Origin of the sequence: Shinella zoogloeoides, assembly GCF_003574625.1 — a bacterium.
Classification (GTDB): domain Bacteria; phylum Pseudomonadota; class Alphaproteobacteria; order Rhizobiales; family Rhizobiaceae; genus Shinella; species Shinella zoogloeoides_A.
In genome coordinates, this window is the sequence record NZ_QNUJ01000004.1 from 392,455 (window position 1) to 505,206 (window position 112,752).

Sequence of the window (112,752 nt, forward strand, 5' to 3'; positions counted from 1 at the left end):
CGAAACAGGACGATATCCATGACTGCTATCATCGACATCATCGGCCGCGAGATTCTCGACAGCCGCGGCAATCCCACCGTCGAAGTGGACGTGCACCTCGAGGATGGCAGTTTCGGCCGCGCGGCCGTTCCCTCGGGCGCCTCGACCGGCGCGCATGAGGCCGTCGAACTGCGCGACGGCGGCAAGCGCTACCTCGGCAAGGGCGTCGAGAACGCCGTCGCTGCCGTCAACGGCGAGATCTTCGAAGCCATCGGCGGCCTCGATGCGGAAGACCAGATCCAGATCGACCAGACGATGATCGAGCTCGACGGCACGCCGAACAAGGCCCGCCTCGGCGCCAACGCCATCCTCGGCGTCTCGCTCGCCGTCGCCAAGGCCGCTGCCGAAGCCGCCAACCTGCCGCTCTACCGCTATGTCGGCGGCCCGAACGCCCGTGTCCTGCCGGTGCCGATGATGAACATCATCAACGGCGGCGCGCATGCCGACAACCCGATCGACTTCCAGGAATTCATGATCGTGCCGGTCGGCGCCGAGACGATCCGTGACGCCGTGCGCATGGGCTCGGAAGTCTTCCACACGCTGAAGAAGCAGCTCGCCGCCGACGGCCACAACACCAATGTCGGCGACGAAGGCGGCTTCGCGCCGGGCCTCGCTTCGGCGCCCGCCGCGCTCGACTTCATCATGAAGTCCATCGAGAAGGCCGGCTATCGTCCGGGCGAGGACATGTTCATCGCGCTCGACTGCGCCTCGACCGAGTTCTTCAAGGACGGCAAGTATGTCCTGGAAGGCGAAGGCCGCACGCTGGAGCCCGGCGCCATGGCCGATTACCTCGCGGAACTCGCGGCCAAGTATCCGATCTTCTCCATCGAGGACGGCATGGCGGAAGACGACTGGGACGGCTGGAAGCTCCTGACCGACAAGATCGGCAAGAAGGTGCAGCTCGTCGGCGACGACCTCTTCGTCACCAACTCCGCGCGCCTTCGCGACGGCATCAAGATGGGCGTCGCCAACTCGATCCTCGTCAAGGTCAACCAGATCGGCTCGCTCTCCGAGACGCTCGACGCCGTCGAGACCGCGCACAAGGCGAGCTACACCGCCGTCATGTCGCATCGCTCGGGCGAGACGGAAGACTCCACCATCGCCGACCTCGCCGTCGCCACCAACTGCGGTCAGATCAAGACCGGCTCGCTGGCCCGCTCCGACCGTACCGCCAAGTATAACCAGCTCATCCGCATCGAGGAGCAGCTTGGCGCGCAGGCACGGTTCGCAGGCCGCAGCATCCTGCGCGGCTGATCGGAAAAACAGTTTATCCGAAATGATGAAACCCGCGTCGCGAGACGCGGGTTTTGTTTTTTAAGGGTCGGGGAGGCGTGCGGTTTTCTCCCTGGTCAGCCTTCTTTCTTTGACCTGTCCGGCTGTGGCGTGTGGCATTGTCCTTGGGGCGATCCCCGAGAATGACGGCGGCAAAGGGCGAGGCTGCGGCGAGGGATTGAGCCCCCAGTCCATCAGTCGATGTATGGTGGAGCGTCGGGTGGTGCGGCATGGCGTGCCGCTGCTTCAGCCGGCGGTTTCTCTTCTGTCGTCATCCCCGGGCTCGGCCGGGGATCACACCACACCCAACCACGCTTCATTATGGCGCCACGAGGGAGCGCGCACCCGTCACATGCTTCCCTGCCGCCGCGCCCGTCATGGTCAATGATCGGTTAACCCCTTGGTGCTAGTGTACAATCCGTACTGCGTATCGGGGCACTTGCATGTGGACCAAACATCACAAGAAGCGGAAGTTCGGCCGGCTTACTCTGCCGGTAATTACGGTCGCATTCCTTTCTTATTTCGGTTACCATTCCGTCCATGGCGATCTCGGCCTCAGGGGAATGGAGGAGTTTGAGCGGCAGAGGGTGGAGCGCCAGGCGCGTCTCGACGTGCTTGTGCGCCAGCGCCAGATCCTGGAAAAAGAGGTCGCCCTGATGAGCGACGGCTCGCTCGAGCGGGACATGCTCGACGAAAAAGCGCGCTCGTACCTGAACATGTCGCGCGCCGACGAAATCGTCATTTTCCACTGAAAGTGTCGATTAACTGAAATCTGGTTAATCGTAAATCAGCCTTATTATTCAGAGGCTTGTTCAGAATATAAGCCATGCAATTATGGCATTGCTGCGGCCGGATTTCTCCCCTATGGTTTTCGCCAAGAAGGCAAACATAGGGAGGAACGAATGGCTCCGCGCAAAAACGCGTCCACGTCCAGCCGCAAGCCTGCGGCAAAGCCTGCGAAGAAAGATTTCCTCGGCGGCACCATCGCCGACTTCTCCAAGGAAGACGACCTCAAGGCCTATCGCGAGATGCTGCTGATCCGGCGTTTCGAGGAAAAGGCCGGCCAGCTCTACGGCATGGGCTTCATCGGCGGCTTCTGTCACCTTTATATCGGCCAGGAAGCCGTCGTCGTCGGCATGCAGCTCGCGCTGAAGGAAGGCGACCAGGTCATCACCGGCTATCGCGACCATGGCCACATGCTGGCCTGCGGCATGAGTGCGCGCGGCGTGATGGCGGAACTGACCGGACGCCGCGGCGGCCTTTCCAAGGGCAAGGGCGGCTCCATGCATATGTTCTCCAAGGAGAAGCATTTCTACGGCGGCCACGGCATCGTCGGCGCCCAGGTCTCGCTCGGCACGGGCCTCGCCTTCGCCAACCGCTACCGCGGCAACGACAATGTCTCGCTCGCCTATTTCGGTGACGGCGCGGCCAACCAGGGCCAGGTCTACGAAAGCTTCAACATGGCGGCGCTCTGGAAGCTGCCGGTGATCTACGTGATCGAGAACAACCGCTACGCCATGGGCACGGCTGTCTCGCGCGCCTCCGCCCAGACCGACTTCTCGCATCGCGGCGCTTCCTTCAACATTCCCGGCTTCCAGGTGGACGGCATGGATGTGCGCGCCGTGAAGGCCGCCGCCGACGAGGCGGTCGAGCATTGCCGCGCCGGCAAGGGCCCGGTCATCCTCGAAATGCAGACCTACCGCTATCGCGGCCACTCCATGTCCGACCCGGCGAAGTACCGCTCGAAGGACGAGGTGCAGAAGATGCGCTCGGAGCACGATCCGATCGAGCAGGTGCGCGCGCGCCTTCTCGAAAAGGGCTGGGCCAGCGAGGACGATCTCAAGCAGATCGACAAGGACGTCCGTGACATCGTCGCCGACAGTGCCGATTTCGCGCAGTCCGATCCGGAGCCGGATGTATCCGAACTCTACACCGACATCCTGCTGTAATCCGGGGAGGGATACCTATGCCAATCGAAATTCTCATGCCCGCCCTGTCTCCGACGATGGAAGAGGGCACGCTGTCCAAGTGGGTCAAGAACGAGGGCGACACCGTCAAGTCCGGTGACGTCATTGCCGAGATCGAAACCGACAAGGCCACGATGGAAGTCGAGGCCGTCGACGAGGGCGTTATCGGCAAGATCCTGATCGCCGCCGGCACCGAGGGCGTCAAGGTCAACACGGCCATCGCCGTGCTGCTGCAGGACGGCGAAAGCGCCGATGCCGTCGCCGCGCCGAAGGCTGCCGCCGCCGAAAAGCCGGCCGAAGCCGCCGCACCTGCGCCTGCTCCTGCTGCCGCAGCGCCGGTTCCGGCCGCGCCGAAGGGCGAGATCGCCGCCGATCCGGATATCCCGGCCGGCACCGAAATGGTGATGACGACGGTGCGTGAAGCGCTGCGCGACGCCATGGCGGAAGAAATGCGCCGCGACGAGGACGTCTTCGTCATGGGCGAGGAAGTCGCCGAATACCAGGGCGCCTACAAGATCACGCAGGGCCTGCTCCAGGAATTCGGCGCCCGCCGCGTCATCGATACGCCGATCACCGAGCATGGCTTTGCCGGCGTCGGCGTCGGCGCGGCCATGACGGGCCTCAAGCCCGTCGTCGAGTTCATGACCTTCAACTTCGCCATGCAGGCGATCGACCAGATCATCAACTCCGCGGCCAAGACGCTCTACATGTCAGGCGGCCAGATGGGTGCGCCGATGGTCTTCCGCGGCCCGAACGGTGCGGCAGCCCGCGTCGCCGCCCAGCATTCGCAGTGCTACGCGGCCTGGTACAGCCACATCCCTGGCCTCAAGGTCGTCATGCCCTACACGGCAGCCGACGCCAAGGGCCTGCTCAAGGCCGCCATCCGCGATCCGAACCCGGTCATCTTCCTTGAGAACGAAATCCTCTACGGCCAGAGCTTCGAAGTGCCGAAGATGGACGATTTCGTCCTGCCGATCGGCAAGGCCCGCGTCCACAAGAAGGGCAACGACGTCACCGTCGTCTCCTTCGGCATCGGCATGACCTATGCGCTGAAGGCGATTGCCGAGCTTGAGAAGGACGGCATCGACGTCGAGCTGATCGACCTTCGCACCATCCGCCCGATGGACCTGCCGACCGTCATCGAATCGGTCAAGAAGACCGGCCGCCTCGTCACCGTGGAAGAGGGCTATCCGCAGTCTTCCGTCGGCACCGAGATCGCGACCCGCGTCATGCAGCAGGCCTTCGACTATCTCGACGCGCCGATCCTGACGATCGCCGGCAAGGACGTCCCGATGCCCTATGCCGCAAACCTCGAGAAGCTGGCGCTGCCGAACGTCGATGAAGTCGTCCAGGCGGTGAAGGCCGTCTGCTACAAGTAAGGGGAGGGCTGGGATATGCCGATCAACATCACGATGCCGGCCCTTTCGCCCACCATGGAAGAGGGCAATCTCGCCAAGTGGCTCGTCAAGGAAGGCGACACCGTGAAATCCGGTGACATCATCGCCGAGATCGAGACCGACAAGGCGACGATGGAAGTCGAAGCCGTCGACGAGGGCACGGTCGCCAAGATCGTCGTGCCGGCCGGCACGGAAGGCGTGAAGGTCAACAGCCTGATCGCCATCCTCGCCGCCGACGGCGAGGACGTGGCGGCCGCAGCCAGCGGCGGCGGCTCCGCCCCGAAGACCGAGGCCAAGGCCGAGGCGCCGAAGGAAGCGGAAAAGCCGGCTGCTGCTGCTCCTGCCGCTGCCGCCTCGGTGTCCAAGCCCGCATCGGCTGGCGACAATGGCGAACGCGTCGGCAACGGCTTGTTCTCCTCGCCGCTTGCTCGTCGTATCGCCAAGGATGCCGGCATCGACATCAAGGCGATCACCGGCTCCGGCCCGCATGGCCGGGTGGTCAAGAGCGACGTCGAGAAGGCCGTCGCTTCCGGTGGCGCAAAGCCTGCTGCCGCAGCAGCCCCGGCCGCTTCCGCGGCCCCTGCCGCCGCGCCGAAGGGCATGTCCGAGGATGCCGTGCTCAAGCTCTTCGAGCCGGGCTCCTACGAGCTCGTGCCGCATGACGGCATGCGCAAGACCATCGCCAAGCGCCTGCAGGAATCCAAGCAGACGATCCCGCACTTCTACGTGTCGGTCGACGTGGAACTCGACGCGCTGCTCGCGCTGCGCGCCCAGCTCAACGACAGCGCCCCGCGCAAGGAAGACAAGCCGGCCTACAAGCTCTCGGTCAACGACATGGTGATCAAGGCCATGGCGCTCGCGCTGCGCGACGTGCCGGACGCCAACGTCTCCTGGACCGATACGAACATGGTCAAGCACAAGCATGCGGATGTCGGCGTCGCCGTCTCCATTCCGGGCGGCCTGATCACCCCGATCATCCGCAGCGCCGAGCTGAAGACGCTGTCCGCCATCTCCAACGAGATGAAGGACCTCGGCAAGCGCGCCAAGGAACGCAAGCTGAAGCCCGAGGAATACCAGGGCGGCACCACGGCGGTCTCCAACATGGGCATGATGGGCGTGAAGAACTTCGCCGCCGTCGTCAACCCGCCGCATGCGACGATCCTGGCGGTCGGCGCGGGCGAGGAGCGGGTCGTGGTCAAGAAGGGCGAAATGGTGATCGTCAATGCGATGACCGTCACGCTCTCCACCGACCACCGTTGCGTCGACGGCGCGCTCGGGGCCGAGCTCCTCGGCGCCTTCAAGCGCTATATCGAGAACCCGATGGGGATGCTCGTCTGATAGCGGGGTGCGGCCATGAAGACGGTTCTCTGCTATGGCGATAGCCTGACCTGGGGTTACAACGCGGAAGCGCTCGACCGGCATCCCTTCGAGGATCGCTGGCCGAGCGTGCTCGCCAAGGCCCTGGGGCCCGAGGTCACCGTGATCGCGGAAGGTCTTAACGGCCGCACCACCGCCTATGACGACCATATGGCGGACTGCGACCGCAACGGCGCGCGCATCCTGCCGACCATCCTGCATAGCCACGATCCGATCGACCTGGTCATCATCCTGCTCGGCACCAACGACATGAAGCCGGCCGTCTGCGGAACGGCGTTCGGTGCGGTGCAGGGCGTGGAGCGGCTGGTGTCGCTGGTGCGCCATCATGCCTGGTCGTTCAATGCGGAGGAGAGCCCGGAAGTACTGATCGTCTCGCCGCCGCCGCTTTGCGAGACAGCGAACACCGCTTTTGCCGCGATGTTCGCCGGTGGCGTGGAGCAATCGGCCATGCTGGCGACGCTCTATTCGGACCTTGCGGACGAGATCGGCTGCGGCTTCTTCGACGCGGGTTCCGTGGCCGGGACGACGCCGCTCGACGGCGTGCATCTCGATGCGAAGAACACGCGGGCGATCGGCAAGGGCCTCGAGCCGATCGTGCGAATGATGCTCGGGCTTTGACCGGGATCAAGGAGTGAAGGCGCGGGAGAGCTAGGCTGTCACCATCAACCCCGGTTAAGGAGATGGACATGCCGAACACCCCGCACCAACTGGCAGAGGAGTTTCCGGAGCACGTTGCCGCGATCCGCCATCTTCGCGAGACCGACGGCCACTTCCACCGGATCTGCGAGGAATACCAGACGGTGAATCTCGCCATTCACCGTGCCGAGACTGACATCGAGCCGGTCGACGACTTCCACATGGCCGACATGCGGAAGGTGCGGATGCGGCTCAAGGACGAAATCTACGGGATGCTCATCCGGCCGGAAAAGGTCGAGGACATTCCCTGAGGAACGGGCTTCCCGCTCCTCGTCATGCTGCGCCGGGGCGACCCTCCGGCCGCGGCGCATGCGAACAACAGAGGAGTGGAAGCGCTCATGTCGAATGCCTACGACGTCATCGTTATCGGTTCGGGTCCGGGCGGCTACATCGCCGCGATCCGCGCCGCGCAATTGGGCCTGAAGACGGCCATCGTGGAGCGCGAGCACCTCGCCGGCATCTGCTCCAACTGGGGCTGCATCCCGACCAAGGCGCTGCTGCGCTCGGCCGAGATCTTCCATTACGCCCAGCATCCGGGCGATTACGGCGTGAAGATCGAAGGTTCGGTGACGCCGGACCTCAAGGCCATCGTCGCCCGCTCGCGCGGCATTGCCCAGCGCATGAACGGCGGCGTCGGCTTCCTGATGAAGAAGAACAAGGTCGATGTCATCTGGGGCGAGGCCAAGCTGACGAAGCCCGGCGAGATCGTCGTTTCCAAGACGACCAAGGCGATCCAGCAGCCGCAGGCGCCGGTTCCGAAGAACGTCCTTCCCGAAGGCACCTACACCGCCAAGCACATCGTCATCGCCACCGGCGCCCGCCCGCGCGCCCTGCCGGGCATCGAGCCGGACGGCAAGCTCATCTGGACCTATTTCGAGGCGATGAAGCCGGAGGAAATGCCGAAGTCGCTGCTCGTCATGGGCTCGGGCGCCATCGGCATCGAATTCGCTTCCTTCTACCGCACGCTCGGCGTCGATGTGACGGTGGTCGAAGTGATGAAGAGCGTCATGCCGGTCGAGGACGTCGAAATCTCGGCGCTCGCCAAGAAGCAATTCGAGAAGCAGGGCATGAAGATCCATCTGGAGGCCAAGGTCGCCAAGGTGGAGAAGGGCGCCAACTCCATCACCGCCCATGTCGAGATGAAGGACGGCAAGGTCGAGAAGATCACCGCCGACCGCATGATCTCGGCCGTCGGCGTGCAGGCCAATATCGAGAATATCGGCCTCGAGGCGATCGGCGTGAAGACCGACCGCGGCTTCATCGCCATCGACGGCTACGGCAAGACCAACGTTCCCGGCATCTACGCCATCGGTGACGTTGCCGGCCCGCCGATGCTCGCCCACAAGGCCGAGCACGAGGCTGTCATCTGCATCGAGAAGATCGCCGGCCTGCCGAACGTCCATCCGATGGATAAGTCCAAGATCCCGGGCTGCACCTATTGCCATCCGCAGGTCGCCTCCGTCGGCCTCACGGAAGCCAAGGCCAAGGAGCAGGGCCGCGATATCCGTGTCGGCCGCTTCACCTTTGCCGGCAACGGCAAGGCCGTGGCGCTCGGCGAGGACCATGGCATGGTCAAGACGATCTTCGACAAGAAGACCGGCGAGCTTCTCGGCGCGCATATGGTCGGCGCGGAAGTGACGGAAATGATCCAGGGCTTCGTCGTCGCCATGAACCTCGAGACGACCGAAGAAGAGCTGATGCACACGATCTTCCCGCATCCGACGATCTCGGAAACGATGAAGGAAAGCGTGCTCGACGCCTATGGACGTGCACTGAACGCTTGAACGTGCTAAAGCCCGCCTCCACATGAGGCGGGCTTTCGAATTTCGGTCCGCAAGACGGGCGCAGAAGCCCGCTAGGAAGTGGATAGACATGGTCACCATTCTCGACCGCACCAATCCTGATCCGAACGCCCCGCGCGTTCGCCACCCGGAAAAGGCCCATCGGCCGGATACCGAGGTGCTGCGCAAGCCGGAATGGATCCGCGTCAAGGCGCCGGTCTCCAAGGGCTATCAGGAAACGCGCGATCTCGTGCGCTCGCACAAGCTGGTAACGGTCTGCGAGGAAGCGGGCTGCCCGAATATCGGCGAGTGCTGGGACAAGAAGCACGCGACCTTCATGATCATGGGCGAGATTTGTACCCGCGCCTGCGCCTTCTGCAACGTGGCGACGGGCAAGCCCAATGCACTCGACATGGCGGAGCCGGAAAACGTCGCCAAGGCCGTCAAGCAGATGGGCCTGTCGCATGTCGTTATCACCTCCGTCGACCGCGACGATCTGGAAGACGGCGGCGCCGAGCATTTCGAGAAGGTGATCTGGGCGATCCGCGCGGCGTCTCCCGCAACGACCATCGAGATCCTGACGCCGGACTTCCTCAAGAAGCCGGGTGCGCTGGAGCGCGTCGTCGCCGCAAAGCCCGACGTCTTCAACCACAACATGGAGACCGTTCCGGGCAATTACCTGACGGTTCGCCCCGGCGCGCGCTACTTCCACTCCGTCCGCCTGTTGCAGCGCGTCAAGGAACTGGACCCGACCATGTTCACCAAGTCGGGCATCATGGTGGGCCTTGGCGAGGAGCGCAACGAAGTGCTCCAGCTCATGGATGACCTGCGCACCGCCGATGTCGACTTCCTGACCATTGGCCAATATCTCCAGCCGACGCGCAAGCACCACAAGGTGGAAAAGTTCGTCACGCCGGAAGAGTTCAAGTCCTACGAGACCGTCGCCTATACCAAGGGCTTCCTGATGGTCTCCTCCAGCCCGCTGACGCGCTCCTCGCACCATGCCGGCGACGACTTCGCCCGCCTGCGCGCCGCGCGCGAGAAAAAACTTCTCGCCGCCGCGGAATAGACTTTTCCGCCGGCCTCCTTTAAGCCCCGCCGTCCTGCCTGACGGCGGGGTTTTTCATTTCGGAGGCGGCGATGACGATCACGATCGAGGAAGCGGCGGAGCGGTTGAAGACCGCGGAGCGCGTGCTGGTGATCGGCTGTTCGGGCAGCGGCAAGAGCACGCTGGCGCTGAGGCTCGCCGGCCGGCTCGGCCTGCCTTACGTCTCGATGGACCGCGAGATCTTCTGGCTGCCGGGCTGGCAGACGCGGCCGCGTGCCGAGGCGCTGGCGCGTCTTCAGGGGATCGTCGCAGGCGAGCGCTGGATCATCGACGGCACCAGCCCCGGCACCCTGCCGCTGCGCCTGCCGCGCACTCATCTCGTGCTCTGGCTTCGTCCGCCGCGCTACATGTCGCTTTACGGCGTGATTTCGCGCTGGCTGCGCTATCGCGGGCGCTCGCGGCCGGAAATGGCCGACGATTGCCCGGAGAAGATCGACCGTGAATTCCTTGCCTATGTCTGGAATTTCGAGAAGACGGAAAGCCCCGAGATCGAGGAGAATCTTGCGGCATTTGGACCCGAAGTGCCGGTTTGCGTGTTGAAATCGCGGCGCGAGAACAACCGGCTACTTGCAAGACTTGCCGCGGTTCATTAGCTCTCGGCCATGCCCCAGTTCGAAACCCGCAGACCCGTTCCCCATACGCCCGAGCAGATGTACGACCTCGTCGCCGATGTCGAGCGCTACCCGGAATTCCTGCCCCTCTGCGAGGGGCTGGCGGTGCGTTCGCGCAAGGAGCGGGACGGCAGGGAGCTGCTGATCGCCGATATGACGGTCGGCTACAAGGCGATCCGCGAGACCTTCACGACGCAGGTGCTGCTGAACCGGGCCGAGCGGGCCATCGACGTGAAATATATCGACGGACCGTTCCGCTATCTCGACAACCGCTGGCGCTTCGAGCCGACGCCGGACGGCGGCTGTTCGGTGCATTTCTTCATCGACTACGAGTTCAAGAGCCGCATCCTCGGCGCGTTGATGGGCTCGATGTTCGACCGCGCCTTCCGCATGTTCACCGACGCCTTCGAGAAGCGCGCAGCGGCGATCTATGGCGATCCGTCAATCGGCTGACAATTCGACCAGCATTTCAAGGGCCGTGCGGATCGTCGCGAGCCGCACGGCGCTGCGGCCGATATCGCCGTAACGCATTTCCCGATGCAGCGTTTCGCGGCCCTTGCGCGCGGCGGCGAGATGGACGAGGCCGACCGGCTTTTCGTCCGAACCGCCGCCGGGGCCGGCAATGCCGGTGACTGCGACCGAGATGTCCGCGTTCGAATGCCGAATGGCGCCTTCCGCCATCTCCAGCGCCGTGGGACGCGAGACGGCGCCATGCGCTTTCAGTGTTTCGGCCGAAACGCCGATCATCTGCTGCTTCGCCGCGTTGGAATAGGTGATGAAGCCGCGGTCGAAGGCGTTGGACGAGCCGGCGATCTCGGTGATCACGCCGGCAATGAGGCCCGCCGTGCAGGATTCGGCAGTCGCGATCATCAGCCCGCGCGCGGAAAAATCGGTGACGATGCGCCGCGCGGTCTCCTCGATGTCCTCCGGCCAGATGCTCATGCCTCGCTCCCCCTGTAAACGACGGTGGCCGTGGCGATGGCGGCGATGCCCTCGCGCCGTCCGACGAAGCCGATCTTCTCGTTCGTCGTCGCCTTCACCGAGCAGCGATCCTGCGAAATGCCAAGGAATTCCGCAAGGTTCCGCCGCATCGCCTCGCGGTGCGGGCCGACCTTCGGCGCTTCGGCGATCAGCGAAACGTCGGCATTCATGATCGTGCCGCCGTTGGCGCGCACGATGGCCGCCGCATGTTCGAGAAAGATGCGCGAGGCGGCGCCCTTCCATTGCGGATCGGACGGCGGGAAATGGTCGCCGATATCGCCGGCGCCGCAGGTGGCGAGCAGGGCGTCGGTCAGGGCGTGCAGGGCGACGTCCGCGTCGGAATGGCCGGAAAGCCTTTGGTCGTGCGGGATGAAGAGGCCGCAGAGCGTTACGCCGTCGCCTTCGACGAGCTGGTGCACGTCATAGCCGTTGCCGGTGCGCACATCCGGTAGCCCGTGGGAAAGGCGCTGGTCGGCCATGGCGATATCCTTCCGTAGCGTGAGCTTGACGTTGCCGGCGCTGCCTTCGACGAGATGCACGCGCACCCCGGCCCATTCGGCGATCGAGGCGTCGTCGGTGAAATCCGTGCGGCCGGAGGCGCTTGCGCGGCGATGGGCTTCCAGGATGGTCTGGAAATGGAAGGACTGTGGCGTCTGCGCCGAGAAAAGGCCGGAGCGGGAAACGGTCTCGGCGACATTGCCGTTGGCATCCGCGCGCTTCAGCGTGTCTGCGACCGCGACGGCGGGCAGAACGGCGCGCGCGCCGTGATGGAAGGCGGTGAGCGTGCGCTCCAGGATAGCCGGCTCGACGAAGGGGCGCACGGCATCCTGGATCAGCACATGGCTGATCTCGTCTGCGGCCAGCGCTTCGAGGCCGGCAAGCACGGACTGCTGGCGTGTCTGGCCGCCATGGACGACCGTCAGGCGGTCGCCGGCGGGCAGGGCGGCGGCGCGCGCGGTTTCGAACAGTGCCTCGTCATCGGGATGAATCACGACGACGATACGCTTGGCATGCGGCCAATTGACAAAGAGATCGAGCGTATGGGAGATGACCGGCCTTCCGCCGATGCGGCGGTATTGCTTGGGGCCTTCGGCATGGCTGCCCGCCCGCTCGCCGCGCCCGGCGGCAACGATCACAACACCGCAGGATAGCGCATTTTCCGCCAGCATCTCGGTTCCACACCTCCGTTTCAAAGCGTTCGGGGTGGTTTAGCCGGAAGGATGCGGCAATGCCAGCGCCGCGCGGAAAATTGCGCCGAGGCGTGATTGCGGCTTGGCAAGAACGAGAACAGTGGCTAAAAATAGTGCAAAGACATGACCTGCTTGAAAGATAAGCAATTGGCGATCCCCCAACTTTCCGCACCGCTGGCGATCGGTCCGCAGACCCTGCGCAACCGTGTGGTGCTGGCGCCGATGTCCGGCGTCACGGACCTGCCGTTCCGCGATCTCGCCTGGCGTTTTGGCGCGGGGCTGGTGGTTACGGAGATGGTGGCGAGCCGCGAGCTGGCGCTGAACGCGCGGGAAAGCTGGTCGCGTATCCGCAATTGCGGCATCCGCCCGCATATGGTGCAGCTCGCCGGGCGCGAGGCGCACTGGATGGCGGAGGCGGCGCGCATCGCGGAAGGCGAGGGCGCCGACATTATCGACATCAATATGGGTTGCCCGGCCAAGAAGGTGATTGGCGGCTATTCCGGCTCCGCGCTGATGCGCGATCCCGACCATGCGCTCGGCCTGATCGAGGCGACCGTCGACGCCGTGAAGGTGCCGGTGACGGTGAAGATGCGGCTCGGCTGGGACCATGATTCGCTGAACGCCCCGCATATCGCGGCCCGCGCCGAGGCGGTGGGCGCGGCGATGATCACCGTGCACGGGCGCACGCGCATGCAGTTCTACGAGGGCAGGGCCGACTGGGATGCGATCCGCGCGGTGCGCGATGTCCTCTCCATTCCGCTCATCGCCAATGGCGATGTCGACACGGCCGAGGACGCGCTGGAAATCCTCCGCCGCTCCGGGGCGGATGCCGTGATGGTCGGCCGCTCCGCGCAGGGCCGGCCCTGGCATCCGGCGGTGCTGGCGGGGGCATGCGGGCACCCCTCCGCGGAGGAGGTTTCGACGCTCGCGGTCGAGCACTACCGCATGATGCTCGATTTCTACGGCGTTGAGGCGGGCCTGCGCCATGCGCGAAAACATGTCGGCTGGTATCTGGAGCGATTTGCGCCCGGCCTTCCCGGCGCGGCGAAGGCCGAGATCATGACGGCGCGCGACAGCGATCTCGTCGCCGGACGGCTGGCCGACGCCCTGCTTTCGGCCGGGGCAGCGAAGCTCGGAGAGGCCGCATGACCGGCAAGCCGGCAGATCCCAATGCGGCACGCGCGCCGGAGCTTGCGCTCGCCGTGCTCAACGCCATCCAGAACCCGGTGATCCTCGTCGATGCAGGCGGGCTGATCGCCTTCGCCAACTGGGAGGCCGAATCCTTCTTCGGGGCGAGCGCGAGCCATCTCGCGCGCCACGACATCTCGGCCTTCATCCCCTTCGGCAGTCCGCTCCTGACGTTGATCGACCAGGTGCGCGAGCGCAAGGCGCCGGTCAGCGAATACCGGGTGGACCTCAGCTCCCCGCGTCTCGGCGCGGAAAAGCTCGTCGATATCTACGTGGCGCCGGTCACCACCGATCCGGGCTCCGTGGTCGTGGTGATCCAGGAGCGCTCGATGGCGGACAAGATCGACCGCCAGCTCACCCACCGCGCCGCCGCCCGCTCGGTGACGGGCCTTGCCTCGATGCTGGCGCACGAGATCAAGAATCCGCTTTCGGGCATCCGCGGCGCGGCGCAGCTTCTGGAAACCTCCGTCATCGACGAGGACCGGGCGCTGACGCGGCTCATCTGCGACGAGACGGACCGCATCGTCTCGCTGGTCGACCGCATGGAGGTCTTCTCCGACGAGCGCCCGGTGGACCGTATGCCCGTCAACATCCATTCCGTGCTCGACCATGTGAAGGCCGTCGCGAAGGCCGGCTTTGCGCGCAATATCAAGATCAGCGAGCTTTACGACCCCTCGCTGCCGCCGGTCTATGCCAATCGCGACCAGCTCGTGCAGGTGTTCCTCAACCTCATCAAGAACGCCTCGGAAGCCATCGGCGACCGGCCGGACGGGGAGATACTGCTCACCACCGCCTACCGGCCGGGCATCCGACTTTCGGTCGCCGGTACTCGGGAGAAGATCTCGCTGCCGCTGGAGTTCTGCGTGCACGACAACGGGCCGGGCGTTCCGACCGACCTGCTGCCGCATCTCTTCGATCCCTTCATCACCACCAAGACCAACGGTTCCGGCCTTGGCCTGGCGCTGGTCGCCAAGATCATCGGCGGCCATGGCGGCATCGTCGAATGCGACAGCCAGGGCGCCCGGACCACCTTCCGCGTGCTGATGCCGGCCTCCCGCGGCGTCAGTGAAGACGACGACTATCCCAAGACCAAAGGACATGATTGATGACAGGCGCCACAGTCCTCGTTGCCGATGACGATGCCGCGATCCGCACCGTGCTCAACCAGGCCCTGAGCCGTGCGGGTTATGACGTGAGGATCACCTCCAATGCAGCGACCCTGTGGCGCTGGATCGCCGCGGGCGAGGGCGACATCGTCGTGACCGACGTCGTCATGCCGGACGAGAACGCCTTCGACCTGCTGCCGCGCATCAAGAAGGCGCGGCCCGACCTGCCGGTGCTCGTCATGAGCGCGCAGAACACCTTCATGACGGCGATCAAGGCCTCGGAGAAGGGCGCCTACGACTACCTGCCGAAACCCTTCGACCTCACCGAACTGATCGCCATCATCGGCCGCGCGCTCTCCGAGCCGAAGCGCAAGCCCGCCCGCCTCGACGACGACGCGCAGGACGGCATGCCGCTCGTCGGCCGTTCGGCGGCCATGCAGGAAATCTACCGCGTGCTCGCCCGCCTGATGCAGACGGACCTGACGCTGATGATCACCGGCGAATCGGGCACCGGCAAGGAACTCGTCGCCCGCGCGCTGCACGACTACGGCAAACGCCGCAACGGTCCCTTCGTCGCCATCAACATGGCGGCGATCCCGCGCGATCTCATCGAATCGGAACTCTTCGGCCACGAGAAGGGCGCCTTCACCGGCGCGCAGACCCGCTCCACCGGCCGTTTCGAGCAGGCCGAGGGCGGCACGCTCTTCCTCGACGAGATCGGCGACATGCCGATGGACGCGCAGACCCGGCTTCTGCGCGTGCTCCAGCAGGGCGAATACACCACCGTCGGCGGCCGCACGCCGATCCGCACCGATGTCCGCATCGTCGCCGCGACCAACAAGGACCTGAAGCAGTCGATCAACCAGGGCCTCTTCCGCGAAGACCTCTATTACCGCCTCAACGTCGTGCCGCTGCGCCTGCCGCCGCTGCGCGACCGGGCGGAGGACATTCCCGATCTCGTGCGCCATTTCGTGCAGCAGGCGGAGAAGGAGGGGCTGGATGCCAAGCGCTTCGACCAGGAGGCGCTGGAGCTGATGAAGGCGCATCCCTGGCCGGGCAACGTGCGCGAACTGGAAAACGTCGTGCGCCGGCTGACCGCGCTCTATCCGCAGGATATCATCACCCGCGAGATCATCGAGGCGGAGCTGCGCGCCGACATTCCCGACAGCCCCATCGAAAAGGCGGTGCCGCGCAGCGGGTCGCTGTCGATCTCGCAGGCCGTGGAAGAGAACATGCGGCAGTATTTCGCAAGTTTCGGCGACAGCCTGCCGCCATCGGGCCTCTATGAGCGCGTGCTGGCCGAGATGGAATATCCGCTGATTCTTGCCGCGCTCACCGCCACCCGTGGCAACCAGATCAAGGCTGCCGACCTCCTCGGCCTCAACCGCAACACGCTGCGCAAGAAAATTCGCGAACTGGGTGTATCTGTGTATAGAAGTTCCCGTTCCGCTTGACTTGCCGGCAGGGGGCGTTGCATTTTGGCCACAATCTGTTGCTTGAGGGTAACAGAGGGGTTTGCGGCCGAATAGGCCCGCATGCCCGGCCGTCGGAACCATGGGCGCGTGGCACCCGGTTCCACGCGGCCGGCGCCATCCCGGAAAACAAGATAGAACGCCGGTGCCCCAAAAGAGCACGGCCGGGGAGCGATGCGGCAGATGACGGAAGGCGTGAGCCTGCTTTCGGAAGGACAGGAAAACGGGGCGATCGCCGACCGGCGCGCCTCCTTCGCCTTGCCGGGCCTTCTCCTGGCCGGCGGCGCGCTCGTCGCCGCGACGATCTCGCTGTTCATCCTGCTTGGCCTGACGCCGATCAAGCCGGAAGCCAACGTCGTCATCGCCTCGGCGTCGGTCAACGCGCTCTTCGTCGTCGGCCTGATGTTCCTGATCGGCCGCGAGATCCTGCGGCTGCTGCGCGCCCGCAGCCGCGGCCGCGCCGCCGCGCGGCTTCACGTGCGCATCGTCGCGCTGTTCTCGATCGTGGCGATCACGCCCGCCGTGCTCGTCGCCATCTTCGCGTCCATCACGCTCGATGTCGGGCTCGACCGGTGGTTTTCCATCCGCACCCAGTCGATCGTCAGCTCGTCGCTGAACGTGGCGCAAGCCTATGTGCTGGAAAATGCCAGCTATCTGCAAGGCCAGACGGTCTCCATGGCCAACGACCTCGACCGCAACCGCCAACTCTACAGCCTCGACCGCACCGGCTTCATCGAGCTGATGACGCGGCAGGCGCGCGGGCGCGGGATGCTCGGCGCCTTCCTGATGCGCGCCGACGGATCGACCATCCTGCAGGCCAATATCCAGACCGAAAATCCCTTGCCGCCGATCCCCGAGGACGCGCTGAGAGCCTCCGCTGCAGGCCAGCCGACGCTCATCCCGCCGGGCGCGACGAACCTCGTCGGCGCGATCATCAAGCTGGAAAACATACCGGATGCCTTCCTCTACACGATCCGCACGGTCGATCCCGAGGTGATGCGCTCGATGCGGCTGATGGAGGAGAACACCGCCGAGTACCGCGCACTCGAGGCCGGGCGCACGACGCTGCAGATCGCCTTCGGTGTGCTCTATATCGGCTTCGCGCTGATCGTCCTTCTCGCCGCCATCTGGACCGCCATCGCGGTGGCCGACCGTATCGTGCGGCCGATCCGCCAGCTGATCGGCGCGGCCGACAGCGTCGCCTCCGGCAATCTCGACGTCAGCGTGCCGGTGCGCGTCGCCGATGGCGATGTCGGCAATCTCTCGCGCACCTTCAACAAGATGATCGCCGAGATTCGTGCCCAGCAGGACCAGATCCTCGACGCGAAGGACGAGGTCGACCATCGCCGGCGCTTCATCGAGGCGGTGCTGTCGGGCGTGACGGCCGCCGTCATCGGCGTCGAGGGCGACGGCCGCGTGACCATCGCCAATCTTTCCGCGGAAATCCTGCTCGGCCGGCAGGTGAACGACCTGATCGGCCAGCCGCTTGCCGAGGTGGCGCCGGAGATCGCCGCCGTGCTGGCGGAAGGATCGCACCGCCACCGCAACGATTACCGCCGGCAGGTCAACATCATGCATGGCGGCAAGGAGCGGACGCTGAACGTGCAGGTGACGCGCGAAGAGGCCAAGGACGCGCAGGAATCCTACGTCGTCACCATCGACGACATTACGGACCTCGTCATCGCCCAGCGCTCGACCGCCTGGGCGGATGTCGCGCGCCGCATCGCCCACGAGATCAAGAACCCGCTGACGCCCATCCAGCTTTCCGCCGAACGCATCCGCCGCCGCTACGGCAAGCAGATCGACCAGGAGGATCGCGCGGTCTTCGACCAGTGTACGGATACTATCGTCCGGCAGGTCGAGGACATCGGCCGCATGGTGGACGAATTCTCCGCCTTCGCGCGCATGCCGAAGCCGACGAAGGAACGTTCCGACCTGCGCGGCATCCTCAAGGATGCGGTGTTCCTGCGCGAGATGGGCAACAACCACGTCGCCTTCCACAAGGACCTCGGCGAGGTGCCGCTGACCGGATTGTTCGATGCGCGCATGCTCGGCCAGGCTTTCGGCAATCTCATCAAGAATGCGGTGGAGGCCATCGAGGCGCTGTCGCCGGATGCCTCGCGCGACGAGCGCAAGATCCTCGTGCGCGCCCGGCCGGACGATGCGGGCCGCCGCTTCGTCGTCGACGTCGTCGACAACGGCAAGGGCCTTCCGACCGAGAACCGGCACCGCATTCTCGAACCCTACATGACGATGCGCGAGAAGGGCACGGGCCTCGGCCTCGCAATCGTCAAGAAGATCATCGAAGACCATGGCGGGCAGCTCGAGCTGCACGATGCGCCTGCGGACTTCGACCACGGCCACGGGGCCATGATCCGCGTGATCCTGCCCTACGAGGAAACGGTGGCCGCCGATGCGGATAATAAGAGCAAGGAAATGAGCCATGGCGTCTGATATTCTCGTAGTGGACGACGAAGAGGACATCCGCGAGATCGTCTCCGGCATTCTTTCGGACGAGGGGCACGAGACGCGTACCGCTTTCGACAGCGACAGCGCGCTTGCCGCCATCAGCGACCGCGTGCCACGCCTTGTCTTCCTCGACATCTGGATGCAGGGCAGCAAGCTCGACGGCCTCGCGCTGCTCGACGAGATCAAGAGCCGTCATCCGGACCTGCCGGTGGTGATGATCTCCGGTCACGGCAATATCGAGACGGCCGTTTCGGCGATCCGCCGCGGCGCCTACGATTTCATCGAGAAGCCCTTCAAGGCAGACCGGCTGATCCTGATCGCCGAGCGGGCGCTGGAGAATTCCAAGCTGCGCCGCGAGGTGACGGAACTGAAGAAGCGCTCCGGCGATCCGGCCGAGCTGATCGGCACCTCTGTCGCCGTCTCGCAGCTTCGCCAGAATATCGAGAAGGTTTCCCCGACCAACAGCCGCATCATGATCCTTGGCCCCTCCGGCTCCGGCAAGGAGCTGGTGGCGCGCATGATCCACCGCAAGTCGAGCCGTGCGAACGGCCCGTTCGTCGTATTGAACGCGGCGGCCATCACGCCGGAACGCATGGAGATCGCGCTGTTCGGCACGGAGGGCACGCCCGGCCAGCCGCGCCGCACCGGCGCGCTGGAGGAGGCCCATGGCGGCATCCTCTATCTCGACGAAATCGGCGAGATGCCGCGTGAGACGCAGAACAAGATCCTGCGCGTGCTCGTCGACCAGCAATTCGAGCGCGTCGGCGGCTCCAAGCGGGTCAAGGTGGATGTGCGCATCATCTCCTCCACGGCCTACAATCTCGAAAGCCTGATCGCCGAGGGCGGCTTCCGGGAAGACCTCTACCATCGCCTCGCGGTGGTGCCGGTGCGCGTGCCGCCGCTTGCCGAGCGGCGTGAGGACATTCCCTTCCTCGTCGACATGTTCATGCGCCAGGTCAGCGAGCAGGCCGGCATCCGCGCGCGCAAGATCGGCGACGACGCGCTGGCCGTGCTCCAGGCGCACGACTGGCCGGGCAATATCCGCCAGCTCCGCAACAATATCGAGCGCCTGATGATCCTCGCCCGCAGCGACGGTCCCGATACGCCGATCACCGCCGACATGCTGCCGACGGAAGTGGGCGACATGCTGCCGAAGATATCGACCCAGGGCGACCAGCACATCATGACGCTGCCGTTGCGCGAGGCGCGCGAAATGTTCGAGCGGGACTATCTCATCGCCCAGATCAACCGTTTCGGCGGCAACATCTCCCGCACAGCCGAATTCGTCGGCATGGAACGCTCCGCGCTCCATCGCAAACTGAAGTCGCTTGGCGTATAAGGCCCTCGGGGATTTGAGGGATTCGACGTCATGAAGGTCATCATCTGCGGCGCCGGACGCGTCGGCTACGGTATCGCAGAACGGTTGTCCGAAGAGGGTAACGACGTCTCGGTGATCGACAATCAGCCCTCGCTGATAGCGGCCATCACCGAGACGCTCGACGTCAGCGGCGTCGTCGGCCACGGCGCGCATCCCGAGGTGCTGGCAAAGGCCGGCGCCGACCAGGCGGACATGATCATCGCCGTCACGCTGTTCGACGAGATCAACATGGTCGCCTGCCAGGTGGCGCATTCGCTCTTCAACGTGCCGACCAAGATCGCCCGCATCCGCTCGCAGAACTATCTCGCGCCGGAATATTCCGATCTCTTCTCGCGCGAGAACATGCCCATCGACGTCACCATCTCGCCGGAGGTGGAGGTGGGCAAGATGGTGCTGCGGCGCATCTCCTTCCCCGGCGCGACGGATGTCGTTCGCTTTGCCGATGATCGCATCGTCATGGTGGCGATCGAGTGCATGGAGGATTGTCCGGTCGTCGAGACGCCGCTGAAGCAATTGAGCGAGCTCTTCCCGGACCTCAACGCCACCGTCACCGGCATCTATTCCAACGGCAGGCTCTTCGTTCCCAATTCCTCCGACCAGCTCCATTCCGGCGATCTCGCCTATGTCGTCTGCGACAAGGGCCATGTGCGGCGCACGCTCGCGCTCTTCGGCCACGAGGAGCAGGAGGCGGCCCGCATCGTCATCGCGGGCGGCGGCAATATCGGCTATTTCGTCGCCAAGGCCATCGAGGACTACCAGCCGAAGACGCGGCTCAAGATCATCGAGAGCGACCGCGAGCGTGCCGTGGCGGTTGCCGACAAGCTGCGCAATGCCGTCGTGCTGCATGGCTCCGCGCTCGACCAGCGGATGCTGCTGCAAGCCGATATCCAGGATGCGGACCTGATCGTCGCGCTCACCAACAACGACCAGATCAACATTCTCGGCAGCGTCATGGCCAAGCGCCTCGGCTGCAAGCAGAACCTCGTGCTGATCAACGATCCGGCCTATGAGGATTTCACCAAGACCCTCGGCATCGACGCGCATATCAATCCGCGCGCCGTCACGATCTCCGGTATCCTGCAACATGTCCGCAAGGGTCGCATCCGCGCGGTCTACGCGGTGCAGAAGGGCTCGGCCGAGGTGATCGAGGCCGAGGCGCTGGAGACGTCGCCGCTCGTCGGCCGCCCGCTGCGCGAGATCGAGCTGCCGCCGGGCATCCGCATCGGCGCGGTCTATCGCGACCAGACGGTGATCCGGCCGGATGGCAACACCAAGATCAAAGCGAAGGACCGGGTCGTGCTCTTCGCCGCGGCGGCGGCCGTGCGCCATGTCGAGCAGCTCTTCCGCGTCAGCATCCAGTATTTCTAGGATTTCCCATGCCCCGTTTCGCCTATGTCAACGGCCGCTACGTTCGCCATGCCGATGCCGCCGTGCATATCGACGACCGCGGCTTCCTCTTCGCCGATGCGGTCTACGAGGTCTGCCAGATCCGGCACGGCTTCATCGTGGACCTGACGCGCCATCTCGACCGGCTCGACCGCTCGCTGGGCGAAATCCTCATCCGCCCGCCGATGCCCCGCGCCGCGCTGGTCGGAATCATGAAGGAAGTGCTTCGCCGCAACCGCGTGACCGACGGCATGGTCTATCTCCAGGTGACGCGCGGCACGGCCCGCCGTGACCATGTCTTTCCGTCGCCGGAGGTGCGGGCCTCGCTCGTCGTCACCGCGAAAGCCCTGAGCGCAGCGGCAGGCGCCGAGAAATATGCGGCCGGCATCAAGGCGGTGACCGTTCCGGACAATCGCTGGGAGCGGGTGGACATCAAGACGGTCGGCCTGCTGCCGAACGTGCTTGCCCGCCAGCAGGCGAAGGAGGCGGGCGCGCAGGAAGCGATCTTCGTCGATGCCGAGGGCAATGTGACGGAGGGCGGCGCGACGAACCTGTGGATCGTCGACAAGGCGGGCCGGCTCGTGACGCGCCCGGCCGACCGCGCGATCCTGCGCGGCATCACCCGCACGACGCTGATCGACGTCGCCGCAAAGCTCGGCATTGCGGTGGAGGAGCGGCGCTTTTCCGTCGCGGAAATGCTGGAAGCGCGGGAAGTCTTCGTCACCGGCGCGACGACGATCTGCCTGCCGGTCGTCTCCATCGACGGCCACGCCATCGCCAATGGCCATCCCGGCCTGACCGCGCAGAAACTTCGGGACGCTTTTTTCGCCGTTGCGGAGAAGACCGCGATTTGATACCAAACCCGACGGTCCGGGAGTTTCTTCCGGGCCTGGGGACATTTATTTTCAGTCAATCCGGTCTTGAGGGCCGGCAATCAGAAAGAAGCGGCGCCATGGCGGAACGTTCTCAGAACCTTCAGGATCTCTTCCTTAATACCGTTCGCAAGCAAAAGATTTCCCTGACGATCTTCCTCATCAACGGGGTCAAGCTGACCGGGGTTGTCACCTCCTTCGACAACTTCTGTGTGCTGCTTCGTCGCGACGGCCACTCGCAGCTCGTCTACAAGCACGCGATCTCCACCATCATGCCCGGCCAGCCGCTGCAGATGTTCGAGACCGAGGAAAGCGGCTCCTGACAGGACCCAAGAACATTAGCAAATCCGATACAAGCAAGGACTCCATCGTCCCGGAAGCCGAAAAGCACCGGGACGACATGCGTGCCGTCGTCATCGTGCCGGTGCTGAAGGCCGCGCGGGCCAAGCCCGATCCGGCAGCCCCCGCGCCGCGGTCCGACGAGGCGCGTCTGGAAGAGGCGATCGGCCTTGCCCGCGCCATCGACCTTACCGTCGCCTTCTCGGCCATCGTGCCCGTCAGCCAGCCGAAGCCCGGCACGCTGCTCGGCAGCGGCAAGATCGAGGAGATCAAGGCGGCGCTCGACGAGCACGATGCCGGCCTCGTCATCGTCGACCATCCCCTGACGCCCGTGCAGCAGCGCAATCTCGAGAAGGAATGGAACGCCAAGGTCATCGACCGAACCGGCCTCATTCTCGAAATCTTCGGCCGCCGGGCCTCCACCAAGGAAGGCACGCTTCAGGTCGAGCTCGCCCATCTCAACTACCAGCGCGGTCGTCTCGTGCGGAGCTGGACCCACCTCGAGCGCCAGCGCGGCGGCGCGGGCTTCATGGGCGGCCCGGGCGAAACGCAGATCGAGGCCGACCGCCGCCTCTTGCAGGACAAGATCGTCAAGCTGGAGCGCGAGCTGGAGCAGGTGCGCCGCACCCGCCAGCTTCACCGCTCCAAGCGCAAGAAGGTGCCGCATCCCATCGTCGCGCTCGTCGGCTATACCAATGCCGGCAAGTCGACGCTGTTCAACCGCATCACCGGGGCAGGGGTGCTGGCCGAGGACATGCTCTTCGCCACGCTCGACCCGACCCTGCGCCGCATGAAGCTGCCGCAGGGCCGTACCGTCATCCTCTCCGATACGGTGGGCTTCATCTCCGACCTGCCGACCCACCTCGTCGCCGCCTTCCGCGCGACGCTGGAAGAGGTGCTGGAGGCGGACCTGATCCTGCATGTGCGCGACATGTCCGACCCGGACAACGGCGCGCAGTCGTCCGACGTGCTGCGCATTCTCGCCGATCTCGGCATCGACGAGAAGGACGGCGCGGAACGCATCCTCGAAGTCTGGAACAAGATCGACCGGCTGGAGCCGGAGGCGCGCGAGGCGCTGGTGCAGAAGGCGGGAAGCCAGCCCAACGTCATCGCCGTATCGGCGATTTCCGGCGAGGGCGTCGACAGGCTGCTGGCAGAGATCAACCAGCGCCTTTCCGGCGTGCTGGTCGATCGGGACGTCGTCGTGCCCGTGATGCAGTTGCAGCTTCTGCCGTGGATCTACGACCATTCCATCGTCGATGCCCGCGAGGACCTCGAGGACGGCAATGTGCGGCTGGAACTGCGGCTGACGGAAACAGAAGCCGCGGAGCTCGACCGCCGGCTTGGTATCGGCGGCAAGCCGGTGCGGGAAGATTGGGAGCGCTGAGAACAACGTCTCGGCCCCTCATCCCGCTGCCGCGACCTTCTTCCCGCAAGCGGGGAGAAGGGAGATGTGGAGAGGTCCCGTTCTCTTGTTGGCGCCGATAGTTCGGGAAACCGGACCGGCATAGGCCTTCGCCCCGCTTGCGGGGAGAAGGTGCCGGCAGGCGGATGAGGGGCGGCCCCGGCCTACTTCGCCAACTGCCGCTCGATCCCCTTCGCCGCCTGCCACAGCTCTTCCATCCGCTCCAGCGTCGCCTCTTCGAGGCTTTCCCCATTGGCCGCAAGGCTGTCCTCGATATGCGAGAACCGGTTGCGGAACTTGGTGTTGGTGCCACGCAGCGCCATTTCCGGGTCGGCGCCGACATGGCGGCCGATATTGACCAGGGCGAAGATCAGGTCGCCGAGCTCGTCGGCAACGGCTTTCTTGTCGTCGTCGCGAAGGGCCTCGCGCAATTCGCCGATCTCCTCCTCGATCTTGTCGAGGATCGGCGCGGGCTTCGACCAGTCGAAGCCGACCTTCGCCGCGCGCTCCTGGAGCTTCAGCGCCTCGACGAGCGCCGGGAACGAGCGCTGCACCGAGCCGAGATGGCCGCGCAGCGGATCCTCCGGCAGGCCACGCTTGGCGCGGCGCTCCTTGCGCTCGCGCTTCTCCGTCTGCTTGATCTCGTCCCATTGCAGCTTCACCGCTTCGGGCGTGTCGGCATCCGAGCGGGCGAAGACATGCGGATGGCGGCGGATCATCTTGCGGGTCACGGCCTCGACCACGCTGCCGAAATCGAATTCGCCGCGCTCCTCGGCCATACGCGCATGGAAAACCACCTGCAGGAGGAGGTCGCCCAGCTCCTCGCAGAGGTCGTCCATGTCGTTCCGCTCGATGGCGTCGGCGACCTCGTAGGCTTCCTCGATCGTGTAGGGCTTGATCGTCTCGAAGGTCTGGACGACGTCCCAGGGGCAGCCGGTCTCGGGCTGGCGCAGGGCGGCCATGATTTCGATCAGGCGGTCGATGTCGCGGCTCGGCTGCATGGCGGCCCTCAGTTCAGCGGAATGGTGTTGCCGGCCTTGCCGGACTGGTAGCACTCGGAAAGCGCGTCATAGGCGGCGCGGATCTCGGCGTCCTGCCTCTTGAGATCGGCTTTTGCCGCTTCGTCGGAGGTGGCGATGAGATCGGCGATGGCGGCGGAATGCCAGAAGGCGTTGGTTTTCGCATAGCCGCCGGGATCGAGCCGGAAGACCTCCTTGAGGATGCGCAGGTCATGCGGGATCGCGAAGCTGTCGCGCGAATCCTCGTGGCTGAAGAAATAGTAGAAATTGTCGAAGCCGGCCCAGGTGATGGCCGAAAGGCACATGGAGCAGGGCTCGTGCGTCGAGAGGAAGACGTAGTCCTTCGTGTCCGGCTTTTCGACGCGCTCGTAAAGGCGCTTCAGCGTGTGCACTTCGCCGTGCCAGAGCGGATTTTCCGTCTCGTTGTTCGTTTCGGCGATGACCAGCGAGAGATCGGATTTGCGCAGGACCGCCGCGCCGAACACCTTGTTGCCGGCGCGAACGCCCTCGTGCGTCAGCGGCAGGATGTCGAATTCTATGACGTCGAGGAGGCGCTTTACGAGCGTAGCCTGATCCATGATGGGAATCCCGATTGGCTTTTCCCGGCATCCTTAGCGGTCGCGAGCGCGGGCAGGCAAGGGCGGCCGGTGACTTATGCTCAAAATGCGAGGCCTATGAGCAAAACAATACGCCCCTCCAAGGCCATTGGAATTTCTGTTTCTTTTGTTGCTGGCCGATTTTCGCGATATTGCGCACACTTCAACCGGACCCGACCATGACCGAAGCACAGGCCAAGCTCTCGACATTCCCGGCGTTCTTCCGCATCAGCGGCAGGACGGTCGTCGTCGTGGGCGAGGGCGACGAGGCTTTCGCCAAGACCCGCCTGCTTTTCAACACGGATGCCCGGATCGTCGTTCTGGCCGAGGCGCCGGAGGCCGATTTCGCCCGCTTCATCGCCGAGAAGGGCCTCGACCTCGTCCACGCGCCCTTCTCGAAGGACGCCATCGCGGATGCGACGCTCGTCTTCGCCGCGACCGGCGATGCGGGTGCCGACCGCGCCATCGCCACGGCCGCCCGCGAACTGCGCATCCCGGTCAATGCCGTGGACCAGCCCGACTATTGCGATTTCTTCACGCCGGCGCTCGTCAACCGCGCGCCCGTCGCCGTCGCCATCGGCACGGAGGGCGCGGGCCCGGTCCTCGCGCAGATGATCCGCGCGCAGGTCGACCAGATCCTTTCGCCCTCGCTCGGCCGCCTTGCCAGCCTTGCCAACAGCTACCGCGAGGCCGTCGACCGTGTGTTGCCGCGCGGCGTCACCCGCCGCGTCTTCTGGCGCCGCTTCTTCCAGGGCGCCGTCGCCGATGCCGTCGACAATGGCGATATCGAGCTCGCCCGCCGCTCCGCAAACGCGCTGCTGAATTCGCAGGACAGGGCCGCCGGCCATGTCTGGCTCGTCGGCGCCGGTCCGGGCGCGGAAGACCTGCTGACGCTGCGCGCCCAGCGCGTGATGATGAATGCCGATGTCATCGTCTTCGATGCGCTCGTGCCGCAGGCCATCGTCGACATGGGCCGTCGCGATGCCGAGCGGCTGTCCGTCGGCAAGCGCAAGGGCTGCCATTCCAAGTCGCAGGACGAGATCAACGACCTCCTGGTCGAGCTCGGCAAGGCGGGCAAGCGCGTCGTGCGCCTGAAGTCCGGCGATCCGCTCGTCTATGGCCGTGCCGGCGAGGAAATGGCCGCGCTCCGCCAGGCCGGCGTCACTTACGAGGTCGTGCCGGGCATCACCTCGGCCTTCGCGGCCGCCGCCGATTTCGAGCTGCCGCTGACGCTGCGCGGCGTTGCCTCCTCACTCGTCTTCACCACCGGCCACGACCTGACGGGCGCCGTGCTGCCCGACTGGGCGCGGCTTGCCATTTCCGGCGCCACCGTCGCCGTCTATATGGGCCGCACGGTCGCCGCTTCCGTCGCCGCGCGGCTGATGGATGCCGGCCTTCCGGCCGACACGACCGTCGCCGTCGTGGAGAATGCCAGCCGCCGCGAGAAGCGGCTGCTGCACGGCACGCTCAAGGACCTTCCGGGCCTCGAGCATCGCGACGAGCTTTCCGGCCCGGTCATGGTGATCATCGGCGAAGCCGTCGCCGGCGCCAATTTCGAACATTCCGAACCGCTCGCCGCCCGCGATCCGGTTCGCGCCACAGCAGCATTGGGAGCATGACATGGCCGACAAGGTTCTGACAGCCAATCGCCTTTCCGACGGCATCTCCGTCTGGCTCGACGCCGCCGGCACCTGGAACGAACACCTCCAGGCCGCCTTCGTCGCGCGCCACAAGGAGGCCGTCGAGGCGCTGGAAGCCAACGGCAAGCAGGCCTTCGCCGACAACAAGGTGGTCGACGTGAACGTGGTCGACGTCGAGGAGGTCGACGGCGTGCTGCGTCCGCTGCGCATGCGCGAGCGCATTCGTGCGCAGGGCCCGACCATCGCCTATGCCGCCGGCTATGTCGGCCTCGCCGCCACGGCCGCCTGAGGATATTGCATGTACCGTTACGACGAATTCGATCACGCCTTTGTCTCCGGCCGCGTGGAACAGTTCCGCGATCAGGTCGCACGCCGCCTTTCCGGCGAGCTGGCCGAGGATGCGTTCAAGCCGCTGCGCCTGATGAACGGCGTCTATCTCCAGCTTCACGCCTACATGCTGCGCGTCGCCATTCCCTACGGCACGCTGAATTCGCGCCAGATGCGCATGCTGGCCCATATCGCCCGCAAATATGACCGCGGCTACGGCCATTTCACCACGCGCCAGAACATCCAGTACAACTGGCCGAAGCTTTCCGAGCTACCCGATGCGCTGGCCGAGCTCGCGACGGTCGAGATGCATGCGCTCCAGACCTCCGGCAACTGCATCCGCAACGTCACGGCCGATCATTTCGCAGGCGCCGCGGCCGACGAGGTCGCCGATCCGCGGCCCTATGCGGAGATCCTGCGCCAGTGGTCCTCCGTCCACCCGGAATTCTCCTTCCTGCCGCGCAAGTTCAAGATCGCCGTCACCGGCGCCGAGCGCGACCGTGCCGCCATCCAGGTGCATGACATCGGCCTGCACCTGAAGAAGAACGAGAAGGGCGAGATCGGCTTTGCCGTCTATGTCGGCGGCGGGCAGGGCCGCACGCCGCTGGTTGCCAAGAAGATCCGCGACTTCCTGCCGGAAGAGGACCTTCTGTCCTATACGACCGCGATCATGCGCGTTTACAACCTCCACGGCCGCCGCGACAACAAGTACAAGGCGCGCATCAAGATCCTCGTGCATGAGACGGGCGCGGAAGAACTGGCACGGCAGGTGGAAGTCGAGTTCGCCGAGCTCAAGGACAGCGAGCTGAAGCTGCCCGAGCAGGACGTTGCCGCCATCTCCGCCTATTTCGCGCCGCCGGAGCTCGCGCCCCGCGCCGAAGGTTGGGCAAGCCTTGCCCAATGGAAGAAGGCCGACCCGGACTTCGCCCGTTGGGTGCACCAGAACGTGCAGCCGCACAAGCATCCCGACTACGGCATGGTGACGATCTCGCTGAAGCCCATCGGCGGCATTCCGGGCGATGCGACCGATGCGCAGATGGAGGCCGTCGCCGACATCGCCGCGGAATATGCCTTCGACGAGATCCGCGTCAGCCACGAGCAGAACCTCATCCTGCCGCATGTCGCGCTGGCCGATCTCGAAGCCGTCTATCGCGGCCTCGTCGCGGCCGGTCTCGCAACGGCCAATGCGGGCCTCATCACCGATATCATCGCCTGTCCGGGGCTGGACTACTGCGCGCTGGCCAATGCCCGCTCGATCCCGGTCGCGCAGGAGATTTCCACCCGCTTCGGCGCGCCGGAGCGGCAGGCCGAGATCGGCGAGCTGAAGATCAAGATCTCCGGCTGCATCAATGCCTGCGGCCACCACCATGTCGGCCATATCGGCCTTCTGGGCGTGGAAAAGAAGGGCGAGGAGCTCTACCAGATCACGCTCGGCGGCTCGGGTGACGAGAACACGTCGATCGGCGAGATCATCGGCCGCGGCTTCGAGCCGGAGAAGGTGACGGATGCCATCGAGGTGATCGTCAATACCTATCTCGGCCTTCGCCTCGATCCGTCTGAAATCTTCCTCGACGCCTACCGCCGCGTCGGACCGCAGCCTTTCAAGGATGCGCTCTACGGCGGCAAGACGGCCGAAGCGGCCTGAGGAGGACGGTCATGACGAAAATCTGGAACGAAGCCGGTTTCCTGGCGGACGATCCCTGGATCGTCGAAACGGAGGAGACCAAGGCCGGCTCGAACGAGAAGGCGATCCTCGGCCTCGACGCCTTCCTCGCGAAGGTCGCGGAGAGCGACGAGAAGGACCTCGGCGTGCTGATCAATCCGGCCGACGACGTGCGCAGGCTGGAAGGGCATCAGGGCCGGCTGGCGCTGGTCGCGGTCGCGTTCCCGGCCTTCAGCGACGGGCGCGCCTTCAGCCATGCCTCGCTGCTGCGCTCGCGGCTCGGCTTCACGGGCGAGGTGAGGGCGGTCGGCGACGTGCTGATCGACCAGATCCCGCTGATGCTTCGCTGCGGCATCGACAGCTTTGCCGTCAGCAACGCGACGGCGCTGAAGCGGCTTGCGGAAAACCGCCTGCCGGGCATCGACAACCATTACCAGCCGGCCGCGCGCGCCTCGCAGGACGTCGGTTCCTACAGCTGGCGCCGCCGGGCCTGACATCGGGGCCGGCGAATGGCCGTAATCGTGGTATAGTCTTGAGCAAGATCAAGGACAACGGCCGCGTGCCGCGCGAAAAGAGGCAGGCGGCAAACTATTGCGCGGCCAATCGGCGCATTGGAACGGAATACCTTCCTTTGCCGCTCAAGATGTAATATCTGCCTATCGTCAATTTTTTCCGACGCAAGCCAGGATCGATCCCGAAATGAACGCACCTGCCAAGACCGAAGAGTTCGTGCCCGCCATTCCCGCCGGCGTATTCGCCGAGACGGTGACGAGCGTGCAGCACTATACGGATCGCCTGTTCCGCTTCCGCATGACGCGCCCGGAAAGCTTCCGCTTCCGCTCCGGCGAATTCGCGATGATCGGCCTGATGGTCGGCGACAAGCCGGTCTACCGCGCCTATTCCATCGCAAGCCCCGCCTGGGACGAGGAGCTGGAATTCTTCTCGATCAAGGTGCCGGACGGCCCGCTGACCTCTCATCTCCAGCAGATCAAGCCCGGCGACACCGTGCTGATGCGCAAGAAGCCGACCGGCACGCTCGTCCTCGACGCGCTGACGCCCGGCAAGCGGCTCTACATGTTCTCCACCGGCACCGGCATCGCGCCCTTCGCGAGCCTTATCCGCGACCCGGAGACCTACGAGAAGTTCGACGAGGTCATCCTAACGCATACCTGCCGCGAGGTCGCCGAGCTGAAATATGGCTTCGACCTCGTCGAGGAAATCCGCAACCACGAATTCCTCGCCGAAGTCGTCGGCGACAAGCTGCGCCACTATGCGACGGTGACGCGCGAGGACTATCCGTTCCAGGGCCGCATCACGGACCTCATTTCCAACGGCAAGATGTTCGCCGATCTCGGCGTGCCGCGTTTCGATCCGGCGATCGACCGCGGCATGATCTGCGGCTCCGCCGCGATGCTGAAGGAAACCAAGGCGCTGCTGGAGCAGGCCGGCCTTACCGAGGGCGCCAACAGCAAGCCCGCCGAATTCGTCATCGAGCGCGCCTTCGTCGACTGAGCGAAGGACTGGTTCCTCGGAAAAGGCGCCTTCGGGCGCCTTTTTTGTGGGCGTTTTCCGTCAGTCGGACAGGTGATCCAGCAGGTCTGTCATCGCGGACGCTGCGGCCGGGCCGTCGCCGTTACGGATGGCGCGGATGACCTTGACGTGCAGGTCTACCGACCGGTCCATGTGCCGGTGATCGGCGCGGGCGAACCACAGGCGGCGCGAATGGGTCTGGAGCGAGGCGAGGGCGGAGGTCAGGAAGCGGTTGGGGCAGGCCGCCTCCATGATCTCGTCGAACGCCTTGTCGGCCGCCAGGAAGCCTTCCATGTCGGAGCGGATGGAGCAGGCGGTCATCTCCTGCGCGCAGGCGACGAGTTGCTCGCGGTGCTCTTCGCCGGCATGGCGTGCGACGAGGTCGGCGGCAAGGGGTTCCAGCTGCCGGCGCGTCGTCATCACTTCCTCATGATCCTCGGGGCGGATCGCGGTGATCTGCAGGCCGGCGCGGGGGCGCACGGCGATCAGCCCCTGCCATTCCAGCTTCTGGATCGCCTCGCGCACCGGCGTGCGGCCATGACCGGCAAGCTCGATGAGCTCTCTTTCCGTGACGAGCGAGCCGGGCTTCAGCTTGAGCGTGACGATGAGCCCTTCGAGGGCGAGATAGGCGAGGTGGGCCTGCGATGCCGCGGTTTCCGTCATTCCGTTGTCCCGGTTGATATATCACATGGTGGCATGTCGCAAAATGAATGGCAAGGCGACTGATATATCACGAGCGTTGCGGCGATGGGTTGGCGCGAGGCCCGGAAGTATCCGGGTAGAGGCGGGATTCGCCTGTCGTCCAGACCTCTCCGGGCGCGAGATGGCTTGCCGCTGGCTTAAAGGAAAACCGGCCAAGTCCATTTCTATGTGCCTTGTTCCGTTGTCATATTAGGTTTTCCCCAGCCGTTTCGCGGAGCAGCCCGAAAGCCCCCGAATAAAGCCGCCGGCCCGCCCGTCGATAGGAGGATTGCGGTTGACGAATGTCATGGGCCTTGCCAGCATGCCCGCCACTCGGACCGTCCAGTTGCATTGTGGGGGCATAGGTTGACTGCGGGTTCCATCATCGCGACGATCCTGATCGTTCTCGCCGGCCTTCTCGCCGTGCCGGCCGTCAGCCATACCAATGCGGGCACCACCTTCTCCCTGATGGCTTCCTCCATGGCCTTCGTCGCCATGGGCATCGCGCAGTTCATGGCGACGCGTCCGCCCTTCATCGAGAAGCTCTTCGGCGGCCTCGACCGCATCTACCAGTTCCACCGCAAGATCGGCATCGCGGTGCTCTGTCTTATCCTCGTGCACTATTTCGTGGCGCCGGATTTCCAGGGGCTCTCGCTGACGGGTGATCTCAACAAGCTCGCCAAGACGGCGGGCGAGTGGGCTTTCTACGGTTTCGTCTTCCTGCTCGTCCTCTCCATCGTGAAGGTCGTTCCAAAGACGCGCTTCCAGATTCCCTACCAGTACTGGCGCTTCACGCACCGGTTCATCGGCCTGCTCTTCGTGCTCGTCGCCTTCCACCAGATGTTCATCAAACGCCCCTATGACGGCACGGCGCTGCTGGCGACCTATCTCAACCTCTTCGCCCTTCTCGGCGTCGTCAGCTATGCCTATACGCAATTGCTGCCCTGGCTCCGCACGCGGAGATACGAGGTGGTCGACGTCGACCGCCACGACGGCGCGACGATCATCACGGCGCGGCCGACCGGCGGCAAGCTTCGGGCCTTGCCCGGCCAGTTCGGCTTCTTCCGGGTCAACAAGTCCGGCCTTCGCGAGCCGCATCCCTTCACCATCGCCGGCATCGAGGACGACGGTACCGTCCGCTTCGCTATCAAGCCGCTCGGCGATTATACCAAGGCGCTGCGGGAAGCTGTGGCGGTGGGGGATCCGCTGACGCTGGAGGGCGGATACGGCCATTTCAACCACAGGCGCGGCGGCAAGAAGCAGATCTGGCTTGCCGGCGGCATCGGCGTCACGCCGTTCCTCGCCATGGCGAGCCGGCTGAAGGGCGACGAGGGGCAGGACATCCACATGGTCTACTGCGTGCGCGACGGCGCCGAAGCCATCGGCGTCGACACCTTCAGGGCGCAGGCGGAAAAGCTCGGCAATTTCAGCTTCGTGCTGCACAACTCGACGACCGACGGCCGCTTCGACGCTTCCAAGCTCGTCGCCGGCACCAGCATGGACCCGGCGGAGGCGGACCTCTGGTTCTGCGGCCCGCCGCCCCTGCGCATGGCCATCGAGAAGGGATTGAGGGAACTCGGTAAGCCGCCGCGCCGCGTCGAGTTCGAACGTTTCGAATTCCGTTGAGGATTTCCAGCCGGCGAGCCGGCATTCTGGAGCGAAGGGAACAAGCCATGCGCGTGTTCAGCAAGTCATTCATCCGGCCCGGCGCGCGGCTTGCCGCGGCGCTCGGCCTTGCCGTGGCGGTTCTCTGTCCGACCGGGGCCTTCGCCATCGACCAGTTCGCGCCGGATGCCTACGGCAGCTACCAGGCGAATGTCGAGAACGGCAAGATCATGTTCAGCGCCGCTGGCTGCGGCGCCTGCCACGGCTCTGGCGACAATACCGGGCTGCTTTCCGGCGGCATGGAGATGCAGACGGCGATCGGCAAGTTCTTCGCGCCGAACATCTCCGCCCATCCGAACGGCATCGGCGGCTGGTCGAATGCGGATTTCCTCAACGCCGTGATGGTCGGCCTCAAGAAGGACGGCGACAACCTCTATCCAGTCATGCCCTACACTTCCTATGGCGGCATGAAGCCGGAGGACGTCCTCGATATCAAGGCCTATATTGAGACGCTGCCGCAATCGGACGCCGCCTCGAAGGAACACGAGATCGCCTTCCCCTTCAGCCGCCAGACGACGATCACGCTCTGGAAGCGCAGCCATTTCGTCGTGCAGGCCTACCAGAAGCGCGAAGAGACGCAGATGGAACGCGGCCGCTACCTCGTCGAGAATGTCGGCGGCTGCGGCGATTGCCATACGCCGCGCACGACCACCTATGGCCTCGACCTCGCCCGCGCCTACGAGGGCGAGAAAGGCCTGACCGGCGCCGTCGCGCCGGATATCACCAAGGCGCGCATGGCCGGCCTGGCCTCCCATGAGGTCTTCACCAAGGGGTTGATCGGGGAGGGCAAGAAGCTCTCGGGCTCGCCGCTTTCCGATCCGGTCATGCGCCGCATCGCCGAGGGCCTTTCCATCCTTTCCGATGAGGACAAGCAGGCGATGTACGCCTTCCTCGCCGACCGCGAGGTCAAGGTGACGCCGGTCGAGACGAGCCCGACGCCGGTGTGCAGCGAGGCGACGGCGGAAAGCGCGCTCGGCGCCGGTGGTGGCAGCACGGAATTCGCATCGGCGGCCGATGCCTTCATCGGCAAATATTGCCGCAACTGCCACGGGCCGGGCGAAAGCTCGCAGGGCTCGTTCCCCTCGGGCGAGCTGGGCTCGATTGCCGCGAACCCGGCCTTCGTCACACCCGGCGACGCCTCCAAGTCCCTGCTTTATACCAGCGTCACCAGCGGCCGCATGCCGCTCGGCAAGCGTCCCTCGGATGCCGAGGTACAGGGCCTTGCCGACTGGATCAATTCGCTGAACAAGTCGGCGATCCCCACCGCGGTTTCGGCGACGAAGACCGAGCGCTCCCGACCGATGCTGAAATATCTCGATTTCGTCGATCTGGCGTTGCGCGACATTTCCAAGGTGGATGCGCACGACCAGCCGTTCATGCGTTATTTCAGCTATCGCGACCAGTATAACGGCATGATGAGCTGTGAGACGCACGAGACCTTCCTCAAGCGCATGAAGGTGCTCGCCGGCGGCTTCAAGAAGCTCCTCAATTCGCTGTCCTACGGGCCGGAACTCGTCGTTCCCGAGGAGGTGGAAGGCTCCGACGGCCTTCTGGTGCGTATCGACCTGCGGGATCTCGAATGGAGCCAGGAAGACTACGATTTCCTGGTCAACGAATATTTCTACGGCGTCGATCCGGCCAGCAACGCCTCGCTGCAGGCGCTGGCCAAGGCGACGGAAACGCAGCTTCCCATCATGCGGATAGACTGGTTCATGAGCAACGGCGCGCGGCCGAAGGTCTATAACCGCCTCATGAAGTTGCCGACCAACATCATCGAGCTGGAGCAGCGCTTCGGCGTCAACGTCGCGCAGAACATCGAGCGCCGCCGCGTCGTCCGCGCCGGCTTCGCCGACGGCTCGTCGGGGGTTTCCGACCATAACCGCATGCTGGAGCGGCACGACATGCCTTTCGGCGGCTATTACTGGAAATCCTACGATTTTGCCGGCGACGTCGGCCGGCAGGTACTCAAGCGTTTCCCGGCCGGTCCGGACGGTATCAGCCTGAAAGCCGGCCTGCTGCCCTTCGAGCACGATGGCGGTGAAATGATCTTCTCGCTGCCGAACGGCATGCAGGGATATTACCTGTCGACCAACAAGGGCGACCAGCTCGATGTCGGCCCGGCGAAGATCGTGTCCTTCCGCAAGCGGCCGATCGGCAAGGGCGTCGAGATCATCAATGCCCGCTCGTGCTTCGATTGCCATTTCGACGGTATCCTGTCGAAGCGCGACCAGTTGCGCGAGCATATCGAGACCTCCACGCTGTTCTCCAAGGACCAGCAGGACGAGCTGCTTGCCCTTTATGTGCCGCAGGAGGAGCTGAACGAGGCCTACAAGCGCGATACCGATCGCTTTGTCTCGGCGCTCGACCGCCTCGGCATCACCGAGGCGACGGCCGGCGGCGGCAAGACCAGCCTTAAGGCGCCCGGCGGGGCGGAGATCTTCACCTACTTCGCCGACAAGTACGAGGACGAGCTGAACTTCGAGCAGCTTGCCGCCGAGTTCGACATGACGCCCGAGCAGTTCGCCTCCGACATCCGCCGTCTGACGGATGCCGGCGCGCTGCGCATCGGCCTCGACTGGGTCGCGACGCTGGAGGCGGGGGCCACCGTTCCGCGCGTCGAGCTGGAGGAGCAATATGCCTTCATGCTTCAGCCGCTTCTGCAGCTCGAACCGCTGAAGCGCGGCGTCAACCACGATGCGGTCGCCGTCGATACTGCCACCCACCAGCAGCCGGAGCAGGCAACCGGCGACGATCAGTATCAGGCGGCGACGAACACCGCCCACGCCGTTCCGGCCTACAAGCAGGACGACAAGGCGCAGGCTGACAAGGTGAAGCTTGCCCTGCATGTGCCGTCGACGAGCGCGAAGGTCGGGGATTACCTGAGCTTCGAGCTCAGCACGAACCACGACTGCGAGCTCCAGGTGGTCTATGTGGAGGATACCGGCAATGTCGAGATCATCCCGGACGAGATGATCGGCGACACGATGCTGCATCCCGGCGAGCGGCGTGTCATTCCGCAATCCGGCAGCGGCAACCTGACCTTCGATTCGCCGTCGCCCGGCGAGACGATGATCGCCGTTTGCAAGATCGGCGGCCTCGGCGACCAGAAGCTTACGGCGGAAAAGGCCAAGCAGATCGTCGCGGGCTCCAGGCAGCCGACCACGCGCGGCCTTGCCATCAACCTTGCCAGGCAGGCCGAACAGGACAACGGTGCGAGCGGCCTGCAGATGGTGACGTTCGAAATCCAATGATAGCAAGGGCAGGGGCCTTCCGGCCCCTGCCTGCCGATTCGACGAGGACATGAGGGGACTGGACGGACCATGCTGATGCGATACCGGGAGCATTTTTGCATTTCTTCGGCGCGCCAAGGCGGTCCTGCCCCCGATCTCGCGAGGGCACCGTTGCGGGCCTTCATCGCGATCGCGCTTGCGACGGCCGCTTTCGTCCTCGCGGACACGGCGCCGGCATCAGCGTCCTGCGAGGCGTTCAACGGCGTCGTCGACGCCTTCAACGCCGGTGACGAGCAGAAGGCGTTTGCCGCCGCAGAGACGGCGGGCACGGCCAATTGCAGCGCCAACGAGCGCACGCTCGTCGGCCGCGTCGCCGCGCTGACCGCCTTCAACCGCATCGCCGCCGATGTCGGCAATGGCGGCAAGCTTGCCGATCACCGACAGGTGCTGGAGGAACTGAAGGAGAAATATGGCGGTCCCTGGCAGGTCTATGACGCGCTCGGCGACCTTGCCCGCGAGCGCAAGGATTACGAGGAGGCCGCGCGGCTCTACCAGATCGCGCTGGAGGATGGCTCCAACAAGACGCTGACGCCGGACTGGATGGCGCCCGACGAGGCGTACATCCTGCGCCTCGACCGGCTTGCCGGCGAAATGCGCCTTGCCGCCCCGCGCCCGGTCAAGCTCTCCATGCGCGGCGGCTGCAAGATCGCGTTCCGCGGGGTCACGATCAAGAAGAAGTCGACGCCGGTGCGCTACGTGTTCGGCACGGCGGATTTCACGCCGGAGGGCGTCGAGGCGGCGAAGGACCTCGCCGAATGCCTGAAGGCCGTGAAGCCGTCCGCCATCAAGCTCATCGGCCACACCGATCCGGTCGGCACCGCCGAGGCCAATTACAAGCTTTCGCTGGCGCGCGCCGAAACGCTGAAGACCTACCTTTACGACGCCGGTTATGCGGGCACGATCACCACCATCGGCAAGGGCGAGGACGAGCCCTTCAAGCCGGACGATGCCAGCGCCTATGACACGGAGACGCTGAACCAGCTGCACCGCCGGGTCGAGGTGGATCTCGAATGAGGGCGCTGCTGCCGCGCCTCCTGGCGCTTTCCCTCACCGCCGCCTTTCCGGGCGCCGCCCTCGCGGCGCAGACCTACGGGCTCGTCGTCGGCGTCGACCAGTATCCGAACGATGTCAGCCTCGACGGCGCGGTGCGCGACGCGGAGGACGTCTACCGCTCGATGAGCACCGCGGGCTTCAAGGTCGTGAAATTCACCAATGCCGAGGCGCGCAAGGACGATATCCGCAAGGCCTGGACGGATATGGTGGCCGAGGCGGCGGCGGGCGACACGATCATCTTCACCTATGCCGGCCACGGCGCGCAGATGCCGGAACTCATCGCCGGCGACGAGGCGGACGGGCTCGACGAATTCCTCCAGCTTCCGGGCTTCGACCGCAACCGCTACGAGGAGACCTCCAGGGAGATCATCGTTGACAACGAGATGAACGCCTGGTTCGCGGAGGCGGAGGGCAAGGGCGTGCATGTGCTCTTCGTCTCCGACAGCTGCTTTTCCGGCGGCATGAGCCGGTCCATCAAGGGCAAGTCGCGCCTTGCGCCCGCCGTGAAGGTCAAGCTCGCCGCGCCCTCGCAGGAGGCGATCGACGGCGCCAATCTCAAGGAAATCGACTTCAAGCAGGTGACGGTGCTCGCCGCATCGCTGGAGAGCCAGCCGACGCCGGAGGTCATCATCGACGGCGAACCGCGCGGCGCGCTGAGCTGGAGCTTCGCCCGCGCGGTGGAGGGCAGCGCCGACCGCAACGGCGACGGCATCATCACCCGCATCGAACTGGAGGACTATGTCTTCTCCAATGTGAAGAACCGCTCGGAAGCGCTGCAGGTGCCGAATTTCACGCCGCAGGTGGCGCGCTCGGAGAGCGAGGTCGTCGTGCGCCTCACGCGCGGCCTTCCCGGTAATGGCGAGGCCGCCGGCGACAATGCGACGTCGCACGCCTTCAAACCGGCGCAGGAACTCGGCTGGACCGGCAAGATCGCCCTTGAGATCGACGGCGATGCCGAAAAGCCGGAGAACACGGACGGCACGGGCACGCCCTTCCGCTGGGATGTCACCAATGGCGTCTTCTATACGCCGAACGGCGATGTCGCCGCGGAAAATATCGGTCCGGACCGCATCCAGGCGGTGGTCGACAAGTTCGTGCTGCTCGATTTCCTGAAGGCCATGGCCAGCCAGAATCCCGGATCGGTCTCCCTGAGGCCGACGCGGGATATCTATGCCGCCGGTGATCGCCTGCGCTTCGACGCCCCGGCCGGGCGCTATCCCAACATGCTGGTCTTCAATCTTGCCAATACGGGCGAGGTGCAGTTCCTCGACATGCAGGCGGCGGGAACGGCGAGTTCCGAGTTCAAGCTGACCGATGTCGAGGTGGTCAAGCCCTTCGGCGCCGATCACCTGATCACGATCTGGACCGCCGAGCCGGTGGACGCCATCGGCGCGGTGCTCGCCGACCGCAATGTGACCGCCGCCGCCTTGCTCCAGGCCCTGATGACGCGCCTCGACGGCAAGGAGGCGAGCGTCGCCATCCAACCCCTTTACACGCGGGAAGCGCTATGATGATCCGGTATGCCGCAGCCCTTCTGCTTTCGCTCGGTCTTGGCTCCATGGCCTCCGCCGCCGACCGCGCGCTGATCGTCGGCATCGGCACCTATGCCAACCTGCCGGAAAAGATGTTCCTCGAAGGACCGAAGAACGACGCGCCGCTGATCGAGACGCTGCTGAAGGAAAAGCTCGGCTATCCGGCCGAATCGATCCGCGTCCTGCGGGACCAGGATGCCAGCCGGGCCGCGATCCTCGCCAGCATCGACGACTGGCTGGTCAACGGCACGCAGCCGGGGGACCGGGTCTATTTCTACTTTTCGGGCCATGGCCTGCAGGTGAAGGACGTGAGCGGCGACGAGGAGGACGGGCTCGACGAGGCGCTTTCCACCTATGACATCGCCGCCGGCGACGGCGACTGGACCAATGTGATTCTCGACGACGAGATCGACGCGATGCTGGCGAAGCTCAAGGATCGCGCCGTCACCATCGTCATCGATGCCTGCCACTCCGGCACCATCTCCCGCTCGCTCTCGACGGAGGTCGCCGAGGCGATGGAAAGCGCGCGCTTCCTGCCTCGCCCCCATGCAAAGCCAGGCGAGGCGGTGAAGACGCGCGGCCTGCGCATCGATGTCGCCGTGGTCGACAAGCCGGAGATCGCCAGGCAGAATGGCGTGGAGGCGTGGAGCGCCGCCTCGTCCTATCAGGTCGCCTGGGACGATACGCGCCTGCCGCCGGAGGAGCGGCACGGCGTCTTCACGCTCTCCTATGTCAACGGCCACGAGACCGCCGCCGCTGACAGCAATGGCAACGGCATCGTCTCCAATGCCGAATTGCTGGAATATGTGAAGAAGCAGTCGCAGTCCTATTGCGCCGCGCAGTCGGAATGCCAGGGCCTCGATCCGCAGTTGGAAGTGAATTACGCGCTGCTCGGCGCCAGCGCCGTCGCGCCGGCAGATGCTGGCGGGCAGGCGCAGCAGGCAGGCGGCGAGACCGCGCAGCAGCCGACGCCCGATTACGGCAAGGTCGAGGAGGTGAAGGTCGAGAACACCCAGCAGACGGCCTATGTCGCCGCCGACCCGGTCGAGGCCGTCGGCGATATCCTCGGCAAGGCCGAGACCGGCGACGTCAAGGTGGCGCTTTCCTCGGACTATCTGAAGACCGGCGATGCCTTCCGCATCACGGTGACGAGCGCCACGAGCGGGCACCTTATCCTCTACGACGTCGACAAGGACGGCAAGGCGACGCAGATCTTCCCCAACGAGGCGGCCCGCAAGATCACGCCGCTGACCGCCAACATGCCGCTCACCATTCCCGACGACTATTACGGCTTCGATTTCGAGGCCGACGGACCGAGCGAAAACGTCCTGGTCGCCATCGTCATCGCCGACGACGTCGACCTCACCAAGGTCGCCCCGAACGACTATGGCCTGACGAAGGAACTCGACGCCCGCACCACCATCGCCGATATAGCGGGCACGCTGAAGCAGACCTGGACGCGCGACACGGAGAACCGCAGCGTGAACTGGTCGCTGGGACTGCTGAAATACGCGGTTCACTGAGCGCTGCCGCTACCGCATTCCGGCGGCCTGCCGCTTTGCCAAACGGCAGTTGCAAAAGCTGTTTTCGGTGCATTTTCCGGGTTGACCCGGCAGAACCTCCTGCATATGTTCCGCGCACTTCCGCGGGGCGTATGCCCCACGCTCGGGAGCGCGTAGCTCAGCCGGTAGAGCAACTGACTTTTAATCAGTAGGTCCAGGGTTCGAATCCCTGCGCGCTCACCACAAGCTTCCTTGTTTGCGGTGGTCTGATTCTCACACCTGCTTTGCTCCTTCCCGACGTCGCCGCTCGCACACGACATATCGCCGCGTTCTCCAAAAGGTGATTGGCAGGAGCGGGGTGCGGCGGCTATCAGAGGCCAAACGGAGATGCGGGCGGGCCGGTTGCGGGCTGGAGCCGCTTTCTCCGGCCGTCGTGGAGTAGCCCCTTGTCGATTGCCGATATTTCCCTTCTGAGCGCGCTTCTTGCCGGAGCGCTGTCCTTCCTGTCGCCCTGCGTGCTGCCGCTTGTGCCGCCCTATCTGTGCTATATGGCGGGCATTTCGGTGGATCAGTTCCGCGGCAGCGAGGCGGTCGCGGTGCGGCGCGATACGCGGGGCGCTGTGCTGCTGGCGGCCTTCTTCTTCACGCTGGGCTTTGCGACGGTGTTCGTCGCGCTCGGCGCCGGGGCCTCGACGATCGGCATGGTGCTGCGCAAGCATCTCGACGTGCTCGCCCAGATCGGCGGCGTCATCATCATCCTGATGGGCCTGCATTTCCTCAGCGTGCTGCGAATCGGGCTCTTTGCCCGCGAGGCGCGCTTCCAGGGCGGTGGCAAGCCGGCGACCGCCTCCGGCGCCTATATCATGGGCCTTGCCTTCGCCTTCGGATGGACGCCCTGCATCGGTCCGGTGCTGGGGGCGATCCTCGGAATCGCCGCGGCGCGCGAGACCGTCGGCGACGGTGCGGTGCTGCTGGCCGTCTATTCGCTCGGCCTTGCCATTCCGTTCTGGATCGCGGCCGGCTTTTCCGGCGCCTTCATGCGCTTCCTCGTGCGCTTCCGCCGCCATCTCGGCACGGTGGAGAAGGTCATGGGAGGGTTGCTGATCCTCACCGGCCTAGCCTTCATCTTCGGCTATGTCAGCGCCGTTGCGATCTGGTTCCAGCAAACGTTTCCCATTCTCTCGCAAATCGGCTAGTCGGAAACATCATCCTCGGCAAGCGGAAGCAGACCTTAGCCCATGGCGGATATCATCGGACTGGTCCTGCCGTTCTTCGGCATGATTCTCCTGGGCTACGTGGTCGCCAGGATCACGAAGCAGCCGGTCGAGGCACTCGGCTGGCTCAACACCTTCATCATCTACATCGCGCTGCCGGCCCTGTTCTTCAAGCTGGTGGCGAAGACGCCGATCGAGCAGCTGACCCGCGTCGATTTCATCGTCGCCGATGTCGGGGCGACCTATCTCGTCTTCTGCCTGATCTTCGCCCTGGGGCTGTGGCTTCGTCGCGCGAGCGTCGGCGACGCGACCATGCAGGGGCTTGCGGCGGCCTATGGCAATATCGGCTATATGGGGCCGGGCCTTGCGCTGCTCGCCTTCGGCGAGCCGGCGGCGGTGCCCGTGGCACTGGTCTTCTGCTTTGAGAACATGCTGCATTTCATGGTGGCGCCCGCTTTGATGGCGCTTGCCGGTGGCGAGAAGCGGCCGGCCCATCAGGTCGTCGGCGGCATCCTTCACAAGATCGTCACGCATCCCTTCATCATCGCGACGGCGGCCGGTTTCGCCGCCGCCTTTGCCGGTTTCGAGCCGCCGCAATCCCTGCAGCGGCTGATCGACTACCTGGCGCAGGCGGCCGCGCCCTGCGCGCTCTTCGCCATGGGCGTCACGCTGGCGCTGCGACCGTTGAAGCGCGTGCCGGTGGAGATCGGCTATATCGTGCCGGCAAAGCTCCTGCTGCTGCCGGTCACCATGTATCTGGTGCTCGGCCTTGCGGGCAATTTCGATCCGGTCTGGGTCTATACGGCCGTGCTGCTTGCGGCGCTGCCGACGGCGACGAATGTCTTCGTCATCGGCCAGCAATATGGTGTGTGGCAGGAGAGGGCGTCGGCGACGATCCTCATCACGACGGTGCTTTCCGTCGCGACGGTGACGATCGTGCTCTACCTCATCAAGTCAGGCCTGCTTCCGGGCGACCCGTTCCCTTAGGCCCTCGCGAAAGGCCTTCAGCGAGCCGAGCGGTTCGATGCCCTCGCGCATGACGATGCTGCGCAGCGGTCCGAGGGCGGACAGCAGATGCAGGCCGGCGGACCGCAGGAACTGCACGGGCAGGAAATCGGAAAGCAGCGAGCGGTTGAGGAGATCGACGCTGAGCGTGCGCGAGCGGATATCGGCCTGGCGCCTGCGGTCGAAGCGCTCGCCGAGCGCAAAATAGTTCGCCGGCTCACTATCGCCGACCAAATCCCTGAGCGCCATGATGTCGCGCAGACTGAGGTTGAGCCCCTGCGCGCCGATCGGCGGGAAGGCGTGGGCGGCCTCGCCGAGCAACACGAATCGTCCCTTGCCGAAATGGTCGGCCGTCATGCCGGAGAGCGGGAAGCTCTGGGCGCCGGTTTCGACGGTGACCTTGCCGAGCATGGACTGCATGCGCTCTTCCACCGCCTGGCCGAGGTCGGAAACGGGCAGGTCCCGCAGCCGCGCCGCTTCCTTCGGCGGCAGGACCCAGACGAGGCTGGAGCGCCGGCCGGGCAGAGGGACCTGCGTGAAGGGGCCGCTTTCCGTGTGGAATTCCGTCGAGACATTGCCGTGCGGCCGCTCATGCGCAAAGTTCAGCACCAGCGCGGATTGCGGATAGGACCAGGCGCGCACGCCGATGCCGGCGCTGTCGCGGATGCGCGACTTCTTGCCATCCGCGCCGACGACCAATGAGGCGAGGACACGCTCGCCATCGTCCAGCACCAGTTCGACGCCGTTCTCGAAGCTGTTGGCGGCCGTCACGCCGTTTTCCAGCCGCGCGATATTGCCCTGCGCCGCGATGCGCTCGTCCAGCACCTTGAGGAAGGGGAGATTGGGAATGTTGTAGCCGAACGCATCGAGCCCCACCTCGCCGGAGCGGAAGGCGACCGGCGGCGCGCGCAGGAGCCGTGTCGTGCCGTCGAGGATCTGCATGGTCTCGAGCGCGGCCGCGTGCGGGGCGATCGCATCCCAGAGCGCGAGCGTCTTCAGGAAGGCGATGGACTGGTCCATGAGTGCCGTCGTGCGGCCGTCCGCAACACGGGTCGGCGGGGCGATCAGCGCGACGGTGCGGCCCGAATCGGAAAGCGCGAGGGCCGCGAGGCTGCCGGCAAGGCCCGCGCCGACGATCGCGATATCGAATTGTCTCATGACCGACCTCCGGAATGGGAAACGTTTCCCACAGATTTGCGATGCTTGTAGCGGGCAAGAGTAGGGCCGCAAAGAGGCAATTTCCATGGGATGAATCCGCGCAGGGCCGGATACGCACCGGCGGGCCGCGGATTTTCACTGGCGATGACCGGCAATCAATGCATATTACGGCAAGACACGAAGAGGGCGCGTTCGGCGGATCGCGGCCGGGAAAAAGCCCCAAGGGATGGACGGCGAACCGCAATGAAATTCTTCAACTACAAGCGCGTGCCCTACGCGGAAATCCGCGCCTTTTCCGTCCATATCCTGACGGCGTCCGGCTCGTTTCTCGCCTTTCTCGGCGTCGTGGCCGCGGCCGAGCACCGTTTCGTCGACATGTTCTGGTGGCTTGGCCTTGCGCTCCTCGTCGATGGCATCGACGGGCCCATCGCGCGCAAGGTGCGGGTCAAGGAAGTGCTGCCGAACTGGTCCGGCGATACGCTGGACAATGTCATCGACTATGTGACCTACGTATTGCTGCCGGCCTTCGCGCTCTACCAGAGCGGCATGATCGGCGAGCCGTGGTCCTTCGTGGCGGCCGGCGCCATCGTGGTTTCGAGCGCCATCTACTATGCGGACATGGGCATGAAGACGGACGAGTATTTCTTCTCGGGCTTCCCGGTCGTGTGGAACATGGTGGTCTTCACGCTCTTCGTCATACAGGCGAGCGAGGTGACGGCGTCTGTCGTCGTCTTCGTTTCCGTCTTCCTCACCTTCATGCCGATCAATTTCCTGCATCCGGTGCGCGTCCAGCGGCTGCGGCCGCTCAATCTGGCGATCTTCTTCCTCTGGTCGTTCCTCGGCATCTATGCGCTGCTCCTGCATTTCGCGTCGCCGGCCTGGGTGGTCTGGGGCGTGGTCGGCACCGGTCTCTATCTCTATGTCATCGGCGGCGTGCTGCAGGTCTTTCCGAGCCTCGGCCGGCGCTAGAGCATTTTCGCTTTTCTCCGAATCACGAGAACGCTCTAACTCATTGTTTTGTCGCATTTCCGGACGCAAAGCCGCTTCGCACTTTTGCTGGAAATGCTCTGGAATCCGGAGGAGCATGACATGACCAAGGCGATCGTTGTTCGCAGTCTCGGTGGGCCGGACGTCCTGAAACTCGAAGACGCGCCGCTCGGCCTGCCGGGTCCGGGCGAGGTGCAGATCCGGCAGGCGGCCATCGGCCTCAACTTCATCGACGTCTATTTCCGTACAGGCCTCTACAAGGCCGACCTGCCGTTCATTCCCGGCAAGGAAGGGGCGGGAACGGTGACGGCAGTCGGCGAAGGCGTGACGGATTTTGCCGTCGGCGACCGCGTCGCCTATGCTTCGGCGGACGGCGCCTACGCGGCCGAGCGCAATGTCGCGACGAAGCATCTGGTGAAGGTGCCGGAGGGCATTTCCCTGGAAACTGCCGCCGCCATGATGCTGAAAGGCATGACCGCGCAGTATCTGTTGCTCCAGACTTACCCTGTGAAGCCCGGCAGCGTGATCCTGTTCCACGCGGCGGCGGGCGGCGTCGGTCTCATCGCCGGCCAGTGGGCAAAGGCGCTCGGCGCGACGGTGATCGGCACGGCCGGTTCGCAGGCGAAGATCGATCTTGCGCTGGCGCACGGCTACGACCACGTCATCGATTACGGCAGGGAGGATTTCGCGGCCCGCGTGCGGGAGCTGACGGATGGGGCCGGCGTCGATGTCGTCTACGATTCCGTCGGCAGGGACACGTTCCCGAAATCGTTGGACTGTCTCAAGCCGCGCGGCCTCTTCGTCAGCTTCGGCAATTCCTCCGGCCCGGTCGATGCGTTCAACCTCGGCCTTCTCGCCCAGAAGGGCTCGCTCTTCGCCACCCGCCCGACGCTCTTCCATTACATCGCGACGCGCGCGGCGCTCGATGCATGTGCAAATTCGCTCTTTGATGTTGTGCGCAGCAACAAAGTGCGTATCAATATTCATCAGACTTATTCGCTGGCGGACGCGGGACGCGCCCACACGGATCTGGAATCAAGAAAAACGAGTGGAACGACATTGCTCATTCCCTGAAAACGACCCGAAGGGGCGCTGGGAACGGGATTGCAGGAAAGAGGGGCATAGTGTCAGCCGTTGGAGCGTCTGGGGGCCGTCCGTTGCTGGCTGTCCGCAGCCTGACAAAGCTATTCGGTTCGTTTGCCGCCTGTAACGGCATCGACCTCGATATCCAGCCCGGCGAGATCCATGCCCTTCTGGGCGAGAATGGCGCCGGCAAGTCCACCCTGGTCAAGATGCTGTTCGGTGTCCTGGCGCCGACCAGCGGCGAGATTCTGTGGAAGGGCGAATCCGTTCGCATTCCAAGCCCCGGCGCGGCCCGCCGCCTCGGCATTGGCATGGTCTTCCAGCATTTCTCGCTGTTCGAGGCGCTGACGGTCGCCGAGAACATCGCGCTGTCGCTGAGCCCCGGCATCTCGCTCTCGAAGGTGGCCGAGGAAGCCTCGCGCCTTTCCCATCTCTACGGCCTGCCGCTCGATCCGAAGGCCCATGTCGCCGACCTTTCCGTCGGCGAGCGCCAGCGCATCGAGATCGTGCGCGCGCTGCTGCAGAACCCGGAACTCATCATCCTCGACGAGCCGACCTCGGTGCTGACGCCGCAGGAGGCCGACCGCCTGTTCGAAACGCTCGCCAAGCTGAAGGCCGAGGGCCGTTCCGTCCTCTATATCAGCCACCGGCTCGAGGAGGTGCAGCGCATCTGCGACCGCGCCACCGTTCTTCGCCACGGCAAGGTCACCGGCGCCTGCGACCCGCGCAAGGAGACGCCCGCGTCGCTCGCCCGCATGATGGTCGGCAGCGATGTCGCCTCCGTCAGCGCGGCGGGAACGAACACCAAGGGCGACGTGCTGCTCGAGGCAAGGCATCTCAGCGTTCCGGCGCGCACGCCCTTCGCCGTCGCGCTGAAGAACGTCTGTCTCAAGGTGCGGGGCGGCGAGGTGCTGGCCATCGCCGGCGTTGCCGGCAACGGACAGGGCGAGCTTTTCGATGCGCTCTCCGGCGAATATCCGGTCGCTGACGCGTCGGCCGTCTCGGTTCGCGGCAAGGCCGCCGGCAATCTCGGCATCACCGCCCGTCGCCTGATGGGCGCCGGCTTCGTGCCCGAGGAGCGCCATGGCCATGCCGCCGTGCCGGGCCTGCCGCTTTCCGACAACCTCGTTCTGGCGCGCAACCAGTCGGACCGAAGGACGTTCCTTTCCGGTGGCATCCTCGGCATCATCCGCCGCGCCGTCGTGCACATCGCCTCGCGACGCATTTCCGAGACGATGGACGTGCGCAAGAGCGGCGAGGACCCGGCCGCCGGCTCGCTTTCCGGCGGCAACCTGCAGAAATATATCGTCGGCCGCGAACTCGACCGCCAGCCGGCCGTGCTGATCGTCAACCAGCCGACCTGGGGTGTCGATGCGGGGGCGGCGAGCCGCATCCGGCAGGCGCTCGTGGATCTTGCGAAATCGGGCTCGGCGGTGCTGGTCATCAGCCAGGACCTCGACGAAATCTTCGAGGTGGCGACGGAGATCGCCGTCATCAGCGAGGGGCGGCTTTCCGATGCCTATCCGGCCCGCGAGCTGACGCGCGAAAAGATCGGCCTCCTGATGGGCGGCATGTACGGCAAGACCGAGGGTGAGGAGGCGGCTCATGCGCATTGAACTCGAAAAGCGCGCCAATCCCTCGACATTCTATTCCATCCTCTCGCCCTTCCTGGCGCTCGGCCTGACGGTCATTGCCGGCGGCATCATGTTCGCGCTGCTCGGCAAGAGCCCGGGATCGGCGCTCTACAGCTTCTTCATCGAGCCGCTGCTCGACGTCTGGTCGCTGCACGAGATCGCCATCAAGGCCGCGCCGCTGATCCTGATCGGCGTCGGCCTTTCCGTCTGCTACCGCTCGAACAACTGGAACATCGGCGCCGAGGGGCAGTTCATCGCCGGGGCGATTGCCGGCTCCATCGTGCCGGTCGTCTTCCACGACTGGCATTCCTCGCTCGTCCTGCCGCTGATGCTGATCTTCGGCATGATCGGCGGCGCGCTCTATGCAGGCGTGCCTGCCTTTCTCAAGGCGCACATGAACACCAACGAGATCCTGACGAGCCTGATGCTGGTCTATATCGCCCAGCTCTTCCTCGACTGGCTCGTGCGTGGCCCCTGGCGCAGCCCTGATGCCTATAACTTCCCGGTGACGCGCGATTTCGCGCCGGAGGCGATCCTTCCCGAGCTTGTTTCCTCCGGTAGGGCCAATCTCGGCTTCGCCTTTGCCGTCATCGCCGCCGTCGCGCTCTGGGTCATGATGCGCTACACGCTGAAGGGCTTCGAGATCACCGTGCTCGGCCAGTCGGAGCGGGCAGGGCGCTTTGCCGGCTTCTCCTCCAAGCGCATGATCTGGTTTTCCATGCTGCTGTCCGGCGCGCTCGCCGGCCTTGCCGGCATTTCCGAGGTCAGCGGCACCATCGGCAAATTGCAGCCGATCATCTCGCCCGGCTACGGCTTCACGGCGATCATCGTCGCGTTCCTCGGGCGCCTCAATCCGCTGGGCATCATCGCCGCGGGCCTGTTCCTGGCGCTCACCTATGTCGGCGGCGAGGCGGTGCAACTGACGCTTACCGTCTCCGACAAGGTCACGCGCGTCTTCCAGGGGCTGCTGCTCTTCTTCGTGCTCTCCTGCGACACGCTCATCCAGTACAAAATCCGGCTGGTCTTCTCCCGCCTTACCCGTGGAAATGAGGGAGCGCTCTGATGGGTATGATCGAGGCCATCCTCCTGACCGTGATCACCGCGGCGACGCCGCTCGTGCTCGCCTCCATCGGCGAGCTCGTCACGGAGCGCACCGGCGTGCTCAATCTCGGCGTCGAGGGCATGATGGTGATGGGGGCGGCCATCGCCTTCGCCGCCACGCAGGTCACCGGCTCGCCCTATATCGGCATTCTCGCCGGCATTGCCGGCGGGGCGCTGTTCTCGCTGCTCTTCGGCTTCCTGACGCTGACGCTCGTCGCCAACCAGGTGGCGACCGGTCTTGCGCTCACCATCCTGGGCCTCGGGGTCTCCGGCCAGATCGGCGAGCCCTATGTCGGCATGTCGGGCGCCAAGCTCGAGCCGATCGCGATCCCGCTGCTCGCCGACATTCCCTTCATCGGCCCGCTGCTTTTCAAGCAGGACATCATCTTCTACCTGTCGATCGCCATCGTCATCGGCGTCAACTGGTTCCTGTTCAGGAGCCGCGCGGGCCTGAAGGTCCGGGCGATCGGCGACAACCATGCCTCCGCCCATGCGCTCGGCATCCATGTCATCCGCACGCGCTACCTGGCCGTGATGTTCGGCGGCGCCTGCGCGGGCCTTGCCGGCGCGCAGCTCTCGCTGGTCTATACGCCGCAATGGGTGGAGAACATGTCGGCCGGGCGCGGATGGATCGCGCTGGCGCTGGTCGTCTTCGCCTCGTGGAGGCCCTGGCGGGTGCTGCTCGGCGGCTATCTCTTCGGCGCGGTGTCGATCAGCCAGTTGCATGCGCAGGCCTTCGGCATCGGCATTCCGTCGCAGTTCCTGTCGGCTCTTCCCTATGCCGCCACTGTTATCGTACTAATCCTGATATCGCACAACCGGCGCATGACGCTGATCAATACGCCTGCCTCGCTCGGCAAGCCGTTCGTGCCGGATCGGTGACGAGAACAAGAAGACGGGAAACAACCACTCCAACCCTCAGAGGATAAAATGAAGAAAATCATTCTCGCTCTCGCAACGTCGGCCGCCGTTCTCGGCTTTGCCGTCGCCGCCAGCGCCCAGGACAAGACGAAGATCTGCTTCATCTATGTCGGCTCCAAGACGGACGGCGGCTACTCCGAAGGCCACGACCGCGGCCGCCAGGAACTCGAGAAGGAGATGGGCGACAAGATCGAGACCGCCTTCCTCGAAAACGTGCCGGAAGGCCCGGATGCCGAACGCGCCGTCGAGCGCATGGCGCGCTCGGGCTGCGCGCTCGTCTTCACCACGTCCTTCGGCTTCATGGATGCGACGATCAAGGTCGCGCAGAAGTTCCCGGACGTGAAGTTCGAGCACGCGACCGGCTTCAAGAGCGCGGAAAACGTCGGCACCTACAATGCCCGCTTCTATGAAGGCCGCTACATCCAGGGCGTGATCGCCGCCAAGATGTCCAAGAAGGGCGTCGCCGGCTACATCGCCTCCTTCCCGATTCCGGAAGTCGTGATGGGCATCAATGCCTTCATGCTCGGCGCGCAGTCCGTCAACCCGGACTTCAAGGTCAAGGTCGTCTGGGCCAATACCTGGGCCGACCCGGGCAAGGAAGCCGATGCCGCCAAGGCGCTCGCCGACCAGGGTGTCGACATCCTGACGCAGCACACCGACTCCACCGCGCCGATGCAGGTTGCCGCCGAACGCGGCATCCACGCCTTCGGCCAGGCCTCCGACATGATCGCGGCCGGCCCGAAAACCCAGCTCACCGCCATCGTCGACACCTGGGGCGCCTATTACGTCAAGCGCACCAAGGCCGTTCTCGACGGCACCTGGAAGTCCGAGCAGATCTGGGACGGCCTGAAGGACGGCATTCTCACCATGGCGCCCTATACCAACATGCCGGACGACGTGAAGAAGGCCGCGGAAGACGTCGAGGCGAAGATCCGCTCCGGCGAGCTGCACCCCTTCACCGGCCCGGTCAAGAAGCAGGACGGCTCCGACTGGCTGGCCGCCGGCCAGGTTTCGGACGACGGCACGCTGCTCGGCATGAACTTCTACGTTGCCGGCATCGACGACAAGCTGCCGCAGTAAGCGGCAACGCACCGACCAAAGGAAAGGCGCCCCTGCGGGCGCCTTTTCCGTTTGCGCCCGCGAAAGTCCTATCTCCTTGTTTGTGCGCAATTCCGCGCGCAAAACCGCTTCGCACTTTTGCTGGAATTGCTCTATACCTGCCGGATGGTTCCGCGGAAGAAGGGGTTCTTCGGAACGGAGGAGGGGAAGGTTCTTGCGCAAGGGTTTGCTTGAAACGGTCATCAGCGGGATGAACACGCGCACCAGTCATGCGCAGGTGGTCAACGAGCTGGGCCGGGCCATCATCGCGGGCGAATACCCCGTCGGGGCGACGTTGCCGGGCGATGCCGAGCTTGCCGCCCGCTTCAAGGTTTCGCGTACGGTGCTGCGCGAGGCGATGAAGACGCTGGCCGCCAAGGGCCTCATCGTGCCGCGTGCGCGCATCGGCACGCGCGTGACGCCGAACACGCAATGGAACCTTTTCGACAGCGATATCCTCACCTGGTACTTCGCCGTCGGCATCAACGAGGACTTCCTGCTGCACCTTTCGGAAGTGCGCCTCGCCTTCGAGCCGCATGCCGCCGCGCTTGCCGCCCGCCATGCCACGGAGGCCGATATCAGCCAGATGATGCGGCTCGCCGTCGCCATGGGTGATTCGGAGCATACTGCCGAGACGCTCGCCATGGCGGACCTGAAATTCCACCTCTCGGTTCTGGAAGCCTCGCGCAACCCGTTCCTGCGCACCGTGGGCAGCCTGATCGAGGCGGCACTCGTCGGCGCCTTCAAGCTCAGCTCCCCCGCCGCCGACCGCGGCAAGAGGGGGGATGTGGCGGCAACGCATATCCGCATCGTCGAGGAGATCGACCGGCGGGACGAGGAGGGCGCGCGCCGGGCGATGGAGAATGTCATCCGCGTCGGCCGCGAGCGTGTCGTTCAGGCCCTGCGCGAGGGGCAGCAGGTAGACGGATAGCGGCGATCGGAGTCCTAGTCGGCAGCATTGCGTGGAGCAACGCGCTTTTCGTTTGATAATGTAAGAAGACAAGGTGGATTTCCACCCCGCAGGCGCAGGGCGGAACCGGCTTAGTCGTCGTTGCTGGCGTTGAGGTCTTCCGGCCGCTTGCCTTCGTCGGCGGTGTGGCCGGCAACCTGTGCGGCTCCCATTGCCTGGTAGAGATTGAAGAGCGCTTCGCTGGCGCGTGCCGCGAGACGGAACCATTCGCTGTTGCCGGCAATCGCCGGATGCTGAAGCAGCTGGTCGTCGACGAGGTCGAGCACGATGGAGGCCGTGTGCACCGCCTCGTGGAAGCCGAAGGAGCCGGAGGCGTAGTGCACCATCAGCTCGGGCGGTGTCATTACGCGCTCTTCCGCAAGGATGTCGAGCTGTTTCAGGCGCTCGTCCTCAAGTTCGATGTCGGTGCTTTCCAGCATGATTGTCTCCTGCGTCAAAGATAGTCGAAGCGTATGCGGCGGCGAATCAGGAGAAGCGACCGGTCTGGCTGAATGCGGTAGGTTTCGATCACCTGCCGGCCACGATCGTCATAGAACCGGTGATCGAACGTGCTGCCGATGGGCGATTTCGTCAGCTTCGTGCGCGGCTGGTGGCCGCCATAAGTGATGCTTCCGGGAATGGGCTCGATGCCGGGGCCATCCGCCATGGTGCAGGCGGTGAGGGCAAGGGCGGTCATAAGGGGCAGGGCGATACGGAACATGGAAGAATCCTCCACGCGCATTCTAGCAGATTGCGCGCCATGCGAAACGGGCGGCCGAAGCCGCCCGTCGTTCGCGTCAACCTTGCGGCGTCAGCGTTACGGAAGTACCGGTCGCGGCGAGGTTGAGGCCGATCTGTCCGCTGACGCTGATCGTCTGCAGATGGATCGAGCCGGAAGTGCCGCCGATGAGCACATTGGTGCCGATCCCGACACCGACGGTCGCTTCCGCCGTGGCGCCCTGGTAGAGACCGCCGAGCGAGCCCTGGTGATAGCCGGCGGTCGGGGCGAACACGGCCCAGATGATGCGGCCCTGCGTCGTGAAGCCGAGGTCCACGCCCATCTTGCGGATGACGCCGCTATAGGTGTCGTGCTCGCCGTTCGTCGCCTTGAACACGCAATCGACGCTCTTGGCGGAGCCCAGCACATAACCGACGCCGCCGCCGACATCGCAGGTTAGCATGCCGATTTTCACCCCGTCGCGTGCGCCGGGATCGACATAGGCGGGGGCTTCCTCGCGAATGACCATGTCCGCCGCGCCGGCCGTCGTCGCGAAAACCTGCGCAAGGGTCAACGCCAGGGCAGTTCCAAGCTTCTTGTTCATCTGTGCACTCCTTCTAACTGGCACGATAATGGCGAATCCGGTGCATTGGTTCCCGGTTGCCCGTCATCTCATGGCCAAGATCGTGGCGGAGTGTGGGCACGCGAAGGGCCGCCAACAGCAACTTAAGCGCCAGCGACTTTTCGGTTACACTTGGTTTATCGTCGGCAGGTGCGAGATTACCTCGTTGCGGCTCTGCTCGTCGAGGGGAGCGATGTGATCGTTCCAGAACGCCTCGGCCAGCCGGCTTTCATGCTCCCACTTGCGGGTGCTGAGAAGATTGTCGTCGATCTTGGCGAGCCGCCCGCCGCCCAGGCGAAGATATTCAGCGGCAAGCTTTGCGGTGGATGTCCGTTCCATGGCCGGCCTCCTCTGGTGCGTAGGCGAAACCGGCAGGCCGCCCGATTGTTCCGGGCAACAAAAAAGGCCGGGGCGAAAACGCACCGACCTTCCTCATCATCACCTGTTCACCCGTGCCAGTACATCCGTGGTCAAAAGCATCAGGCGATGGCGGCGATTGCGAGCGGCAGAAACGTTCCAGCGCTCATCAGCAATGCCGTTGATCGTGATATAGGAGGCCAATGTGTCGAAAACAAGGGCGGTTCGGCAAAAGCGGAAATTTCGCTGCCGGGACCCACATGCTAGCCGCAGCTAAGCTTCATTTCGCGCGCATGGACAGGTTTATCGAAGCGGACCTCGATCAGGCTGCCGGTCGCCTTCGCCTCATACATCGCCCTGTCGGCATTATCGAGGAAGGCGCTGAAGCCCATATCGTGCGTGGCTTGCGCTATGCCGATGGCCGCGCCGACCTGAATGGGCTGGCCGTCGATCTGCATGAGATCCGCTATCCGTGTCGCGAGGCCGAGGTAGCGCGCGAGCGTGATCGGTCGAGCGGAGCTGAACGAGGAAACGACGGCAAATTCGTCGCCGCCCAGCCGGGCGACGAAATCGCCATCGGCGCTCCATTCGCGTATCCGTCGGGCGACCTCCTTCAACACACGATCGCCGACGGAATGGCCGAACCTGTCGTTCACCTGCTTGAAGCGGTTCAGGTCTATATAAGCGAGCGACAGGCGGCGCTCGTCGGAGGTCACGGAAAGGGCTTCGACAAGATGGGCCTCGAAGGAGGCCCGGTTGTGAAGGCCCGTCATCGCGTCGGTTCGGGCGGCATGGAGGATAGCATTCTCCAGCGCCTTGCGCTCCGAATTGTCGATCACGATCTCGATGTCCAGACTTTCGCCGGCTATCCTTCGACGCTGCGCGGTGATCAGCGTCGGGAAGATCTGCCCGTCGCTTCTCAGCATCTCCACTTCCGTGAGGTCATAGAAGCCCTGCGTTTCGAGGAGATGCATCCGCTCGAGCCTGGCGGGATGATCTATCGGGTAAGGAAGATCGATGGCGAGCGGCTTTTCCGCCAGTTCCTCCCAGGAACGGCCGACCAGCCGCAGATATGCCGGATTGACCTTGATGTAGCGGGAGTTGAAGTCGGTCGTCGAGATCGAAAACGGAACAGGGGAAACGTCGAACAGGTCGCGCAATGCCGAGTTGAGAACGTCTTCGGAAATCATGGCCCCTCTAAGCACGGCGCGCGGCCGGCCTCCCTGTCGCATGGCGCAGACGATAGGGGCGTCTGCCTTAAGATTCGTTGAATCCCGGGACCTTGCCAAGACAACCTCACGATGCAGGCTTCAGGCAGCCTTCGTCGTCTTGGCCAGATCGCCGGGCCGGACGCGGCGGAGCAAGTTGACGCGCCAAGCAAAGCTGCTAAAAAGCCGCATCGCTCGAGGGGCGGCAATGCCTTTCATCAACGGAAGAGTGGCCGAGCGGTTTAAGGCACCGGTCTTGAAAACCGGCGTAGGCGAGAGTCTACCGTGGGTTCGAATCCCACCTCTTCCGCCATCCTTCCATTTTCATCGGTTCAGCGGGCGTGGTCCGTCATTTCGGGCGGGATCAGGGATCCGTCGTCCTGCCGTGCGACCGGCTGTTCCGTTTCGATGAGGAGCACGCTGACGACGAGGGCCGCGAGGGCGCCGAGGAGGAAGAGGAAGAGCAGGCCTGACTTGTCCATGACCCGACTGTAACGCGCAATGCGATGAAAAATGGGCCGCAGGCGCAGGCGATGCCGGATTTCGCGAGGCAATACGAAATCCGGCGTCTCGGCAATGTCAGGCGACCGCCTTCTTCTTTCGCAGGGAAAGGAAGGTCAGGGCTCCGGCGGCAAGTCCGTAGAGGCCCCATTTGAACGGCAGTATGTCAGCCGTCTCGCTGCGGATCGGCAGGACGGTGACGGTGCCGGGCGAGGATTCGTAGCCGGCTTTGCCTTCCGCCTTGGCGGCGGCGATCTGCTCGGGCGAGACGACCCATTCGGCACCCTTCCAGGTGTCATAGGCCATGACGCCGCCACCGACGACGATGGCTGCAAGGGCGGAGGCGATCAGGTTTCTGGTATTCGACATCTTTGATTTTCCTGCTGATTCCGTCGGCCGCAAGATAGGCAGGGGGCCTGGGGGAGACAAGCGGGCGGGCGGGTTTGCCGGTGGACAAGCGCTTCGGCCCAGGGCAGGGCTCACCCACCGGAGCCCGGCATCACGCCCGCCGTGCCGCGATGGCACAGGACGTAAAACGCCATATAACTTTTCCCGACTTGTTGCGGACGCATTGTGGCCCTAGAGTTTAACGGCACCGGAAAGCGATACTGCCGGCTCGGTGCCAAGCAAGGGGAGGCCGCAATGGACGTGCTTCGAGACCCCACGCATATCGGCATGTTTGAACCGCAGGACCTCGATATCCTGAAAGGCGTATTCACCCGCCTGACCGCCTCGGGCAGCCTTCGCCTCGACGAGGCCGGGGCGCGTTCCCTGGCACGCTCGATCATCACGCTCTATCGTCATGGCGTGCGCGATCCCGATCGGCTTTTCGATGTCCTCCAGGTCGAGGCGACCTGACGAAATGCAGAGCCGGCGCTCGCCAGGTCCGGCGGGCGCCTTAACCATGCATAAACTATAACTTATCAATCTTCGCGCCCATTGCGGCGTTCATTCGCAATTTCGCCATCTTACTGGCATGATTAACACACTGTTATTTACTGAATGGCATTGACGGCCGACTTGCAGGGGCAAGGCAGTTGGCTGGCACACTGTCGGGGACAATAGCGGCGTGGGACATAATAACTTGAAGAAGAGTGCGAACCGTCTTGGCCAAGGCCTTCGGTTCATCGCAATTCCGCTGGTCTGCGCAGGCCTTGCCGCCTGTGCGACGACGGCTCAAGCTCCCAAGAAGAAGGTCCGCAGCAAGGAATTCTTCTCCGAATCCGAATATGGCGTGAAGGCGAGCCCCCGTATCGTCGAGGATGGCCAGCCCGTGCCGAAGGGCGGCGGGCGCTACCAGCTCGGCAAGGCCTATCAGGTCCGCGGCAAGTGGTATCAGCCGAAGGAAGAGATGGGCTACAGCAAGACCGGTCTTGCTTCCTGGTACGGTTCGGCCTTCCACGGCCGCAAGACGGCGAACGGCGAGGTCTACGACCGCTACCACCTTTCCGCCGCCCATCCGACCTTCCCGCTGCCGAGCTACGCCCGCGTCACCAATCTCGAAAACGGTACGTCGGTCATCGTACGCGTCAACGACCGCGGCCCGTTCCACGAAAACCGCCTGATCGACGTCTCGTCCAAGACGGCCGACCTCCTCGACATGAAGCGCACCGGCACGGCCAAAGTGCGTGTGCAATATGTCGGCAAGGCGCCGCTCGAGGGCAACGACATGCCCTATCTCATGGCCTCCTACGTACAGAAGGGATCGCGCATTCCGGCGGTCGATCCGGGCGGCCAGATCGCGACCGGCGTCATGGTGGCTTCCGCCGATACGCGTGCGATGCCTTCGACAGGCGAAGATACGTTCTCCATGCCGGAGCAGAGCGCGATGACGGCGCTCACCAAGACCGCGCCGCAGGCCATTCCGTTCCAGGTCATGGAGCAGGAATTCGTGCTCCTGCCCGAAATCGGCCCGGTGCCGATGGAGCGGCCGGATTTCGTTCCGCAGCTTGCCGGCGGCAGCTATGCGGCCGCCTATGCGGATGAGCGGGTGCGGGATGCCTCCGGCGCCTTCGACGCCATCCTCACGCTCGACGGCCAGTTGACGCCGCTTTCCGCGCTCGCCGACAACGCGGGTTGAGGGAAGGGCGTGACGGGCGGCATGGCGCCTTCTTCCCGCAAAGCCGTTTGCGCAACGCGTCCGGCTGTGGGAGTGTGACGGCACCCGGAGTCGCCATGCATCGCCGCCTTTCTGCCTGCCTCATTCTCTTCCTGTCCCTGCTGACGGTTGCGCACGCCCAGTCCCCGGCGCCGCAGGCGCAGGCCGGCTTCGACGTCAAGGCAAGACAGGTCTACATGATCGAGGCGGAGACCGGCACGGTGCTTTTCGCCCGGGCGGAAGACGAGGTCGTTCCGGCGGCTTCCCTTGCCAAGCTCATGACCATGGCGAGCGTCTTCAAGGCGCTGTCGGCCGGCGAGATCACGCTCGATACGCAATATCCCGTCACGGAGCATGCCTGGCGGACCGGCGGCGCGCCGTCGCGCACCTCCACCATGTTCGCGGCGCTGAAATCCAGCGTACGCGTCGAGGATCTCGTGCGCGGCGTGACCGTCCAGTTCGCCAACGATGCCTGCATCATACTGGGCGAGGGCATCGCCGGTTCGGAAACCGCCTTCGTCGAGCGGATGAATGCGGAGGCCAGGGCGCTCGGGCTGGAGAAATCCACCTTCGCCAATGCCACCGGCCTGCCGGATCCCGGCAACAAGGTGACGATGCGCGAGATGGTGCTGCTCGCCCGGCATCTCGAAACGGTCTATCCGGCCTATATGCATTACTATCTCGAACCGGAATTCGAGTGGAACAAGATCAAGCAGCGCAACCGCAATCCTCTCCTGGCGCTCAATATCGGCGTGACCGGCTTCGTCACCGGCTTTTCGGAGGAGGGCGGCTATTCCATCGTCGCCGCCGTCAACCGTGACGGCAAGCGCCTGCTGCTGGCGATGGGCGGCATGGAAAGCGACAAGGTCCGCACGGAGGAAGCCCGCCGCATCATCGAATGGGCGCTGGCGACCTTCGAGCGGCGCACGCTGTTCAAGGAGGGCGAGACGATCGCCGATGCGAGCGTCTATGGCGGCAGCGCCTCGACCGTGCCGCTCGTCGCGGGCGACGAGGTCGACGTGTTCCTGCCCAAGGACAATTCGCAGCGGCTCGTCGCCCGCGTCGTCTATAACTGGCCCGTGCGCGCGCCTGTGGAGCCCGGACAGGACGTCGGCACGCTGAAGATATGGAACGACAAGCAACTCCTGCGCGAGGTGCCGGTGAAGACCGCCGGGACGGTGACCGTCGGCACCTTGCGCTCGCGCGCGCTGGATGCGCTGATCGAACTGTTCTTCTTCTGGATTTGACGGGGCGGGGCAGGGCGAAAAGCGTTTCGTCCGCCGGAAACATGGGTTAGTAGTGGTCCGACTCGCCTCCGCCTCACCGGAAAATGTCAAATGGCCGCCGCGGCGGCCGCTGGAACGGAACTAGGATTTGTCTGCCGCACCCGGTTTGTTTGTCACGTTCGAAGGCGGCGAAGGCGCCGGAAAGTCGACGCAGATCCGGCTTCTGGCGAATGCTTTGCGCGAGCGCGGGCTGACCGTGCTCATGACGCGCGAGCCCGGCGGCTCGAAGGGTGCGGAGGCGGTGCGCCACGTGCTGCTGTCCGGCGCGGCCGAACCCTACGGCATTCGCATGGAGGCGATCCTCTTTGCCGCGGCGCGCAGCGACCATGTCGAGCAGGTCATCCGCCCGGCGCTTGCTGCGGGCACCGTCGTCCTCTGCGACCGCTTCATGGATTCCTCCCGCGTCTACCAGGGCATAACCGGCAATCTGGAGCAATCCTTCGTCGAGACGCTCGAGCGGGTGGCGATCAACGGCGTCGTGCCGGACTGCACGATCATTTTCGATCTTCCCGCCTCCATCGGCCTCGAGCGCGCCCGCAAGCGCGCCACAGGGCCGGAGGAGCAACCCGACCGCTTCGAGAAGGAAGAGCTGGAGACCCACGAGAAGCGCCGCGAGGCCTTCCTCGACATCGCCGAGCGCGAGCCGCTGCGCTGCCGCGTGGTCGATGCCACCAAGGCGCAGGAGACGATTGCCGCGGAGGTACTCGCCATCGTCGAGCCGCTGCTGCCGATCAATGCGCATGGCCATCCGGAGCATGTCTCGTGAGCGAGGAGCGTCCCGGCATCCTCGACGGCGCGGTGCATCCCGCCGAGCAGACGAAGCTCTTCGGCCATGCCGAGGCGGCGGCGTTCCTGGCGCGCTCCTATCGCTCCGGCAAGGGCCATCACGCGATCCTCATCGAGGGGCAGGAAGGCATCGGCAAGGCGACGCTCGCCTTCCGCTTCGCCAACCATGTGCTGCACCATCCGGAGCCTGCGGACGCGCCCGAAACAATGGCCGACCCGTCGCCTGCGTCGCCCATCACCCGCCAGCTCGCCGCCGGCGCCTCGCACAATCTCTTGCATCTCACTCGCCCGGTCGATGAGAAGACCGGCAAGGTGAAATCCGCCATCACGGTCGACGAGGTGCGCAAGGCCGGAAAGTTCCTGGCGCAAACCTCCGGCACGGGTAATTGGCGCATCGTCATCATCGACCCGGCGGACGACCTTAACCGCAACGCCGCCAACGCCATCCTGAAAATCCTCGAAGAGCCGCCGAAGCGTTCGCTCTTCCTCGTCCTGACCCATGCGCCCGGCAAGCTGCTGCCGACCATCCGCTCGCGCTGCCTGCCGCTGTCCCTGTCTCCGCTGTCGGAGAGCGATCTTGCCGCCGCGCTGGAGAGCCTCGGCGCGGCGCCGTCCGGCGCACGGGCAGGGGAGGTGCTATCCGCCGCCCATGGCAGCGTCTCCGAAGCGCTGAAGCTCGTGAACTACGGCGGCTTCGACATCGTGGAAGCCTTCCGCGCCACCGTCACAGCGCCGGGCGAGCCGCCACGCCGCGACGTGCACAGGCTCGCCGACGTGCTGTCGGCCAAGGACAGCGACACGGTCTTCTCCTTCTTCTGCCAGCACGTCTCGGACTTCGTCACAGATGCGGCCCGCAGCGCGGCGCTTTCCGGCGACATCGCCCGCGCCGACCGGCTTGCCCACCTTTCCTCGCAGCTCGGCGAGCGCATCACCATCGCGCAGGCCTACAATCTCGATCGCAAGCAGACGATCATCACCGTCCTCGACGACATCCGCGCCGCGCTCTAGTTCAAAGCGGAAACTTGCTGTTTCCCTCTGCGTCCGCATGGTCTAATACCTTGCGGCATTGCACAACCGAAGACAGAACGCACCCCAGATGACCGACACGTCCCGCTTCTACATCACCACCGCCATTTCCTATCCGAACGGCAAGCCGCATATCGGCCATGCCTATGAGCTGATCGCGACGGATGCCATGGCGCGCTACCAGCGGCTCGACGGGCGGGACGTCTTCTTCCTGACGGGCACGGATGAGCACGGCCAGAAGATGCAGCAGACGGCGCGCAAGGAAGGCATTTCGCCGCGCGAGCTGGCAGATCGGAATTCAAAAGAATTCAAGGATATGGCCGTTCTTCTTAATGCGTCGAACGATGACTTCATCCGCACGACCGAAGAGCGCCACTACGAGGCCTGCGCCGAGATCTGGCGCCGCATGGCCGCCAACGGCGATATCTACAAGGGCGGTTATGCCGGCTGGTATTCCGTTCGCGACGAAGCCTATTACCAGGAAAACGAAACCGAGAAGCGCGACGACGGCGTTCGCTACGGCCCGCAGGGCACGCCCGTCGAATGGGTGGAGGAGGAGAGCTACTTCTTCCGCCTTTCCGCCTATCAGGAAAAGCTCCTGAAGCACTACGAGGACAACCCGGATTTCATCGGCCCGGCCGAGCGCCGCAACGAGGTGATCTCCTTCGTCAAGTCCGGCCTCAAGGACCTCTCCGTCTCGCGCACGACCTTCGACTGGGGCATTCCGGTTCCGGACGACCCGGCGCATGTCATGTATGTGTGGGTCGATGCGCTGACAAACTACATTACCGCAACGGGCTATCTCACTGATCCGCAAGGCGATCGTGCGAAATACTGGCCGGCGAACATCCACATCATCGGCAAGGATATCATCCGCTTCCATGCCGTCTACTGGCCGGCCTTCCTGATGTCCGCCGGCCTGCCGCTGCCCGGACGCGTCTTCGCCCACGGCTTCCTGCTCAACAAGGGCGAGAAGATGTCGAAGTCGCTCGGCAACGTGGTCGATCCGGTCAACCTGGTGAACCATTTCGGCCTCGACCAGATCCGCTATTTCTTCCTGCGCGAAGTCTCCTTCGGCCAGGACGGCAGCTATAGCGAGGAGGGGATCGCGACGCGCATCAACTCCGACCTCGCCAACGGCATCGGCAACCTTGCAAGCCGCTCGCTGTCGATGATCGTCAAGAACTGCGACGGCAAGATGCCGGAATGCGGGGAGCTGTCCGAGGCGGACCGGGCGATGCTCGCCTCCGTCGACGCGCTGCACGCCGTCACCCGCGAGGAGATGGGCAAGCAGCAGATCCACAGGGCGCTGGCCGCGATCATCGCCGTCGTCTCGGAAGCCGACCGCTATTTCGCCGGCGAGGCGCCCTGGGCGCTGAAGAAGACCGACCCCGTCCGCATGGGCACCGTGCTCTATGTGACGGCGGAAGTCGTGCGCCAGATCGCGATCCTGCTGCAGCCCTTCATGCCGAAGTCCGGCCGCAAGCTGCTCGACCTCGTCGCCGCGCCCGTCGACAAGCGCGACTTCGCGGCGCTCGGCGAGGCCGGCCGTCTCGTCAGCGGCACGCCGCTGGAAGCGCCGACGCCGGTCTTCCCGCGCTACGTCGCGCCCGAGGCTTGAGACCGCGATGCTGATCGACACGCACTGCCATCTGGATTTTCCCGACTTCGAGGCGGAGCGCGACGATATCGTCGCGCGGGCGCACGCGGCCGGCGTCAAGCAGATGATCACGATCTCGACGCGGGTGCGCAAATTCCCCACGATCCTGGCGATCGCCGAGAAATATCCGTCGGTCTTCTGCTCGGTGGGCACGCATCCGCACAATGCGGACGAGGAGCTGGACATTCCGGTTTCGGAGCTAGTCGAGCTGTCGAACCATCCGCGCGTGGTGGCGATCGGTGAGGCGGGGCTCGATTACTACTACGACAACGCGCCGCGCGACGCACAGGCCATCGGCCTGCACAACCACATCGCGGCCGCCCGGCAAACGGGCCTGCCGCTCGTCATCCACAGCCGCTCGGCCGACGAGGACATGGCGGCGATCCTGACCGAGGAAACGGGGAAGGGGGCCTTCCCCTTCCTGCTGCACTGCTTCTCCTCCGGCGCCGAGCTGGCGCGCGTCGGCGTCGAGCTTGGCGGCTACGTTTCCTTCTCCGGCATCCTGACCTTCCCGAAATCGGAAGAGCTGCGCGAGATCGCCAGGACCGTGCCGCTGGAGCGCATGCTGGTGGAAACGGACGCGCCCTATCTCGCGCCAAAGCCGTTCCGCGGCAAGCGCAACGAGCCGGCCTATACGGCCCACACGGCAGCCGTTCTGGCCGATACCGTCGGGGTCAGTACGGAAGAGATCGCCCGCATCACCACGGAAAACGCCTTCCGCATCTTCTCGAAGATGCCGCGGGTGTAGCCGTGGCCTATATGCGTCGCTTCACCATTCTCGGCTGCGGCTCGTCTCCCGGCGTGCCGCGCATCACCGGTGACTGGGGCGCCTGCGATCCGGCCAATCCGAAGAACCGCCGCACCCGCGCCGCTTTCCTCGTCGAGCAGATCGGCCCGGAGGGCAAGACGACCGTCGTCATCGACACGGGGCCGGATTTCCGCACGCAGATGATTTCGGCCGGCGTCGAGAGCATTGATGCGGTGCTCTATACCCACGCCCATGCCGACCATATCCACGGTATCGACGATATCCGCGGCTTCGTGCTGCAGAACCACCGGCAGGTGCCGATCTGGGCCGATGTCGAGACGATGGACCGCATCCGCGAAGGCTTCGGCTATTGTCTCAGGACGCCGCCCGGCAGCATGTATCCGCCCATCGTGACGGAGAACCTGATCGACCCGATGGATGCGCCGGTGACCATCAAAGGGGCAGGGGGCGCGATCACTTTTCAGCCCCTCCTCCAGGTGCATGGCTCGATCCATTCGCTCGGCTTCCGCATCGGCGATGTCGCCTATTGCAGCGATATCAGCGACTTTCCGGACGAGACCCTGCCGCATCTTGCCGGTCTCGACATGCTGGTGATCGACGCGCTGCAATACCGCTTCCATTCGAGCCACCTGTCCATCGGCCAGGCGCTGGAATGGATCGAGCGGCTGAAGCCGGCCCGGGCGATCCTGACGCACATGCATGTGCCGCTCGATTACGACACGGTGCAAAAGGAAACGCCGGCCCATGTGGAGCCGGCCTATGATGGCCTCAGCTTCGAGGTCTCGCTTTCCGACGATCAGGCGAAATAGGGCGCCAGATTCTTGCGGATGCGGTCGAGGACCGTGGCGCCGGAAAGGTCGGGCACGAAGGTCTTTCCGGTAATCTGTTCAAAGGCTTGGATGTAAACCTTCGAGGTTTGCTCGACGAGTTCCCGCGGGATTTCCGGGATCGGATCCTTGTACGGGTCGCAGCGTTCGGTGACCCAGGCGCGCACGAAATCCTTGTCGAAGCTGGCCGGCCGGCCGCCCTTGGCGAAGCTTTCCTCGTAGCTGTCGGCGATCCAGTAGCGGCTCGAATCCGGCGTGTGGATCTCGTCTGCCAGAACGATGCGGCCGTCCTTGTCCGTGCCGAATTCGTATTTCGTGTCGACGAGGATCAGGCCGCGCTCGGCCGCGCGGGCCTGTCCGCGCGCGAAGAGCGAAAGCGCATAGCGCGACACTGTTTCCCATTGCTCGGCCGTCAGCAGGCCCTGGGCAAGGATTTCCGCGCCGGAAAGCGGCTCGTCGTGGCCGCCGTCGAAGGCCTTGCTGGTGGGCGTGATGATCGGCTGGGGAAGCTTTTCGTTGTCCCTGAGCCCGTCCGGCAGCGTGATGCCGTACATGTCGCGCTCGCCCTTGCGGTATTTCGTCAGGATCGACGTGCTGGTGGTGCCGGCGAGATAGCCGCGCACGACGACCTCGACCGGCAGGATGTCGAGCCGCGTGCCGATCACGACATTCGGGTCCGGATAGGCCAGGACATGGTTCGGGCAGATATCGGCGGTTTCCTCGAACCAGTAGCGCGCCGTCTGCGTCAGCACCTGGCCCTTGAAGGGAATGGATGTCAGGATGACGTCGAAGGCGCTGAGCCGGTCCGTCGCGATGATGATGCGGCTGCCGTCCGGCAGGTCGTAGTTCTCGCGAACCTTGCCCTTGTAGCGGTTCGGCAGTTCCGGGATATGGGCGTCGGAGAGAATGCGCAAATCGCTCATCGTGGCAGGCTTTCGCTGTTGGTTCCGTCTGTCGTTTCGCTTAAGGCCGGGGAAGCATTCCGGTCAAGGCGAAAACCGGGTTTCCAGCGCTTTCGGGGTATTCAGGCGTATCCTTTAGTTCCATAACCTATCTTATGCGACCTTTATATTGGGCCGGATGGGCAAGGACGAAGCGCCCTGCATGCCGGCAATTTTGGCATCGTGAGCTTCATCCATTCCGCTTTAGCGATCGGGTTGTTCCGACGCACCTCGCCTGCGGCGGCGCTCTGGAGTACCATCCTCAATGTCGCTTGCCTTGCCGGAGAACGGGACAATGTACATCGACGCCTATCTGATACCGGTCGCTATCGACAAGCTTGCCGCCTACGAGGCTTTCTCGCGGAAGGTCGCCGACGTCTATCGGGAATACGGCGCGACGCGCATCGTCGATTTCCGGCTCGATCCAGAGACGCCCGGCGGCGAGGAATTCCATGCGGATGGCACGCGGGATGCGCTTGCCGATGCCGGTCCCTTGCGGGATTTCATCGTTGCGGCCGATGCGCGGCCCGGCGAAACGGTCATTCTCGCCTGGACCGAATGGCCCAGCAAGGACGTCCGCGATAGCGGATTGCGGAAGGCGCTGGCAGATCCGCGCATCCAGCCGGAGCCCGGCGAAGGTATGATCTTCGAAGGCCGCCGTCTCGTGGCCGGAAGCTTCGCACCGCTTCGGGAGATGTTATCGCCATGAAGCTCTCTGCCGCCATGTTCCTCGGTCTATCATTGCCCATGCTCGCTGCTTCTCCCGCATGGGCGGAAGAGCCGATCGACACGGTGCAAAGCATCATCCAGAGCCAGATCGCGGCGTTCCTGAACCACGATGCGAAGAGCGCCTATGCCTTCGCCTCGCCCTCCGTCCGCGACCGGTTTCCGACCGAGGACGCGTTCTTCGACATGGTGAAGAAGAATTACGCGCCGGTCTTCCGGCCGGGCCATGTGGCCTTCGGCCGCTCGAAGGCGCAGGGCGATACGGTCGTGCAGGAGGTGCTGATTTCGGGGCCGGGCGGCAAGGACTGGACGGCCTTCTACCAGCTCGTGAAGCAGCCCGACGGCAGCTACAAGATCAACGGCGTGCACATGGTGCATGCGGCGCCGGGGCCTGAAATCTAGACCTGCGTCTCAGAGAGGGGCGAGATCGCCTCTCGCCCAGTTCTCTTGGGTTTCCGCCATGAAATCGGCGAAACGCCCCTCCTCTATCGCCTTGCGGATGCCGGCCATAAGGTCCTGGTAATAGGAAAGATTGTTCCAGGTCAGCAGCATGCCGCCGAGCGACTCGTTGGCGCGGATGAGGTGGTGCAGATAGGCGCGCGAATAGTCGCGGGCGGCCGGGCAGTTCGATTCCTCGTCCAGCGGGCGCATGTCCTCGGCATGGCGGGCGTTGCGCAGGTTGATGCGGCCGCGGCGGGTGAAGGCAAGGCCGTGGCGGCCCGAGCGGGTCGGCATCACGCAGTCGAACATGTCGATGCCGCGGGCGACGGATTTCAGCATGTCGTCCGGCGTGCCGACGCCCATCAGGTAGCGCGGCTTCTCGAAGGGCATGTGCGGGATGGTCGTGTCGATCATGTCGAGCATGACTTCCTGCGGCTCGCCCACGGCGAGGCCGCCGATGGCGTAGCCCTTGAGGTTCAGCTCGGCCAGCGCCTGCGCGGACCGCACGCGCAGATGCGGAATGTCACCGCCCTGCACGATGCCGAACATCGCCTTGCCCGGCTGGTCGCCGAAGGCCACCTTGCAGCGCTCGGCCCAGCGCAGCGACATTTCCATGGCGCGCTCGATTTCCTTGGGCGAGGCCGGCAGCGCCACGCATTCGTCGAGCTGCATCTGGATATCGCTGTCAAGCAGGCCCTGGATTTCGATGGAGCGTTCCGGCGACATGTGGTGCAGCGCGCCGTCGACATGGCTCTTGAAGGTGACGCCCTGCTCGTCGAGCTTGCGCAGGCCCGAGAGCGACATGACCTGGAAGCCGCCGGAGTCGGTGAGGATCGGATAGGGCCACCGGATGAGCTCGTGCAGGCCGCCGAGCCGCGCGACGCGCTCCGGGCCGGGCCGCAGCATCAGGTGATAGGTATTGCCGAGGATGATGTCGGCGCCGAGCTCGCGCACCTGGTCGAGATACATCGCCTTGACCGTGCCCACCGTGCCGACGGGCATGAAGGCCGGCGTGCGGATGGTGCCGCGCGGCATGGAGACCTCGCCGCGGCGGGCCTTGCCATCAGTGGCGAGAAGTTTGAACTGGAAGGTCTCGGTCATCGGTCGTCCCGGAAAAGCAGGCTGGAGTCGCCGTAGGAATAGAAGCGGTAGCCGGCCGAAATCGCATGGCCATAGGCGCCGCGCATCGTCTCCAGGCCGGAAAAGGCCGAGACGAGCATGAAGAGCGTCGATTTCGGCAGGTGAAAATTGGTCATCAGGATATCGGCCGTGCGGAAGCGGTAGCCGGGCGTGATGAAGATGCCCGTCGCGCCGGACCAGGGCCTGATCGTGCCGTCTTCGCCGGCGGCGCTTTCGAGGAGGCGCAGCGATGTCGTGCCGACGGAGACGATGCGCCCGCCCCTCGCGCGGACGGCATTGAGGGCCGCAGCGGTCTCTTCCGAGACATAGCCGATCTCCTCGTGCATGACGTGATCCGTCGTATCGTCCGCCTTGACCGGCAGGAAGGTGCCGGCGCCGACATGCAGCGTCACGAAATGCCGCTCCACGCCGAGCGCATCGAGCTTTTCGAAAAGGGCGTCGGTGAAGTGCAGTCCGGCCGTGGGCGCGGCGACGGCGCCCTCCTCCCTGGCATAGATCGTCTGGTAATCCTTGCGGTCCGCCTCGTCGTCGGCGCGCTTGGAGGCGATATAGGGCGGCAGCGGGATATGGCCGACCGTAGCGATGGCGCGGTCGAGCTCAGGACCCGATGCGTCGAAATGCAGGGTGACCTCCCCGCCCTCGCCTTTCTCCTCAACGATTGCCGACAGATTCTCCGCCGCGCCGAAGGTGATGCGGTCGCCAAGCTTGATGCGCTTGCCCGGCTTGGCGAAGGCCTTCCAGCGGTCGCCGGCAATGCGCATGTGCAGCGTCGCGGAGACCTTCTGGCCGCCCGCCCCTTCCCGGTGGCGGATGCCTTCGAGCTGGGCGGGAATGACGCGCGTATCGTTGAAGACCAGCGCATCGCCCGGACGCAGCAGCGACGGCAGGTCGCCGACGGTGCGGTCCTCATAGGGCGTATCCGCGCCGGGCCGCACGACGAGCAGCCTCGCCGCTTCGCGCGGGGTGACCGGGCGAAGCGCGATGTTCTCCTCCGGCAGGTCGAAATCGAAAAGGTCGACGCGCATGGCGGGCCTCAGAGGAAGCGGATCATCAGCGCCCCGGCGACAAGCAGGAGGGCGCCGGCGATGCGGCCGACGGAGATTTCACGAACGGCCATGCCGAGGAAGCCGATGCGGTCGAGCAGGATGCCCGCGAGAAGCTGGCCGGAGACAGCGAAGGCCATGACGGCGGCCGCGCCGATGCGCGGCGTCAGGTAGATCGCGGTGGTGACATAGATGGTGCCGAGCGCGCCGCCGGCGACATAGAGCCAGAGGTCCGGTCCGCGCCAGTCGGGCGCCCGCCCCTCGAACGACGCCGTGGCGAGCATCACGATACCGAGGATGATCGCCCCGGAGAGAAACGAGACGCAGGCGGCCGCGACCGGCATGCTGAGACCGCGTCCGAGCAGGGCGTTGACGGGAGCCTGGATTGCGATGCACGCGCCGGCCGCAATGCCGAGCAGCGCCCAGAGGAAAGCGGTCATATCGACTTGTCTCTTGAAAAGCGCACAAAGAAAAACCGCGCCCGCCGGGGCGAGCGCGGTCGAAAACGACGGCTTTCTATCAGGCTGCCACGTCGGCGGCAACCTTCATGGAGACGATCGAGTCGGGATCGCGCACCGGCTCGCCGCGCTTGATCTTGTCGATGTTTTCCATGCCTTCGATGACCTGGCCCCAGACGGAATACTGCTTGTTCAGCCAGGGAGCATCCGTGAAGCAGATGAAGAACTGCGAGTTGGCGGAGTTCGGCATCTGGCTGCGGGCCATCGAGCAGGTGCCGCGCACATGGCTCATGTTGGAGAATTCGGCCTTGAGGTCCGGCTTTTCCGAGCCGCCCATGCCGGCGCGGGCCGGGTTGAAGTCGGCGCCGCCCTGCTTGCCGAACTTCACGTCGCCCGTCTGGGCCATGAAGTCCTCGATCACGCGGTGGAAGACGACACCGTCATAGGCGCCTTCGCGCGCCAGTTCCTTGACGCGTGCGACGTGGCCCGGTGCGAGATCCGGAAGAAGCTGGATGACCACCTTTCCCTTCGTGGTCTCCATGATGATGGTGTTTTCCGGATCCTTGATCTCGGCCATGGTCTTTCTCCTTCTAAAGCCTGTTGCGCAGAAGTGGGGCGCCGCATCGCGATTGCAACATGCGGCCAGTCATAAAGTGGCTTACTTGCCGACGGTGACCTTGATCATCCGGTCGGGGTCGGTCACCGAACCGTTGTTGGCGTCGTCGCCGCGCTTGATCTTGTCGACGTTCTCCATGCCGGAAACCACCTTGCCGACGACCGTGTACTGGCCGTTGAGGAAGTCGCCCGGCGCGAACATGATGAAGAACTGGGAGTTCGCCGAGTTCGGGTCCTGAGCGCGGGCCATGCCGACCGTACCGCGCTCGAAGGGAATGTCGGAGAATTCGGCCGGAAGATCCGGCAGGCTGGAGCCGCCCGTGCCGGCCGCCTGCGGCTGGTAACCGTTCTCCATGTCGCCATACTGCACGTCGCCGGTCTGCGCCATGAAGCCCTCGATCACGCGGTGGAAGGCGACGTTGTCGTATTCGCCGCCGGCGGCGAGCGCCTTGATGCGCTCGGCATGCTTCGGCGCCTTGTCGTTCAACTCGATGACGACCGGGCCATCCTTGAGCTGGATCGTGATGAAATCGGCGGCCTGGGCAACGAAGGCGCCGGTTGCGGTCGCAAGGAACAGGGCTCCTGCAAAGGCGTGACGGAGGATGTTCATGATAGCTCCCTTGAGGGGTTCAGGATGATTGTACTCAGCCCTTTCGAAGGGCTTTGAGGGCCGCAAGGACGGGCGCCGGAACGAAGGCGCCGACATCGCCACCCATGGCCGCGATCTGGCGGACCAATGTGGCGGTAATGGGCCGCGAGGCAACGCCCGCCGGCAGAAAGATCGTCTGCACATCGGGCGCCATCTGCCGGTTCATGCCGGCCATCTGCATCTCGTAATCGAGATCCGTCCCGTCGCGCAGGCCCCGGATGAGGAGATGCGCCTTGTGGGTGCGCGCGGCATCGACGACCAGGTTGGCGAAGGAGACGACGCTGACATCCCCTGCCCGCTCCGGCAGGGCCTCGGCGATGGACTGGCGGATGAGGTCGGCGCGCTCCTCGAACGAGAAGAGCGGCGTCTTGCCGGGATGGATGCCGATGGCGACGATGACCCTGGGCGCCACGTTCAGCGCCTGGACCAGCACGTCGATGTGGCCGTTGGTGATCGGATCGAAGGAGCCAGGGTAGAAGGCGACTGTCATCGGCGGGGTCCCGTTTGCCGCCTTTTGTCACGGACCGCCTCTTTCCGCAAGGTCGCGGCACGCGCTGTCCCCTGTTGAAGAACATGAACCGCGCATGAACGGGCCGTTCAAGACCATTTCAGGCGCCGCATGTCTAAATGACAGCATAGGGGTCGGGAACAATATGCGCGGTGGCGCATTTTACCGGCCGAACCCAACGGAACAAGTAACGCGTTTCCTTAGGCTGGAAGGAACACGAAAATGGCACTCGCTCTACTTTGCATGACCATGTTCATCGCGCTGACCGCAGCAACGATCCATGCGCTGCGGGAAGAGGATCGCCCGGCAGCGCCCAAGGTCGCCGGCCGCGGCAAGTGGCTGCGCTGAGGCGTTTCCCATGGCCGCGATCAGCATCCTTTCCATGGTCTTCATCAGCACGGTCTTCACGATGGACTTTGCCCGCACGATCCTTGAGATCAAGCGTGAGCGCGCGGTTCTGAAGGCCGTCCGGCTGAGAACGAAAGCAGGCGGCTTCGGCGTCTGAGAGCGCCCCCTTGCCGCCGTCAAAGCGGGCAGTCTTCCCTCCGGGCTGCCCGCTCCAAATGAAAAGCCGGACGGTCGTTCCCTGCCCGTCCGGCTTTTTCATGTCCTGAATTTGGGCGAGGACTATTCCTCGCCACCCTCCACAGCATCCCCGGCTTCGATATCGCCTTCTTCGGCGACGTCCTCGGCATCCTCGTCGCCTTCCGGCTCGCTGATGCGCTCGACCGAGACCACCTTCTCATCCTTGGCGGTCGAGAAGATCGTGACGCCCTTCGTCGCGCGGCTGGCGATGCGGATGCCGTCGACCGGCACGCGGATGAGCTGGCCGCCGTCGGAGACGAGCATGAGCTGGTCCTTCTCCTCGACCGGGAAGGCGGCGACCAGTTCGCCGATCTCGCCCGTCTTGGAGGTGTCGGTGGCGCGGATGCCCTTGCCGCCGCGGCCGGAGGTGCGGAAGTCGTAGGACGACGAGCGCTTGCCGTAGCCCTTCTGCGAGACCGTCAGCACGAACTGCTCCTGGCTGCCCAGCTCCAGATAACGCTCGTCGGAGAGATCGCCGACTTCGCCGACCTCCTCGCCGACCAGCGCGATATCCTCCTCGTCGACGCCGCTAGCGCGGCGTTCGGCGGCGGAGCGCTTGAGATAGGCGGCGCGCTCCCACGGCTCGGCGTCGACATGGCCGACGATCGCCATCGAGATGATGCGGTCGCCATTGCCCAGCGTGATGCCGCGTACGCCGACCGAGTTGCGGCCGGCGAAGACGCGCACGTCATCGACCGGGAAGCGGATGCACTGGCCGAGCGCCGTCGTCAGCAGCACGTCGTCCCGCTCCGTGCAGGTCTCGACGTTGAGGATCTCGTCGCCCTCTTCCTCGAGCTTCATCGCGATCTTGCCGTTGCGGTTGACCTGGACGAAGTCCGACAGCTTGTTGCGGCGAACCGTGCCGCGGGTCGTCGAGAACATGACGTCGAGGTTTTCCCACGTCGTCTCGTCCTCGGGCAGCGGCATGATCGTGGTGATGCGCTCGCCGGGCTCGATGGGCAGCATGTTGATGAGGGCCTTGCCCTTCGACTGCGGCGTACCGATCGGCAGGCGCCAGACCTTTTCCTTGTAGACGATGCCGCGCGAGGAGAAGAACAGCACCGGCGTATGCGTGTTGGCGACGAAGAGGCGGGTCGCGAAATCCTCGTCCTTCATGGCCATGCCGGAGCGGCCCTTGCCGCCGCGGCGCTGCGCGCGATAGGTCGCGAGCGGCACGCGCTTGACGTAGCCGGCATGCGACACCGTCACGACCATGTCCTCGCGGGCGATCAGGTCCTCGTCGTCCATATCGGGACCGCCCTCGGCGATCTCGGTGCGGCGCGGCGTGCCGAACTCGTCGCGCACGGCGGCGAGCTCTTCCTTGACGATGTTCATCATGCGCAGGCGCGAGGAGAGGATATCGAGATAGTCCTTGATTTCCTCGCCGATCTTGTTGAGTTCCTCGTCGATCTCGTCGCGGCCGAGCGCCGTGAGGCGGGCAAGGCGCAGCTCGAGGATGGCGCGGGCCTGTTCCTCGGAGAGATTGTAGGTGAGGTCCTCGTTGATGCGGTGGCGCGGATCGTCGATGAGACGGATCAGCGCATCGACGTCCTTGGCCGGCCAGCGGCGCTCCATCAACTGTTCGCGCGCCGTCTGCGGATCGGGCGCACGGCGGATGAGGTTGATCACTTCGTCGATGTTGGCGACGGCGATGGCGAGACCCACCAAGACGTGGGCGCGATCACGCGCCTTGCGCAGCAGATACTTGGTACGGCGGCTGACGACTTCCTCGCGGAAGGCGACGAAGGCGCGCAGCATGTCGAGCAGGGTCATCTGCTCCGGCTTGCCGCCGTTCAGCGCCACCATGTTGCAGCCGAAGGAGGTCTGCAGCGGGGTGTAGCGGTAGAGCTGGTTCAGGATGACATCGGCATTGGCGTCGCGCTTCAACTCGATGACCACGCGGTAGCCCTGACGGTCGGATTCGTCGCGCAGGTCCGAGATGCCTTCGATACGCTTGTCGCGCACCAGTTCGGCCATCTTCTCGATCATCGTCGCCTTGTTCACCTGGTAGGGAACTTCCGTGATGATGATCTGCTCGCGGTCGCCGCGCATCGGCTCGATATGGGCGCGGCCGCGCATGACGACCGAACCGCGGCCGGTCTCATAGGCCTGACGGATACCGGCGCGGCCGAGGATCAGCGCGCCCGTCGGGAAGTCCGGCCCCGGGATGTGCTGCATCAGGTCGAGCAGCTCGATCGCCGGATTGTCGATCAGCGCGATACAGCCGTTGATGACTTCCGACAGGTTGTGCGGCGGAATATTCGTCGCCATGCCGACGGCAATGCCGCCGGCGCCGTTGACCAGAAGGTTCGGGAACTTGGCGGGAACGACGACGGGCTCGCTCATCGTGCCGTCGTAGTTGTCGCGGAAGTTGACCGTTTCCTTGTCGAGGTCGTCGAGCAGAGAATGGGCGGCCTTTTCGAGACGGCATTCCGTGTAGCGCTGCGCTGCCGGCGGGTCGCCGTCGATGGAGCCGAAGTTGCCCTGGCCGTCGATCAGCGGCAGGCGGAGCGACCAGTCCTGCGCCATGCGCGCCAAGGCGTCGTAGATCGCGGCGTCGCCGTGCGGATGGTATTTACCCATCACGTCACCGGTCACGCGGGCCGACTTGACGTATTTCTTGTTCCAGTCGACGCCCATCTCGCTCATCGAGTAGAGGATGCGCCGGTGCACGGGCTTCAGGCCGTCGCGCACATCGGGAAGCGCGCGGGACACGATCACGCTCATCGCGTAATCGAGATAGGAGCGCTGCATTTCCTCGATGATGGAGATCGGCTCAATGCCGGGAGGGTTCTTGCCGCCGGGTGTCGATTGTTCTGTCAATTTCGGTCACGATCTTTGTTCAGAATCAGTGCTGATTTTATAGCCTACCGGCACCCGAAGCGCCAATTTCGCCAAGGGTTTTGAACAGGCTTTTCCCAGAAAATCCGCCAATTTGCGCATTTTCGTGGCCGCCCTTCCCTAATGCGCCGCCCTCGCCTAACAATGCGGGCACAAGGCCGTCGAAACGGCCGTTCAAGGCGAGGGGAACGCCGCAATGCTGAACATCGATCTTCTGGTCAATGCCGTCACGACGCTGCTCGTGACCCTCGACCCGCCGGGCCTTGCGCCGATCTTCCTGGGGCTCACTGTCGGCATGACGCGACCGCAGCGCAAGCAGGTGGCGCTGCGCGGCTCGCTGATCGCCTTCTGCATCCTCGCCGTCTTCGCCCTGACGGGCGCCGGCGTGCTCTCGCTGCTCGGCATCTCCATCGGCGCCTTCCGCATCGCCGGCGGCCTGCTGCTGTTCTGGATCGCCTTCGAGATGATCTTCGAGCGCCGCAACGAGCGGAAGGAAAAAACCAGCGAAGTGGCGATCACCCGCGATCACATCCACAATATCGCGGTCTTCCCGCTCGCCCTGCCCCTCATCGCCGGTCCCGGCGCGATCTCCGCAACGATCCTCCTCTCCGGTTCATTCCCCTCCGTCCTGGAGCGCACCGCCCTCATCGGCGTCCTCGCGCTCTGCCTCGTCGTCCTCTTCCTCTCGCTGGTCATCGCCGAGCGCATCGACCGCTTCCTCGGCAATACCGGCCGCGCGATCCTGACACGCCTGCTCGGCGTGATCCTCGCCGCGCTGGCGGTGCAGTTCGTGGTGGATGGGGTGAAATCGGTATTCATCGGCTGACGCGGCCCGAAGGTCGAGTGTACCGCTCGCGATAGCGGGCCGCCGCCGTTCCCAAAGCCTTCTTCAAAGAAAAAGGCCGGCGCTCAGGCCGGCCTTTCGTTGTTCTCGTTCTCAGAACGGAATGTCGTCATCCATGTCGCGGGCCATGGAGCCGCCGCCACCCGAGCGGCTGCCGCTGCCACCACCGCCAGAGGCCGGGCGCGAACCGTAGTCGTCATAGCTCGGCGCGCCGCCGCCGTAATTGCTGCTGCCACCGAAATCACCGCCGCCGCGGCGCTCGCCGCCGCCCTCGCCGCGACCGTCGAGCATGGTCAGCGTGGAGTTGAAGCCCTGCAGCACGATCTCCGTCGAATAACGATCGTTGCCGGTCTGGTCCTGCCACTTGCGGGTCTGCAGCGCGCCCTCGATATAGAGCTTGGCGCCCTTCTTCACATATTGCTCGACGACCTTGCACAGGCCTTCGTTGAAGACGACGACATTGTGCCATTCCGTCTTCTCGCGGCGTTCGCCGCTGTTGCGGTCGCGCCAGGTCTCGGAGGTGGCGATGCGCAGGTTGGCGATCGGCCGACCGTCCTGCGTCCGGCGGATTTCCGGGTCAGCCCCGACATTCCCGATCAAGATCACCTTGTTGACGCTACCAGCCATGCCCGTACTTCCCGTTGTCGCGCCGGACGAAAGGCGCCGGCATCATTATCACTACACGAATGCGGCATCTTATCGGCTGCAGCGCGCCAGCGCCGCCCCGTGCAAGCGATAATCCACAGATCAATTGCGAAAATTCGTTCTTTTTTTGTTCTAATAATTCCCTACACTCTTGTCAACCGAATCGGAAACGGGCACGGAATCTTCTGACCGCGCATGGACAGGCTCCAACCAATGCCTACATAGGGGCCGACCCCTTCTGCAATGCGCAACGACCTTCTGACGCTGGATACCATGAGCGAACTCAAGACAATTTCCATTCGCGGCGCACGCGAACACAATCTCAAGGGCATCGACCTCGATCTGCCCCGCAACAAGCTGATCGTGATGACCGGTCTTTCGGGTTCGGGCAAATCGTCGCTCGCCTTCGACACGATCTATGCCGAGGGCCAGCGCCGTTACGTCGAGAGCCTTTCGGCTTACGCACGCCAGTTCCTGGAGATGATGCAGAAGCCGGACGTCGACCAGATCGACGGCCTGTCGCCCGCCATCTCCATCGAGCAGAAGACGACCTCGAAGAACCCGCGCTCGACCGTCGGCACGGTCACCGAGATCTACGACTACATGCGCCTGCTCTTCGCACGCGTCGGCGTTCCCTATTCGCCGGCGACGGGCCTGCCGATCGAGAGCCAGACGGTCAGCCAGATGGTCGACCGCGTGCTGGAATTCGGCGAAGGCACGCGCCTCTATATCCTCGCGCCCGTCGTGCGCGGCCGCAAGGGCGAGTACAAGAAGGAACTCGCCGAGCTGATGAAGAAGGGTTTTCAGCGCGTCAAAGTGGACGGCCAGTTCTACGAGATCGCCGACGTTCCCGCGCTCGACAAGAAGTACAAGCACGATATCGACGTGGTGGTCGACCGCGTCGTCGTGCGCCCGGACCTCGCCTCGCGCCTCGCGGACAGTCTCGAAACCTGCCTCAAGCTCGCCGAGGGCCTTGCCATCGCCGAATTCGCCGACAAGCCGCTGCCGGTCGAGGAAACGGCGGCCGGCGGCTCGGCCAACAAGTCGCTGAACGAGACGCATGAGCGCGTGCTGTTCTCGGAAAAATTCGCCTGCCCGGTCTCCGACTTCACCATCCCGGAAATCGAGCCGCGGCTCTTCTCGTTCAACAACCCCTTCGGCGCCTGCCCGACCTGCGACGGCCTCGGCAGCCAGCAAAAGATCGACCCGGACCTGATCGTGCCGGAAAGCGAGCGCACGCTGCGCGACGGCGCCATCGCGCCCTGGGCCAAGTCCTCCTCGCCCTATTACAACCAGACGCTGGAAGCGCTCGGCGCGGCATACGGCTTCAAGCTTTCCAACCGCTGGTCGGAGCTGTCGCAGGAGGCGCAGAGCGCCATCCTCAACGGCACCAGGGAGAAGATCGAGTTCAACTACAAGGACGGCGCGCGCTCCTACAAGACGGTGAAGACCTTCGAGGGCATCGTGCCGAACCTGGAGCGCCGCTGGAAAGAAACGGATTCGGCCTGGTCGCGCGAGGAGATCGAGCGCTACATGTCCGCCGCCCCCTGCCCGGCCTGCAACGGCTATCGCCTGAAGCCCGAGGCGCTGGCGGTGAAGATCAACAAGCTGCATATCGGCGAGACGACGGAAATGTCGATCCGCGTGGCGCGCGACTGGTTCGAGGCCCTGCCGGAGCATCTCAACGCCAAGCAAAACGAGATCGCCGTGCGCATCCTCAAGGAGATTCGCGAGCGCCTGCGCTTCCTCAACGACGTCGGCCTCGAATATCTCTCGCTCTCGCGCAATTCCGGCACGCTGTCGGGCGGCGAAAGCCAGCGCATTCGCCTCGCCTCGCAGATCGGCTCCGGCCTGACGGGCGTGCTCTACGTGCTGGACGAGCCATCCATCGGCCTCCACCAGCGCGACAATGCGCGCCTCCTCGAAACGCTGCGGCACCTTCGCGACATCGGCAACACGGTGATCGTCGTCGAGCACGACGAGGACGCGATCCTGACGGCGGACTATGTGGTCGATATCGGCCCCGCCGCCGGCATCCACGGCGGCGAGGTGATCGCGCAAGGCACGCCCGACGAGGTTATCGCCAATCCAGCCTCGCTCACCGGCAAATATCTCTCCGGCGAGCTTTCCGTGGCGGTTCCCGCCGAGCGGCGCAAGCCGAAGAAGAAAAAGGAAATCAAGGTCGTCGGGGCGAAGGCTAACAATCTGAAGAATGTTACGGCCTCGATCCCGCTCGGCGTCTTCACGGCCGTCACGGGCGTTTCCGGCGGCGGCAAGTCGACCTTCCTGATCGAGACGCTCTACAAGTCCGCCGCCCGCCGCGTCATGGGCGCGCGCGAGATCCCGGCCGAGCACGAGCGCATCGACGGCTTCGAATATATCGACAAGGTCATCGATATCGACCAGTCGCCCATCGGCCGCACGCCGCGCTCGAACCCGGCGACCTATACCGGCGCTTTCACGCCGATCCGCGACTGGTTCGCCGGCCTGCCGGAGGCCAAGGCACGCGGCTACCAGCCGGGTCGCTTCTCCTTCAACGTCAAGGGCGGGCGCTGCGAAGCCTGCCAGGGCGACGGCGTCATCAAGATCGAGATGCACTTCCTGCCCGACGTCTACGTCACCTGCGACGTCTGCCACGGCAAGCGCTACAACCGCGAGACCCTCGACGTCACCTTCAAGGGCAAGTCGATCGCCGACGTGCTGGACATGACCGTCGAGGAGGGCGTCGAGTTCTTCGCCGCCGTTCCCGCCGTGCGCGACAAGCTCACGACGCTGAACCAGGTCGGCCTCGGCTATATCAAGGTCGGCCAGCAGGCGAACACCCTGTCGGGCGGCGAGGCGCAGCGCGTCAAGCTCGCCAAGGAACTGTCCAAGCGCTCGACCGGCCGCACGCTCTATATCCTCGACGAGCCGACGACCGGCCTGCATTTCCATGACGTGGCGAAGCTGCTCGAAGTGCTGCACGAGCTGGTCAACCAGGGCAATTCGGTCGTCGTCATCGAGCACAATCTGGAGGTCATCAAGACCGCCGACTGGATCATCGACTTCGGCCCCGAGGGCGGCGACGGTGGCGGTGAGGTGATCGCGGAAGGCACGCCCGAGGATGTGGTCAAGGTCGAGCGTTCCTATACCGGCCACTTCTTGAAAGAGTTGCTGGAGCGTCGGCCGATGAAGCGGGTGGCGGCAGAATAATCACACGGGAGGAGACCATGAGCACATCCGGCACCATAAGAACCGGCATCGGCGGCTGGACCTTCGAACCGTGGGAGGGAACCTTCTATCCCGAAAAGCTGCCGAAGAAGCGGCAGCTCGAATTCGCCAGTCGCGAATTGTCGGCCATCGAGGTGAACGGCACCTATTACGGCTCGCAGAAGCCGGAGACCTTCGCCAAATGGGCCTCGGAAGTGCCGGACGGTTTCATCTTCTCGCTCAAGGCGAGCCGCTTCACGACGAACCGCAAGGTCCTCGCCGACGGCGGCGAATCCGTCAAGAAATTCCTGACGCAGGGGATTGCCGAACTCGGCGACCATCTCGGTCCGATTCTCTGGCAATTCCCGCCGACGAAGAAATTCGAGCCCGAGGATTTCGAGGGGTTCCTGAAGCTGCTGCCGGAAAGACTGGACGGGCTCAAGCTGAAACACGCGCTCGAAGTGCGCCATGACAGCTTCAAGGTGCCGGAATTCGCCGCGCTTGCCCGCAAGCACAATATGGCGATCGTCTATGCGCAGCATGAGGACTATCCCGAAATCGCCGACGTGACGGCGGATTTCGTCTATGCCCGCCTGCAGCGCGGGTCGGACGACATCGAGACCTGCTATCCCGCAAAGGCGCTGGACGAATGGGCGGGACGGCTCAAGGACTGGGCCAGCGGCGGCGAGCCGTCCGACCTGCCGAAGGTCGACCCCGAGACGAGCCCCGCCGGCAAGGCCCGCGACGTCTTCGCCTTCTTCATTACCTCCGGCAAGGTCAACGCCCCGAACGGCGCGCGCGAACTGAAGAAGCGGACCGGTTGAGGAAAAGTTCGAGTCTTCTCGACGGAAGCGAAACGCTCACGCCGCGGGCCAGGGCGGGATGGCCTCTGGAAGATCCTCCGCCGTCAGCCCCTCGCCCGCGATGTTTCCGGCCTCGCCGTGGCGCCAGACGGCGCTGGCCGCGGCTTCGAAGGCGGGCATGCCTTGGGTCAGATGCGCGCCGACGATGCCCGCCAGCACATCGCCCGAGCCGGCGGTGGCGAGCCAGGGCGGTGCATTCTCGTTGACGAGCGCGCGGCCGTCGGGCGCGGCGATCACCGTATCGGCGCCCTTGAGGATCACGGCCGCATGGCTTCTGGCGGCCGCCTTCTGCGCGCGATCGATCTTGGAAAGCGTCCCGTCGCCGGCAAGGTCGGGGAAGAGCCGTGCGAATTCCCCGTCATGCGGCGTCAGCACCAGCCGCGTGTCACCGCCGGCGAAAAGCCCGAAGAGTGCGTCCGGCGTATCGCGAAAGGCGCTGATACCGTCGGCATCGAGCACGAGGCGGCGGCCCTTTGCGGCGATCAGGCCGACATAGGCTCTCGCCCTCCCGGCGTCTCCGAAGCCGGGGCCGAGCACGAAGGTTTTGAGGCGCTCGTCTTCGAGCAGGGCGGCGAGGTCGGCCTCCCCGTCCACGCCTTTCAGCATCACGCCAGTCAGATGGGCGGCATTGGCGGGAAGCGCGTCCGTGGGAGAAAGCACGGTGACGAGGCCGGCCCCGGCGCGAAGGCCGGCCGCCGCGGAAAGCCGCGCCGCGCCGGTGGCGATGGCAGGGCCGGAGAAGACGGCGAGATGGCCGCGGACATATTTGTGCGTTGCGCCGGTCTGCTGCGGTTCGGCAAGCCGCCAGACATAAGGTGTGTTCACCCGGACATGGCCGGCATGGCCGGCAAGGATGCGGCCGGGAATGCCGATGTCGAAAACCTCCACGTCGCCGGCAAATGTCCTGCCGGGCAGGAGCAGGTGGCCCGGCTTGCGGCACATGAAGGTGACGGTCGCGACAGCCTCGAAGGCCGCGCCCCTCACCTCTCCCGTCCGCCCGTCGATACCGGACGGCAGGTCCACAGCAAGGACCGGCAGCGCATGCCGGCGCACGGCCTCGACGACCTGCACGGCCTCGTCCGGCAGGTCGCGCGACAGGCCAGCGCCGAACAACGCATCGACGATCACGTCGCCCGTGCGCGGCCCATATTCCGCAAGCGGCATCGGTGCGGCGCCGAAATGCCGCAAGGCAATGGCCGCGTCGCCCCTGAGCGCGGCCGTATCGCCGAGGGCGTGGACGGCGACCTCCGCGCCGGCCGCCTCTAGCGCCCGCGCGGCGACATATCCATCGCCGCCATTGTTGCCGGGGCCGCAGAGCACGACGAAGCGGTGCGCTTCGGGAAAGCGCCGCAGCGCCGCCGCCGCGACCGCCTGCCCGGCCCGCTCCATCAGGCCGTAGCTCGCAAGGCCCGATGCCGCGGCGGCGGCATCGATGCGGTCCATGTCCCCGGGCGTGACGATCAAGGTGTCTATTTCCTGGTGCATGCCCCACCATGCCCGCAAAAACGCCGCCGGGGCAAGGTCGTCGGCCATCTTCGCCAAAAGCCTGAATTTTATGCATCTGCATATTCGATATGCTCAAATTTGCAGCTTTCTGAGGCAGCGTTGCCCGGCACTCCGCCTCCTTCGGCCATCCGGAAAGCAAAGAGACAATTTTTAGGCAGGAACCCCTAGCCCTTTTGCCCGGAAAGCCGCATCATCGCCGCGTGAGGACGAGCGGGATGGTGAAAGAAACGGATTTCCTCCGGTCTGGCATGCATCCTGCTTCGACTTGGCATGCTACATGCATTCGGAGTGAGCAGCGGGCGCCGTCCTGCTGCGCAAACGGGAGAAGCGGAGAGACATCTTCTCATGAAAAAGATCGAAGCGATCATCAAGCCCTTCAAACTCGATGAGGTGAAGGAGGCCCTCCAGGAAGTCGGCCTCCAGGGCATCACCGTCACCGAGGCGAAGGGTTTTGGACGCCAGAAGGGCCATACGGAACTCTACCGTGGCGCCGAGTATGTCGTCGACTTCCTGCCCAAGGTTAAGGTCGAGGTCGTCCTGGCGGACGAGAATGCGGAAGCCGTGATCGAGGCGATCCGCAACGCGGCCCAGACCGGCCGCATCGGCGACGGCAAGATCTTTGTCTCCAACGTCGAAGAAGTCATCCGCATCCGTACCGGCGAAACCGGCATCGACGCCATCTGATCCCGCCTCGCCTTCCGGCCAAGGCTTTCCATCTCGTCATCTCACACAGGAACCAACACATGACGACTGCCAATGACATCCTCAAGCAAATCAAGGAAAACGACGTAAAGTTCGTCGACCTGCGCTACACGGACCCCCGTGGCAAGCTGCACCACATCACGATGGACGTCAGCTGCGTCGATGAGGACATGTTCGCCGACGGCGTCATGTTCGACGGCTCCTCGATCGGCGGCTGGAAGGCCATCAACGAGTCCGACATGGTGATGATGCCCGATCCGGCCACCGCCCATATGGACCCGTTCTTCGCGCAGTCCACCATGGTCATCTTCTGCGACATCCTCGAGCCGGTCTCGGGCGAAGCCTATAACCGCGACCCGCGCGGCACCGCCAAGAAGGCCGAAGCCTTCCTCAAGGCCTCGGGCATCGGCGACACCGTCTATGCCGGCCCGGAGCCGGAATTCTTCGTCTTCGACGACGTCAAGTACAAGGCCGACCCGTACAATACCGGCTTCAAGCTCGACAGCTCGGAACTGCCCTCCAACGACGACACCGCCTACGAAACCGGCAATCTCGGCCATCGTCCGCGCGTCAAGGGCGGCTACCTGCCGGTCCCGCCGGTCGACAGCTGCCAGGACATGCGCTCCGAGATGCTGACGGTCCTCACCGAAATGGGCGTCACCGTCGAAAAGCAGCACCATGAAGTGGCCGCCGCCCAGCACGAGCTCGGCGTCAAGTTCGACACGCTGGTTCGCAGCGCCGACAAGGTGCAGATCTACAAATACGCCGTGCATCAGGTCGCCAATGCCTATGGCAAGACGGCAACCTTCATGCCGAAGCCGATCTTCGGCGACAACGGCTCGGGCATGCACGTCCACCTGTCGATCTGGAAGGACTCGAAGCCGACCTTCGCCGGCGACGAATATGCCGGCCTTTCCGAGAGCTGCCTCTACTTCATCGGCGGCATCATCAAGCATGCCAAGGCCATCAACGCCTTCACCAACCCGACGACGAACTCCTACAAGCGTCTCGTCCCGGGCTATGAAGCGCCGGTCCTGCTCGCCTATTCGGCCCGCAACCGTTCGGCTTCCTGCCGCATTCCGTTCGGCACGGGTCCGAAGTCCAAGCGCGTCGAAATCCGCTTCCCCGACCCGCTCGGCAACCCCTATCTCGGCTTCGCCGCCATGCTGATGGCCGGCCTCGACGGCATCAAGAACAAGATCCATCCCGGCAAGGCCATGGACAAGGACCTCTACGACCTGCCGCCGAAGGAGCTGAAGAAGATCCCGACCGTCTGCGGCTCGCTGCGCGAGGCCCTCGAAAACCTCGACAAGGACCGCAAGTTCCTGACCGCCGGCGGCGTGTTCGACGACGACCAGATCGATTCCTACATCGAACTGAAGATGGCGGAAGTCATGCGCTTCGAAATGACCCCGCACCCGGTCGAGTTCGACATGTACTACTCCGCCTGACCGGCGGCATTCCCTCCCGCCTTCGGGCGGGAGGTGCTCCATATGGGAAACCCGGCCATCGGCCGGGTTTTTTGTTGCCGGCAGGGTAGCATGCCGGTCAGGTCGCGGGTGTCGCTGGATTCTCGGGCTCGACTCGAGGATTCAGGCCAGACGCCGGCCAGCGACAGGAACACCCTCTCGTAGCGTTACTGCTGCAGCCGCTGCTTGAGGAGATTCAGATATTCCTCGTTCGAGTCATCCGCGCCGCTCCCCGCCTTTTCGGCCGGGGCCTTGCAGGAGGGCTTGTAGTTGATCGCCATGCCGGCCTTGACGCAAACGCCCACCTGCCAGCCGGGCGGCAGGGCGGTGAGGTCCACCGTCTTCCATTTCGGATGGCCGGTCGCCTTCAGCTTGTCGAGCCCGGTGAGGATGAGGCTGGAGAAATCCGAGACCGTCTTGCAGCTGTCGCGGTGATAGGCGTTGCGCTTGACGTCGTAGTCATAGGTCATCATCACGGCCTTCACCGCGACGAGATCGACCGGCTGGTCCTGGAACGAATAGGTGCCGGCCTCGATCCGAGAGGGTGTGTAGGTGGCGAGCAGCGGCGCCTCGGTGATCGGCAGAAGGTGGAATTTCGCCTTGTCGATCGTATTGCCGGCAAAGAGCGCGGCGGGCGCGCCCGCGACGTAGAAGAAGGCATCGATCTCGCCGGAGAGCAGCTTGGGCAGCGCATCGTCCGGGTTGATGTCGATGCGCTCGCCGGGCTTTACCTGCAGGATGTCCATGATCAGCGTCGCCGTCAGGAAGGTGCCGCTGTCCTTCTTGCCGACGGCGATCTTCTTGCCGGCGAGGTCCTTCATGCCGGCAATGTCCTTGCGGGCGAGGACATGGATCTCCTCGTTGTAGAGCGGGAACATGATGCGCACGCCCTTCACCGCCTTCTGCACCTCCGGGTCGTTCGCCTCGAAGGTCTTCAGATATTCGAGCACGTCGCTCTGCACGATGCCGAACTGGGTGTTGCGACGGTTGCGCACGCCGACGAAGTTTTCCAGCGAGCCGGCGCTTTCGACCACGTTCAGCTTCAGGCCGCATTCGGCGCCGAGCGCGGCGATGTCGTGGCCGATCTTGATATAGGTGCCCTGCGGGCCGCCGGTCATGATGTTGCGCTCGATTCCCTCGGCCGATGCCGTGCCGATGGAAAGTGCAAGGCCGAGTGCGGCCGCAAGAACAGATCGCTTCATCGAAATCCCTCCCTTGGGCAATTCCGGAATAAGCGCGGCGGCTTTGCATCAGGAATCGCGGAAATACAGGCCGGCGGCAAGGCCGCCATGGAACTAGCAGTCGCTGTCGAGATCGCGCATCAGGTTGCGAAGCGTCAGCACCGGCACACGCTTGAAGACGCCGCCGAGCGAATTGGTGACGCACTCGCCGGAAACCAGCGTGCGTTCAAGCTGGTCGCGCTGGGTGCCGGTGAGACGATCGAGACCGGGCGCATCGCGCATCGCATCGGCCACGAGCGACGCATCGCGCGGATTTCGGCTATCGGCCGGCTTCGCATTGTCGCGCGCCGGACCGTCTCCGACATTCCCGGGACCCTTCTGCTGCACTGAACGCGCTGCCGCCTCCAGCGCGCCGATCCGTGCCGTGAGCGTCCCGTTGCTGGCCTTGAGATCGGCAATCTCCCGATCCCTGTCAGCGATCTCCTTGCGCAATGCAGGCAGGTCCTTCGCCCGCATGGTCTCTTCGGCGCGCTGCGCGTCCTCGAGCTGCCTGCGCAGCGTGGCGGCCTCTGCCGCGAGACGGTTCGCCTCGGCGCTCTGCGCGCCCGCCTGCGCGCCACGGGCCTGGTCCAGGGCCTTTTCCAGCCGCGCGATCTGGTCGGCGCTAAGGGAGAGTTGGCGCTCGCGCTCCTGCAGGGCGTTCTCGGCCTTCGTCTTCGAGGCTTCCGCATCCACGGCGCGCCGGGAGGCGCGTTGCAGATCGCGCTTCAGTTCCGGGATGACTTCCTGCGTCAGCCGCGCATTTTCCGCAACGGTAGCGTCGTCGGAGATCCCTATGCCGTTGCGAAGGGCCTCCATCTGCTGCTTGAGGGTGCGGTTCTCGTCGGCGAAGGCTTGAGACCGCTGGCTGCCGTCCTCGACCTGCGCGGTGCGGGCGTCGAGCTCGCTTGCAAGCTCGGCGATGCGCTGGTCCCGCTGCTCGATCTCGCTGGCCGGAACGGCGCCGCTCATCATCCGCAGGCCGCCGTAGCCGGCTGCCGCGCCCAGCGCCAGGCTGACCACGGAGGCGAACAGGATGCCGCCCGCCCCGGAGCCGCCGCCTGCCGTCGTTCCGTTGCCGCTCCTGCCCCACTGGTTGTTCATGCCGCCCGATCCGCCTGAAACATCTTTTCCCGAGGTACGCCGAAACCGCCGGAGGTGCAAGCGCCGAGGGGGAAGGCACCCGGTGGCGGAACTATTGATGTTTCAGCGAAATTACCCAAATATAAGTGGAAAGGTAGGTACGCCATGAAGATGCGTGACGCAAAATTTGCCATCGGCGACGTGGTCCGCCACCGGGTCTTCCCGTTCCGCGGCGTGATCTTCGACGTCGATCCCGAATTCGCCAATACCGAAGAATGGTGGAATTCCATTCCGGCCGAGATACGGCCTTCGAAGGATCAGCCCTTCTACCACCTCTTCGCGGAGAACGACGACACGGAATATGTCGCCTATGTCTCCGAACAGAACCTTGTCGCCGACGACAGCGGCCAGCCGATCCGCCACCCGCAGGTCCGCGCGCTGATGGATGTAGACAAGGGCCATTACCGCTGGAAGGAGCAGAGCAGCCTCTTCCACTGACCGGCGGACCCCGATGGCAGGCAATAAAAAACCCGGCCGATGGCCGGGTTTTTCGTATCTGGCAATAGGGCCGCTTACTGGCTCTTGGCGGCCTTCTGGGCGTCTTCGAGCTTCTTGCGGGCTTCCTCGGCCTTCTTCTGCATTTCTTCCTGCAGCAGGCGCTGGCGCTCTTCGAGCTGCGACTGTTCGATCGGCTCGCCGTCGAAGACGCCGGTGAAGCCTTCGAGCGAGATCTTGATCGGGTTCGGCGCGCGCTGGAAATTGACCGAGGTCAGAACCAGTTCGCCACCCTTCTTGAGGCTAGCGAGGACCTGGTCGGTGAGCGGCACTTCGGCCACGCACTTGTCGGGCATGCAGATGGCGTAGTCGAGCTTCTGGGCCTTGCCGCCGTCGATCTGCATCTGCACGCCGACGGGGATGAGGCGGGCGCTCGGAACCGAGACCTGCATGATCTTGCGGTTGGCCTTGCCGGTGACGGTGATGAGGCCGACAGCGGTGATAAGCTGGCCGCTGGTGGCGGTCAGAAGGTTCTGCACGATGCAGACGTCGTTGTCTTCCTGCTTGGTGCAGACCTTGAACCAGCCCTTCGGCGGAGCAGCCTGCTGCGCGAGCGATGCCGACGGAGCCGCCGCGAGTGCGACCGAGGCGGCAAAGGCGGAAAGCACGGTCCGCTTGATGAGATTCGATGTGAAGATCATGACGAGTTCGGTCTCCTGAAAATCGGTGCCGGAGCGACAGCGCCCCTCCGCAAGCCCCTCTCGGGCATTTGGTCAGCCGTGCGCTCTCCTGTCGGCGAAATGAGGCATTTGCATGACCCGCTTCGGCGTAACCTGTTACAATGGGCCGCGCCGGATATCCAGCCTTTCCTTGCGAAAATCCCGCGTTGCTTCTATTTCCGCCTCGTCACGGTGCCGTCCTGTTTCTGGCGGCTATAATGCACGAGAATCATCCGGACCGACGAGGAGATACGCTTGCGTCCCTTTCTGATGGCCTTCGCCGCCTGCCTGTTCGGCCTGCCGGCCACGCTGGGCCACGCAGCCCCGGTGCACGGCATCGCCATGCACGGTGATCCGGCCCTGCCGCCCGACTACAAGCACTTCGGCTATGTCAATCCGGATGTGAAGAAGGGCGGGCGCATCGCCTATGGCGTGGTCGGCACGTTCGACAATCTCAATCCCTTCATCCTGAAGAGCATGCGCACCACCGCGCGCGGCATGTGGGATCCGGAATTCGGCAATCTCGTCTACGAATCACTGATGCAGCGCTCGCGTGACGAGGCCTTCACCATGTACGGCCTCATCGCCGAAACGGCGGAATGGGACGACGACCGCACCTTCATCCAGTTCAACCTCAATCCCAGGGCGCGCTGGGCCGACGGCGTGCCGATCACGCCGGAAGACGTCATCTTCAGTTTCGAGTTGCTGCGCGACAAGGGTCGCACGCCCTTCAGCCTCCGACTCGACGGGGTCGAGAAAGTCGAAAAGGTCGGCGAGCGCGGCGTGCGCTTCACCTTCAACGACAAGGCCGACCGCGAGACGCCCCTGCTGATCGCCGGCTATTCGCCGATCCTGCCGAAGCACGCCATCGACGTCGAGACGTTCGACCGCACGTCCCTCGCCTTCCCGCTCGGCTCCGGCCCCTACAAGGTGAAGGAGGTCAAGCCCGGCGAGAAGATCGTCTATGCCCGCGACCCGAACTATTGGGCAAAGGATCTTCCCTCGAAAGTCGGCTTCGACAATTATGACGAGATCTCCGTCGAGTATTTCCTGCAGGACAACTCGCTTTTCGAGGCGTTCAAGAAGGGCGAGATCGACCTTTACCAGGAGGGTAACCCGACGAAGTGGACGCGCGGCTACGATTTCCCGGCCGCCCTCTCCGGCGCGGTCGTCAAGGATGCCATCAAGCCGAAGACGCCCTCGGGCATGTTCGGCTTCGTCTTCAACACCCGCCGGCCGCTCTTCCAGAACCGCGACCTGCGCAAGGGGCTGACACTGGCCTTCGATTTCGAATGGGTGAACCGCAGCCTCTTCGAGAACGCCTACAAGCGCACGCAGAGCTACTGGCAGAATTCCGAGCTGAGCTCGATGGGAGTTGCGGCCGATGCGCGTGAGCGCGAGATCGCAGGCCCCGCGTTGTCGCGCATCGACGCGGATATTCTCGACGGCACGCATCTGCTGCCCACGACCGATGCGTCGGGCCGCGACCGCAAGGTGCTGCGCCAGGCGATGGATTCCTTCGAGAAGGCCGGCTACGCCATCAAGGGCGGGCAGATGGTCGATGGCGCGGGCAAGCCGCTGACCTTCGAGATCATGACGCAGAACGCGGACCAGGAGAAGCTGGCGCTCGCCTATCAGCGCTTCCTTACCGCGCTCGGTGTGAAGGCGACGATCCGCACGGTGGACGATTCGCAGTACCAGAGCCGGACGCAGACCTTCGACTATGACGTCATCGTCAAGGCGTTCCCCTCCTCGCTCTCGCCGGGGCGGGACCAGATCAGCTACTGGAGCTCGACTATGCGCGACCGGCCCGGCAGCTCGAACTTCGCCGGCCTCGCCGATCCCGACGTCGACCGCATCCTCGATGCCATCCTGACCGCACGCACGGCGGAGGATTTCCGCTCGGCCGTGCGCCTGCACGACAGGATGCTCCTTTCGGGCTACTATGTCGTGCCGCTCTACCATCTCGGCGAACAGTGGGTCGCGCATTCGAAGCATATCGCCCGGCCGCAGGCGGTTCCGCTCTACGGTTTCCAGTTCCCGACATGGTGGGACGAGCGGGCGCAGTAAAGGGGTTATCCCCAGAACTCGGGTTACCTCGAGGTAACCTGTTGAAAGCCGCAGCACGCCGGCCTATCTCGGCGTCCTGTCCGGAATGTCCCGGCATCTCGAAAGGAAAACCGGATGGAAGCCATTACGATCGATGTCGTCTCGGACGTCGTCTGCCCCTGGTGCTATCTGGGCAAGAAGCGGCTCGACAAGGCGATCGACACCGTGAAGGACGAGCTTGCCGTCGCGGTGACGTTCCGGCCCTACCAGCTCAATCCCGACATGCCGCCGGAAGGCGTCGACCACAAGCAGCATCTCGCCGAAAAGCTCGGCGGCACCGACGCCGTCAACCGCGCGCATGAAATGCTGGCGGGACTGGGCGAAGAAGACGGCATCGAGTTCGACTTCCCGGCCGTCAAGATCAGTCCCAACACGCTCGACGCGCACCGCCTGCTGCGCTGGGCGATGATCGAGGGCCCGGAGGTCCAGAACCGCGTCGCCCTCGCCCTCTTCAAGGCCTATTTCGAGGAAGGCCGCAATGTCGGCGACCGCGCCGTGCTGCTCGACATCGCGGAAGCATCGGGCATGGACCGCGCTGTCGTCTCCGCCCTCTTCTCCGCCGGCGCGGACGTCGATTCCGTCAAGGAGGAGATCGGCATGGCCCGCGACATGGGCGTGACGGGTGTGCCCTGCTTCATCATCGACAACAAATATGCCGTGATGGGCGCGCAATCCGTCGACGTGCTGACCGACGCCTTCCGCGAGATCGCGGCGATGAAGGCGCAGGAGCGCATCGGGAAGAACTGAGCGGTTTACTCGCTCGCCGCAAGAACGGAGGGGCGGGCCCTGATCCGCTCCCACCATGCCTGAATGGACGGGAATTCGCGAATGAGCGCGGCGCCCTCCGGCGCTTGCGCAAACAGGCCGAACATCGGAGCGGCATGAAAATCAGCCAATGACGGCTCCGGCCCGGAGAGCCAGTTTTCGGCTCCCAGCAAGTTCGAAAGCGCCCCCAGGAAGAGGCGTGCCTTTTCAAGGCCGCCGGCAATGCGCGCTTCGTCTACCGCGTCGGCCCCGGATGCTTCCATCCGCTGCACGTAGACATCCCATACCATCGGCAGATAGGCATAATTGTCCAGCATCGCGACGATCTGGTTCATGCGCGCGCGATCACGAAGAGCGCTCGGTTGCAGCGGCGGTCCGGAAAATGCCTCATCCACGTAGCGGGTTATCGCGCCTGTTTCGTAGAGGGCGAACCCGTCGTGCTCGAAGGCGGGAATACGGCCGAAGGGGTGGCGCGCAAGATGCTCGGGCGGCACGCCCTCGCCTGAAAACACGTCCACCGGCACGAGATCGTAAGGCACTCCCTTTTCATGGAGTGCGATGCGCGCGATCCGAACGTAGACGCTGTAGCTTGCGCCGTAGACCGTGACCGATGGATGCATTTCCGGCATTTCGCAATCCTCTCGGCCCCGACGTTTCGATCAATTGGCCTGCTTTGCCAGCCCCGCAAGCTGCGTCATAACCTGCGCCGCGCCCGTCAGGCGCCTTTCCGGCGTCGGATAGTCACGGGCGAGGAAGAGGCTCTGGTCGGGGCGGATTTTCGCCAGCGTGCCCTGCTTGGCGATATAGCCGACCAGTGCTGCCGGGTTCGGGAATTCCTTGTGGCGGAACTGCACGACGACGCCCTTCGGGCCGGCGTCGAGCTTCTCGACATTGGCCACGCGGCAAAGCGACTTGATATAGACGATCTTCAGGAGATGCTGGACCTCCAGCGGCAGCGGGCCGAAGCGGTCGATCAGTTCCGCGCCGAAGGCGTCGATATCGCCAAGCTCGGTGATCTCGCCGAGGCGGCGATAGAGGCCGAGGCGCAGATGCAGGTCCGGCACGTAATCGTCGGGGATCATGACCGGCGTGCCAACGGAAATCTGCGGCGACCAGCCGCTGTCGGCGACTTCCTCGTCGCCCTTGATCTCGGCGACCGCCTCTTCGAGCATCTGCTGGTAAAGCTCGAAGCCAACTTCCTTGATATGGCCGGACTGTTCCTCGCCGAGAAGGTTGCCCGCGCCACGGATATCGAGGTCGTGGCTGGCGAGCTGGAAGCCCGCGCCGAGCGTGTCGAGCGATTGCAGCACCTTGAGGCGGCGCTCGGCGGTGCCCGTCAGCGTGCGGTTGACCGGCAGGGTCAACAGCGCGAAGGCGCGGACCTTGGAGCGGCCGACGCGGCCGCGAAGCTGGTAGAGCTGGGCGAGGCCGAACATGTCGGCGCGGTGGATGATCATCGTGTTCGCCGTCGGCACGTCGAGACCCGATTCGACGATGGTCGTCGAGAGCAGCACGTCGTAGCGGCCTTCGTAGAAGGCGTTCATGATATCTTCGAGTTCGGTGGCCGGCATCTGGCCATGCGCGACGGCGACCTTCAGCTCCGGCACGTCCTGGCGCAGGAAATCGTGGATTTCCGAGAGATCGCTGAGGCGCGGGCAGACATAGAAACTCTGGCCGCCGCGATAGTGCTCACGCATCAGCGTCTCGCGGATGACGAGCGGATCGAAGGGCGAGATGAAGGTGCGCACCGCCATGCGGTCGACCGGCGGCGTGGTGATGAGCGAAAGTTCGCGCACGCCCGTCATGGCGAGCTGGAGGGTGCGCGGAATGGGCGTCGCCGAGAGCGTCAGCACGTGCACGTCGCTCTTAAGCTCCTTCAGCCGCTCCTTGTGCTTCACGCCGAAATGCTGCTCCTCGTCGATGATGAGGAGGCCGAGATTGGCGAACTTGATCGACGAGCCAAGCAGCGCGTGGGTGCCGACGACGATATCCGTCTTGCCCTCGGTCAGTTCCTTCTTCGTCAGCGCCAGCTCCTTCGAGCCGACGAGGCGGGAGGCTTGCTGTACGCGGATCGGCAGGCCCCGGAAGCGCTCGGAGAAGGTCTTGAAATGCTGGCGGGCGAGCAGCGTCGTCGGTACGACGACGGCGACCTGAACGCCGTTCATCGCAGCGATGAAGGCCGCGCGCAGCGCCACCTCCGTCTTGCCGAAACCGACGTCGCCGCAGACGAGGCGGTCCATCGGCCGGCCCGCGCCGAGATCCTCGCGCACGGCGTCGATGGCATTCGCCTGGTCGTCCGTCTCGTCATAGGGGAAGCGGGCGGCGAATTCGTCGTAGACGCCATCGGGGGCGGCCAGCACCGGCGCATGGCGCACGAGGCGCGCGGCGGCGATCTGGATGAGGCCGCTCGCCATGTCGAGCAGGCGTTTCTTGAGTTTGGCCTTGCGCGCCTGCCAGGCGACGCCGCCGAGCTTGTCGAGCAGTGCATCGGTCCCCTCGCCGCCATAGCGCGAGAGGAGGTCGATATTCTCGACGGGCAGGAAGAGCTTTGCGTCGTCCGCATAAACGAGTTCGAGACAGGCATGCGGCGCGCCGGCGGCCTCGATGGTGCGCAGGCCGACGAAGCGGCCGATACCGTGCTCCGCATGGACCACGATGGAGCCTTCGTCGAGGCCGGCAACCTCGGTGATGAAATCCGCGCCGCGCTTGCGGCGCTTGGCGCGGCGCACCATGCGGTCGCCGAGGATGTCCTGTTCGCCGATGACGACGATATCGCCCGCCTCGAAGCCGCTTTCGAGGCTGAGCACGGCAGACCCCGCCTCGCCCGGCTTCAACTTGCGGAGATCGCCGAATTTCTCGACGGGCACGACATTGCCGAGGCCATGTTCGGCCAGCACCTGCAGGAGGCGGTCGAGCGAACCTTCCGACCAGCCCGTCACCAGCACCCTCGCGCCGGAGGCCCGCTTGTCGGCGATATGTTTCACCGCCTGATCGAAGACGTTGACGCGCGCGCCGTCGGCATCCTCGCTGCCGGCCGGCCGCGCCCAGCGCATGCCGGGCCGCGCCGCGATGGTCTCGACATGCCGCGCCTCGCCCTCATGCTCGTTGAAGGGCGAGAGGCGGATGGCGTCTCGTTCGTCGAGTTCGCGGGCGAAGCGCTCGGCGTCTAGATAGAGAAGGCCCGGCGGTACGGGCTTGTAGGGCGTCGCCTGCGCCACCTGCCCCTTGCCGGGCGTCGCGGAGGCGAGGCGCGCGTCGTAATAGTCACGCACGAGGCGGGAGCGTTCGACGGCTGCCTCTCGTACCGTATGGTCCGTGACGATACGGAAGCCTTGAAGGTAGTCGAAGGCGGTTTCCAGCTCACCGTAGAACAGCGGCAGCCAATGCTCCATGCCGGCATAGCGCCGGCCTTCGGAAACGGCCTGGTAGAGCGCGTCGTCGCGCGTCGCCGCGCCGAAGGACGAGAGATACTGCTTGCGGAAATGCGAGATCGTCTCCGGCGTCAGCGTCACCTCGCTCATCGGGTTGAGATCGAGGGAGCGGGCCTGCCCGGTCGTGCGCTGGCTGGCCGGATCGAAGGAGCGGATCGATTCCAGCGTATCGCCGAAGAAATCGAGGCGCAGCGGCTCCAGGCTGCCGGGCACGAAGACGTCGAGGATGCCGCCGCGCACGGCGAATTCGCCGACCTCGCGCACGGTCGCCACGCGCTCGAAGCCATTGCGCTCCAGCCGCGCGGCGATATCATCCATGCGGATTTGGTTGCCGGGTTTTGCCGAGAAGGCGAGGCTTTCGATGGTCGGCCGCGGCGCCGTCTTCTGCAGCATGGCGTTGACGGTGACGAGCACGATGGCGGCGTGCGGCTTCTTCTGGTGGGCGATCAGCGCCGAGAGCGCGGAAAGCCGGCGCGCGGAGACTTCGGCGCTCGGCGAAACGCGGTCATAGGGTAAACAGTCCCAGCCCGGCAGCGTCAGAACCGGAATGTCGGGCGCGACGAAGCCGAGCATCTGTTCCAGATCGGAAATGCGCTGGCCGTCCGACAGCACATAGGCGACCGGGCCGGTCTTGCGGGCAAGATCGGCGAGGATCAGCGGCTCGACGCCGGAGGGCACGGCGCCGATGGTCATCGGCCGGCCGGCGCCGGCAATGCGTTCTGGGGAAAATCCGGGGATCATGCGCTGATGTCTTTGAAGAGCGGCGAAAAATCGGGGCGGTAGGCGGCGATGCGCGGGAAGAGGCCGCGCTGGAATTCTTCGGGCACGGGCTTTTCGCCGGTCACCCATTTCACAAGGTCGTTGTCTTCCTCGGCCATGATGCGCTCCAGCTCGTCCAGCTCGGCATCGGAAAGCGTAGCAATCTCGGCATCGGCGAAGGCGCCGAGCACCAGGTCCATCTCGCGGATGCCCCGGTGCCAGCAGCGGAAGAGGATGCGCTTGCGGCGCGGGTCGATCTCGGCGCTCGAGCGTGTCGTTCCCGTCATGATCGTCCTCGCATTCCAACCCGCAATGTTGCTATTCGCAATTCCGGACGGAAAACCGCCTGCACTTTTCCTGGAATTGCTTTGTCGGCGTTTCTATAAACCGGCAAAAGCCGCTTGTCAGCCTTGCCAAAGGCATGATCTCCGGCGATTTTGCCGGCCATGAGACCCGCCCTGCTCGATCCGCTCTTCGCTCCCCTGTCCTCGCTTCCCGGCATCGGCCCGAAGCTGGGAGACCTCTATGCACGCCTCTTCGGGCAGGAGAGCGTCGAGGATTGCCGGGTCGTCGATCTCGTCTTCCATTTCCCGCATTCGATCGTCGACCGGCGCAACCAGCCGGGCATTGCGAACGCGCCGCCCGGCGTCATCGTCACCATCACCGGCCGCGTCGACCGCCACCAGCCGCCGCCGGGCCGGTCCAACCAGCCCTACCGCGTGTTCCTGCACGACGAGACGGGGGAACTGGCGCTGACCTTCTTCCGGGTCAAGGGTAACTGGCTGGAAAAGGCGCTGCCCATCGACGAGACGGTGGTGGTGAGCGGCAAGGTCGACTGGTTCAACGGCCGTCCTTCCATGGTGCATCCCGACTACATGGCGCGGCTCGGCGAAGCCGACAGCGTGCCGCTGGTCGAGCCGGTGCACGGTCTCACCGCGGGTCTCACATCGCGCGTGCTGCGCAAGTCGGTGGAAGCGGCGCTTGCCCGCGTGCCGCACCTGCCGGAATGGATCGACGCCACGCTGATGCAGCGGCAGGGTTTCTCCTCGGCCTTCGACGCCTTCCATCGTATGCACGATCCGCGCGACGAAACAGACCTCGACCCGCAGGCCCCCGCCCGTCGACGCCTTGCCTATGACGAGTTCCTCGCCGGCCAGATCTCGCTCGCTCTTGTGCGCCAGCGCCTGCGCAAGGTCGCAGGCCGACCGGTGAACGCCACGGGCGCGCTCAGCCGCCCTGTCATCGATGCCCTGCCCTTTTCGCTAACCAACAGCCAGCAGACGGCGATTGCCGAAGTGCTGAAAGACATGGCCGGCGAGCAGCGCATGCTGCGCCTGCTCCAAGGCGATGTCGGCGCGGGCAAGACGGCGGTGGCGCTGATGGCGATTCTGGCCGCCGTCGAATCCGGCGGGCAGGCCGTGCTGATGGCCCCGACGGAAATCCTCGCCCGCCAGCATTTCGCGACGCTCGCCCACATGGCCGCTCCGGCTGGCGTCACCATCGACGTCCTCACTGGTCGCACCAAGGGCCGCGAGCGCGACGCCATCCTCGAACGCATCGCCTCGGGCGAGACGCAGATCGTCATCGGCACGCACGCGCTCTTCCAGGATAACGTCGCCTACAAGGACCTCGTGCTCGCCGTGGTGGACGAGCAGCACCGTTTCGGCGTGCACCAGCGCTTGCGGCTGACGGCCAAGGGCATTTCGCCCCATATGCTTGTCATGACCGCGACGCCCATCCCGCGCACCCTCGTCCTTGCCGCCTTCGGCGACATGGACGTCTCCAAGCTCACGGAAAAGCCCGCCGGCCGCAAGCCGATCCAGACCGTCGTCGTGCCGCAGGAGCGCGTGGGCGATATCGTCGACCGCCTGCGCGCCGCGCTTGCCGAGGGCAAGAAGGCCTACTGGATCTGCCCGCTGGTGGAGGAAACGGAAGAGAGCGAGCTGATGTCCGTCGAGGAGCGGCATGCGACGCTGGCGAGCATCTTCGGCCCGGCCGCCGGCCTCGTGCACGGCCGCATGAGCGGGCCGGAGAAGGATGCCGCCATGCTCGCCTTCAAGAATGGCGAGACACGGCTCTTGGTGGCGACGACGGTGGTGGAAGTCGGCGTCGACGTGCCGGATGCCTCGATCATGGTGATCGAGCATGCCGAACGCTTCGGCCTTGCCCAGCTGCATCAGTTGCGCGGGCGCGTCGGGCGTGGCGAGGAGGCGTCGAGCTGCATCCTGCTCTACAAGGGACCGCTCAGCGAGAACGGCCGGGCGCGGCTTTCGATCCTGCGGGAGACGGAGGACGGTTTCCGCATCGCGGAGGAGGATCTGAAGCTGCGCGGCGAAGGCGAGCTTCTCGGCACAAGGCAGTCCGGCACGCCGGGCTTCCTCGTCGCCAGCCTCGAGGCGCATGGCGATCTTCTGGAGATCGCTCGCAAGGACGCCGCCTATCTTCTCGAACGCGACCCGGACCTGACGAGCGAGCGCGGCGAAGCGATCCGCACCCTGCTCTATCTCTACCGCCGCGACGAGGCGATCCGGTTCCTCCGCGCCGGCTGACGCCCACGCAAACGTGATTTCGCCGAGAGCACGCGTGAAGGCATACTCTCCTTTGCATCAGCGAAAGAGGAGAAATGCCATGAAGACAGTTCTCGCAGTCGCAGTCATGCTTGGCTTCTCGGCATCCGCGGCCCTTGCGGATTGCGCCTGGCACAACAAGGTCTCGGCGGAAGCCAAGGTCGACAAGACGATCACGACCGCAAGCGTCACCACGACGGAAAAGCAGTCCCGCCTTCCGGCGGATGCGGATATGATCGTTCCGAACGACCAGAAGAAGCCTGTCGTCGAGGAATAATGCGTTTCGAGCCGTCTCGCCTTTCGGGGCGGCTCGCCGTCATCCCTTCTTGCGGGCTTTTGCCTTGGCCTTGCGCTGCTCTTCGCTTTCGAGGAGCTGCAGCGTCTTTTCAGGTGGCGTGACGAGGCCGACCGAGATGATCAGCTTGGCGGCATCCTCGGCGCTCATGTCGAGCGGCACGAGCTTTTCCCGCGGCACATAGACGAGGAAACCGGCCGTCGGGAACGGCGTCGGCGGCAGGAAGCAGGCGACCATGTCCTTGCCCATGGACTTGAATTTCGTCGCGATCTCGCCGCGCGCATCCGTCGCCACGAAGACGACGGACCAGAGGCCGGCGCTCGGATATTCGATCATCGCCGCCTTGTTGAAGGAATTACCCTTGTCCTTCAGCACCGTCTCGAAGATCTGCTTCAGGCTCTTGTGCACCGTGCGCACCAGCGGCGTGCGGTTGAAGAGCGAATCGCCGAATTCCACGATAGTGCGGCCGATCAGGTTCTTGCCGAGGAAGCCGATAAGCGTGATCAGCACGAGCGCGATCAGCAGGCCGAAGCCGGGAATGGCGAATTGCAGGTAGCTTTCCGGGTTGTAGCGCGCCGGAATATAGGGCTTCACCCAGCTATCGGCCCAGCGGATGAAGGTCCAGGTCAGCCAGATGGTGATGGCGATCGGCGCGCAGATGACGAGGCCGGTCAGGAAATTGTTGCGCAGCCGCATGGCAAGCGACTGTCTCGGAACGAGGTCGGTCATCTGATGTCCAGCGTAGGGCGGGCGTGGGAGGGCGCTCAGCCGTAGAAACCCGGATGATAGGAAACGGTTCCCTCGCCGTAAACCGGAGAAAACGCCACACGCATGAAATACTCCGGCGGCACCCCGTCGAGCGTCAGCCTCGGATCCGGTTCGAAGCCGAAACGGCCGTAATAGGCGGGATCGCCGAGCAGCACGCAGCCCGCCGCACCGAGCGCTTCCAGACGCGCAAGTCCATCGCGCACCAGCCCGCTGCCGATCCCCTCGCCCTGCCGGGACGGATCGACCGAGATCGGCCCGAGGCCGTACCAGCCCGCACTGCCGTCGGACACCGAAATCGGGGAGAACGCGACATGGCCGACGACGGCCCCGCCCTCCTCCGCCACCAGCGAAAGCGTCAGGGCACCGGCCGCGCGCAGGCGGTCTATGATCAGGTGCTCCGTGCCGTCGGCATGGCGCGCGGTCCTGAAGGCTCTTTCCGTCAGCGCGCGGATGGCATCGATATCGCCGTCCCGCTCCGGCCGGAGGATCATTCGACCGTGACCGACTTGGCGAGATTGCGCGGTTGGTCGACGTCCGTGCCCATGAAGACGGCGGTGTGGTAGGCGAGAAGCTGGATCGGCAGCGAGTAGATCATCGGCGAGATGATCTCGTTGACGTCTGGCAGCACGATCGTAGCCATGGTCGGCAGCTTGGAGGCGGCCGCACCCTTCTCGTCGGTGATGAAGACGATCCGGCCGCCGCGGGCCGCCACTTCCTGCATGTTCGAGACGGTCTTCTCGAAGAAGCGGTCGTGCGGGGCGATGACGATGACCGGCATGTTCTCGTCGATCAGTGCGATGGGACCATGCTTCAGCTCGCCGGCGGCATAGCCCTCGGCGTGGATATAGGAGATTTCCTTGAGCTTCAGCGCGCCTTCCATGGCGAGCGGATAGCTGGTGCCGCGGCCGAGATAGAGCACGTCCTTGCACTTGGAGAGATCGCGCGAAAGCTGCTCGATGGCCGGCTGGATGGTGTTGAGCACGCTCGCCATTATGCGCGGCATCTCGGCAAGGTGGCGCACCAGCTCCTTCTCCTCGGCTTCGCTGATCGTGCCGCGCGCCCGGCCCGCGCCGATGGCGAGCGCCGCGAGGACGGCGAGCTGGCAGGTGAAGGCCTTGGTAGAGGCAACGCCGATCTCGGGGCCGGCAAGGATCGGGAAGACGGCATCCGATTCGCGGGCGATGGTCGATTCCTTCGCATTGACCACGGCGCCGATCTTCAGGCCGTGCTCCTTGCAGTAGCGCAGCGAGGCGAGCGTATCGGCCGTCTCGCCGGACTGCGAGATGAAGAGCGCAGCGGAGGCCGGGTTCAGCGGGATCTCGCGGTAGCGGAACTCCGAGGCGACATCGATTTCGACCGGCAGGCGGGCATAGCGCTCGAACCAGTACTTGCCGACAAGGCCGGCGAGATAGGCCGTGCCGCAGGCCGAAATGGCAAGGCTCGGCACCTTGGCGAAATCGATGCCGCCGGTGACCGGGCGCACCGTATGTGCGAGGAAGTCGACATAATGGCTGAGCGCATGGGAGATCGCCTCCGGCTGCTCATGGATTTCCTTTTCCATGAAGTGCCGGTGGTTGCCCTTGTCGATGAGATAGGCGGCGGCCGAGGAAACCTGCTTCGGACGCTCGACGCGGTTGCCGTCCATATCGAAGATGAAGGCGCCGTCGCGGCCGATCACCGCCCAGTCGCCGTCAACGAGATAGCTGATCTCGCTGGTGAAGGGCGCGAGCGCGATGGCGTCGGAGCCGAGGAACATCTCGCCCCGGCCATGGCCGATGGCGAGCGGCGGGCCGCTGCGCGCGGCCATGATGGTCGACGGGTCGTCCTCGAAGATCACGGCAAGGGCGTAAGCCCCGGTAACGCGTCGCAGCATGGCATGCATCGCCTCGCGGCGGCCGAGCCCCTCGCGGCGGAACTTCGCGACAAGCTGCGCGACGACTTCGGTATCCGTCTGCGTGGTGAAGGTCGCGCCGCCGGCGATCAGCTCGTCCTTGATCTCGGAGAAATTCTCGATGATGCCATTGTGCACGACGGCGACGCCATCGACGAAGTGCGGATGGGCATTGCCTTCCGTCGGTGCGCCATGCGTCGCCCAGCGGGTGTGAGCGATGCCGATGGTGCCGGCCAGCGGCTCTTCCGAAAGGCGCTTTTCGAGGTTGAACAGCTTGCCCTCGGCGCGGCGGCGGGCAAGCCTGCCGTCGACGACGGTGGCGACGCCGGCGGAATCATAGCCCCGGTATTCAAGGCGCTTCAGGGCATCGACAAGTCGACCGGCGACAGGCTGGTTTCCGACGATACCGACAATTCCGCACATTGCGCGCTCCAATCTCTATCCGACGCATTTCATTGCGTTCTTTTCGTAGAGTTTTTTTCCTGCGGCGCAACACGGCCGCGCTCACTTTCGATTGCAATCGTTAACGTGGGCGCGCCCAATCGGCGAATTACGTCGCTGCCTTCTTTTTCGCGTCCTTGAGCGCCTTGTTGCGCTCGCGGATGAGGACGGCCCTGCCCTCCTTGTTTTCCTGCCTCGCCCGGCCGAAGGCGACGGCATCGTCCGGCACGTCCGCGGTGACCACGCTGCCGGAGGCGACATAGGCCCCGTTGCCGATGGAAACCGGGGCGACCAGCGCCGAATTGGAACCGATAAAGGCATCCGTGCCGATGCGCGTCACATGCTTGTTGATGCCATCGTAATTGCAGGTGATGGTGCCGGCGCCGATATTCGTGCGCGCGCCGATGAAGGCATCGCCGATATAGGTGAGATGGTTGACCTTGGCGCCCGCCCCGATCTCCGCCTTCTTCACCTCGCAGAAATTGCCGACCTTCGCGCCCTCGCCGAGATTGGCGCCCGGCCGCAGGCGCGCATAGGGGCCGACCTCGGCCCCGGCCGAGACATGCGCGCCCTCGATATGCGAGAAGGAATGGATGAGAGCGCCGCTTTCGACGCTCACGCCCGGCCCGAAGACCACGTTCGGCTCGATGGTCACGTCGCGGCCGATCTTCGTGTCATAGGCGAGGAACACCGTTTCCGGCGCGATCATCGACACGCCGTCGAGCATCATTTCATGGCGGCGGCGCTGCTGCCAGAGCCGTTCGATCACGGCAAGCTCGGCGCGCGTGTTGCAGCCGGTCAGCTCTTCCTCGGGCGCTTCCACGGCGATTGCCCGGCCGCCGGCCGCACGCACCACCTCGACGATGTCGGTGAGATAGTATTCGCCCTTGGCATTGCTGTTGCCGATCCGGCCGATCAGGTCGAGCGCCTTGCGCCCGTCGATGGCCATCAGGCCGCCGTTGCAATAGGTGATGGCGCGTTCGGCCTCGCTGGCATCCTTGTGCTCACGGATGGCCAGAAGCTCGCCGTTCTCGACGATCAGGCGACCGTAACCGGTCGGATCGGCCGTCTCGAAGCCAATAACGACAACATCCGCGCCATTGGCAAGCCCGTCCCGCGCGGCGATCAGCGGCGCTTCGGTGATGAGCGGCGTGTCGCCGAAGACGACGAGCACATCGTCGTAGCCTCTGGCGATCGCCTCGCGCGCAGCGAGCACGGCATGGGCTGTGCCGAGCCGTTCGGTCTGGATATGGACGGAGCTGCTGACCGCCTCGCTCCGGGCGGCGATCTCGACCTTTTCCGCATCGCGCCCGAGCACCAGCGCGATATCGGCGATGCCGGCCTTTGCCAGCGCGTCGACGACATGCGCGATCATCGGGCGGCCGGCGACCGGATGCAGCACCTTGGACTGCGCGGACTTCATCCGCGTGCTTTCGCCGGCGGCAAGGATGACGGCCAGGCAGTTGCGCTTCGTCCGGTCTGCGGTCATGGGAATCCCTCGTTCACCCGTATTCGACGCCGTTCCTTAGCAAAAAGGTACAGCGGGAGACAAAGGGATTCCTCCGCGCTTCAATTCGCGTTGCTACGCAGGCGGCTTTCCGTGAGCTGGCCGCTCTCGTCGAGAATCGGATAGGCGACGGAGACGAGATGCGCGTTGACGCGCTTCAAGTCGCGCAGCATGTCGAGATGCAGCGAGCTCGTCTGGAGGCTGTCCAGCCGGCCGTCGCGCAGCCGTTCGAGGTGGCGCTCGGACGACTGCTTCTCCATGCGCCGCACATCGACCTTCACTTCCATGAGCTGGCGGGCAAGGCCTGTGTCGCGCGTGACGAAGATCGTCTGGGCGATGCGCAGGTTCTCGATGGTCAGGTTGAAGAGGTTGGCGAGCTCTTTGTAGCCGTCCTCGGAGAATTTCAGCCCGTTGACGATCTTCTTGCGCACCTGCTCCTGCAATCCCTTCTCGATGATGTCGCCGACATGCTCGAGATTGATGGCATAGTCGATGATGATGATCGAGCGCGCCGCGCTCTCGCCGCTGACACCCTGCCGGCCGAGCCGGGAAAGATAGATCTTCACCTCCTGCTGCAGGGCATCGACCTGGTGCTCCAGCTCGCCGACGTCCTTCAGCGGCGAAAGGTTGTTCTCGTTGAAGGCGCGCATGGTGCGGATGAGCATGGCCTCGATGAGGTCGCCGACGCGCAGCACCTCGCGCGTCGCGCCGGACAGCGCGACGACCGGGGTCGAGAGCGCCGAATCGTCGAGGTATTTCGGCCCGGTGTCTTCCGGCTTCTCCTCCGGCACCAGCTTTTCCATGAGGCGCGATAGCGGGCTGGAGAGCGGCCAGAACACCAGCGCGACGACGATGTTGAAGGCAAGGTGCACATCGACCGGCAGCTTGGTCGCCGGAAGCGGCAGCGCCGCCAGAAGATCGGCGACCTGCCCGGCGAAGGGCAGTACGACCAGACAGCCGATGCCGCGCACGAGGAGGTTGCCGAGCGTCACGCGCCGCGCGGAGGCGGCCGCCTTGAGCGTCGCGATGACCGGCGGTACGGCCCCGCCGAGATTGGCGCCGAGCACGAGGATCACCGTCAGCGCCGGTGACAGGATGCCCATCGCCGCCAGCGACAGGATGAGCACGACCACCGCGAGGCTGGACGAGGAGATGATGGCGAGCACGGTGGAGAAGGCGAGCGCAGCGGGCCAGGCGTCGCCCAGCAGCGTCAGGAAGGCGGCGAGCGCCGGCGACTGGCGCATCGGCTCCGTCGCGAGGCTGAGGAGATGCAGTGAAAGCAGCATCAGGCCGATGCCGACGAGGGCCGAGCCAAGGCCCTGCCGCGCCGAGGAACCGGACGATTTGTAGAACACGACGCCGACGAGGATGATCAGCGGCGAGATCGATTCGATGCCGGTCGCCACCAGCCAGGCGGTGACGGCGGTGCCGATATTGGCGCCGAGCAGCACGATCTGCGCCATGCGGGCCCGCACGAGGTTCTTTTCCACGAAGGAGGCGATCATCAGCGCCGTCGCCGTCGAGCTCTGCAGCGCGACGGTGGCGACGAAACCGGCGAAGAAGGAGCGGAACGGCCCGCGCGTGCCGAGCGCCAGCCCGGATCGCAACTTGACGCCGAAGGCCCGCGTCATGCCGTCCTTGACCAGCGCGAGGCCGAAAAGCAGCAGCGCGACCGCGCCGAAAAGGTTGATCATGACGATCGTGGATTCCACGTCTGCACTCCTTCCTGCAAGGGCCAGCGCGCTGACTCACTGCAGCGATCCTGTATCCGACCACGAATTCTCAAATTATGACAGGGGAATTCAGCCGGAATATGCCAATAATTTCAGAAAATTTTGATTTGCCGGCAAACAAAATCGGCGATGCCTGACCGATTTGCGGCATCGCGCATTTTGCCCGGCATTCACCCCATCATTCCGCATGTTCCGCGGACTTCAATTCCCGCAAACTTTCCGTTAAGAGACGATCTCCGGCCGCATGGCCGCCGCTATGAGGAAGTTTAGACGATGCTCGACGCCCTGAGACACGCCGCCCAGACCTGGGTGGCAAAAGCCCTGATGATCGTTCTGGTCGGTTCGTTCGCTGTCTGGGGTGTTTCGAACACGATCGTCACCGGCGGTTCGAACGCCGTCGTCACCGTCGGCGACGTCAAGGTCTCGCCCACCGACTTCCGCCTCGCCTACGAGCGCCAGGTCGCCACCATGTCGCAGCGCTTCGGCATGCGGCTGAACGCCGAGCAGGCCCGCGCCTTCGGCGTCGAGAATCAGGTCTTCGCCGAACTCGTCGCGGGCGCCTCGCTCGACCAGCTTTCGCGCGACATGAACCTCGGCCTTTCCGAAGGCCGCCTCGCCCGCCTGATCGCCGACGACCCGGCCTTCCGCGGCGTCAACGGCCAGTTCGACCGCACGGCCTTCTCCGCCATCCTGCGCAATGCCGGCCTGCGCGAGAACGACTATATCAGCAACCGCAGCCAGGTCGCCATCCGCACCCAGGTCGTGGAAGCCGTTTCCGATGGCTACAAGGCACCCGACGTGCTGACCAATGCGCTGCGCCAGTACCGCAACGAAGCGCGCACCATCGATTACCTGCTGCTCAGCAACGCCAATATCGATCCCGTGAAGGCGCCCGGCAACGACGTGCTCGCCCCCTGGTTCGAGCAGAACAAGGCGAAGTATCGCGCGCCGGAATACCGCAAGTTCGTCTATGTCTCGCTGGAGCCGAAGGACATCGCGGACGCCTCCACCATCACCGATGACGCGCTGAAGGCCGAATACGAGCGCGTCAAGGAAAAGTACCGCACGCCCGCCACGCGCACCGTCGAGCAGCTGACCTTCAAGGATCGCGCCGGCGCCGATGCCGCCGCCGTCAAGCTCGCCTCCGGCACGACCTTCGATGCGCTCGTCGCGGAGGAAGGCAAGACCGCCGCCGACGTCCTGCTCGGCGATTTCACCAAGGAGAACATGCCGGACCAGAAGTTGGCCGACCCCGCCTTCGCCGTGGCCGGGAACGGCGGCACGACGCCGGTGATCGACGGCACCTTCGGCCCCATCATCCTGCGCGTGACCAATATCCGCCCGGAAACGATGAAGACCTTCGACGACGTCAAGGAAGAGCTGCGCAGCGAGCTTGCCCTTTCGGAAGCCGCCGACGGCATCCTCGCCGTCCACGACCGCCTCGAGGACAGCCGCGCGGACGGCCTCACCCTCGAGGAAGCCGCCGCCAAGAACAACCTGAAGGCCGTGACCGTCGAGGCCGCCGACGCCCAGGGCAACGACCAGAAGGGCGACGAGATCGCCGGACTGCCGGAAGAATCCTCCCTGCTCGGCGAAGTCTTCAAGACAGATGTCGGCATGGAGACCCAGCCGATCAATGTCGGCCGCGAAGGCTATGCCTGGTTCGAGGTGCTCGACGTGATCCCGGAACGCGACCGCACGCTCGACGAAGTGCGCGAGCGCGTCGTCGCCGACTGGACGGCCGAGCAGCAGCGCCAGACCCTCGCCAAAAAGGCCGAGGAACTGGCCGAGCGCGTGCGCAAGGGCGGCGATCTTGCCGCCATCGCCGCCGAACTCGGCATGGTCGTCGAAAACAAGGTAGGCCTTCATCGCGGCGCGCAGGATCCGGTGCTGAGCCCGGCGGCAGTCGCTGCCGCCTTTGCCGGTCCGCTCGGCCAGGTCGCCGCCGCGCCCGGCGTCGACGGCGAGGGCCAGATCCTGCTGAAGGTCACCGAGGTGAACGCCGACGCCGCGACCGACGCGCTCTCGAACGACGAGCAGCAGATCGTCGCCGTCGCCCGCACCAGCGGCGACGACATCCTCGACCAGATGGTCAGCTCGCTGCAATCGGCCTACGGCGTCTCCATCAACCGCACGCTCGCCGAGCAGAGCATCGCGCGATAAGGCAGAAAGGCAACGCATGTCCGATCTGAAACCCTATATCGCCAAGGTCGCCACCGGCGCCGCGCTCGATCGCGAGGAGGCGCGCGGCGCCTTCGAGATCATCATGTCGGGCGCCGCCACGCCCTCGCAGATCGGCGGCTTCCTGATGGCGCTGCGCGTGCGCGGCGAGACCGTGGACGAGATCTACGGCGCCGTCGGCTCCATGCGTGCCCGCATGCTGCCGGTCGACGTGCCGGCGGACGCCATCGACATCGTCGGCACGGGCGGCGACGGCGCGGGTACCTACAATATCTCGACGCTCGCGGCGATCATCGTCGCGGGTGCCGGCGTTCCCGTCGCCAAGCACGGCAACCGGGCGCTCAGCTCCAAGTCGGGTACCGCGGACGCCCTCTCCTGCCTCGGCGTGAAGCTCGATATCGGCCCGGCCGAAATCGCCCGCTGCGTGCACGATGCCGGCCTCGGCTTCATGTTCGCCCAACTGCATCATTCGGCGATGAAGCATGTCGGTCCCTCGCGCGTCGAGCTCGGCACGCGCACCATCTTCAACCTGCTCGGGCCGCTCTCCAATCCGGGTGGCGTCAAGCGCCAGCTCCTCGGCGTCTTCTCGCCGCAATGGCTGGTGCCGATCGCCGAGGTGATGCGCGATCTCGGCTCGGAAAGCATCTGGGTCGTGCATGGCGAAGGCCTCGACGAGATCACCACGACCGGCACCACGCAGGTTGCCGCCCTCGAAAACGGCAAGATCCGCACCTTCGAGCTGACGCCCGCCGATTTCGGCCTTTCGCAGGTCAAGCTCGACGACCTTCGCGGCGGCGACGGCATGCACAACGCCGCCGCCCTCCTCTCCGTGCTCGGCGGCGCGCACATGCCCTACCGGGACATCTCGCTCGCCAATGCCGCCGCTTCGCTGGTCATTGCCGGCAAGGCGGAGACGCTGGCGGAGGGCATGAAGCTCGCCACGCAATCGCTGGAAAGCGGCCGCGCCAGCGCCGCACTGGAACGCCTCGTCGCGGTTTCCAACGAGGGACAGGCGGAGTAGGATTGGCCATGACCGACATCCTCAAGAAGATCGAAGCCTACAAGCTGGAAGAGATCGCCGCCGCCAAGGCGCGTGTCGCCCCCGCCGAACTTCGCGCCCGCATCCGCGACCAGGAGCCGCCGCGCGGCTTCTTCGCAAGCCTCAGGGACCGGAAGGCCGAAGGCCGCTTCGGCCTCATCGCCGAGATCAAGAAGGCAAGCCCCTCCAAGGGTCTCATCCGGCCGGATTTCGATCCGCCGGCGCTCGCCAGGGCCTATGAGGCCGGCGGCGCGGCCTGCCTTTCCGTGCTCACCGACACGCCAAGCTTCCAAGGCGCCCCGGAATTCCTGACGGCTGCCCGTCAGGCCTGCGCCCTACCCGCTCTGCGCAAGGATTTCATGTTCGACAGCTACCAGGTGCTGGAAGCGCGCGCCTGGGGCGCGGACTGCATCCTCATCATCATGGCCTCGCTCAGCGACGATGCCGCGAAGATGCTGGAGGACGCCGCCTTCTCGCTCGGCATGGACGTCCTGATCGAGGTGCATGACGAAGCGGAGATGGAGCGCGCGCTGAAGCTGAAATCCAAGCTCGTCGGCGTCAACAACCGCAACCTGCGCACCTTCGAGGTCGACCTCGCCGTTTCGGAGAAACTCGCCGGCATGGTGCCGGACGACCGGCTGCTCGTCGGCGAAAGCGGCATCTTCACCCATGCCGATTGCGAACGCCTCGGCAAGGTCGGCATCTCAACCTTCCTCGTCGGCGAAAGCCTGATGCGCAAGGACGACGTGACCGCCGCTACCCGCGAGTTGCTGACCGGCAAGGCCGGCATGCTGGCGGCCGAATGATGGCTGGGGACGGCCGGACGCTCACCCATATCGACGCTTCCGGCGAGGCCAATATGGTGGATGTCGGCGACAAGGCCGAGACGGTGCGCGTCGCCGTCGCCGAAGGCTTCGTGCGCATGGCGCCGGCCACCCTCGACCTCATCCTCAAGGGCGACGCGAAGAAGGGCGACGTGATCGGCACGGCGCGCCTTGCCGGCATCATGGCCGCCAAGCAGACGTCGAACCTCATTCCCCTCTGCCACCCGCTGATGCTGACAAAGGTCGCCGTGGAGATAAGCGAAGACCGTGCCCTCCCGGGCCTTCGCATCGAAGCCATGGCCAAGCTCACCGGCCGCACGGGCGTCGAGATGGAGGCGCTGACGGCCGTCAGCGTCGCCTGCCTCACCATCTACGACATGGCCAAGGCCGCCGACCGGGAGATGGAGATCGGCGGCGTGCGCCTGCGCGAAAAATCCGGCGGCCGCTCCGGCGACTACAAGCGCGGAGACGCCTGATGTCCCTCCTGCCCGTTTCCGATGCCCTCGACCGCCTGCTTTCCGTGGCAAGGCCCGTGCAACGGACGGAGACGGTGCACCTCCACGAGGCTGCGGGCCGTGTGCTCGCCGAGGACGTAGCCGCCCGCCTCACCCAGCCGCCCTTCGACAATTCCGCCATGGACGGCTATGCCGTCCGCCATGAGGACATCGCCGAACTCGGTTCCATCCTCAAGGTCGTCGGCACCTCCGCCGCCGGCCATGCCTTCGAGGGGGCGGCAGGTCCCGGCGAGGCCGTGCGCATCTTCACCGGCGCCCCCTTGCCCGCTTTCGCTGACACGGTTCTCCTGCAGGAAGACGCGGAACGGCTGGAAGACGGCTACATCCGCACCACCTTCCTCACGCCGAAGGGCCGCCACATCCGTCCGCGAGGCCAGGATTTCTTCGAAGGCGATATCGTGCTGCGCGCCGGCGACGTGCTCGATCCCGGCCGCCTGACCGTCGCCGCCGCGATGAACCATGCAACACTCGCCGTCTATGCCCGCCCGCGCATCGCTGTGCTGGCGACCGGCGACGAGCTCGTGCCGCCCGGCGCATCCCCCGGCGCAAGCCAGATCATCGCCGCCAACACCTACGGCGTCTCGGCCATCGCCCGCGAGGCCGGCGCGGAGATCATCGATCTCGGCATCGTCGGCGACGACAAGCAGGCCATCCTCGAGGCGGTGCGCAATGCCCTGTCGCTCGACATCGACGTGCTGGTGACACTGGGCGGCGCCTCCGTCGGCGATTTCGACCTCGTCCAGCCGGTGCTCGGCGAGGCCGGCATGGAGCTCGATTTCTGGCGCATCGCCATGCGGCCCGGAAAGCCGCTGATGGTAGGCCGGCTCGGCCCGGTCCAGTTCGTCGGCCTGCCCGGCAATCCCGTCTCCAGCATGGTCTGCTCGCTGCTCTTCCTGGAGCCGCTGGTCCGCCGCCTCGCCCACCTGCCGCCGAAGGGCCGCCGGCACAAGGCGATCGCCGCCGTGCCGCTCCGCGAGAACGACCATCGGCAGGACTATGTCCGCGCCCGCATCACGCGCGGCCCGGACCGCGAACTCCTCGTCACGCCCTTCGACAAGCAGGATTCCTCGATGATGAAGATCTTCGCCGAATCCGAGGGGCTGCTGATCCGCGCGCCGCACGCGCCCGCCGCGGACGCCGGCACCCCCTGCGACGTCCTCCTCCTGCGCGAGCCTGCCGCCTGAGCGGCATTATTGTTTCAGCGGCCTCTTGCGGAACACATATGGAACAGATAGTGTCTGTTCTGGATTTGTTTCACGATTCTCGATGGGGATGCCATGCTGACGCGCAAACAACAGGAACTCCTGCTGTTCATCCATGAGCGTATGAAGGAATCGGGCATTCCGCCATCCTTCGACGAGATGAAGGATGCGCTGGACCTTGCTTCCAAGTCCGGTATCCATCGCCTCATCACGGCGCTCGAGGAGCGCGGCTTCATCCGCCGCCTGCCGAACCGGGCCCGGGCGCTCGAGGTCATCAAGCTGCCGGAAGCCTATTCGCCGAGCCTCCAGCCCCGACGCGGCTTTTCCCCCGCCGTCATCGAGGGCAGCCGCGGCAAGCAGCCCGCGCCGGCGGCCGCCCCGCCACAGCGCACCGCGCCGCAGGCTGATATGACTTCTTCCGTCTCGGTACCCGTCATGGGGCGCATCGCCGCCGGTGTGCCGATCTCCGCCATCCAGAACAACACGCATGACGTCACCGTCCCGGCCGAGATGATCGGCAACGGCGATCACTATGCGCTGGAGGTCAAGGGCGATTCGATGATCGAGGCCGGCATTCTGGACGGCGACACGGTCATCATCCGCAGCACCACCAGCGCCAATCCGGGCGAGATCATCGTGGCGCTGGTCGACGACGAGGAGGCGACGCTGAAGCGCTTCCGCCGCAAGGGCGCCTCCATCGCGCTCGAAGCCGCCAATCCGGCCTACGAGACCCGCATCTTCGGCCCCGACCGCGTCAAGGTCCAGGGCAAGCTGGTCGGTCTCATCCGCCGCTATCACTGAACGGCGCGACCGTTTCGAAACGGTCGGTGCGCCAGTCGTAGGTTCGGTGCCGTGACCAGGGGCGGTCGAGCGTTTCGACGGCTCCCGTGAACTCCGCATCGCCGAGCGCCTGGGAGACGGAATCCGTCGCCGGCCTGATTTCCAGGGCACCGGTCCTTCTCAGGTGCCGCGCGGTGACGAGCCTTGCGCCGGAGCGGCAGGCATCGAGCCGGAGGGCGAAGGGCACGACGACGAGGTCGGCCCCGTCGCAGGCAAGGCCCAGGAAGGCGGTGTCCTCCAGCGTGACGATCCGCCAGCCGCTCGGTGAGACGGCGGCGCAGAAGGCTTTCCGTTCGCAGACGAAGCCGTTTTTCCGTTCGGCTGTCTCCAGCGCCGCGATCAGGGCGGCCTCCGCCTTCCCGCGGTCGGCCTTCCGGCGCGGGCGCTTTTGCGATGACGTCTCGGCCGGTTCTTCTTTCACCTGTTCGATCGTCAGGCCGGCCGTCGTCCGCACGTCCGGCTTCACGAGTTCGCCGAGCCGGAGTGCCCTTCGCCACTGGTCGTAGATGAAGCCCGGCGGGCGCGTGCGGTTCGCCGCCACCTTGCCGTCACTGAGAAAGGCGACGAGGCGGCCGTCCTCCGATACCAGCACCTCCGGGTGCGGGCGCCCCTCCGGCCAGCAGGCGACGCCGATCCCGACGAGGACGAGCGCCGTTCCGGCATGGCGCAGCCGCGTGCGCAGGAGGCAGAGCAGGCCGCCGCCGACGCCGATCAGCAGGAAGGCGAGCGGCGGGATGCGGCCGATGACGATCTCCCCTTCCCAGCCGGCCACCCATTTCGACAGAGCGATCATCCAGTCTATACCCTTGCCCATGATGGCGAAGGGAATGGCGTCGAGCCCGAAGGGCATGAGTAGCACCGCCATCATGCCGAACGGCATGACGATGGCGCTGATCACCGGCATGGCGAGCAGGTTTCCGGCAAGCCCGTAGGCGGGAATGCGATGGAAATGGCCGATGGAATAGATCAGCGTGGAAAGGCTGCCGATCATCGAGGAGAGAAGCAGCCCGCCGAGGAAGCGCCCGACCGAACCGCCGAAGAGCTGGAACGGCCTTCCCCGGCTCTCACGCCGGACCGGCCGCTCGCGCCAGGCCGCATAGCCCGCGACGAGGCCGAGGGTTGCCGCATAGGACATCTGGAAGCCCGGATTGGTGACGGCCGAGGGCGTCACCGCCAGGATGAGGATTGCCGAGATCGCCACATTGCGCAGGCTGATCGCCGAGCGGCCGAAAAGCACGGCGATGAGCATCACGCAGATCATGATCCACGAGCGAACCGCCGAGATGGCGCCGCCGGAGACGAGGATATAGAGCGTCACCATGACAAGCGCCCCGACGGCGGCGATCTTCTTTGCCGGATAGCGCTCGGCAAAGCCCGGAACGAGCGCCATCGCCATGCGCGCGCCGACGAGGAAGGTGCCGGCCGCGAGCACCATGTTGAGGCCGGAAATGGCGAGCACATGGGCAAGCCCGGCCTGCCGCAGCGCCTCCACCGTATCCGGGCTGATCGCCCGCTGCTCGGCCGTCACCAGCGCCGCGGCAATCGCCCCCGCATCGCCGCCGATGCGGCCCCGAATGTGCTCGGTCAGGTTGTCCCGCCAGATCGCGATCTCCTGCAGGATCCTGACGTCCCATCCGGCCTCGCCGCCCGCCACGGCGACCGGCGCGCGATAGAAATAACCGACGGCGCCATTGCCGGCGAAATAGGCATCGAAAGCGAAATCGTTGAGGCCGACAAGCGCCGGCCCCGACGGCGGACTGATCCGCCCCCGCCCCTCGATGCCGCTGCCGATCGGGATCGGTGCATGCTTCATCCGCGCCAGCATGGTCACGACGCCGGGCGCGCGCTTCAACGCCGGATCGCGGGTGGCTTCTACCGCGATGCGATAGCGGATCGCGCCGCGCTCGTCGCTCTCGCGCGACAACACCCGGCCGACGACGTCCGTCGTCACCGGCGCATCCAGCATGACCGTATCGAGCCGGGCGCTTTCGAGGGCCGCGAAGAGCATGCCCGCGGGGACGAGGAAGGCGGCCGCGGCGGCGAGCGCCACCCAATCCTCCCGATGCCGCAGCCGCCAGGCGGGCCAGATCGTGACGCAGGCCGAAAGGACCATGGCATGCAGCGGCGGATCGGTTGCAGCCACATACCAGAGCGCCGCCCCTATCCCGAGAAAGACGGGAACGAAGAGGAAGAAGTGCCCATAGGCCCGCTCGGCGGCGAAGGCTTCCGTGACGGCCCGCTCGCCGCCCAGTTCCGCCAGAAGCCGGCGCATCTTCCGGAAGAAGGAAGCAAGCCGCAGACGAAGGCGTGGCCTTTCCGCCACCGGAACCGGCAAGGCGCGGTCGTCGATGGCCACCCGAAAGGCATAGGCCTCCGGCGTCTCCTTCCGTTCCGCGACTCTCCCCTCGGCCATGGCATCGGCCCCGCTTCCCCTCGCCCATCATGCAATCGAACAGGGAAATCTTCAATCGCCAGTAGGCTTGCCAAATGCTAAGCAAGACAGAAAGGATGCCCCCTCCATAATCTGAAAAGCACCCTCAAAAGTTGCTTGCAACTTCATGGAAAGGGTAGATATTGCGTTGCCGGAAAGCCTGTTTCCGCAATGCACAATTTGCCTTTCGTCGTGCTTGGCAGAGGCGGTGGAATGGGCTAGCAAAACGAGCATGTTCATGGGTCGGCACGGACCTCGTGCCACCATTGGAAACAACGGAGGATCGTTATGACAGGAACAAGCGCGGATGTATCGGTCGGTGGCAAGTCAGTCGAGTTGCCCACCCGATCCGGTACGATCGGCCCCGATGTGATCGACATCGGCACGCTGTACAAGAATACCGGTACCTTCACCTACGACCCCGGTTTCACCTCCACCGCATCCTGCGAATCGAAGATCACCTATATCGACGGTGACGAAGGCGTGCTGCTGCACCGCGGCTACCCGATCGAGCAGCTCGCCGAGCACGGCGACTTTCTCGAAGTCTGCTACCTGCTGCTCTACGGCGAACTGCCGACCAAGGCGCAGAAGGACGATTTCGACTACCGCGTCACGCACCACACCATGGTGCACGAGCAGATGTCGAAGTTCTTCACCGGCTTCCGCCGTGATGCCCACCCGATGGCCGTCATGTGCGGCGTCGTCGGCGCGCTCTCGGCCTTCTACCACGACTCGACCGACATCACCGATCCGCACCAGCGCATGGTCGCTTCGCTGCGCATGATCGCCAAGATGCCGACCATCGCCGCCATGGCCTTCAAGTACCATATCGGCCAGCCCTTCGTTTACCCGAAGAACGACCTCGACTATGCGTCGAACTTCCTGCGCATGTGCTTTGCCGTTCCGTGCGAGGAATACACCGCGAACCCAGTTCTCTCGCGCGCGATGGACCGCATCTTCATCCTGCATGCCGACCACGAGCAGAACGCCTCGACCTCGACCGTTCGCCTCGCCGGCTCCTCGGGCGCCAATCCCTTCGCCTGTATCGCGGCCGGCATCGCCTGCCTCTGGGGCCCGGCCCATGGCGGCGCGAACGAAGCGGCGCTCAACATGCTGGCCGAAATCGGTTCCGTGGATCGCATCCCGGAATATATCGCCAAGGCCAAGGACAAGAACGATCCGTTCCGCCTGATGGGCTTCGGCCACCGCGTCTACAAGAACTACGACCCGCG

At 64.9% G+C, this 112,752-nt stretch carries 104 protein-coding genes and 2 tRNA genes (1 of these 106 only partly in view); 70 read left to right on the forward strand and 36 right to left on the reverse strand.

Going from position 1 to position 112,752, the window contains the following annotated elements:
* The first annotated feature begins 18 nt into the window (after nt 1-18).
* The 11 genes from eno to DSD28_RS10340 all read left to right on the forward strand — a co-directional run bounded on the left by eno (nt 19) and on the right by DSD28_RS10340 (nt 10,701).
* Nucleotides 19-1,293, forward strand: a complete 1,275-nt coding sequence (gene eno, locus DSD28_RS10290; RefSeq protein ID WP_119256282.1) for a phosphopyruvate hydratase — start codon at nt 19-21, stop codon at nt 1,291-1,293.
* A 461-nt stretch (nt 1,294-1,754) separates the two neighbouring features.
* Nucleotides 1,755-2,063: an FtsB family cell division protein gene (locus DSD28_RS10295; RefSeq protein WP_119256283.1), complete on the forward strand. Its 309-nt coding sequence runs from the start codon at nt 1,755-1,757 to the stop codon at nt 2,061-2,063.
* A gap of 150 nt (nt 2,064-2,213) precedes the next feature.
* Nucleotides 2,214-3,260, forward strand: coding sequence for a pyruvate dehydrogenase (acetyl-transferring) E1 component subunit alpha (gene pdhA / locus DSD28_RS10300; RefSeq protein ID WP_119256284.1), 1,047 nt, complete (start codon nt 2,214-2,216; stop codon nt 3,258-3,260).
* A 17-nt stretch (nt 3,261-3,277) separates the two neighbouring features.
* On the forward strand, nt 3,278-4,657 hold the full coding sequence (locus tag DSD28_RS10305; RefSeq protein WP_119256285.1) for a pyruvate dehydrogenase complex E1 component subunit beta: 1,380 nt from the start codon (nt 3,278-3,280) through the stop codon (nt 4,655-4,657).
* Between the two features lie 15 nt (nt 4,658-4,672).
* The gene (locus DSD28_RS10310) at nt 4,673-6,013 is read left to right on the forward strand and encodes a pyruvate dehydrogenase complex dihydrolipoamide acetyltransferase (protein WP_119256286.1); all 1,341 of its coding nucleotides are present in this window, start codon (nt 4,673-4,675) and stop codon (nt 6,011-6,013) included.
* Nucleotides 6,014-6,028: 15 nt separating this feature from the next.
* Nucleotides 6,029-6,670, forward strand: coding sequence for an SGNH/GDSL hydrolase family protein (locus tag DSD28_RS10315; protein WP_119256287.1), 642 nt, complete (start codon nt 6,029-6,031; stop codon nt 6,668-6,670).
* A 68-nt stretch (nt 6,671-6,738) separates the two neighbouring features.
* Nucleotides 6,739-6,999: a YdcH family protein gene (locus DSD28_RS10320; RefSeq protein WP_119256405.1), complete on the forward strand. Its 261-nt coding sequence runs from the start codon at nt 6,739-6,741 to the stop codon at nt 6,997-6,999.
* Between the two features lie 87 nt (nt 7,000-7,086).
* Nucleotides 7,087-8,532: a dihydrolipoyl dehydrogenase gene (lpdA, locus tag DSD28_RS10325; protein ID WP_119256288.1), complete on the forward strand. Its 1,446-nt coding sequence runs from the start codon at nt 7,087-7,089 to the stop codon at nt 8,530-8,532.
* A gap of 88 nt (nt 8,533-8,620) precedes the next feature.
* Nucleotides 8,621-9,598, forward strand: coding sequence for a lipoyl synthase (gene lipA, locus DSD28_RS10330; protein ID WP_119256289.1), 978 nt, complete (start codon nt 8,621-8,623; stop codon nt 9,596-9,598).
* A 71-nt stretch (nt 9,599-9,669) separates the two neighbouring features.
* Complete coding sequence (locus DSD28_RS10335; RefSeq protein WP_119256290.1) at nt 9,670-10,230, forward strand: AAA family ATPase; 561 nt, start codon at nt 9,670-9,672, stop codon at nt 10,228-10,230.
* A 9-nt stretch (nt 10,231-10,239) separates the two neighbouring features.
* Nucleotides 10,240-10,701, forward strand: coding sequence for a type II toxin-antitoxin system RatA family toxin (locus DSD28_RS10340; RefSeq protein WP_119256291.1), 462 nt, complete (start codon nt 10,240-10,242; stop codon nt 10,699-10,701).
* Here DSD28_RS10340 and DSD28_RS10345 read toward each other — a convergent pair.
* Both DSD28_RS10345 and DSD28_RS10350 read right to left on the reverse strand, forming a co-directional pair.
* Nucleotides 10,690-11,190 (reverse strand): CinA family protein, encoded by a 501-nt coding sequence (locus tag DSD28_RS10345; protein ID WP_119256292.1) that lies wholly within the window; start codon nt 11,188-11,190, stop codon nt 10,690-10,692. The two genes, DSD28_RS10340 and DSD28_RS10345, sit on opposite strands and share 12 nt — an antisense overlap.
* A complete protein-coding gene (locus DSD28_RS10350; RefSeq protein WP_119256293.1) occupies nt 11,187-12,398 on the reverse strand; it encodes a bifunctional 2-C-methyl-D-erythritol 4-phosphate cytidylyltransferase/2-C-methyl-D-erythritol 2,4-cyclodiphosphate synthase in 1,212 nt (403 codons plus the stop codon). The genes DSD28_RS10345 and DSD28_RS10350 overlap by 4 nt, the downstream gene beginning before the upstream one ends.
* A gap of 144 nt (nt 12,399-12,542) precedes the next feature.
* Here DSD28_RS10350 and dusB point away from each other — a divergent pair, with 144 nt between their 5' ends.
* The 9 genes from dusB (at nt 12,543) to hflX (ending at nt 24,016) form a co-directional block, all read left to right on the forward strand.
* Nucleotides 12,543-13,568 carry a tRNA dihydrouridine synthase DusB gene (dusB, locus tag DSD28_RS10355; protein WP_119256294.1) on the forward strand — a complete coding sequence of 342 codons (1,026 nt, stop codon included), beginning with the start codon at nt 12,543-12,545 and terminating at the stop codon, nt 13,566-13,568.
* Nucleotides 13,565-14,713 (forward strand): two-component system sensor histidine kinase NtrB, encoded by a 1,149-nt coding sequence (locus DSD28_RS10360; protein WP_119256295.1) that lies wholly within the window; start codon nt 13,565-13,567, stop codon nt 14,711-14,713. Before dusB ends, DSD28_RS10360 begins: the two co-directional genes overlap by 4 nt.
* Nucleotides 14,713-16,167: a nitrogen regulation protein NR(I) gene (ntrC, locus tag DSD28_RS10365; RefSeq protein ID WP_119256296.1), complete on the forward strand. Its 1,455-nt coding sequence runs from the start codon at nt 14,713-14,715 to the stop codon at nt 16,165-16,167. Before DSD28_RS10360 ends, ntrC begins: the two co-directional genes overlap by 1 nt.
* 201 nt (nt 16,168-16,368) lie before the next feature.
* The gene (locus DSD28_RS10370; protein ID WP_119256406.1) at nt 16,369-18,639 is read left to right on the forward strand and encodes a sensor histidine kinase NtrY-like; all 2,271 of its coding nucleotides are present in this window, start codon (nt 16,369-16,371) and stop codon (nt 18,637-18,639) included.
* Nucleotides 18,629-19,993: a sigma-54-dependent transcriptional regulator gene (locus DSD28_RS10375; RefSeq protein ID WP_119256297.1), complete on the forward strand. Its 1,365-nt coding sequence runs from the start codon at nt 18,629-18,631 to the stop codon at nt 19,991-19,993. The genes DSD28_RS10370 and DSD28_RS10375 overlap by 11 nt, the downstream gene beginning before the upstream one ends.
* Before the next feature lie 30 nt (nt 19,994-20,023).
* Entirely contained in the window at nt 20,024-21,400 is a 1,377-nt protein-coding gene (gene trkA / locus DSD28_RS10380) for a Trk system potassium transporter TrkA (protein WP_119256298.1), read from the forward strand.
* 8 nt (nt 21,401-21,408) lie between these two features.
* Nucleotides 21,409-22,272, forward strand: coding sequence for a D-amino-acid transaminase (locus tag DSD28_RS10385; RefSeq protein ID WP_119256299.1), 864 nt, complete (start codon nt 21,409-21,411; stop codon nt 22,270-22,272).
* Nucleotides 22,273-22,370: 98 nt separating this feature from the next.
* Nucleotides 22,371-22,613, forward strand: coding sequence for an RNA chaperone Hfq (gene hfq, locus DSD28_RS10390; protein WP_023514954.1), 243 nt, complete (start codon nt 22,371-22,373; stop codon nt 22,611-22,613).
* Between the two features lie 77 nt (nt 22,614-22,690).
* The gene (gene hflX / locus DSD28_RS10395; RefSeq protein WP_119256300.1) at nt 22,691-24,016 is read left to right on the forward strand and encodes a GTPase HflX; all 1,326 of its coding nucleotides are present in this window, start codon (nt 22,691-22,693) and stop codon (nt 24,014-24,016) included.
* 182 nt (nt 24,017-24,198) lie between these two features.
* On the opposite strand, the gene mazG is transcribed toward hflX, so the two are convergent.
* Both mazG and DSD28_RS10405 read right to left on the reverse strand, forming a co-directional pair.
* Nucleotides 24,199-25,035, reverse strand: a complete 837-nt coding sequence (mazG, locus tag DSD28_RS10400) for a nucleoside triphosphate pyrophosphohydrolase (RefSeq protein WP_119256301.1) — start codon at nt 25,033-25,035, stop codon at nt 24,199-24,201.
* Nucleotides 25,036-25,043: 8 nt separating this feature from the next.
* The gene (locus DSD28_RS10405; protein ID WP_119256302.1) at nt 25,044-25,631 is read right to left on the reverse strand and encodes a deaminase; all 588 of its coding nucleotides are present in this window, start codon (nt 25,629-25,631) and stop codon (nt 25,044-25,046) included.
* Between the two features lie 197 nt (nt 25,632-25,828).
* Between DSD28_RS10405 and cysG the strand changes: the two genes are divergently transcribed.
* From cysG to DSD28_RS10430, 5 genes are all read left to right on the forward strand, one after another.
* On the forward strand, nt 25,829-27,268 hold the full coding sequence (gene cysG, locus DSD28_RS10410; RefSeq protein WP_119256303.1) for a siroheme synthase CysG: 1,440 nt from the start codon (nt 25,829-25,831) through the stop codon (nt 27,266-27,268).
* Between the two features lies 1 nt (nt 27,269).
* The gene (locus DSD28_RS10415) at nt 27,270-27,578 is read left to right on the forward strand and encodes a DUF2849 domain-containing protein (RefSeq protein ID WP_119256304.1); all 309 of its coding nucleotides are present in this window, start codon (nt 27,270-27,272) and stop codon (nt 27,576-27,578) included.
* 9 nt (nt 27,579-27,587) lie between these two features.
* The gene (locus DSD28_RS10420) at nt 27,588-29,261 is read left to right on the forward strand and encodes a nitrite/sulfite reductase (RefSeq protein WP_119256305.1); all 1,674 of its coding nucleotides are present in this window, start codon (nt 27,588-27,590) and stop codon (nt 29,259-29,261) included.
* 11 nt (nt 29,262-29,272) lie between these two features.
* The gene (locus tag DSD28_RS10425) at nt 29,273-29,773 is read left to right on the forward strand and encodes a DUF934 domain-containing protein (protein WP_119256306.1); all 501 of its coding nucleotides are present in this window, start codon (nt 29,273-29,275) and stop codon (nt 29,771-29,773) included.
* Between the two features lie 205 nt (nt 29,774-29,978).
* Nucleotides 29,979-30,791: a ferredoxin--NADP reductase gene (locus DSD28_RS10430; RefSeq protein ID WP_119256307.1), complete on the forward strand. Its 813-nt coding sequence runs from the start codon at nt 29,979-29,981 to the stop codon at nt 30,789-30,791.
* Nucleotides 30,792-30,851: 60 nt separating this feature from the next.
* On the opposite strand, the gene DSD28_RS10435 is transcribed toward DSD28_RS10430, so the two are convergent.
* A complete protein-coding gene (locus DSD28_RS10435; protein WP_119256308.1) occupies nt 30,852-31,472 on the reverse strand; it encodes a GntR family transcriptional regulator in 621 nt (206 codons plus the stop codon).
* Between the two features lie 384 nt (nt 31,473-31,856).
* Between DSD28_RS10435 and DSD28_RS10440 the strand changes: the two genes are divergently transcribed.
* The 8 genes from DSD28_RS10440 (at nt 31,857) to DSD28_RS10475 (ending at nt 42,733) form a co-directional block, all read left to right on the forward strand.
* Complete coding sequence (locus DSD28_RS10440) at nt 31,857-33,116, forward strand: ferredoxin reductase family protein (RefSeq protein ID WP_119256309.1); 1,260 nt, start codon at nt 31,857-31,859, stop codon at nt 33,114-33,116.
* Between the two features lie 47 nt (nt 33,117-33,163).
* The gene (locus tag DSD28_RS10445; RefSeq protein WP_119256310.1) at nt 33,164-36,406 is read left to right on the forward strand and encodes a c-type cytochrome; all 3,243 of its coding nucleotides are present in this window, start codon (nt 33,164-33,166) and stop codon (nt 36,404-36,406) included.
* Nucleotides 36,407-36,556: 150 nt separating this feature from the next.
* A complete protein-coding gene (locus DSD28_RS10450; protein ID WP_162911341.1) occupies nt 36,557-37,459 on the forward strand; it encodes an OmpA family protein in 903 nt (300 codons plus the stop codon).
* Nucleotides 37,456-39,009 (forward strand): caspase family protein, encoded by a 1,554-nt coding sequence (locus DSD28_RS10455; RefSeq protein WP_119256312.1) that lies wholly within the window; start codon nt 37,456-37,458, stop codon nt 39,007-39,009. Before DSD28_RS10450 ends, DSD28_RS10455 begins: the two co-directional genes overlap by 4 nt.
* Nucleotides 39,006-40,553, forward strand: coding sequence for a caspase family protein (locus DSD28_RS10460; RefSeq protein WP_119256313.1), 1,548 nt, complete (start codon nt 39,006-39,008; stop codon nt 40,551-40,553). The genes DSD28_RS10455 and DSD28_RS10460 overlap by 4 nt, the downstream gene beginning before the upstream one ends.
* 146 nt (nt 40,554-40,699) lie before the next feature.
* Nucleotides 40,700-40,775 (forward strand) — tRNA-Lys (locus DSD28_RS10465).
* A 203-nt stretch (nt 40,776-40,978) separates the two neighbouring features.
* A complete protein-coding gene (locus DSD28_RS10470; protein WP_119256314.1) occupies nt 40,979-41,728 on the forward strand; it encodes a cytochrome c biogenesis CcdA family protein in 750 nt (249 codons plus the stop codon).
* A gap of 42 nt (nt 41,729-41,770) precedes the next feature.
* Nucleotides 41,771-42,733: an AEC family transporter gene (locus tag DSD28_RS10475; protein ID WP_119256315.1), complete on the forward strand. Its 963-nt coding sequence runs from the start codon at nt 41,771-41,773 to the stop codon at nt 42,731-42,733.
* Here DSD28_RS10475 and DSD28_RS10480 read toward each other — a convergent pair.
* Nucleotides 42,701-43,909, reverse strand: a complete 1,209-nt coding sequence (locus DSD28_RS10480) for a UbiH/UbiF family hydroxylase (protein WP_119256316.1) — start codon at nt 43,907-43,909, stop codon at nt 42,701-42,703. The two genes, DSD28_RS10475 and DSD28_RS10480, sit on opposite strands and share 33 nt — an antisense overlap.
* A 243-nt stretch (nt 43,910-44,152) precedes the next feature.
* Here DSD28_RS10480 and pcsA point away from each other — a divergent pair, with 243 nt between their 5' ends.
* The 7 genes from pcsA to DSD28_RS10515 all read left to right on the forward strand — a co-directional run bounded on the left by pcsA (nt 44,153) and on the right by DSD28_RS10515 (nt 51,664).
* A complete protein-coding gene (gene pcsA / locus DSD28_RS10485; RefSeq protein ID WP_119256317.1) occupies nt 44,153-44,878 on the forward strand; it encodes a phosphatidylcholine synthase in 726 nt (241 codons plus the stop codon).
* 120 nt (nt 44,879-44,998) lie between these two features.
* Nucleotides 44,999-45,970 (forward strand): quinone oxidoreductase family protein, encoded by a 972-nt coding sequence (locus DSD28_RS10490; RefSeq protein WP_119256318.1) that lies wholly within the window; start codon nt 44,999-45,001, stop codon nt 45,968-45,970.
* 50 nt (nt 45,971-46,020) lie between these two features.
* Entirely contained in the window at nt 46,021-47,595 is a 1,575-nt protein-coding gene (locus tag DSD28_RS10495; protein ID WP_119256319.1) for an ABC transporter ATP-binding protein, read from the forward strand.
* Nucleotides 47,585-48,676 carry an ABC transporter permease gene (locus DSD28_RS10500; RefSeq protein ID WP_119256320.1) on the forward strand — a complete coding sequence of 364 codons (1,092 nt, stop codon included), beginning with the start codon at nt 47,585-47,587 and terminating at the stop codon, nt 48,674-48,676. The genes DSD28_RS10495 and DSD28_RS10500 overlap by 11 nt, the downstream gene beginning before the upstream one ends.
* Nucleotides 48,676-49,596 (forward strand): ABC transporter permease, encoded by a 921-nt coding sequence (locus DSD28_RS10505; protein ID WP_119256321.1) that lies wholly within the window; start codon nt 48,676-48,678, stop codon nt 49,594-49,596. Before DSD28_RS10500 ends, DSD28_RS10505 begins: the two co-directional genes overlap by 1 nt.
* Nucleotides 49,597-49,644: 48 nt before the next feature.
* Nucleotides 49,645-50,715, forward strand: coding sequence for a BMP family ABC transporter substrate-binding protein (locus DSD28_RS10510; RefSeq protein WP_119256322.1), 1,071 nt, complete (start codon nt 49,645-49,647; stop codon nt 50,713-50,715).
* A 229-nt stretch (nt 50,716-50,944) separates the two neighbouring features.
* Nucleotides 50,945-51,664, forward strand: a complete 720-nt coding sequence (locus DSD28_RS10515) for a FadR/GntR family transcriptional regulator (RefSeq protein WP_162911351.1) — start codon at nt 50,945-50,947, stop codon at nt 51,662-51,664.
* Between the two features lie 110 nt (nt 51,665-51,774).
* On the opposite strand, the gene DSD28_RS10520 is transcribed toward DSD28_RS10515, so the two are convergent.
* The 5 genes from DSD28_RS10520 to DSD28_RS10540 form a co-directional block, all read right to left on the reverse strand.
* Entirely contained in the window at nt 51,775-52,122 is a 348-nt protein-coding gene (locus DSD28_RS10520) for a hypothetical protein (protein ID WP_119256324.1), read from the reverse strand.
* 14 nt (nt 52,123-52,136) lie between these two features.
* The gene (locus DSD28_RS10525; RefSeq protein WP_119256325.1) at nt 52,137-52,403 is read right to left on the reverse strand and encodes a hypothetical protein; all 267 of its coding nucleotides are present in this window, start codon (nt 52,401-52,403) and stop codon (nt 52,137-52,139) included.
* A 76-nt stretch (nt 52,404-52,479) separates the two neighbouring features.
* Nucleotides 52,480-53,004, reverse strand: a complete 525-nt coding sequence (locus DSD28_RS10530; protein WP_119256326.1) for a DUF992 domain-containing protein — start codon at nt 53,002-53,004, stop codon at nt 52,480-52,482.
* Nucleotides 53,005-53,148: 144 nt separating this feature from the next.
* The gene (locus tag DSD28_RS10535; protein WP_119256327.1) at nt 53,149-53,361 is read right to left on the reverse strand and encodes a hypothetical protein; all 213 of its coding nucleotides are present in this window, start codon (nt 53,359-53,361) and stop codon (nt 53,149-53,151) included.
* Between the two features lie 281 nt (nt 53,362-53,642).
* Complete coding sequence (locus DSD28_RS10540; protein ID WP_162911342.1) at nt 53,643-54,569, reverse strand: sensor domain-containing diguanylate cyclase; 927 nt, start codon at nt 54,567-54,569, stop codon at nt 53,643-53,645.
* A 241-nt stretch (nt 54,570-54,810) separates the two neighbouring features.
* Between DSD28_RS10540 and DSD28_RS10545 the strand changes: the two genes are divergently transcribed.
* A tRNA-Ser gene (locus tag DSD28_RS10545) sits at nt 54,811-54,900 on the forward strand.
* A 19-nt stretch (nt 54,901-54,919) separates the two neighbouring features.
* On the opposite strand, the gene DSD28_RS25875 is transcribed toward DSD28_RS10545, so the two are convergent.
* Both DSD28_RS25875 and DSD28_RS10550 read right to left on the reverse strand, forming a co-directional pair.
* Nucleotides 54,920-55,069 carry a hypothetical protein gene (locus DSD28_RS25875; RefSeq protein ID WP_162911343.1) on the reverse strand — a complete coding sequence of 50 codons (150 nt, stop codon included), beginning with the start codon at nt 55,067-55,069 and terminating at the stop codon, nt 54,920-54,922.
* Between the two features lie 97 nt (nt 55,070-55,166).
* Entirely contained in the window at nt 55,167-55,457 is a 291-nt protein-coding gene (locus tag DSD28_RS10550) for a hypothetical protein (RefSeq protein WP_119256329.1), read from the reverse strand.
* Nucleotides 55,458-55,730: 273 nt separating this feature from the next.
* Between DSD28_RS10550 and DSD28_RS10555 the strand changes: the two genes are divergently transcribed.
* The 8 genes from DSD28_RS10555 (at nt 55,731) to DSD28_RS10590 (ending at nt 63,522) form a co-directional block, all read left to right on the forward strand.
* On the forward strand, nt 55,731-55,946 hold the full coding sequence (locus DSD28_RS10555) for a hypothetical protein (protein WP_119256330.1): 216 nt from the start codon (nt 55,731-55,733) through the stop codon (nt 55,944-55,946).
* 226 nt (nt 55,947-56,172) lie between these two features.
* Complete coding sequence (locus DSD28_RS26370; RefSeq protein WP_281048097.1) at nt 56,173-57,168, forward strand: septal ring lytic transglycosylase RlpA family protein; 996 nt, start codon at nt 56,173-56,175, stop codon at nt 57,166-57,168.
* 95 nt (nt 57,169-57,263) lie between these two features.
* Nucleotides 57,264-58,433 (forward strand): D-alanyl-D-alanine carboxypeptidase family protein, encoded by a 1,170-nt coding sequence (locus DSD28_RS10565; RefSeq protein ID WP_119256331.1) that lies wholly within the window; start codon nt 57,264-57,266, stop codon nt 58,431-58,433.
* Nucleotides 58,434-58,560: 127 nt separating this feature from the next.
* On the forward strand, nt 58,561-59,238 hold the full coding sequence (tmk, locus tag DSD28_RS10570; protein WP_119256332.1) for a dTMP kinase: 678 nt from the start codon (nt 58,561-58,563) through the stop codon (nt 59,236-59,238).
* Entirely contained in the window at nt 59,235-60,266 is a 1,032-nt protein-coding gene (locus DSD28_RS10575) for a DNA polymerase III subunit delta' (protein WP_119256333.1), read from the forward strand. The genes tmk and DSD28_RS10575 overlap by 4 nt, the downstream gene beginning before the upstream one ends.
* Nucleotides 60,267-60,354: 88 nt before the next feature.
* Nucleotides 60,355-61,905, forward strand: a complete 1,551-nt coding sequence (gene metG, locus DSD28_RS10580; RefSeq protein WP_119256334.1) for a methionine--tRNA ligase — start codon at nt 60,355-60,357, stop codon at nt 61,903-61,905.
* Between the two features lie 7 nt (nt 61,906-61,912).
* On the forward strand, nt 61,913-62,692 hold the full coding sequence (locus DSD28_RS10585) for a TatD family hydrolase (protein ID WP_119256335.1): 780 nt from the start codon (nt 61,913-61,915) through the stop codon (nt 62,690-62,692).
* Nucleotides 62,693-62,694: 2 nt separating this feature from the next.
* Entirely contained in the window at nt 62,695-63,522 is an 828-nt protein-coding gene (locus DSD28_RS10590) for an MBL fold metallo-hydrolase (protein ID WP_119256336.1), read from the forward strand.
* Here the strand turns inward: DSD28_RS10590 and DSD28_RS10595 are convergent.
* Nucleotides 63,510-64,454: a phosphoribosylaminoimidazolesuccinocarboxamide synthase gene (locus DSD28_RS10595; RefSeq protein ID WP_245424810.1), complete on the reverse strand. Its 945-nt coding sequence runs from the start codon at nt 64,452-64,454 to the stop codon at nt 63,510-63,512. The two genes, DSD28_RS10590 and DSD28_RS10595, sit on opposite strands and share 13 nt — an antisense overlap.
* 322 nt (nt 64,455-64,776) lie before the next feature.
* Here DSD28_RS10595 and DSD28_RS10600 point away from each other — a divergent pair, with 322 nt between their 5' ends.
* A complete protein-coding gene (locus DSD28_RS10600; protein WP_119256338.1) occupies nt 64,777-65,190 on the forward strand; it encodes a DUF1428 domain-containing protein in 414 nt (137 codons plus the stop codon).
* Entirely contained in the window at nt 65,187-65,609 is a 423-nt protein-coding gene (locus DSD28_RS10605) for a DUF4864 domain-containing protein (protein WP_119256339.1), read from the forward strand. The genes DSD28_RS10600 and DSD28_RS10605 overlap by 4 nt, the downstream gene beginning before the upstream one ends.
* A gap of 9 nt (nt 65,610-65,618) precedes the next feature.
* On the opposite strand, the gene tgt is transcribed toward DSD28_RS10605, so the two are convergent.
* From tgt to coaD, 6 genes are all read right to left on the reverse strand, one after another.
* Nucleotides 65,619-66,749 carry a tRNA guanosine(34) transglycosylase Tgt gene (tgt, locus tag DSD28_RS10610; protein ID WP_119256340.1) on the reverse strand — a complete coding sequence of 377 codons (1,131 nt, stop codon included), beginning with the start codon at nt 66,747-66,749 and terminating at the stop codon, nt 65,619-65,621.
* Complete coding sequence (gene queA, locus DSD28_RS10615; protein ID WP_119256341.1) at nt 66,746-67,813, reverse strand: tRNA preQ1(34) S-adenosylmethionine ribosyltransferase-isomerase QueA; 1,068 nt, start codon at nt 67,811-67,813, stop codon at nt 66,746-66,748. Before queA ends, tgt begins: the two co-directional genes overlap by 4 nt.
* 8 nt (nt 67,814-67,821) lie before the next feature.
* A complete protein-coding gene (locus DSD28_RS10620) occupies nt 67,822-68,271 on the reverse strand; it encodes a DMT family transporter (protein ID WP_119256342.1) in 450 nt (149 codons plus the stop codon).
* A 79-nt stretch (nt 68,272-68,350) separates the two neighbouring features.
* The gene (locus tag DSD28_RS10625; protein WP_119256343.1) at nt 68,351-68,866 is read right to left on the reverse strand and encodes a peptidylprolyl isomerase; all 516 of its coding nucleotides are present in this window, start codon (nt 68,864-68,866) and stop codon (nt 68,351-68,353) included.
* 81 nt (nt 68,867-68,947) lie between these two features.
* Nucleotides 68,948-69,514, reverse strand: a complete 567-nt coding sequence (locus DSD28_RS10630; protein ID WP_119256344.1) for a peptidylprolyl isomerase — start codon at nt 69,512-69,514, stop codon at nt 68,948-68,950.
* A gap of 34 nt (nt 69,515-69,548) precedes the next feature.
* The gene (coaD, locus tag DSD28_RS10635; RefSeq protein ID WP_119256345.1) at nt 69,549-70,043 is read right to left on the reverse strand and encodes a pantetheine-phosphate adenylyltransferase; all 495 of its coding nucleotides are present in this window, start codon (nt 70,041-70,043) and stop codon (nt 69,549-69,551) included.
* A gap of 240 nt (nt 70,044-70,283) precedes the next feature.
* On the opposite strand from coaD, the gene DSD28_RS26375 reads away from it, so the two are divergent.
* Together DSD28_RS26375 and DSD28_RS25880 are read left to right on the forward strand one after the other, a co-directional pair.
* Nucleotides 70,284-70,409: a hypothetical protein gene (locus DSD28_RS26375; protein WP_281048098.1), complete on the forward strand. Its 126-nt coding sequence runs from the start codon at nt 70,284-70,286 to the stop codon at nt 70,407-70,409.
* Nucleotides 70,410-70,419: 10 nt separating this feature from the next.
* A complete protein-coding gene (locus tag DSD28_RS25880) occupies nt 70,420-70,566 on the forward strand; it encodes a hypothetical protein (protein WP_162911344.1) in 147 nt (48 codons plus the stop codon).
* Nucleotides 70,567-70,688: 122 nt separating this feature from the next.
* Here DSD28_RS25880 and gyrA read toward each other — a convergent pair whose 3' ends face one another.
* The gene (gene gyrA / locus DSD28_RS10640) at nt 70,689-73,469 is read right to left on the reverse strand and encodes a DNA gyrase subunit A (protein WP_119256346.1); all 2,781 of its coding nucleotides are present in this window, start codon (nt 73,467-73,469) and stop codon (nt 70,689-70,691) included.
* A gap of 214 nt (nt 73,470-73,683) precedes the next feature.
* Between gyrA and DSD28_RS10645 the strand changes: the two genes are divergently transcribed.
* A complete protein-coding gene (locus tag DSD28_RS10645; protein ID WP_119256347.1) occupies nt 73,684-74,313 on the forward strand; it encodes a MarC family protein in 630 nt (209 codons plus the stop codon).
* 111 nt (nt 74,314-74,424) lie between these two features.
* Here the strand turns inward: DSD28_RS10645 and DSD28_RS10650 are convergent, their stop codons facing one another.
* Nucleotides 74,425-74,958 carry a single-stranded DNA-binding protein gene (locus DSD28_RS10650; RefSeq protein WP_119256348.1) on the reverse strand — a complete coding sequence of 178 codons (534 nt, stop codon included), beginning with the start codon at nt 74,956-74,958 and terminating at the stop codon, nt 74,425-74,427.
* A gap of 291 nt (nt 74,959-75,249) precedes the next feature.
* Here DSD28_RS10650 and uvrA point away from each other — a divergent pair, with 291 nt between their 5' ends.
* Nucleotides 75,250-78,168, forward strand: coding sequence for an excinuclease ABC subunit UvrA (gene uvrA / locus DSD28_RS10655; RefSeq protein ID WP_119256408.1), 2,919 nt, complete (start codon nt 75,250-75,252; stop codon nt 78,166-78,168).
* Between the two features lie 17 nt (nt 78,169-78,185).
* Nucleotides 78,186-78,989, forward strand: coding sequence for a DUF72 domain-containing protein (locus tag DSD28_RS10660; protein ID WP_119256349.1), 804 nt, complete (start codon nt 78,186-78,188; stop codon nt 78,987-78,989).
* Nucleotides 78,990-79,025: 36 nt separating this feature from the next.
* On the opposite strand, the gene DSD28_RS10665 is transcribed toward DSD28_RS10660, so the two are convergent.
* Nucleotides 79,026-80,513 (reverse strand): NAD(P)H-hydrate dehydratase, encoded by a 1,488-nt coding sequence (locus DSD28_RS10665; RefSeq protein WP_119256409.1) that lies wholly within the window; start codon nt 80,511-80,513, stop codon nt 79,026-79,028.
* A 366-nt stretch (nt 80,514-80,879) separates the two neighbouring features.
* On the opposite strand from DSD28_RS10665, the gene DSD28_RS10670 reads away from it, so the two are divergent.
* Together DSD28_RS10670 and glnA are read left to right on the forward strand one after the other, a co-directional pair.
* Entirely contained in the window at nt 80,880-81,218 is a 339-nt protein-coding gene (locus tag DSD28_RS10670) for a P-II family nitrogen regulator (protein ID WP_011975544.1), read from the forward strand.
* Between the two features lie 59 nt (nt 81,219-81,277).
* Nucleotides 81,278-82,687 (forward strand): type I glutamate--ammonia ligase, encoded by a 1,410-nt coding sequence (glnA, locus tag DSD28_RS10675; protein ID WP_119256350.1) that lies wholly within the window; start codon nt 81,278-81,280, stop codon nt 82,685-82,687.
* Nucleotides 82,688-82,872: 185 nt separating this feature from the next.
* On the opposite strand, the gene DSD28_RS10680 is transcribed toward glnA, so the two are convergent.
* A complete protein-coding gene (locus DSD28_RS10680; RefSeq protein ID WP_119256351.1) occupies nt 82,873-83,907 on the reverse strand; it encodes a TAXI family TRAP transporter solute-binding subunit in 1,035 nt (344 codons plus the stop codon).
* Nucleotides 83,908-84,000: 93 nt separating this feature from the next.
* A complete protein-coding gene (locus DSD28_RS10685; protein WP_119256352.1) occupies nt 84,001-85,029 on the reverse strand; it encodes a hypothetical protein in 1,029 nt (342 codons plus the stop codon).
* Nucleotides 85,030-85,173: 144 nt separating this feature from the next.
* Here DSD28_RS10685 and hspQ point away from each other — a divergent pair, with 144 nt between their 5' ends.
* Nucleotides 85,174-85,506 carry a heat shock protein HspQ gene (gene hspQ, locus DSD28_RS10690; protein ID WP_119256353.1) on the forward strand — a complete coding sequence of 111 codons (333 nt, stop codon included), beginning with the start codon at nt 85,174-85,176 and terminating at the stop codon, nt 85,504-85,506.
* A 74-nt stretch (nt 85,507-85,580) separates the two neighbouring features.
* Here the strand turns inward: hspQ and DSD28_RS10695 are convergent, their stop codons facing one another.
* Nucleotides 85,581-86,204 (reverse strand): invasion associated locus B family protein, encoded by a 624-nt coding sequence (locus DSD28_RS10695; RefSeq protein WP_119256354.1) that lies wholly within the window; start codon nt 86,202-86,204, stop codon nt 85,581-85,583.
* Nucleotides 86,205-86,492: 288 nt separating this feature from the next.
* Here DSD28_RS10695 and DSD28_RS10700 point away from each other — a divergent pair, with 288 nt between their 5' ends.
* Both DSD28_RS10700 and DSD28_RS10705 read left to right on the forward strand, forming a co-directional pair.
* Entirely contained in the window at nt 86,493-88,292 is a 1,800-nt protein-coding gene (locus tag DSD28_RS10700) for an extracellular solute-binding protein (protein WP_119256355.1), read from the forward strand.
* Nucleotides 88,293-88,406: 114 nt separating this feature from the next.
* Complete coding sequence (locus DSD28_RS10705; RefSeq protein WP_119256356.1) at nt 88,407-89,078, forward strand: DsbA family oxidoreductase; 672 nt, start codon at nt 88,407-88,409, stop codon at nt 89,076-89,078.
* A gap of 5 nt (nt 89,079-89,083) precedes the next feature.
* Here the strand turns inward: DSD28_RS10705 and DSD28_RS10710 are convergent, their stop codons facing one another.
* From DSD28_RS10710 to DSD28_RS25885, 4 genes are read right to left on the reverse strand one after another with little or no spacing between them, the layout of a single operon-like run.
* The gene (locus tag DSD28_RS10710) at nt 89,084-89,725 is read right to left on the reverse strand and encodes a glutathione S-transferase family protein (RefSeq protein ID WP_245424802.1); all 642 of its coding nucleotides are present in this window, start codon (nt 89,723-89,725) and stop codon (nt 89,084-89,086) included.
* Between the two features lie 30 nt (nt 89,726-89,755).
* On the reverse strand, nt 89,756-93,268 hold the full coding sequence (gene mfd, locus DSD28_RS10715) for a transcription-repair coupling factor (RefSeq protein WP_119256357.1): 3,513 nt from the start codon (nt 93,266-93,268) through the stop codon (nt 89,756-89,758).
* The gene (locus tag DSD28_RS10720; RefSeq protein ID WP_119256358.1) at nt 93,265-93,573 is read right to left on the reverse strand and encodes a succinate dehydrogenase assembly factor 2; all 309 of its coding nucleotides are present in this window, start codon (nt 93,571-93,573) and stop codon (nt 93,265-93,267) included. The genes mfd and DSD28_RS10720 overlap by 4 nt, the downstream gene beginning before the upstream one ends.
* Nucleotides 93,570-93,734, reverse strand: coding sequence for a hypothetical protein (locus DSD28_RS25885; protein ID WP_162911345.1), 165 nt, complete (start codon nt 93,732-93,734; stop codon nt 93,570-93,572). The genes DSD28_RS10720 and DSD28_RS25885 overlap by 4 nt, the downstream gene beginning before the upstream one ends.
* Here DSD28_RS25885 and recG point away from each other — a divergent pair.
* Together recG and DSD28_RS10730 are read left to right on the forward strand one after the other, a co-directional pair.
* Nucleotides 93,733-95,835, forward strand: coding sequence for an ATP-dependent DNA helicase RecG (gene recG / locus DSD28_RS10725; protein WP_119256359.1), 2,103 nt, complete (start codon nt 93,733-93,735; stop codon nt 95,833-95,835). The genes DSD28_RS25885 and recG overlap by 2 nt on opposite strands.
* Nucleotides 95,836-95,914: 79 nt before the next feature.
* Nucleotides 95,915-96,130: a hypothetical protein gene (locus tag DSD28_RS10730; protein WP_119256360.1), complete on the forward strand. Its 216-nt coding sequence runs from the start codon at nt 95,915-95,917 to the stop codon at nt 96,128-96,130.
* A 39-nt stretch (nt 96,131-96,169) separates the two neighbouring features.
* Here the strand turns inward: DSD28_RS10730 and DSD28_RS10735 are convergent, their stop codons facing one another.
* From DSD28_RS10735 to DSD28_RS10755, 5 genes are all read right to left on the reverse strand, one after another.
* Nucleotides 96,170-96,877 carry a DUF502 domain-containing protein gene (locus tag DSD28_RS10735; RefSeq protein WP_119256361.1) on the reverse strand — a complete coding sequence of 236 codons (708 nt, stop codon included), beginning with the start codon at nt 96,875-96,877 and terminating at the stop codon, nt 96,170-96,172.
* A gap of 35 nt (nt 96,878-96,912) precedes the next feature.
* Nucleotides 96,913-97,407 carry a GNAT family N-acetyltransferase gene (locus DSD28_RS10740; protein ID WP_119256362.1) on the reverse strand — a complete coding sequence of 165 codons (495 nt, stop codon included), beginning with the start codon at nt 97,405-97,407 and terminating at the stop codon, nt 96,913-96,915.
* Nucleotides 97,404-99,230 carry a glutamine--fructose-6-phosphate transaminase (isomerizing) gene (gene glmS / locus DSD28_RS10745; RefSeq protein WP_119256363.1) on the reverse strand — a complete coding sequence of 609 codons (1,827 nt, stop codon included), beginning with the start codon at nt 99,228-99,230 and terminating at the stop codon, nt 97,404-97,406. Before glmS ends, DSD28_RS10740 begins: the two co-directional genes overlap by 4 nt.
* A 127-nt stretch (nt 99,231-99,357) precedes the next feature.
* Nucleotides 99,358-100,737 (reverse strand): bifunctional UDP-N-acetylglucosamine diphosphorylase/glucosamine-1-phosphate N-acetyltransferase GlmU, encoded by a 1,380-nt coding sequence (gene glmU, locus DSD28_RS10750; RefSeq protein WP_119256364.1) that lies wholly within the window; start codon nt 100,735-100,737, stop codon nt 99,358-99,360.
* 80 nt (nt 100,738-100,817) lie between these two features.
* Nucleotides 100,818-102,467 carry a Na/Pi cotransporter family protein gene (locus DSD28_RS10755; protein WP_119256365.1) on the reverse strand — a complete coding sequence of 550 codons (1,650 nt, stop codon included), beginning with the start codon at nt 102,465-102,467 and terminating at the stop codon, nt 100,818-100,820.
* 294 nt (nt 102,468-102,761) lie between these two features.
* Here DSD28_RS10755 and DSD28_RS10760 point away from each other — a divergent pair, with 294 nt between their 5' ends.
* The 6 genes from DSD28_RS10760 (at nt 102,762) to lexA (ending at nt 109,050) form a co-directional block, all read left to right on the forward strand.
* A complete protein-coding gene (locus tag DSD28_RS10760; protein WP_119256366.1) occupies nt 102,762-104,651 on the forward strand; it encodes a peptidylprolyl isomerase in 1,890 nt (629 codons plus the stop codon).
* Nucleotides 104,652-104,667: 16 nt separating this feature from the next.
* Nucleotides 104,668-105,690, forward strand: coding sequence for an anthranilate phosphoribosyltransferase (trpD, locus tag DSD28_RS10765; RefSeq protein WP_119256367.1), 1,023 nt, complete (start codon nt 104,668-104,670; stop codon nt 105,688-105,690).
* A gap of 8 nt (nt 105,691-105,698) precedes the next feature.
* On the forward strand, nt 105,699-106,514 hold the full coding sequence (gene trpC / locus DSD28_RS10770) for an indole-3-glycerol phosphate synthase TrpC (RefSeq protein WP_119256411.1): 816 nt from the start codon (nt 105,699-105,701) through the stop codon (nt 106,512-106,514).
* Nucleotides 106,514-107,008, forward strand: coding sequence for a cyclic pyranopterin monophosphate synthase MoaC (moaC, locus tag DSD28_RS10775; RefSeq protein WP_162911353.1), 495 nt, complete (start codon nt 106,514-106,516; stop codon nt 107,006-107,008). The genes trpC and moaC overlap by 1 nt, the downstream gene beginning before the upstream one ends.
* The gene (locus DSD28_RS10780; protein ID WP_119256369.1) at nt 107,008-108,231 is read left to right on the forward strand and encodes a molybdopterin molybdotransferase MoeA; all 1,224 of its coding nucleotides are present in this window, start codon (nt 107,008-107,010) and stop codon (nt 108,229-108,231) included. The genes moaC and DSD28_RS10780 overlap by 1 nt, the downstream gene beginning before the upstream one ends.
* 93 nt (nt 108,232-108,324) lie before the next feature.
* A complete protein-coding gene (lexA, locus tag DSD28_RS10785) occupies nt 108,325-109,050 on the forward strand; it encodes a transcriptional repressor LexA (protein ID WP_119256370.1) in 726 nt (241 codons plus the stop codon).
* On the opposite strand, the gene DSD28_RS10790 is transcribed toward lexA, so the two are convergent.
* A complete protein-coding gene (locus tag DSD28_RS10790) occupies nt 109,031-111,502 on the reverse strand; it encodes a ComEC/Rec2 family competence protein (RefSeq protein WP_245424803.1) in 2,472 nt (823 codons plus the stop codon). The genes lexA and DSD28_RS10790 overlap by 20 nt on opposite strands.
* Nucleotides 111,503-111,808: 306 nt before the next feature.
* Here DSD28_RS10790 and gltA point away from each other — a divergent pair, with 306 nt between their 5' ends.
* Nucleotides 111,809-112,752 carry the 5' portion of a citrate synthase gene (gene gltA, locus DSD28_RS10795; RefSeq protein WP_119256371.1) on the forward strand. The gene runs 346 nt beyond the window's last position, so the window shows 944 of its 1,290 coding nt (coding positions 1-944); its start codon is at nt 111,809-111,811; the stop codon falls past the right edge of the window.

Excerpts from the sequence above, each read along its gene's own strand:
- DSD28_RS10630 (WP_119256344.1), bottom strand. The coding sequence starts at position 69,514 with ATGAACATCCTCCGTCACGCCTTTGCAGGAGCCCTGTTCCTTGCGACC.
- DSD28_RS10710 (WP_245424802.1), bottom strand. The coding sequence starts at position 89,725 with ATGCCGGAAATGCATCCATCGGTCACGGTCTACGGCGCAAGCTACAGC.
- queA (WP_119256341.1), bottom strand. The coding sequence starts at position 67,813 with ATGCGCGTCGACCTTTTCGATTTCGACCTGCCGGAGGAGAACATCGCG.
- glmU (WP_119256364.1), bottom strand. The coding sequence starts at position 100,737 with ATGACCGCAGACCGGACGAAGCGCAACTGCCTGGCCGTCATCCTTGCC.
- recG (WP_119256359.1), top strand. The coding sequence starts at position 93,733 with ATGAGACCCGCCCTGCTCGATCCGCTCTTCGCTCCCCTGTCCTCGCTT.
- DSD28_RS10525 (WP_119256325.1), bottom strand. The coding sequence starts at position 52,403 with ATGTTCCGTATCGCCCTGCCCCTTATGACCGCCCTTGCCCTCACCGCC.
- DSD28_RS10530 (WP_119256326.1), bottom strand. The coding sequence starts at position 53,004 with ATGAACAAGAAGCTTGGAACTGCCCTGGCGTTGACCCTTGCGCAGGTT.
- mazG (WP_119256301.1), bottom strand. The coding sequence starts at position 25,035 with ATGCAGCCGAGCCGCGACATCGACCGCCTGATCGAAATCATGGCCGCC.
- trpC (WP_119256411.1), top strand. The coding sequence starts at position 105,699 with ATGACCGACATCCTCAAGAAGATCGAAGCCTACAAGCTGGAAGAGATC.
- DSD28_RS10420 (WP_119256305.1), top strand. The coding sequence starts at position 27,588 with ATGTACCGTTACGACGAATTCGATCACGCCTTTGTCTCCGGCCGCGTG.
- DSD28_RS10480 (WP_119256316.1), bottom strand. The coding sequence starts at position 43,909 with ATGAGACAATTCGATATCGCGATCGTCGGCGCGGGCCTTGCCGGCAGC.
- DSD28_RS10760 (WP_119256366.1), top strand. The coding sequence starts at position 102,762 with ATGCTCGACGCCCTGAGACACGCCGCCCAGACCTGGGTGGCAAAAGCC.
- DSD28_RS10680 (WP_119256351.1), bottom strand. The coding sequence starts at position 83,907 with ATGAAGCGATCTGTTCTTGCGGCCGCACTCGGCCTTGCACTTTCCATC.
- trkA (WP_119256298.1), top strand. The coding sequence starts at position 20,024 with ATGAAGGTCATCATCTGCGGCGCCGGACGCGTCGGCTACGGTATCGCA.
- DSD28_RS10645 (WP_119256347.1), top strand. The coding sequence starts at position 73,684 with ATGCTGAACATCGATCTTCTGGTCAATGCCGTCACGACGCTGCTCGTG.
- DSD28_RS10515 (WP_162911351.1), top strand. The coding sequence starts at position 50,945 with ATGAACACGCGCACCAGTCATGCGCAGGTGGTCAACGAGCTGGGCCGG.
- DSD28_RS10425 (WP_119256306.1), top strand. The coding sequence starts at position 29,273 with ATGACGAAAATCTGGAACGAAGCCGGTTTCCTGGCGGACGATCCCTGG.
- hflX (WP_119256300.1), top strand. The coding sequence starts at position 22,691 with ATGCGTGCCGTCGTCATCGTGCCGGTGCTGAAGGCCGCGCGGGCCAAG.
- DSD28_RS10350 (WP_119256293.1), bottom strand. The coding sequence starts at position 12,398 with ATGCTGGCGGAAAATGCGCTATCCTGCGGTGTTGTGATCGTTGCCGCC.
- DSD28_RS10315 (WP_119256287.1), top strand. The coding sequence starts at position 6,029 with ATGAAGACGGTTCTCTGCTATGGCGATAGCCTGACCTGGGGTTACAAC.
- DSD28_RS10565 (WP_119256331.1), top strand. The coding sequence starts at position 57,264 with ATGCATCGCCGCCTTTCTGCCTGCCTCATTCTCTTCCTGTCCCTGCTG.
- pcsA (WP_119256317.1), top strand. The coding sequence starts at position 44,153 with ATGAAATTCTTCAACTACAAGCGCGTGCCCTACGCGGAAATCCGCGCC.
- DSD28_RS10490 (WP_119256318.1), top strand. The coding sequence starts at position 44,999 with ATGACCAAGGCGATCGTTGTTCGCAGTCTCGGTGGGCCGGACGTCCTG.
- DSD28_RS10415 (WP_119256304.1), top strand. The coding sequence starts at position 27,270 with ATGGCCGACAAGGTTCTGACAGCCAATCGCCTTTCCGACGGCATCTCC.
- DSD28_RS10435 (WP_119256308.1), bottom strand. The coding sequence starts at position 31,472 with ATGACGGAAACCGCGGCATCGCAGGCCCACCTCGCCTATCTCGCCCTC.
- DSD28_RS10540 (WP_162911342.1), bottom strand. The coding sequence starts at position 54,569 with ATGATTTCCGAAGACGTTCTCAACTCGGCATTGCGCGACCTGTTCGAC.
- DSD28_RS10430 (WP_119256307.1), top strand. The coding sequence starts at position 29,979 with ATGAACGCACCTGCCAAGACCGAAGAGTTCGTGCCCGCCATTCCCGCC.
- DSD28_RS10555 (WP_119256330.1), top strand. The coding sequence starts at position 55,731 with ATGGACGTGCTTCGAGACCCCACGCATATCGGCATGTTTGAACCGCAG.
- dusB (WP_119256294.1), top strand. The coding sequence starts at position 12,543 with ATGACCTGCTTGAAAGATAAGCAATTGGCGATCCCCCAACTTTCCGCA.
- DSD28_RS10665 (WP_119256409.1), bottom strand. The coding sequence starts at position 80,513 with ATGCACCAGGAAATAGACACCTTGATCGTCACGCCCGGGGACATGGAC.
- DSD28_RS10685 (WP_119256352.1), bottom strand. The coding sequence starts at position 85,029 with ATGAACAACCAGTGGGGCAGGAGCGGCAACGGAACGACGGCAGGCGGC.
- DSD28_RS10605 (WP_119256339.1), top strand. The coding sequence starts at position 65,187 with ATGAAGCTCTCTGCCGCCATGTTCCTCGGTCTATCATTGCCCATGCTC.
- DSD28_RS10650 (WP_119256348.1), bottom strand. The coding sequence starts at position 74,958 with ATGGCTGGTAGCGTCAACAAGGTGATCTTGATCGGGAATGTCGGGGCT.
- tgt (WP_119256340.1), bottom strand. The coding sequence starts at position 66,749 with ATGACCGAGACCTTCCAGTTCAAACTTCTCGCCACTGATGGCAAGGCC.
- DSD28_RS10520 (WP_119256324.1), bottom strand. The coding sequence starts at position 52,122 with ATGCTGGAAAGCACCGACATCGAACTTGAGGACGAGCGCCTGAAACAG.
- DSD28_RS10455 (WP_119256312.1), top strand. The coding sequence starts at position 37,456 with ATGAGGGCGCTGCTGCCGCGCCTCCTGGCGCTTTCCCTCACCGCCGCC.
- moaC (WP_162911353.1), top strand. The coding sequence starts at position 106,514 with ATGGCTGGGGACGGCCGGACGCTCACCCATATCGACGCTTCCGGCGAG.
- DSD28_RS10310 (WP_119256286.1), top strand. The coding sequence starts at position 4,673 with ATGCCGATCAACATCACGATGCCGGCCCTTTCGCCCACCATGGAAGAG.
- coaD (WP_119256345.1), bottom strand. The coding sequence starts at position 70,043 with ATGACAGTCGCCTTCTACCCTGGCTCCTTCGATCCGATCACCAACGGC.
- DSD28_RS10550 (WP_119256329.1), bottom strand. The coding sequence starts at position 55,457 with ATGTCGAATACCAGAAACCTGATCGCCTCCGCCCTTGCAGCCATCGTC.
- DSD28_RS10385 (WP_119256299.1), top strand. The coding sequence starts at position 21,409 with ATGCCCCGTTTCGCCTATGTCAACGGCCGCTACGTTCGCCATGCCGAT.
- glmS (WP_119256363.1), bottom strand. The coding sequence starts at position 99,230 with ATGTGCGGAATTGTCGGTATCGTCGGAAACCAGCCTGTCGCCGGTCGA.
- DSD28_RS10475 (WP_119256315.1), top strand. The coding sequence starts at position 41,771 with ATGGCGGATATCATCGGACTGGTCCTGCCGTTCTTCGGCATGATTCTC.
- DSD28_RS10695 (WP_119256354.1), bottom strand. The coding sequence starts at position 86,204 with ATGATCTTCACATCGAATCTCATCAAGCGGACCGTGCTTTCCGCCTTT.
- eno (WP_119256282.1), top strand. The coding sequence starts at position 19 with ATGACTGCTATCATCGACATCATCGGCCGCGAGATTCTCGACAGCCGC.
- DSD28_RS10780 (WP_119256369.1), top strand. The coding sequence starts at position 107,008 with ATGTCCCTCCTGCCCGTTTCCGATGCCCTCGACCGCCTGCTTTCCGTG.
- DSD28_RS10720 (WP_119256358.1), bottom strand. The coding sequence starts at position 93,573 with ATGACGGGAACGACACGCTCGAGCGCCGAGATCGACCCGCGCCGCAAG.
- DSD28_RS10370 (WP_119256406.1), top strand. The coding sequence starts at position 16,369 with ATGACGGAAGGCGTGAGCCTGCTTTCGGAAGGACAGGAAAACGGGGCG.
- hfq (WP_023514954.1), top strand. The coding sequence starts at position 22,371 with ATGGCGGAACGTTCTCAGAACCTTCAGGATCTCTTCCTTAATACCGTT.
- DSD28_RS10660 (WP_119256349.1), top strand. The coding sequence starts at position 78,186 with ATGAGCACATCCGGCACCATAAGAACCGGCATCGGCGGCTGGACCTTC.
- DSD28_RS10730 (WP_119256360.1), top strand. The coding sequence starts at position 95,915 with ATGAAGACAGTTCTCGCAGTCGCAGTCATGCTTGGCTTCTCGGCATCC.
- DSD28_RS10335 (WP_119256290.1), top strand. The coding sequence starts at position 9,670 with ATGACGATCACGATCGAGGAAGCGGCGGAGCGGTTGAAGACCGCGGAG.
- hspQ (WP_119256353.1), top strand. The coding sequence starts at position 85,174 with ATGAAGATGCGTGACGCAAAATTTGCCATCGGCGACGTGGTCCGCCAC.
- DSD28_RS10790 (WP_245424803.1), bottom strand. The coding sequence starts at position 111,502 with ATGGCCGAGGGGAGAGTCGCGGAACGGAAGGAGACGCCGGAGGCCTAT.
- DSD28_RS10600 (WP_119256338.1), top strand. The coding sequence starts at position 64,777 with ATGTACATCGACGCCTATCTGATACCGGTCGCTATCGACAAGCTTGCC.
- DSD28_RS25875 (WP_162911343.1), bottom strand. The coding sequence starts at position 55,069 with ATGGACAAGTCAGGCCTGCTCTTCCTCTTCCTCCTCGGCGCCCTCGCG.
- DSD28_RS10705 (WP_119256356.1), top strand. The coding sequence starts at position 88,407 with ATGGAAGCCATTACGATCGATGTCGTCTCGGACGTCGTCTGCCCCTGG.
- DSD28_RS10375 (WP_119256297.1), top strand. The coding sequence starts at position 18,629 with ATGGCGTCTGATATTCTCGTAGTGGACGACGAAGAGGACATCCGCGAG.
- cysG (WP_119256303.1), top strand. The coding sequence starts at position 25,829 with ATGACCGAAGCACAGGCCAAGCTCTCGACATTCCCGGCGTTCTTCCGC.
- mfd (WP_119256357.1), bottom strand. The coding sequence starts at position 93,268 with ATGATCCCCGGATTTTCCCCAGAACGCATTGCCGGCGCCGGCCGGCCG.
- glnA (WP_119256350.1), top strand. The coding sequence starts at position 81,278 with ATGACGACTGCCAATGACATCCTCAAGCAAATCAAGGAAAACGACGTA.
- DSD28_RS10505 (WP_119256321.1), top strand. The coding sequence starts at position 48,676 with ATGGGTATGATCGAGGCCATCCTCCTGACCGTGATCACCGCGGCGACG.
- pdhA (WP_119256284.1), top strand. The coding sequence starts at position 2,214 with ATGGCTCCGCGCAAAAACGCGTCCACGTCCAGCCGCAAGCCTGCGGCA.
- lpdA (WP_119256288.1), top strand. The coding sequence starts at position 7,087 with ATGTCGAATGCCTACGACGTCATCGTTATCGGTTCGGGTCCGGGCGGC.
- DSD28_RS10625 (WP_119256343.1), bottom strand. The coding sequence starts at position 68,866 with ATGGCCGAGATCAAGGATCCGGAAAACACCATCATCATGGAGACCACG.
- DSD28_RS10535 (WP_119256327.1), bottom strand. The coding sequence starts at position 53,361 with ATGGAACGGACATCCACCGCAAAGCTTGCCGCTGAATATCTTCGCCTG.
- DSD28_RS26375 (WP_281048098.1), top strand. The coding sequence starts at position 70,284 with ATGGCACTCGCTCTACTTTGCATGACCATGTTCATCGCGCTGACCGCA.
- trpD (WP_119256367.1), top strand. The coding sequence starts at position 104,668 with ATGTCCGATCTGAAACCCTATATCGCCAAGGTCGCCACCGGCGCCGCG.
- DSD28_RS25880 (WP_162911344.1), top strand. The coding sequence starts at position 70,420 with ATGGCCGCGATCAGCATCCTTTCCATGGTCTTCATCAGCACGGTCTTC.
- DSD28_RS10360 (WP_119256295.1), top strand. The coding sequence starts at position 13,565 with ATGACCGGCAAGCCGGCAGATCCCAATGCGGCACGCGCGCCGGAGCTT.
- DSD28_RS10445 (WP_119256310.1), top strand. The coding sequence starts at position 33,164 with ATGCGCGTGTTCAGCAAGTCATTCATCCGGCCCGGCGCGCGGCTTGCC.
- DSD28_RS10500 (WP_119256320.1), top strand. The coding sequence starts at position 47,585 with ATGCGCATTGAACTCGAAAAGCGCGCCAATCCCTCGACATTCTATTCC.
- DSD28_RS25885 (WP_162911345.1), bottom strand. The coding sequence starts at position 93,734 with ATGGCCGGCAAAATCGCCGGAGATCATGCCTTTGGCAAGGCTGACAAG.
- ntrC (WP_119256296.1), top strand. The coding sequence starts at position 14,713 with ATGACAGGCGCCACAGTCCTCGTTGCCGATGACGATGCCGCGATCCGC.
- DSD28_RS10700 (WP_119256355.1), top strand. The coding sequence starts at position 86,493 with ATGGCCTTCGCCGCCTGCCTGTTCGGCCTGCCGGCCACGCTGGGCCAC.
- DSD28_RS10305 (WP_119256285.1), top strand. The coding sequence starts at position 3,278 with ATGCCAATCGAAATTCTCATGCCCGCCCTGTCTCCGACGATGGAAGAG.
- DSD28_RS10340 (WP_119256291.1), top strand. The coding sequence starts at position 10,240 with ATGCCCCAGTTCGAAACCCGCAGACCCGTTCCCCATACGCCCGAGCAG.
- DSD28_RS10320 (WP_119256405.1), top strand. The coding sequence starts at position 6,739 with ATGCCGAACACCCCGCACCAACTGGCAGAGGAGTTTCCGGAGCACGTT.
- DSD28_RS10620 (WP_119256342.1), bottom strand. The coding sequence starts at position 68,271 with ATGACCGCTTTCCTCTGGGCGCTGCTCGGCATTGCGGCCGGCGCGTGC.
- metG (WP_119256334.1), top strand. The coding sequence starts at position 60,355 with ATGACCGACACGTCCCGCTTCTACATCACCACCGCCATTTCCTATCCG.
- lipA (WP_119256289.1), top strand. The coding sequence starts at position 8,621 with ATGGTCACCATTCTCGACCGCACCAATCCTGATCCGAACGCCCCGCGC.
- DSD28_RS10345 (WP_119256292.1), bottom strand. The coding sequence starts at position 11,190 with ATGAGCATCTGGCCGGAGGACATCGAGGAGACCGCGCGGCGCATCGTC.
- DSD28_RS10460 (WP_119256313.1), top strand. The coding sequence starts at position 39,006 with ATGATGATCCGGTATGCCGCAGCCCTTCTGCTTTCGCTCGGTCTTGGC.
- DSD28_RS10670 (WP_011975544.1), top strand. The coding sequence starts at position 80,880 with ATGAAAAAGATCGAAGCGATCATCAAGCCCTTCAAACTCGATGAGGTG.
- DSD28_RS10295 (WP_119256283.1), top strand. The coding sequence starts at position 1,755 with ATGTGGACCAAACATCACAAGAAGCGGAAGTTCGGCCGGCTTACTCTG.
- DSD28_RS10510 (WP_119256322.1), top strand. The coding sequence starts at position 49,645 with ATGAAGAAAATCATTCTCGCTCTCGCAACGTCGGCCGCCGTTCTCGGC.
- DSD28_RS10740 (WP_119256362.1), bottom strand. The coding sequence starts at position 97,407 with ATGATCCTCCGGCCGGAGCGGGACGGCGATATCGATGCCATCCGCGCG.
- DSD28_RS10735 (WP_119256361.1), bottom strand. The coding sequence starts at position 96,877 with ATGACCGACCTCGTTCCGAGACAGTCGCTTGCCATGCGGCTGCGCAAC.
- uvrA (WP_119256408.1), top strand. The coding sequence starts at position 75,250 with ATGAGCGAACTCAAGACAATTTCCATTCGCGGCGCACGCGAACACAAT.
- DSD28_RS10585 (WP_119256335.1), top strand. The coding sequence starts at position 61,913 with ATGCTGATCGACACGCACTGCCATCTGGATTTTCCCGACTTCGAGGCG.
- DSD28_RS10405 (WP_119256302.1), bottom strand. The coding sequence starts at position 25,631 with ATGGATCAGGCTACGCTCGTAAAGCGCCTCCTCGACGTCATAGAATTC.
- lexA (WP_119256370.1), top strand. The coding sequence starts at position 108,325 with ATGCTGACGCGCAAACAACAGGAACTCCTGCTGTTCATCCATGAGCGT.